This window comes from Pseudorhodoferax soli (assembly GCF_003337555.1).
GTDB lineage: Bacteria > Pseudomonadota > Gammaproteobacteria > Burkholderiales > Burkholderiaceae_C > Pseudorhodoferax > Pseudorhodoferax soli.
Genome location: NZ_QPJK01000006.1, coordinates 1 through 115343 on the forward strand (window position 1 = coordinate 1; position 115343 = coordinate 115343).

A 115343-nucleotide genomic window follows, 5' to 3' on the forward strand; every position below is an offset into this window, starting at 1 on the left:
GGCGACCCCGGTGCCCCTGTCCTTCCGCTTCGCTCCAGGCAACCTGCGGTGCTCGCGCCATGGGCTGCATTGCGCAACTCGCACCGTTCACTGCGGGAACGTAGATCGAACAAGCGCAATGAGTCAGTTCACGAAGCGCGAGGTTCCCCGCGCAGCCCATGGCACTGCGCTCCTCGGCAGGGGCACAGGGGGAAGTCCCACACGGGCCATCGCTACGCTCGGCCTTTCGCTCGGGCCGTCGCTGCGCTCGGCCTCGTGCTTGGCGGGCGTGGATCTTTTCCATCAGCACAGCTCCGGCACGACCGGCACCGCCACCGCGCTCGCATCGGCGAACGGGTTCGGCAACGCACGCAGATCCGTCGGCGCACTAGCGCCTTCGATCGCGATGACCGACAGCAACTCCGGCAGCTGCCACGCCGACAGCACGAGCTGCTGCGCGCCGTCGGCCGCGATGGCCGGCAGCAGCTGCCAGTCGTCGCCCTGGCGCTGGAACAGCCGCAGGCCGCGCAGCTCGTCGACACCGGGCACGCGCGAGACCTCGACCTCCAGCTCGCGCGAGCGCACGGCGCGGCCCAGCGGCCAGCCGCTGCCGTCCAGACCACCGGGGGCCAGAGGCCACAGCAGCCGGCGCAGCGCCTCGCGCACGCCCAGCAGCACCTGGTCGCGCGCATGCCCGTCGCGCACCAGCACGGCGACCGACAGGCCCAGCGCCACGTAGTCGCAGCCGATCACGTAGAGCTCGGTGGCCAGCGGCGTGCGCACCGAGAGGTGGGCGTGCAGGCGCTCGATGAAGGGGCGGTCGGGCCGCGGGTTGGGCGCGGGCGCCAGCGGCGCGGCCGGCAGCGCCAGCACGCTGACCACGCCGGGCACGTGGAAGCGGCGGTCGCGCGGCTTGAAGCGGGGCAGCACCTCGATGCGGCCCACGTCGATGGACGGCGCCTCCAGGGCGAGGGCGCGGTAGTCGTCCTCGGTGACGGCGCGGTCGCGGTGCCGCAAGCGGGCCGGGATGCGGCGCTCGGCCACGGCCAGGGTCTCGGCGTCCTCGCCGCCGGCCAGTGGCAGCGGCTGCAGCACGCGGATGGGCGGCGCGGTCTGGCCCGCCACCGTGGTGCCGGTCAGCTCGGCCAGCGCCAGCGGCGGCAAATTACCGGCACGTCCACCGCCGAAGCGGCCCTGCGCGAGGCGCACGCGCATGCCGGCCTCGGGCACCTTGCCGCGCAGGCCGTCGCCCAGGCGCACCGTGCCCGCCTCGACGTCGAGCTCGTAGGCGGTGGCGTCGCGCGCGACTTGCGGGTCGGCGTGGATGGCGGCCAGGTCGTCCACGCGGCTCCAGGGCTGGTAGCCACGGCCCGGCGCCTCGACCTCGATCTGCAGGCTGGTGGCGTCGACCGAGCCCAGCGGCAGCGCGAACTGCTGGTCGGCCGCGCCGTTGGAGGCGCCCAGCACGCGGCCGGCCAGCGTGTTGCGCTGGTCGATCTCCACCGCGTTGATGCCGATCCAGGCCAGCGGCAGCTGCTGCACCTGCTGCCCCGGTTGCGGGCGCAGGCGCAGCCAGGCCACCAGGCGCGCGGCGCGGGCCGGGTCGTCGAGCCGCGGCGGCGCGTCGCCCACGCCGGCATGCGGGTTCTCGCCCACGTCGTTGGACGGGGCCCAGATGGCGCGCTCGTCGGGCAGCTGCAGGCGCAGCGTGCCGGCGCGGGCCAGGCCGCCGCTGGTGTCGGTGCCGCCCTGTACGGGCAGGGTGATGTAGCTGGTGTCGAAGTCGCCGGTGCCGCGCGTCGTCATCTCCCACAGCACCGGAACCGGCGTGGCGGCCGTGACCTCGTCGAACGGGCCGGCGGGGCGCACGGCCGGCACCACGCCGACCGAGAGCAGCGGCGGCAGCGCGGCATCGCCACCGCCCAGCGCGCTGCGCACGGCCGTGTTCACCTCACCCTGTTGGTCGGCCTGGCGCGCGGGCGGGGCCAGCAGCGCGATCCACAGCGCGCGGTCGACGCTCTGCGCAAACACGTCCACGCCGTCGGGCACGGCGCGGCCCTGGGCGAACACCGGCGTGGTCTGGTAGGCCTTGAGCGCGCCGCTGATGCGGTGGATGCGGGCCAGGCCCTGCAGCAGGTCGCTGCGCTGGGCCAGTTGCGCGGGGGGCAGCGCGCGCTTGATGTAGGCCTCGCCGGTGATGGGCAGCACGGTGGTCTCGGCCAGCGTCTCGAAGGGCACGGCGGCCTTGAGCAGGGCGCGCGGCTGCAGCTTGTGGGCGGCCAGCTCGGTGTCGCGCGCGAAGGCCAGGCCGACGATGCCGCGCGCCGGCAGCGCCGGCTGCAGGCCCATGCCCAGCAGCTTGAGGAACACCAGGCGCTGGCGTTCGGGCACCAGGTTGGCGCGGTACAGCAGCGTGTCGCCGAGCCAGGCGAACAGCTCGATCAGCGTGCGGCCGGGGTCGCCCTGGCGTGGATGCGTCCACTCCGGCGTGTGGGCCGGGATGCGCGCGATCAGTTCCTCGACGAGGTCGTCGAAGCGGCGGTCGTCCAGTGAGGGAGGCAGCAGGGGCATGTTCAGCCCTCCAGGTCCACGGTGACGTTCAGGGCGGCGGCCTGCCCGGAGCGGGCCAGCCGGTAGGCGATCTCCACGCGCACTTGGCTGGGCGCGCCTGCGACCTCCCAGACTTCGACGCCGTCGAGCAGGATGCGGCTCTCCCAGCGGCCGAGCGCGTCCTGCACGAGGTCGCGCATCTCGCGCCGCGTGGCGATGGTGTTGGGCGCGTGCAGCAGCCGGTCGAGCCCGCCACCGAACTCGGGCCGCATCAGCTGCTCGCCGGGGCGCGTGGACAGGATGGCGCGGATGCCGTCGCGCACGCTGGTGGCGAGGTCCGGCCAGGCCAGCGCACCGTGCGCGTCGGGCAGCGGCAGCAGCGGCCAGCCGATGAGGGGGCGGGGTGCGGCGCTCATGTCTTGGGCGGCACTTTGGGGAACGGCAGGCAGATCTTCATGGAGAACATCCAGCCGAACACGATGTTGAAGAGCCCCAGGAACAGGTTCAGCACCAGGAAGGCGCAGATCGTGATGATGGGGATGTTGAAGCTGCAGATCCACGTCAGCCCGAACTTGCTGCTCGCGCCTTCGCCGTCCAGCAGCTTCTTGCTCGATCCGGACAGCAGGCTCTGCAGCGAGGGCGGCACGACGAAGGCCACGCTGGGCTTGAGCGCGCCGAGCAGGGCCTTGTCGCTCGGGTCGGGCAGCGCGATCTGCACGGGCGGTGCGCCGGCGCCCTCATACCAGGCGGCGATCACGAAGGGCTCGCTGGCCTCGCCCCAGACGATGCGCGCCGGGCACCCGCCCTCGGGCGCCAGCCGCACGAAGGCGCGCAGCTGGTAGCGCGCGCCGGGTTCGTCGAAGCGCCCGCGCTTGCCCTTCACCGCGGCGAAGCGGCTCTGCATGGCGGCGTGCATGGCGTCGAGCAACCGCCCGGCGGCGGTGGTTTCCATCGCCGGCCAGGCGGCGGGCATCTCCACGCTGCCGCCCTGCTGCAGCAGCACCACCGCGTGGGCCTGCTGCAGGAACTGGTCGGCCCGCACCAGGCGCGGCTGGATCTCGCCGCTCTGCAGCACCAGCGGCAGCTGCAGCGTGGCCAGGGCCTGCAGGATGGGCGCGCCGGCGCTGCCGAAGGCATCGAACTCGCTGGCCAGCTGGCGCAGCAGCAGCACGAAGCGCGTGAGGACCGCATCGGCATTGGCCTGCTCGCTGTCCTTGAGCCAGGCGCCGGTGATGGTCTGGCCGTTGCGCGGCAGGCCCATGGCGCTGCCCTGCAGCGCCAGCACCAGGTGGTCGCGGAAGGCGGCCGAGCGGGGGCCGAAGTCGGTGCCGGGCGCGGCGGCCAGCAGGTCGTCGGCTTCGCTGATCTCGCTGCTGACGGTGGGCACCAGGCCGTAGTAGAGGGTCTGGCCGGCGTCGGTGCAGACATCGGGCGGCGCGAGGTACAGCGGGATGGTGGCTTCCTCCAGCGCGCTGTCTGGCTGGGTGCGCGTGAAGGCGGCCAGCTGGCGGTCGATGTCGGGCACGCCGGTCAGGCCGCGCTGGCTGCGCTGGGCCGGCAGCGGATCGGCGTCGGCGCCGCCCACGCGGGCCAATGGCAGCCAGCCGTGGAGCCGGCCGCCGGACTTCATCCAGCCCTCGCTGCGGCCGTCGGTGCCGATGCGGCGCAGCACCAGCCCGGCGGCCTGGACGCGCTTGGGGTCGAGCCGCGGTTCGCCAGCGGTGTCGCACCAGGCCTCCAGCAGCGCCAGGTGGAACTGGCGCTGGATCGGCTGGAACAGCTTGAGCGTGCCCTGGCTGTCGAGGGCGCGGGCACGCAGGGCGCGCAGGCGTTCGCGGCCGGCGGTGCTGCGCAGGTCTTCCAGCGTGGCGGGCAGGAAGCCGTCGTCGCTGCGCTGCAGGAGCCAGGGGCTGCCGCTGCGGGCGAGGCCGCGGGGGGCGCCGATGAGAACGGGGTGGTGTTGGGCCATGTCAGTTGCCCCGGGCCGAGCGCAGCGATGGCCCGTGTGTGACCCCGCTCCCACCCCTGTGCCCACGCCGAGGAGCGCAGTGGCCTGGGCGGCGCGGGGAACCTCGCGCTTCGTGAACTGACTCATTGCACTTGTCCGAGCTGAACGAACGCAGTGAGTGGTGCGAGTTGTGCAATGCGCCCAGGCCGCGAGCACCGCAGGTTGCCCGGAGCGCCAGCGCAGGGACGGGGGCACCGGGGCCGCCTTCTCTTTGGTTACTTTCTCTTGGCGGAGCAAGAGAAAGTGACTGCACTGCCGGGTGCATATCCCGGCCTCTGGTGCCAGCAAGAACTACTACGGTTGATCGACGTGAGGAGGCGGGGATTTCGCCCCCGCACGACGACTCACTTTTCTTGCTTCGCCAAGAAAAGTAAGCAAAAGAAGGCGACCCCGGTGCCCCTGTCCCTGCGCTGGCGCTCCGGGCAACCTGCGGTGCTCGCGCCATGGGCTGCATTGCGCAACTCGCACCGTTCACTGCGTTCACTACGCTCGGACAAGCGCAATGAGTCAGATGTTGAAGCGCGAGGTTCCCCGCGCAGCCCATGGCACTGCGCTCATCGGCAGGGGCACAGGGGAAAGTCCCACACGGGCCATCGCTGCGCTCGGCTCCGCGCTCGGGCCGTCGCTGCGCTCGGCCGAGGCAGGTGGTGGTGGTCCGTGCGCGGTGCGCGGTTGAAAGGCTTGTCATCGCATCACCACACATTCCCAGCACCAGGCGTATAGCTCGCGCTGATCACCGCATTGGTCTGCAGCACCGCGCACTTGACCATGCCGGAGAAGTCGGCCATGGCCGCGTCGACCTTGACCATGCCGGCCGTCACCTCCACGTTGGCGGCCTGCACCGAGACCTTGGCAGCCGCCGTGACGGTGATGCCTGCCGTCTCCAGCTTGATGCTGTTGCCGTTGGCGTCTTCCAGCGTCAACGCGCTGGGGCCGTCCTTCAGCGTCACGCGCGTGCCGCCGGGGGTCTCCAGCGTCAGCGTCTCCTGGCCGCTCTCGTCGAGCAGCGTGATCTGGATGCCGTTCTTCGAACGCAGGCGCTTGGTGCGGTTGGCGCCGCCGGCCGCGATGTCGGCCGGCGCAGCGGCGCTGCCGTTCCACAGGCCGCCGACGATCAGCGGCGCGCGCGCGTCGCCCTGGGCCATCAGCACCAGCACCTCGTCGTCCACGTCGGGCAGCATGAACAGGCCGCGCTGGTCGCCCGCGAACGGGGCGACGACACGGGCCCACAGCGGGGCGTCCTGGCCTTCGGCGCCATCGAAGGCGAGAAGCCGGATCTGCACGCGGTTCAGGCGCTCGGGGTCGTCCAGCGAGACCACGCGCGCGAGCTGGGCCAGCGCGGCCCAGGGCGGCGCGGTCATGAAGGGCAGGTCGCGTTGCATCAGGTCCCCAGGTAGGCGCACTCGGCCTGGAATTCGGTGCGGTAGCCCTGGCGCTGGTCGAACAGATGGCGCGCCAGCACCACGTAGTAGCTGTTGTCGAACTGCGGCGCGATGCCGGCCAGCCGCACATGGCAGCCCACGCGCAGCCGCGCATTGCCCTCGGCCACGCCCTCGGCGCGCACGAAGCGGCGGGCGCGCTGGTCGAACGCGGCGGCGGCCACGGCGCGGGCTTCGGCGTCGCTGTGCACGGCCGGGCCCGCCAGGTGCAGCGGGCGCGCGCCCAGCGCATCGGCTGCCCACTGGGGACCGCTGCGGCCGCTGCCCGGGCCGCCGTGGGCCAACGCGCTGGCCTGGCCGGCAACGGGTGCGCCGTCGCGTGCGTTCCAGCCGGAGACACTGACCGCGCTGACCTGTCCGGCCAGGTCGGCCGTGATGCGCACGCGCGCCAGCTGGCTGTACAGCGTGAGCTCCAGGCTGCCGCGCTGCACCTCGCCGCGCGGCGCCACCTGCAGCCGGGCACCGACCACCTGCAGGTCGGCGTCGAAGCGCGCGAGCAGGCGGCGCAGGAAACCGAGGTCGGTCTCGTCGAGCTGGGCCCAGGTGCCGCGCGGCTGGTCCAGCGCGGTCACGTCGATGGCCAGGCCCAGAACGCCTGCGATGGTGCGCGCCACCTCGGCGGGCGACTGGTCGGTGTAGACGCGGGTGCGGCGCGCGCGGCGGGCGGCGCCCAGCGCGTCTTCGGCCAGCACCACGAGCTCGGGCGGCTTGCCGTAGTCGCAGACCATCTCCAGTGCGCTCACGCGGCCCTGGAAGATCTCGGTCGGCGCGGCGGCGTCGCCGCTGTAGACGGCCAGTTCGGCGCCCAGGCGCAGCGTGGAGTTGGCGTCGAAGGCCAGTTCCGGGCTGCCGCCCGTGGCGACCCAGTTGTTCAGGCGCAGCTCCAGGTGCGAGAGACCGCCTTCGCTTTCCTCCATGCGCAGCGCCAGGAGCTGGGTGCTGAGCCGCGCGTCCTCCTGCCCCGCGATGCGCAGCGTGGGGCGCGCACTGAAGATGGCGCTCTGGCTGAGGGTGGCTTCGCTCATCGTGGCCTACCGGTCGCACAGGCGTGCTTCGCGCTCGGCACGCACGCGCAGGGTTTGCTCGATCTGCTCGGCCAGCGCGGCGCCATCGGGCGGGGCGGCGGCCGGCGCCGGCGCACTGGCCGGCGGGGTGGGGCTGATCTCGGTGCTGACTTCTTCGAAGGTGACGGCCATGGTGTTGCTCCTCAACCGAACTGGATGCGGCCATGCAGGTCCGCCTGGACACCGACCTCGGCACTGAGGCTGCCACCGGCCTGCACCACGGCCCGGCCGCCCGGGCCGAACGCAGCGCCGGCCACGGGCGGTGCCGGCAGCAGGCTGGCGCGGGCGGAGCCCAGGTCGACGGACACGCCGGGCGGCGCGATGGACAGGCCCGCGAAGGCCGGCCCGGCGGTGGCCGTGAGCGCGGCACCGACGTTGAGGCCGGCGCCCGCGCTGGCGCCCACGCCCAGGCCGACACCGGCACCGAGCGACAAGCCTGCGCCCGCGCCGCCGCCCAGCGACAGCCCGGCACCGGCCGAGAAATCCGCCGCGGCCGACAGCGTCACGCTGCCGCCCACCGACAGGCCGGCCTCGGCGCCGAAGCGCAGGCTGGCCGAGGCGTTGGCACCGGCGATGGCGCGTGCGGCGCGCGGGTCGCCCAGCGCATTCGCCACGCTGGCGGCACCGGCCCCGGGCGCGGCGCTCACGGGGTCGGCCGGCAAACTGCGGTCCACCGGCGGAGCGGGGCTCTTGTTGCTCTGGAACTCGACCTCCTGGCTGGCCAGCGTGAGCGCGATGGACGAGCGCAGCGGCACGCCTTCGGCCGAGAAGAAGTCCAGCGTCTCCTTGAACTGCTCGATAACGCCGCGAAAGCGGTAGCTGCCCCAGCCGAACTCGACCTTGGGCGCGAATGGCTTGCTGCCGTCCTTCGCCGGTTCCAGCAGGCCGCTGATGTGGGCCGTGACGTCGCGCACCGAGACGCCGGTCTCGGTGGTGTCGAACACCAGCGTCATGCTGAGCTTGCCGCTGCTCTTCTTGACGAACTGCCGCGCGCCGTTGTTGCCGTTGCGATCGTCGAACTCGTTGGCGATGGTGTATTCGAGCGAGGCCGGGTTGAACTGCACCTCGAACGGCGCGCCGCCCTTGCCCGGGCCGTCCAGCACCTTGAAGGTGGCGGCGGCCACGGTGGGGGCGTCGGGCAGCCAGGCCATCACGCGGCTCCCGTGTCGTACAGGCGCAGGCCTTCGTGCGCCAGGTGCAGCTCTTCGATGCCCACCTCGTTGCCCTTGGCGTTGAGGTCGGCGGCCTTGAACTTGACCGGCAGGCAGCGGTCCAGCCCCCAGGTCAGCGCGGTCTGGCCGGCGCTGTCCTGCACCACGATCTCGGCCGAGAGGCGGTAGGCGTAGGCGCCGCCGCCCACCAGCTGGAACCAGCGGAACAGGTCGCGCGTGCGCGTCATGCCGCGCTTGAGCACCACGGTGGCGAAGCTGACCTGGCCGGCCCGCTGGGTGGCGCCGTAGTTGGCGCCGCCGGCACGGATCAGCTTGGGCTCCATCGTGGCCTCCAGGCCCGTGCATTCGGCGAAGGCGCCGCTGCACACCTCGACGGCGCCGCCGCCGCCGCTGCCCGCGCGCTTGAACGTGACCGCGAAGCGGAACACGTGCAGGCCGATGAAGGCGGCGTCCGCGCTCACTGCGGTGCCTCCGCCAGCGCATCGACGCTGGCCGCGTGGCCCAGCTGGAGCACCACGGTGATCTGCTCGATGGCCATGGCCGGGCGCACCTGCAGCACGGCGACCAGGCGGCCGGCGTCCAGGTCGGCCTGGGTCATGGTGCTGCGGTCGCAGCGCACCGAGAAGGCCTGTGCGCGCGTGGCACCGCCGAACGCGCCGGCCTGCCAGAAGCCGGCCAGCAGTTCCTCCAGCGTGCCGCGCAGGCGGGCCCACAGGGCAGGGCCGTTGGGCTCGAACACAGCCGTGTCGCCGGCCCGCTGCGCCGCCTGCAGCAGCGTGCCGAGCAGCCGGCTGGCACCGCCGAAGCGCCAGGGGTCCAGCGCCGAGGCGCTGACGTCGGACTGCAGCGCCCAGCCTTCGGCCTGCTGCGCGAACAGGCACACCCGCCTTGCCAGCAAGGCGGACGGGCTGTCGGGCGCCAGGCCCCAGGCCGGCACCGGCTCGGCGCCGCCCACGTCGCGCAGCAGCGCCAGCGAACGGTCGCCGGCCACCGAGCGGTGCGTGCCCAGCGCCACCGCGCCCTGCGCGACGAGGCCGGCCAGCACGCCGTCGGCCGGCTCCAGGCCCTGCGGCAGATCGCCCACCGCGGCGCGGGTGCGCAGCCAGGGCCAGGCCAGCTGCGACAGCGCCTCGGCCGGGCGGCCCTGTGCGGTGTCTTCCGCCAGGCTGTCCGCCAGCACGCCGGCCTGCTGCAGGTAGTTGAGGAAGTCGGCCTGCGCATGCGTGCCGGCGGCGCTGCGCGTGTCGGCCTCGGGCAGTGGCAAGGCGGCCAGCAGCGTGGCGCTGCGCCGGTGCCGTGCCAGGAAGCCGCGCACGCGCCGCAGCGCGTCACGCCATTGCTGGTAGCCGGCGGCGTCCAGCCGCGGTGCGGGCACGCGCAGCAGGGCGGTGTCGGGATCGGGCGGCTGCTCGACGTCGCAGGGCGCGAAGCCCTCGGGCGGCGGTACGAGCGCGCGCGCGTTGTCCGGCGGCGGCGGCAGGCCGGCGCACAGGTCGGGCAGGTCGGGCAGCAGCAGCAGGCTGGCGTGCGGCAGGCCGTAGAGGTGTTGCAGGCCCTGCCAGCTGGCGGGTTCGTGCGGCGCGAACGGTGTGGCCGTGGGCAACAGCCGCGCCAGGCGCGCGGCGCGCTGGGCGGTGCGCGTGGCACTGTCCTGCTGCACGGGCCAGGGATCGCCCACGCGCACGACGATGGCACGCCTGCCGCCGCGCGCGAAGAAGCTGCGCACGGCGGCGCCCAGGTAGCTGGCGCAGCGGCGCGTGCCGGCCGCATCCACCGCGCGGCGGTCCCAGTCGTAGAAGCGGTCGAACAGGTGCCAGCTGTCGAGCGCCAGCGGCATGTCCAGCAGGTCTTCGATCTGCGCTGCGGGGCGCGCCCACGGGCCTGTCACCCAGCCGCCCGCATCCAGCTGCGCGCGCAGCGCATCGGGCAGCGGGCGGCCCGCGCGGCGGCCGACGAAGCCGACGAAGCAGGCCACGTCCGACCGGTAGAGGTCGGCCGGGGCGCTTTGTGCGACGGGTTCGAAGACGAGGGCCATGTCAGTCCCCTGGTGCCCGTGCCGTGGCCGAGCGCAGCGATGGCCCGAACCCCAGGCCGAGCGCAGCGATGGCCCGTGTGGGGGTTCCCCCTGTGCCCACGCCGAGGAGCGCAGTGGCCTGGGCGGCGCGGGGAACCTCGCGCTTTGTGAACTGACTCATTGCACTTGTCCGAGCTGAACGAACGCAGTGAGTGGTGCGAGTTGTGCAATGCGCCCAGGCCGCGAGCACCGCAGGTTGCCCGGAGCGCCAGCGGAGGGACGTGGGCACCGGGGCCGCCTTCTCTTTGGTTACTTTCTCTTGGCGGAGCAAGAGAAAGTGACTGCACTGCCGGGGGCATATCCCGGTCCCTGGTGCTTGTTCTGAAGCAGTGGGTTCTATCGAGAAATACGTCTGATCGAGGTGAGGAGGTGGGGCTATCCACCCCACACCCGGACTTACTTTTCTTGCTTCGCCAAGAAAAGTAAGCAAAAGAAGGCGACCCCGGTGCCCCTGTCCTTCCGCTTCGCTCCAGGCAACCTGCGGTGCTCGCGCCATGGGCTGCATTGCGCAACTCGCACCGTTCACTGCGTTCACTACGCTCGGACAAGCGCAATGAGTCAGATGTTGAAGCGCGAGGTTCCCCGCGCAGCCCATGGCACTGCGCTCCTCGGCAGGGGCACAGGGGGCAGTCCCACACGGGCCATCGCTGCGCTCGGCCGCGGACAGCCGTCGCTGCGCTCGGCCTGGGCTGACACGGCAGGTTGCTCGCATGTTGCCCTCAGGCGCTGAATTCCAGCGCTTCGGCGGACAGCACCACCTCTTCCATGGCGACGTCGCCGCCGCCCTTGCCGGCCAGCGTGGGCCCGCTGTACTTCATCGGGATCACGCCGCGCAGCACCCAGGACTGCACGGGCTTTTGTGCCTCGTCGAGCAGCGTGATGGTGACGCTGCGCTGCGCTTCGGGCCCCTTGACGCGGGCGCTGCCGATCCAGTCGAACAGCGTTTTGGAGTTCAGGATGCCGCGCTTGAGCGTGACGTCGGAGACCTTGTGCACGCCGGCGACCTTGCGCACGTGGTTTTCCTTGTCGTTGCCGAAGCGGTACTCGGCCACCGTGAGCTCGGTGCCGATGCCCGACACGTCGGAGAAGCCGCCGAAGACTTCGCCGCCGTCGAAGTTGACGATGAAGTTGAAGGCGCCGTAGGGCGTGGTGCGGTTTGCCATGGTGCGCTCCTCAGGCCGCGTCAGCGGTCATCTGGCCGATGCGGAAGATCACGAACTCGGCCGGCTTGATGATGGCCACGCCGATCAGGCAGACCAGGCGGCCGTTGTCCAGGTCGTTCTGGGTCATGACGCTGCGGTCGCAGCGCACGAAGTAGGCCTGCTCGGACGTGCTGCCCAGGAGCGCGCCGTTGCGCCATTCGTTGTAGAGGAAGTCGGAGATGGTCTGGCGCACGTTGGCCCACAGGCGTTCGCCGTTGGGCTCGAACACGGCCCACTGCGTGCCGCGGTCGATGGACGACTCCAGGTAGTTGAAGTAGCGCCGGTCGGAGACGTACTTCCACTCCGGGTCGCTGGAGACCAGCCGCGCGCCCCAGACGCGGTAGCCGCGCCCGGAGAGGTAGCGCAGGCAGTTCACGCCCAGCGGGTTCAGCAGTTCCTGCTGCGCGAAGTTGACGTCGACCTCGAAGCGCAGCGCGCCGCTCACGATCTCGTTGGCCGGGGCCTTGTGCACGCCGCGCTGCACGTCGTTGCGGGCGTAGATGCCGGTCACGAAGCCCGAGGGCGGCAGCTCGATCTCGCGCGGGATGTCGTCGCGCCCGGGCCGCGCCAGCGGGTTGGCCACCACCACCCAGGGGTAGTAGAGCGCGGCGTGGCGCGAGTCGACACGGCCGCGCGCAGTGCGCATGTCGCCCGGCGTCTGGCGCGGTGCGCAGTCGAGCACGGCGATGCGGTAGGCGCGGCGGCGCTCGGCGTGGGTGATCAGCGCGTTCTGCACGGCCGGGCCTTCGGCATAGGCGCTGCTGCCGGGCGCGGCGACGATGGACACGTCCTCCAGGCCCGACAGCGTGGCCAGGGCCGCGGCGTAGCTCCCCGCCGTGGTCTCGGCGCCCAGCGTGGGCGCGTTGCCGTCGCTGCCGCCGGAGAGCAGCAGCTGCCGGCGCCCTTCGGTGTCGCCGGCCACGGCCGGCAGCGCGCGCACGGCGGCCAGCAAGGCGAAGGCGTCCACGTTGGCGCCGATGTCGGCCATGACCAGGTTGTTGAGCGCCTCGGCGCGGCTGCCGGGGTTCAACGCCAGCACGGTGCCCAGCCAGCGCGGGTGGGCGCGCGCCAGGCCCAGGTCTTCCCAGGTCTGCGCGCCGCCATCGGCATCGACCACGTCGAGCGCCAGCGTGAGCAGGGCGGCCGTGGCGCCTTCGCCGCCGGGCACGTCGGCAGGGCCCAGGCCGGCGAGGTCCAGCGCGGTGGCGTCGGCCTCGGCCCAGGCGGCGCCGCTGCCCTGGTACAGGGTCTCGGCGCCGGCAGCCGTGATGGCCAGCAGGCTGCCGGCTGGCGCGGTGGCCATGGTGCGCAGCGTGGCCGGGCGCTGGGCCACGCGGAACAGCACGCGCCCATTGGCCGCTGCGCCCGGGAAGCGCGCGCGGACGACGACGCTGGCGGCCGCATCGGCGCCCGTCAGCAGCGCACCGGAGGCGGGCTGCGCGCCGTTGACGGTGCGCACCACGTACAACCGCGAGCCGCCGTTGTCGAAGTAGGCGCGCACCGCATGGGCGACGTAGTTGAGCCGGCGCGCCGCGTCGGTCACGTCGGCCAGCTCCAGGTTCTCCAGCCCGCCGTAGACGTGCTCGAAGTCGGTCAGGCTGGTGACCATCTCGGGCACGCCGGCCACCGGGCCGCGCCGGGTGGGACCGACGAAGGCGGTGGTGCTGGTGCCCACGCCCTCGATGGATTTGGCGCGGAAGCTGGTTTCTTCCACGTAGACGCCGGGTGCCAGGTATTCGGGCATGGCCTAACTCCTTTCATGAAGGCGGGGAACGCCGTGACGCATCACTCGCTCGGCCTTCATGGCACTGCGAGCACAAGGGACAGGGTGAGGCTGCGCCCCGCTGCGAGCGCCACGGCCTGCGTGGCGTTCGGCAGCGTGGCGGCGCGGGATTCGAGACCGTCGGGGTCGACCAGCGGCGGCGCGGCCGGCGCGCGGCCGGCCTGCACGGCGACGAGCGGCGTGCGCAGGCCGGCGGCGGGGTCGAACACCCATTGCAGCGTGGCCGCCAGTTCGCTGACGACCACGGCGTCGGGGTCGTCCGACCAGGTGGTGACGGGCACGCCGGGCACGGGCACCAGCGCTTCGCCGCGCCAGTCGGTCAGTCCGCGCGCCAGCACGCGGCCATCGGCGCGCACCAGCAGCAGTGCGCCGCCCAACGCATCGCCACTGGCCTCGGCGCGCACGCTTGCGCGCAGCAGCGACCAGTTGGCGCTGGTGGGCGCGGCGGCGGCGGGGTACAGCGCCAGTTCGACGGGCGTGAACAGGGAGTCCGGCTGGCCGGCCAAAGGATCGCGTGGCAGGGCCAGGGTGGCGCGGCGCGGCAGGTAGCGGCCCAGCGGGTCGTGCACGGTGAGCGGCAGCGCCACGCTGCCGAGTGCGGGGGCGGCTGGGGGCAGGGCGAAGGCCGTCTCGTGCGCGGCCAGGGCATCGGCGCGCACCAGCACGTACAGGCCGCCGCGGTTGCGGCGCACCGTGGCGCCGGCCACCTGCACTTGCAGCGGCGTGTCGATCTGCGTGCGCGTGACGGCGTCGACGCAGCGCACGGCGCCCAGCACGCGCGTCTCCACGCGTTCGAGCTCGCGCAGCAGCAGCGCGCTCACGATGGCGCCCCTGCTTGCACGGCTGTGCCGTGGACGAAGCGCGTGGCGACCACCGGCGCGGCATCCAGCAGTTGGTCCGGGTCGAGCCGCACGCGGCGCGCGATGTAGGAGACCGAGAGCCGGTAGGGCGGCTCCAGCGCGTCCCAGATGCGCATCATGTCCTCGGTGGACAGCTCGGACGGGATGATCTGCACCACCTCGTCCGGCCCCCAGCCGGCCTCGGGCGACAGCGCGGACGCGTCCAGGATGGGGTGCTGGTAGAACTGGCGCACGGCCCAGGCCATGGGCAGCAGCTCGTCCTGCGGGTTGCCGGCCCAGGCGGTCAGCAGCAGGTGCACGTCCAGGCCCAGCGGCGGCTGCTGGTCGGGCGACATGCGGTCGGGCCGGGCCTGGCGCAGGTGTTCGTTGACGGTCAGGCGGTAGACGTACAGCGTGAGCCGCGTGCCGTCGTCCTGCGGGGCGGCCAGCTCGCCGGAGGACAGCAGCGCGAAGTCGCACTCGGGCATGGCCTGGCCGGCCACCGCGGCCGGGTAGGTGTTGCGCAGGTAGGTCACGAGGGACTGCCCCACCGAGTGGATCGCCTGGATGTTGGCCATGGTCGTGCGTCAAGTTCTCTCGTCAATGCCGGGGGCGCGGTGCCCGGTAGATCGCGCCGTGGTCGGGCAGGGGCACGCGCTCGATCCGGCCCTGCCGCACCAGCGCGGCCAGCGCCTGCTGCAGCTCCTGCGCCGTGACCAGCACCCCGGCCGTCCCCAGCCACCACTGCGCGATGCCTTGCTCGGAATCGGCCGCCAACGGATGGCGCGCCAGGTAGTCCAGGATCACCTGCTCCGCCTGCCGCCAGCCCGGTTCCGCAGCGTCGTGCAATCACACCCCCGATACGTTGTCTGGGTGCTGCAATGCGAACGCCGTGCCAGCCCGTGGGCCGGCTGCAAGTGCTTGATCGGATTGGTTTGTGCAGCGCCCGTGCGGGGCGGGTGGGTCGTGCGCGACCCGCTGCGGCGCACCCGGTGGGTCGCCGGCGGCCGGCTCAGCTGCGGCGCTCGAGCCCGTGCTTCTTGAGCAGCTTTCCCAGGGCGCGCCGTTCCTTGCCGGCCAGCCGCGCGGCGTGGGTGACGTTGCCGTCGGCCAGCTGCATGAGGCTGCGCAGGTAGTCGCGCTCGAACTGCTGCAGGGAATCCTCGCGCGCGTCGTGGAAGCTGCGCAGCGCGCCGGGGGCGACGCTGGCCGGTGTGACCACGGTCACCTGCACGGCCTGGGCGAGCGGGGAGAGCTCCAGGGTGTCGCCATCGGACAACATCAGCGCGCGCTGCACGCGGTTGTCGAGCTCGCGCACATTGCCGGGCCAGGCATGGCAGGCCATCCAGTCCAGGCTGGCCGGGCTCAGCCGGCGTGGCGCCAGCGCGTGGCGGCGCTGCTGCTCGGCCATGAAGTGCTCGGCCAGCAGCAGCGCATCGCCGGGGCGTTCGCGCAGCGGGGGCAGTTCGAGCAGCAGCACGTTGAGGCGGAACACCAGGTCGTCGCGGAAGTGGTGGCTGTCCAGCAAGGCGTCCAGGCGCGGGCTGGCGGCGGCGATCACGCGCACGTTGCCGTTCAACTCGCGCGCGCCGCCCACCGGCCGGTAGCGCTGGTCCTGCAGGAAGCGCAGCAGCGCCACCTGGGCGCGCAACGGCAAGGCGTCGAGCTCGTCGAGGAACAGCGTGCCGCCCTCGGCCGCCGCCACCAGCCCGGTGCGGGCCTGGCGGGCATCGGTGAAGGCGCCACGCTCGCAGCCGAACAGCTCGGTCTCGATCAGCGTCTCGGGCAGCGCACCGCAGTTGACGGGCACGAAGGGGCCGTGCTGGCGTGCGGATTGGTAGTGGATGGCACGTGCGGCCAGTTCCTTGCCGGTGCCTGTTTCACCCTGGATCAGCACCGGCGCGTCGAAGCGGGCCATGCGCGCGATCAGTTGCAGGACATGCAGGAAGGCCGGAGAACGGCCGATCAGACGCGGGGCGGCAAGGCTGGGTGGCTGCTGCATGGATCCTCCCCCGGTGACGGGTGGTCCACGAGCCTAGCGCCGTATGGCCTGGTGCGGCAAGAGGAACGCCCCGCTGCGGCCAGGCCGGCGGGGCGTTTTTCGGTCGGATGGTGGATGACCCGGGTCATCCACCGCGCCGGTCAGCTGGCGCTCTTGTCCTTGAGCTTCTCGCCGCCGCGGCGAATGGCGGCGCCGCTGCGCTCCATGCCGTTGCCAACGGCCTCGCCGGTGCGTTCTGCGCCGTGCTTGATGGCCTCGCCGGTGCGCCGCGCGCCGCGCTTGACGGCGGCGCCGGCGTTGTGCGCGCCTTCCTTGATGTTCTGTTCCGCGCGGGCGGCCGGGCCGGGTTGCGGGTTGCGCGGATCGGCGCTGCGGTAGGCCGGCGCCGGGGCGTCGCGCGTGGCGGGTGCGGTGTTGGCGCCGCGGTAGTTCTGCAGGGCTTGGTCCATGCGCTGTTCGCGCGTGGTGTCCTGCGCATGGGCCGCGGGAAGCAGGCCGGCGAGGGCGATGGTGGTGGCGGCGACGAGGCCCAGGTGGCGGGGAGACTTCATGGTGCTGTCCGTTGTCGTTGGGATGGCCCTAGCGTAAGCAGGAGGCGGCGCCGGCGCAGTCGGCTGGGCGCGCGATGCGGCGTGGGCCTGCGACTACGTGGTGCAGGGTTCAGGGCGCGGCTCAGATCTCGTAGCCATCCGCGGTCACCTTGTCCTTGTCGGCCACCATGGCCTGGTCGACCACGCTGCGCTGCAGCGTCGGTGCGAAGGACTCGATCAGCGCGTACACGTAGGCACGCAGGTAGCTGCCGCGGCGCAGCGCGAGCTTGGTCAGGTTGATGCCGAACAGCGCGCCCGCGTCGATGGCGCGCAGCTGCGTGTCGCGCTCGGCCTCGAACGCGATGGAGGCGACGATGCCCACGCCCATGCCGAGTTCCACATAGGTCTTGATGACGTCGGCGTCCATCGCGCTGAGCACGATGCGCGGCTCGATGCGGTGCTTGGCGAAGGCCTGGTCGATGTGGCCGCGGCCGGTGAAGCCCGCGCCGTAGGTGATCAGCGGGTAGCGCGCCAGCTTCTCCAGGCTCAGCGGGCCGTCGAGCAGCGGGTGGTTGGGCGGCACGATGACGGAGTGCGTCCAGCGGTAGCAGGGCAGGGCCACGAGGTCGGCGTACTGCGCCAGTGCCTCGGTGGCGATGCCGATGTCGGCCTCGCCCGACAGCAGCATCTCGGCCACCTGGCGCGGCGAGCCCTGGTGCAGGTGCAGCCTGACGTTGGGAAACTGCAGCCGGAACTCCTGCACGGCCGTGGGCAGCGCATAGCGGGCCTGCGTGTGCGTGGCGGCGATGGACAGCGAGCCGCTTTGCTGCGCCACGAACTCCTGGCCCGCGGTGCGCAGGTTGTGGCTGCCCTGCAGGATGTTCTCGATGATGGGCAGCACATGGGCGCCGGGTTCGGTCAGGCCCGTGAGCCGCTTGCCGGCGCGCACGAACAGGTCGATGCCCAGTTCCTCCTCCAGCTCGCGGATCTGCCGGCTCACGCCGGGCTGCGAGGTGTGCAGCGTGTGGGCCACTTCGGTGAGGTTGAAGCCGCAGCGCACGGTTTCGCGGACGGAGCGCAATTGCTGGAAGTTCATCGTGCCGGATTGTTCGGGGCGACACGCAAATCTCAAACGATTGATTCGTTGGTTCTATATCGCCAAAACATCGCTGGGGCGCGCCACGGCATGCTCGAAAAAAAGCCCCATGCCATCCGGCATGGGGCCCAAATCCCCTTCCGAGGGAGCCATCTGTCCCACGCAATCGTCATGGCCGCGCGGCGGCGGCGAACGAGATTCATGCGCTGGCAGATGTGTGCCATGCTGCCTGCGCTACAGGCCCAGCGCGCGGCGTCCGGCGGCGGCCAGCACGGCGTCGCTCTGCGGCGCGTGCACGCGGCCGCACAGCACGTCGCGCAGGTGGCGCTGCAGCGGGTTGTGGCGCGTGAGGCCATGGTTGCCGCAGAGCTTGAGCGCGCGCTCTACGGCCTCGATGGACTGGGCCGTCACGCTGTGCTTGAGCAGGCCGCTGTCGGCCGCCGGCGGCGGCTCGCCGCACTCCACGGCGGCCACGGCATCGTCGAGCAGCACGCGGTTGTGGCGCAGCAGCGCCTCGATCTCGCCCAGCGCCTCGTGCGTGCGCGGCAGGCTGGCCAGCGGCGCGCCCAGGCTGCCCGGCGCACGCTGGCGCAGGAACTCCAGCAGCCAGTCGCGCGCCGCGCGGGCCACGGCGTCGTAGAGCGCGCCCAGCAGCACCGCCATCCAGGCCTGGTGCAGGGCCTGGGCCTGCTGCTCGGCCGCACTGCCGGCGCCGGGGGCCCAGTCGGCCGGTGCGCGAAGGTCCACGGCGTTCTCCAGCGGCAGCGCGACCTTGTCGAACACCGCCTCGTGGCTGCCGGAGGCGCGCAGGCCCAGGTGGTCCCAGCTGCGCACGATGGTGATGCCCGGCGCATCGCGCGGCACCAGGAACACACCGGTGCGCGGCGGGGCCTCGTCGGTGCGGCCCCAGACGACCAGCCAGCGCAGGCCCTCGATGCCGGTGCAGTACAGCTTGTGACCCGACAGTTGCCAGCCCTGGGCATCGCGGCGTGCCACGGTGTCGGGCAGGCCGCCGCGGCTGGGCGAACCCAGCAGCGGTTCCACCCGCAGCGCATTGACGAGCGCACCGTCGCGCACGGCGTCGCGGGCCACGCGCTCGCGCAGCGCCAGCGGCCAGCGGCTGCCCTCGTGCCCCAGCGCCAGGTGCTGCAGGTAGGTCATGGTGAGGATCAGCGCCGTGGCCGGCTCCGCATGCGCGAGTGCCGCGACGACGCGGCGTGCCTGCGACAGCCCGGCGCCCGCGCCCCCCCAGTGCCGCGGCACCACCAGCGCGACAAGGCCGGCCTCGTGCAGCGCCGCGAAGTTGGCGTGCGGAAACGCGCCGCTGGCGTCCAGCGCGGCCGCACCGCCGGCCAGCAGCGCCGTGAGCCGGGCCAGGACGGTGGGATGCAGGCCGGCGGCAGCGGGCGCGCTCGGCAGTCGGTACAGCAGGGGGGCGTTCATGGGTGGGTGCGGCGGGGTCGGGGCAAGGCCTTGCAGGCTATCGGCACGGCGCCGCTGCCCAAACTCGAACGGCGCATATGGATGGGCGTTTTCCTTCGTTCCGCCTGCGGGCAGGGCTGGCTAAGGTCGCGCCGATCCAACGGAGCACACCACCATGAGCCAAGTCGAATTCATCGGCATGATCCAGAGCCAGAAGGTCTCGGAGATCCACGCCGCCCAGGGGCCCGCCATCGACCGCGACTACGTGCGCGCGTTCGCCCAGGCACACGAGGCCGCCGGCTTCGACCGCATCCTCGTACCGCACCATTCCACCGGGCCGGACGCCACGCTGACGGTGGCCTACGCGGCATCGGTCACCGAGCGCATCGGCTTCATGCTGGCACACCGGCCCGGCTTCGTGGCGCCGACCCTGGCGGCGCGGCAGTTCGCCTCGCTCGACCAGTTCAGCGGCGGCCGGCTGGCCGTGCACTACATCTCGGGCGGCTCCGACGACGAGCAAAAGCGCGACGGCGACTGGCTCGACCACGACCAGCGCTACGCCCGCACCGCCGAATACCTGGAGGTGCTGCACAAGGTCTGGACGGCCGACAAGCCGTTCGACCACGAAGGCGCGCACTATCGCGCGCGCAACGCGTTCTCCGAGGTCAAGCCGGTGCAGACGCGCAACGGCAGGCCGCATGTGCCGGTGTACTTCGGCGGCGCGTCCGAGGCCGCGATTCCCGTGGCCGGCCAATACGCCGATGTCTACGCGCTGTGGGGCGAATCGCTGGATCAGGCGCGCGAGCTGACCACGCGCGTGCGCGCCGAGGCGGCGAAGCACGGCCGCAGCGTGCGCTTCTCGGTCTCGTTCCGTCCCATCCTGGCGGAGACCGAAGAGAAGGCCTGGGCCCGCGCCGAAGCCATCCTGGCCGAGACGCGCCGCCTGCGCGTGGTGCAGGGCTTCGGCCGTGGCGGGCCGCAGCAGAGCGAGGGCGCGCGCCGCCTGCTGGCCGCGGCCGACAAGGGTCCGCGCGTGGACAAGCGGCTGTGGACGGCGATTGCGCAGGAGACCGGCGCGCGCTCCAACAGCACTGCGCTGGTCGGCACGCCCGAGCAGGTGGCCGATGCGCTGCTGGATTACCACGACCTGGGTGTGAGCACCTTCCTGATCCGCGGCTTCGACCCCCTGGAGGATGCGACCGACTACGGCCGCGCGCTGATCCCGCTGACGCGCGAATTGGTCGCGCAGCGCATCGCCAACCGCCGGGAGGCCGCATGATGCGGACGCTGCCAGCGTTCCAACGCCTGGCGCTCGGCCTGCTCGGCGCAGCGTGCCTGCTCGCGGCGCCGCTGGCCCAGGCCCAGGCCTGGCCGGGCAAGCCGCTCAAGCTCATCGTGCCGTTCCCGCCCGGCGGCGCGGCCGACACCATCGGCCGCTACTACGCCGAGCAACTGGCGCACGCGCTGGGCCAGGCCGTGGTGGTGGACAACAAGCCCGGCGCCGGCACGGCGATCGCGGCCGAGGCCGCCGCACGTGCGGCACCCGACGGCTACACCTTGTCGCTGGCCACCAGCGGCCAGCTGACCATCCTGCCGCACCTGCAAGGCAACCTGCGCTTCGATCCGCTCAAGGACTTCACGCCGGTCTCGCTGCTGGCCTCGGTGCCCAACGTGATCGCGGTGAACGCCAAGTTCCCCGCCGAATCGGTGGCGGCGCTGGTGGCCGCTGCGAGGGCGCAGCCGGGCAAGCTCAGCTACAGCTCGTGCGGCAGCGGCACGCTGTGCCATCTGAGCGGCGAGCTGTTCAAGGGCCTGACCGGCGCCGACCTGCTGCACGTGCCGTACAAGGGCAGCGCACCCGCGGTGGCGGCGGTGCTGGGCGGCGAGGTGCAGGTGGCGGTGGACACGCTGACCATCCTGGCGCCGCAGATCCAGGCCGGCAAGCTGCGCGGGCTGGTTCTCACCGCAGCGCAACGCTCGCCGCTGCTGCCCGGCGTGCCGAGCGCGCCAGAAGTTGGCTTGCCCGCATTCGCGACCTCGGGCTGGTTCGGCATCGTGCTGCCTGCGGGCGCGCCCGTACCGGTGGTCGAACGGCTGCAGCGCGAGATCGCCACCATCGCGCGCGCCCCCAAGACCGCGCGCGAGCTGGAGGCCAAGGGCATCACGGTGGAGCACAACACGCCCGCCGCCTTCGCCGAGCTGATCCGGCTGGACCATGGCCGCTGGGGCCGGGTCATCCGGGACAGCGACGTCCGCATCGAGTGACCTGGACCACACCATGACCAAGCCTTCCAACTTCTCCCGCCGCCGCGTGCTGCAGACCAGCGGCAGTGCCGCCATCGTCGCGGCCAGCGGCCTGCTGGCTGCGCGCGCCTGGTCGCAGCCGCGCAAGCTCAACTTCGCCTGGAACGCCACGGCCTTCTGCCTGTCGCCCGTGGTCGTGGCGCAGGAGCGCGGCTACTTCGAACGCAACGGCCTGCAGGTGGAACTCACCAACTACACGGGCTCGACCGACCAATTGCTCGAGTCGCTGGCCACCGGCAAGGCCGACGCCGCGGTCGGCATGATCCACCGCTGGCTGAAGCCGCTGGAATCGGGCTTCGACGTGAAGATCGTCGGCAGCTCGCACGGCGGCTGCGTGCGGCTCGTCGGCTTGAAGGAGGCCGGCGTGACCCGGCTGGCCGACCTCAAGGGCAAGACCATCGGCGTCTCCGACATCGCCAGCCCCGGCAAGAACTTCTTCTCCATCCTGCTCAAGAAGAACGGCATCGACGCCGACAAGGACGTGGTCTGGCGCCAGTACCCGGCCGACCTGCTGGACATCGCCGTGAACAAGGGCGAGATCCAGGCCATCGCCGACGGCGACCCCAACATCTACCTCATCGAGAAGCGCAACAAGGCGCGCTACGTGGAGCTGGCCACCAACCTGTCGGGCGAGTACAGGGACAAGGTCTGCTGCATCCTGGGCGCGCGCGGCGAACTCGTGCGCAAGGACAGGCCCGCGGTGGCCGCACTGGTGCGCTCCATCGTGCAGGCCTCCGACTACGTGGCCGACAACCCCAACGAATCGGCCAGGCTGTTCGCCCGGTACGCGCCCAAGGTCGGCGTGGACGACCTGCAGGCCCTGCTGGGCACGCTCACGCACAAGCACCACCCGACAGGGCGCAGCCTGCGCGACGAGGTGGAGTTCTACGCGCGCGACTTCCAGTCGGTGGGCGTGCTCAAGCCGGGCACGAACGTGGCGAAGTTCGCGGACCACGTGTCGGTGGACGTGCTGGGCTGAGGGCGGGGCGGACCAAGCGGCTGGCGGGCCACCCGCAGCGCTGCGGCGGCCCTGCGCTACCCACCCTGGGTGGGCGGCCGCCTCGACAGCACGGCCGCACGGCAGACATCCAGGATCTCGTCGGCGAGGGCCGAGTCGTCAGGACAGGCGCGCGACAGCACCAGCGCGCCGATCACCTGTGCAATCACCTCGATGCGCCTGGCGCGCAGTTCGCCTTCGCGTTGGGCGTCCTGCGGCGCACCGGACTGGCGCGCCAGCGTCGCCAGCAGGCCTTCGATGCCGGCCGCAAACGCCGCCTTGATCGGCTCCGGCTGGCGCGCAGCGTCGCCGCACAGCGCGGCCATCGTGCAACCGTCACCGCGTGCGTCGCGGTGCTCCCGCGACAGGTAGTGCTCGACGAACGCGGCCGAATCAACGCCTTCGGCCTTGGTGGCTGTCTGCGCAAAGCCGCAGGTCGCCGCTTCCGCCAGCAGGTCGGCCTTGGACGGAAAGTGCTTGTAGAAGCCGCCGTGGGTGAAGCCGGCCACCGCCATCAGGTCCGCGATGCCCACCCCGTCGTAGCCACGCTCGCGGAACAGCGCAGCCGCCGTCTCGACGATGCGCGCCCGGTTCGCCTGCGCCTGCGCTTTGGTGACTTTCATGCGAGATCTCTGAGGATTGGCCTTTGCTGGAGGCGCCCAAATATACATTGATGTCGATCATCATCAAAGTCTTGACAATAAAGATGATGATCGACATCATTGTGCAAACTCCACTGCAGACGCACATGACCGACACCACGCTTTTCCAGCCCTACACGCTGGGCGCACTCCAGCTGGCCAACCGCATCGTGATGGCGCCGCTGACGCGCAACCGCGCCGGCGCCGGCCTGGTGCCCAGCGCGTACGCCGCCACCTACTACAGCCAGCGCGCCTCGGCGGGCCTGGTCATCACCGAGGCGACCCAGATCTCGGCCGATGCCCAGGGCTACCAGGACACGCCGGGCCTGTACACGCCCGCGCAGATCGACGGCTGGCGCCAGGTGACCGACGCCGTGCATGCCAGGGGCGGAAAGATCTTCGTGCAGCTGTGGCACGTGGGCCGCATCTCGCATGTCGACCTGCGGCCTGGTGGCAGCGCGCCGGTGGCGCCCTCGGCCATCCGCGCGGCCACCAAGACCTTCGTCAACAACGGCTTCCACGACGTCTCCGAGCCACGCGCGCTGCGCCTGGACGAGCTGCCCGGCATCGTCGAGGACTTCCGCCAGGCGGCGGCCAACGCCATGGCTGCAGGCTTCGACGGCGTCGAGGTGCACGGCGCCAACGGCTACCTGCTCGAGCAGTTCATCAAGGACGGCGCCAACACCCGCACCGACGCCTACGGCGGCTCCGTCGAGAACCGGGCCCGCCTGCTGCTCGAAGTCACGGCCGCCGTGGCCCAGCAGATCGGTGCCGACCGCACGGGCGTGCGCCTCTCGCCGGTGTCGTCGGCTGGTGCCATTTCCTGCAGCGGTCCGCAGGCGCAGTACGACCACATCGCCGAGCAGCTCAGCGCGCTGGGCATCGCCTACATGCATGTGGTCGAGGGCGCCACGGGCGGCCCGCGCGATGCCGCGCCCTTCGATTTCGATGCCTTGCGCAAACGGTTCAAGAACACCTACCTGGCCAACAACGGGTATGACCTGCCGCTGGCCCAGGCGCGCCTGGCCGAGGGCCGAGCCGACCTGTTCGCGTTCGGCCGCCCCTTCATCGCCAACCCCGACCTGGTGGAACGGCTGAAGAGCGGCGCACCGCTGGCGCAGCTCAACCCGGCCACGCTGTATGGCGGTGGCGCTGCAGGCTACACCGATTACCCGACGCTTGCGGGTTCCAGCGCCCAGTAAGCAGTTCCCCCGGTCGCGTCGCGGCAGGGGCGCCTTTTCCATCCAAGAGATCCAACACATGACCACACGCTCCACCGTTCTCATCACCGGCGCCTCGACCGGCATCGGCGCCACCTACGCCGACCGCTTCGCCCGCCGCGGCCACGACCTCGTGCTGGTCGCCCGCGACAAGGCGCGCCTGGAGGCGCTCGCAGTGCGCCTGCGCGACGAGACCGGCGCAGCCGTCGACATCCTGGCGGCCGACCTGACCCAGCCCGGCGACCTGGCCGCGGTCGAGGCACGCCTGCGCGACGACGCCCGCATCGACACCCTGGTCAACAACGCCGGGGCCGCGCTGTCCGGCCCGTTCATCGACCAGTCGACGGATTCCATCGCCAGGCTGATCGCCCTCAACACCACCGCACCGGCGCGCTTGGCCAGCGCCATCGCACCGCGCCTGGCGCGGGCCGGCACCGGGGCGATCGTCAACATCGGCTCGGTGGTTGGCCTGGCGCCCGAGTTCGGCATGTCGGTCTACGGCGCGACCAAGGCCTTCGTGCTGTTCCTGTCGCAGGGCCTGAGCGTGGAGCTCGCGCCCAAGGGCGTCTACGTGCAGGCGGTGCTGCCGGCAGGCACCCGCACCGAGATCTGGGAACGCGCGGGCATCGATGCCAGTGCCATGCCCGATCTGATGGAGGTGGGTGCGCTGGTGGATGCCGCCCTGGTCGGCTTCGACCGCCGCGAGCCGGTGACCATCCCGCCGCTGCACGACGCGTCGCACTGGGCCGCACTGGATGCCGCGCGGCTGGGCCTGGTCGGGGATCTGCGGCAGGCCCATGTGGCAGAGCGCTACCGCCCGGCCGCCTGATCGCAGCAATGCAAGCGTTCATCATCGATCGCTACGGGCCGAAGCAGCCGGGCCGCATCGGCGAGATGCCGGAACCCGCGCTGCGGGACGACGACGTGCTCGTCCAGGTCCACGCCGCGGGCGTCAATGCGCTGGACTCGAAGATCAGGAACGGCGAGTTCAAGCTGATCCTGCCCTACCGCCTGCCCCTGGTGCTGGGCAACGACGTGGCCGGTACGGTGATCCGGGTCGGCGCCCGCGTGCGCAGCTTCCAGCCCGGCGACGAGGTCTATGCGCGCCCGGACGACGACCGCATCGGCGGCTTCGCCGAGCGCATCGCGGTCAAGTCCTCGTCGCTGGCGCTGAAACCGAGGAACATCGGCATGGTCGAGGCCGCATCGCTGCCGCTGGTGGCCCTGACGGCCTGGCAGGCGCTGGTGGAAGCCGCCCGGCTGCAGAAGGGCCAGAAGGTGCTGATCCTGGCCGGTTCGGGCGGCGTCGGCAGCGTGGCCATCCAGCTGGCCAAGCACCTCGGCGCGTTCGTCGCCACGACCACCAGCACGGCCAATGTCGAGTGGGTGAAGGCCCTGGGCGCCGACGTCGTGATCGACTACAAGCAGCAGGACTTCAGCAGCGTGCTGCGCGACTACGACGTGGTGCTGAACAGCCTGGGCACCGCCGAGCTGAACAAGTCGCTCCAGGTCCTGCGGCCAGGCGGGCACCTCGTCTCGATCTCCGGCCCGCCCACGCCGGCGTTCGCTGCCGCGCGCGGACTGGCCTGGCCGCTGCGGCAGGTGCTGCGCCTGCTGAGTTTCGGCATCCGCAGGAAGGCGAAGCAGCGCGGCAGTTCCTACACCTTCGTCTTCATGCGGGCCGATGGCGCGCAGCTGCGCGAGATCACGTCACTCGTCGAATCGGGCGCCATCCGACCGGTCGTGGACCGGGCATTTCCCTTGCAGGACACCAGCAAAGCGCTGGCCTACGTGGACAGTGGACGCGCCAAGGGCAAGGTGGTGGTGCAGGTGGTCATGTGACGTGCAAGACACCCGGTCTCGCCGGTGTGGGTGCGCAGGCCGATCCCGCCGCAAGCGCGGCGAAGCTTGAGCGGGCGGGGTGGGCACCCGGAAGCTGCGCGGAGGACGCTGACTAGACCAGCGCTGCCACCGGATAGCGCCGCCACTCCGGCTCGGCATGGCGCCGGCCATGGGTGAACAGGAACCAGAGCACCGCTTGCGGGTCGGACAGCTGCTCCGGATGGGCGGCCTTCCATGCGTCGAACGCCTGGCGCAGCGCTGGCTCCTCGGCCAGCATGTCCAGGGCCGTGTCCTCGAAGGCATAGGCCGAGATGGAGGCCTGCTTCCTCTCCAGCACGCTGTTGAAGAACCCCCAGCGGAAGAAGCTGTCGTGCGCTTCGGGCTCCAGGGTCTCGACCACGTAGCGGGCCTGGGGTTGGTCCAGCGGCACCAGCACATCGCCGGCGCGCGCCTGGATGGCCTCGGAGTGCGTGCTCAAGCGCACACGGTCATGGAACATGTGGCCTTCGTAGGCGGTGGCGCGCGTGCCGACCTCCAGCACCCGGTACACCCGGGCCACCTCGAACACCTGGTCGGCGCCCAGGCGCTGCAGCGCGACGCCGTTCCACTGCAGACGTTCGATCACCTCGCGCCAGGCCTGGGGCACCAGGTAGGCCTTCGGCGCCGTCACCACGCATTCCTCGGTGCAGCGGTCGAAGTGGACGATGTCCTTCTCCCACGGCTGCGCGCGGTCGTAGGCGAGCCGCTGGTAGTTGCCCAGCCGGCTCGGCGTGCGCACCGCAGCAAAGCCCTTGAAGCGAAGCTGCGCCGGTCGCGCGTGGTCGTTGCGCCAGCGCAGCGGCCACTGCATGCGGCGTGCAGCGTCGGCGCGCGATTGGCGCCGCAGCTGCTGGGATGCTTGCGGATTGCTCCACGGTGAAGTCCAGCACCACCTCGACCAGCGTGCGCATCGCGGCCACGCGGTCGGCGAAGGGCTTGAGCATGTGGCTCTCGGGCATGAAGCCGATGGTGTGGTGCAGCGCGGCGTAGCCGGTGGAGAAGCGCGGCAGGTCGAGAAAGTCTTCGATGCCTTCGTCCGGGGTCTCGGCCAGCAGGTTGACGTAGGGGCAGGTCGGCCAGCCGCGTCGCTGCATGTCGCCGTAGATGGCGGGCAGCATGCGCTCGCGCAGGAAGTCGCCCAGGGCGCCGCCCAGCTTGTCGGGCTGGGTCGGGATCAGGGTCATGGTGCAGGCGTAGTCGGCGCCGTTGGAGGTGTGGGTGTCGACCATCACATCCGGGTCCCAGGCCGTGAAGAAGCGGTTGAACACCTGGGCGGCCAGGCTGTCGCACTTGATGAAGTCGCGGTTCAGGTCGAGGTGCAGGTCGTTGCCACGAAAGCCGAACGACTCGGGGCCGAGCTGGTTGGCGCGCGAGGTGGACTGGCGGTTCACGCAGCCGTCGACGTTGTAGACCGGGATGAACAGGAAGACCGTGTCGCCGAGCGCCGCCAGCCGTTGGGGCTCCATGCAGAAGTCGCGCACCAGCGCCATGCAGGCATCGATGCCTTCGGGCTCGCCGGCGTGGATGCCGTTGTTGTTGAAGAACACCGGGCGCCCCTGCGCGCGCAGGGCGTCGCGTTCGAACACACCGTCGGCCGTGACCAGGCCGGCGTGCAGGGGCAGGCCGGTGTCGGACGTGCCGATCTGCCACCACCGCAGCACCCCCGGGAAGCACTCGGCCAGCCGCTCGTAGAAGGCGATGCACTCGGCCCAGGTGGTCGTCTGGTTGCCGTTGCCGAGTTCGAAGGGCGTGGGATGGGCGAGGCTGGTCGGGTGCTGCATGGTCTGTGGGATTCTGTCATTCGCCCACGAAGTGCAGCGGCGGTGCGCGTCGGTGGCTCGCCAGCCACTGGTCGAAGCGGCGCAGCGTGCCGTCAACGCCGAACGGGTGCATGCGCGCCAAGGCGCTACCGCGCGCAGCGGCGCTGCGGCCGACGCGGACCCCCGGTTCTCCGCATATCCAAACGCTTTTTCCTGCGTTGGAAAAGTGCCCAGTGCCCACTACCGTAGCGCCCATTCCTGATGTTCGAAGGAGAGGGAGTTTCACCATGTCCAACCTGCACATTCCTCACGGCAGCACCTGGTCGCGCCGCAAGCTCGTGCGCACCGCCGGCATCGCCGCCGTGGCCGCGTCGACCGCGCTGCTGGCCTCGCGCGCACGTTCGCAGCCGCGCAAGCTGACCTTCGCCTGGAGCCAGGCCGGCTTTTGCCTCACGCCGGTGCCGGTGGCGCTGGAGCGCGGCTTCTTCGCGCAGAACGGGCTCGATGTCGAACTGCTGAACTGGGCCGGCGCCGCCGACCAGCTGCTCGAGGCGGTGGCCACGGGCAAGGCCGATGTGGCGGTGGGCCTGATCCACCGCTGGGTCAAGCCGCTGGAGGCGGGGCTGGATGTGAAGCTGGTCAGCAGCGTGCACGGCGGTTGCCTGCGGCTGGTGGCGGCCCAGGGCGGCGGCATCACCAGCGATGTGAAGAGCTTCAAGGGCAAGGTGATCGGCGTGGCCGACCTCAACAGCCCGGCCAGGCAGTTCTATGCGATCCACCTGGCCAAACGCGGCGTGGACATCGACAAGGACTTGGAGTGGCGCGTGTACCCGGCCGACCTGCTGGACGTGGCCGTCAGGAAGGGCGAGATCCAGGCGATCGCCGACGGCGACCCCAACCTGTACCTGATCGAGAAGCGCAACCCCGGCGTGTTCACCGAGATCGGCAACAGCGCCAAGGGCGACTATGCCGAGCGCATCTGCTGCGTGGTGGGCGCGCGCGCCGAGTTCGCGCAGAAGAACAAGCCGCACGCCGCGGCCGTGGTGCGCGCGCTGGCGCAGGCCTCCAACTACGTGGCCGACAACCCGAACGAGGCCGCGCGGATCTACCACAAGTACACCCCCAAGGTGGCCGTGGAAGACCTGCAGAAGCTGCTGGCCGAGCTGACCTACAAGCACCACCCGGCCGGCGCGCCGCTGCGCGCCGAGGTCGAGGCGTTCGCGCGCGACTTCCACAACGCCGGCATCCTCAAGAAGAGCACGGACGTGGTGCGCTTCGCCAACCATGTGTCGCTGGACGTGCTGGGCTGAACATGAGCGCGCTCGCACCATCTTCCTTCGACGCGCCGCGCAGCCCGGCGCACACGCCGGCGCTGCGCGCGGCGCCTGCCGTGCCGCCCGTGTTCCAGGCGCAGGCGCCCACCGGCGTCTGGCGCACCGGCCTCGTCGCCGTGCTGGCCTGGGCCGGCCTGGGCGTGCTGACGCTGGCCTGGCCCAACAAGCCCATCGGCTTCTCCGACTGGGCCTTCACCCAGGAGTTCGGCATCGCCGCACTGGCGGTGGCAGCACTGCTGCTGGCCGTGGCGCTGCTGGGCGCGCGCGCCGGCCGGCTCGGCGGCAAGCTGCGGCCTGCTGGGCAATGGCTGATCGCCGCGCCGCTGCTGCTGGCGCTGTGGGAGCTGTTGACGGCCAAGCTGGGCCTGCTGCCGCCGCCGTTCTTCGCGCCGCCGCAAAGCCTGATCGACGTGGTGGCCGAAGACTGGAGCCGGCTCGGCCTGTCGACCGCGCATTCGCTGCGCCTGCTGGCCAATGGCCTCGCGATCGGCGCGCTGGCGGGCTTCCTCACGGGCGTGTGGATCGGCTGGTCGCGCATCGCCGGCTACTGGGTGCATCCGCTGCTGCGCTTCCTGGGGCCGGTGCCGGCTTCGGCGCTGCTGCCGCTGGCCTTCTTCTTCGCCCCCTCGAGCTATTCGGCCGCGGTGTTCCTGGTGGCGCTGGCCACCTTCTTCCCGGTGGCGGTGCTGAGCTGGTCGGGCGTGGCGTCGGTGCCCAAGAGCTACTACGACGTGGCGCGCACGCTGGGCGCGTCCGAGTGGTTCCTGGTCCTGCGCGTGGCGATTCCGGCGGCCCTGCCACAGGTCTTCGTCGGCCTGTTCATGGGCCTGGGCGCCTCGTTCTCGGTGCTGGTCACGGCCGAGATGATGGGCGTGAAGGCCGGCCTGGGCTGGTACCTGCAATGGGCCCAGGGCTGGGCCGCCTACGCCAACATGTACGCGGCGCTGCTGGTCATGGCGGTGCTGTGCTCCAGCCTCATCACGCTGCTGTTCACGGTGCGCGACCGCGTGCTGTCCTGGCAAAAGGGGACGGTCAAATGGTGAGCACCGTACAAGCCACGCCAGCGCTGCAACAAGGCGCCCGCATCGAGGTGCAGCGGGTCAGCCACTGGTTCGAACAGAAGGGCAGCGCACTGCAGGTGCTCGATGGGGTCGACCTGAGCGTGGCACCGGGCGAGTTCGTCGCGTTGCTGGGCCCCAGCGGCTGCGGCAAGTCCACGCTGCTGCGCTTGGTGGCCGGGCTGGAACCCGCCACCACCGGCACGCTGACGCAGGACGGCGTGCCGATCACGCGGCCCGATCCCTCGCGCATCGTGGTGTTCCAGGACCCGACGCTGTTCCCCTGGCGCACGGTCTGGGACAACGTGGCGCTGGGCCCGCAGGCGCGCGGCCTGCTGAAGGACCAGCGCGCGCGGGTGGACGCGGCGGTCAAGCTCGTCGGCCTGTCCGACTTCGCCGCCAGCTACCCGCACCAGCTCTCGGGCGGCATGGCGCAGCGCGTGGCGCTGGCGCGTGCGCTCGTCAACGACCCGCAGCTGCTGGTGCTGGACGAGCCGCTCGGCAAGCTCGATTCACTGACGCGCATCGCCATGCAGAGCGAGCTGGTGGCGCTGTGGCAGCGCGCAGGCTTTTCGGCGCTGCTGGTCACGCACGATGTGGAAGAGGCGCTGTTCCTGGCGCAGCGCGTGATCATCCTGAGCGACCGCCCGGCGCGCATCACGGCCGAGCTGACGGTCGACCTGCCGTACCCGCGCCAGCGCGGCCACCAGCGCCTGGCCGAGCTGCGGCACGAGGCGCTGCGCCACCTTGGCCTGGACGCCACCTGGTAGCCGATGCCGCCCGAGACGGAGTGGCTGAACCAGCTCATCGCCGCACTGCAAGCCGCCCAGCACGGGCTGCTGCGGCTGCTCGGTGCTCTGGGCCTGGTGCAGCCGTTGGACGGCCAGCCCGCCTGGCCGTTCGCGCTGCGCCTGTCAGGCGAGAACCTGCTGATCGACCTGGGCCAGGCACGCCGCATGGGTTGGACGCTGGCGGCCCTGGCGCTGGCAGCGCTGCTGGTGCTGCTGGCATTGCTTTGGCGGCGCGGGCGCTGGCATGTGCTGGCCGGCGTGCTCCTGCTGCTGCTGGCCGCGCCCTGGCCCGAGGCGCGCGTGCTGCTGGTGCCGGCCACGCCGGCCAGCTTCCACCGCTCGCCGACCGGCTTCTCGGCCCAGGCCATCGTGCAGGGCCAAGCGCTCTATGCGCAGCACTGCCTGGCCTGCCACGGTGAGGACGGGCGCGGCCAGGGGCCGCTGGCTGCGGCGCAGCCGGTCTGGCCTCCGAATTTCTCGGGGCCGCTGCTGTGGCGGCGCGCCGATGGCGACCTCTGGTGGCACGTGCTGCACGGCGTGCGTGGGCGCGACGGCGACGCCACCATGGCCGGCTTCGCGGGCACGCTGCAGGCCGACGAAGCCTGGGCCCTGATCGACTTCATAAAGGCCCAGGGGGCAGGGCAGGCGCTGCGCGCGGCCGGCTTCTGGCCGCAGCCCGTGGGCCTGCCCGACGTGGCGGTGCAGTGTGCGGGGCAGGGCGCCCGGCCGCTGCGCAGCTGGAGCGGGCAGCGCGTGCGCGTGGTCGCGCAAGGCCAGGGCACGGTGCTGGAAGACCCGCGATTCGTGACGGTGCTGCTGCGCCCGTCGAGCGTGCCTGCACCGGTGACGGCGCCGGACTGCGTGGCCACCGACGATGCCGCCTGGCAGGCGTTCGCGCTGATCACGGGCAGCCGATCCTTCGCCGGCACGCAGTTGCTGGCCGACCGCGACGGCTGGGCGCGCGCACGCGCGGTGCCGGGCCAGGCCGGCTGGTCCGAGGACGACCTGCTGTGCCGCACCGAGGGCCAGCCGCGCACGGCGCAGGACCGTGCGCCGGTGGACGGCCTGTCGGCGCTGATCGCGGCGATGGACGCCGAACCGGTGCGCTATGTCAAAGGCGGCTTCGTCCATTGACGTCAGCGCCGCACAGCCTTGGGACGAATTGCCCAGGCCCGGGCCGCACGCCCTCATGCACAATCGCGATCCCATGCACGCCTTGCTCCGCCTGATCTCCCGCATGCCCCTGGTGGCAGGCCGGCGGCCGGGCGCGGCACTAGTGCGTGCGGTGCTGGCGCTGTTCATGCTGTCGCTGGGCGTGGCCATCGCTTCGCCCATCGTGAAGCCCCAGGCGATGGAGCTGATCTGCTCGGGCGCCGGCATCGTCAAGGCCGTCGTGCACACCGACGACGGCGTGCAGGAAATGGGCGCCAGCCACCTCGACTGCCCGCTGTGCGCGCTGAGCGGCGCGCCCCCGATGCCCGGCACCGCGGCGCTGCCGCCGGTGCTGCCGCTGGGCCATGCGGTCCAGCCGATCCCGGCCGCGCGCATCGCCGCGGCCACCGCGGCGCCCTTGCCGGCGCGCGGGCCGCCTTCGCTCTTCTGACATCGCCTTCGATGGCGTAGCGCCGCCCGCAGGGGCAGGGCGCTGCGTCAATCCCTCGCCATGCAGCGGCGGGCCGCGGGCCCGCCATCAGAGAGCTTTCCATGCACAAGATCACCGTGCTGTTGTCCGGCGCCGTAGCCACCATGGCCGGCGCAGCCTTCGCGCAGTCCACGCAGGCCACCGGCGACGCGCCCGAGCGCCAGAAGTCGCTGGGCGTCGTCACCGTCAGCGGCGGCCAGCCCACGTCCCTGCCCACGCAGATCCCCACCACCATCGAGGGCGTCACGCGCGCGCAGATCGCCACCACCGTCAACGCCACCGACGCCGAGGACGCGCTCAAGTACCTGCCCAGCCTGCTGGTGCGCAAGCGCTACATCGGCGACTACAACCACGCCATCCTCTCGACGCGCGCCTCGGGCACCGGCAACAGCGCACGCTCGGCTGTCTATGCCGACGGCATCCTGCTGTCGAACTTCCTGGGCAACGGCATCGCCAACGGCAGCAACTACGCGCCGCGCTGGGGGATGGTCACGCCCGAGGAGATCGAGCGCGTGGACGTGATGTACGGCCCGTTCTCGGCGGCTTACCCGGGCAACTCCGCCGGCGCCGTGGTCGACTACGTGACGCGCATGCCGAAGAAGCTGGAGGCCCACATCCGCCTGGGCTACGCGGCGCAGCCCAACAGCCTGTATGCGACCGACCGCACGTTCACCTCGTGGCAGACCAGCGCCTCGCTGGGCAGCAAGAGCGGCGACTGGTCGTGGTGGCTGGCGCTGCAGCGCGGGCGCAGCGAAGGCCAGCCGCAGACCTTCGCCACGGCGCTGCAATCGGCCGGGCAGCCGGGCGGCGCCGGCGTTCCGGTCACGGGCGCGGTGCCCGGCCGCAACCTCACGGGCCAGCCCTGGTGGCTCTTGGGCAGCGCCACGCAATACACCACCGAGCAGGACCAGGCCAAGCTCAAGCTGGCCTACGACATCACGCCGACCCTGCGCGCGAGCTACACCCTGGGCTGGTGGCAGAACCAGTCCGAAGGCCGGTCGCAGAGCTGGCTGCGCGACGCCGCCGGCCATGCGGTGTATAGCGGCCCCGTGCAGATCGATGGCCGCAGCTACACCGTGGGCGCCACGGCCTTCCCCTCGACGGACGACGCGCAGACGCACTGGATGCACGGCTTCTCGCTCAAGAGCCGCACGCAGGGCACCTGGGATTGGGAGCTCGTGGCCGGCCTCTACGACTACGCCAAAGACCGCCAGCGCATGCCGACCACCGCCCTGCCGCAGGCCGCCAGCGGCGGCGCCGGCACGCTGCAGACGCAGGACGGCACGGGCTGGAACCAGCTGGCGGCCAAGGGCACCTGGCGGCCGCAGGGCGTGGGCGGCGCGCACACCGTCGATTTCGGCGTGGGGCGCGATGCGTACGAGCTGAACATCCTGAAGACGGCCGTCGCCACCGACTGGCGCAGCGGCGAGGGCGGTGCCATTCCTTCCGCATTGGTCAGCCAGGTCGGCGGCCGCACCAGCACCTGGCATGCCTGGGCACAGGACGCCTGGGCCTTCGCGCCGCAGTGGAAGGCCGTGCTGGGCGCGCGCTGGGAGCACTGGCAGGCCGAGGACGGCCTGAGCGCCACGGCCACCAGCCGGCTCGCCTACGCCGCGCGCAGCCAGTCCGATCTCTCGCCCAAGGCCGCGCTGGCCTACCAGTTGACGCCCGAGACGGTGCTAAAGGCCTCGCTGGGCCGCGCCGTGCGCTACCCCACGGTGGGCGAGCTGTACGGCGCGACCTCGGGCGGGGCACTGGGCTTCGTCAACGACCCGACCCTGCGGCCCGAGAAGTCCTGGACCGGCGAGCTGACGGCGGAGCGTGATCTGGGCACGGGCCTCGCCCGCGCGACCTTGTTCCACGAGACCACGCGCGACGCGCTGATCAGCCAGCTGGTGCCCAACAGCGCCGTCTCGCGCGTGCAGAACGTCGACAAGGTGCGCACGTTCGGCGTGGAGCTGGCCGCCAACGCCAGCGATGTAGCGCTGCGCGGCCTGGACCTCGGCGGCAGCCTGACCTTCGCCAACAGCAAGACCGTGGCCAATGCCGCCAACCCGGCCAGCGTGGGCAAGTGGCAGCCACGCGTGCCGCGCTGGCGCGCCACGGCCCTGGCCACCTGGCGCGCCGACGACCGCTGGTCCGCCACGCTGGCGGCGCGCTACAGCGGGCGCCAGTACAGCAATCTGGACAACAGCGACACCAACGCCTTCACGTACTTCGGCGCCAGCCGCTACCTCACGCTGGACCTGCGCCTGCGATGGCAGATCGACAAGCAATGGTCGGCCGCGTTCGGCATCGACAACCTGAACAACCAGCAGTTCTGGGCCTTCCACCCCTATCCGCAGCGCACCTACCACGCGCAACTCCAGTTCGATCTTTGAAAGGAAACCACCCATGCGCTCTTTGCTCCTGCCCCTGATCGCCGCCGCCATGCCGGCCTTCGCCCACGTCACCTTGCCGCCCGGCGGCGCCGCTGCCGGCAGCGACTACGAGGCCGCGTTCCGCGTCGGCCACGCCTGCAAGGACACGCCAGCCACCACGGCCGTCACCGTCCGCCTGCCCGAGGGCTTCACGCTGGCCGAGGCGCAGCCGCGCGCCGGCTGGACCTTGGCCAGCAGCCCGCGCGAGGTGCGCTGGACGGCCGATGCCGCCAGCGCCTTGCCCGACAAGGAGCGCGCCGAGTTCGTCGTGCGCGGCAAGCTCACCAGCCAGCCCGGCACGCTGTGGTTCCCGGTGCGCCAGGACTGCGGCACGCAAAGCGCCGACTGGGCCCAGTTGCCCGGCACGGACGCGAGCGCCAAGCTGCCGTTCCCTGCCGCGCGGCTCGACGTGCTGGCACCGGGCGTCGCCGCCGTGGACGTCAAGAACGCCTGGGCACGGCCCAGCGTGCCGGGCCAAAGCGGCACCGGCGCCTTCATGCAGCTCAGCGCGCCGCAGGGCCTGCGCCTGGTCGGCGTGGCGACGCCGCTGGCCGGCGTGGCCGAAGTGCACGAGATGAAGATGGACGGCGGCACCATGCGCATGCGCGAACTGACGGAGGGGCTGGCGCTGCCGGCGCGGCAGGCCGTCGAGCTCAAGCCCGGCGGCCTGCACCTGATGCTGATGGACCTCAAGCAGCCGCTGGCCAAGGGCACGCAGCTGCCGCTGACGCTGCGCTTCGTGGATGCCAAGGGCGTGGCGAGCCAGCGCGAGGTGCAGGTGCCGGTGGGCGTGCCGGAAGGGGCCGCGGCGGGCGCGCAGGGCCACGTGCACTGAGAGGCCGCTGCCATCGGCTCTGATGCACCGCACACATCAATCCTTGTGCAACATGCAATTCACAATATCGATGCGGGGCCGAAGAATGCCGCATGAGCAAAACCATCCCCTGTGTCCTGATGCGCGCCGGCACCTCGCGCGGACCCTTCTTCCTGCGCGAGTGGCTGCCCGAGGGCGACGAGGCGCGTGACCAGGCGCTGATCGGCGCCATCGGCGCGTCCGACCCCTTGCAGCTCGATGGCGTGGGCGGCGGCAGCACGCTGAACAGCAAGGTGGCCATCGTCTCGCGCTCGAGCGTGCCGGGCTGCGACCTGGACTATTTGTTCGCACAGGTCGGCGTGGGCCACCGCTCGGTCGACACGCGGCCCAACTGCGGCAACATGCTCTCGGGCGTGGCGCCGTTCGCCATCGAGCAGGGTCTGGTCGAGGCGCAGCAGGGCACGACCAAGGTGCGCGTGCACAACGTCAACACCGGCGCGCGCATCGACGTGACCGTGCGCACGCCGGGCGGCCGCGTCACCTACGCGGGCGATGCCCGCATCGACGGCGTGGCCGGCACGGCCGCCCCCATCCTGCTGGACTTCCTCGATGCCTGGGGCGCCGTCACCGGCCAAGTCTTCCCCACCGGCCAGCGCATCGACCGCATCCAGGGCGTGGAGGTCAGCTGCATCGACGCGGCCATGCCGCTCATGATCGTGCGCGCGGCCGACCTGGGCGTCAGCGGGCGCGAGAAGCCGGTGGCGCTGGACGCCGACACGGCCCTGCTCGAACGCATCGAATCGCTGCGGCTGGAGGTGGGCCTGCGCATGGGCCTGGGCGACGTGTCGAACAGCGTGATCCCCAAGCCGGTGCTCGTCAGCGCCGGCGAATCGGCCAACAGCATCACCTCGCGCTACTTCACGCCGCGGCGCTGCCACGCATCGCATGCGGTGACCGGCGCCATCGGCGTGGCCAGCGCGTTCGCGCTGCCGGGCACGGTGGCCAGCGGCATGGCACGCAGCGCCGGTTGCCACCAGCTGACGGTGCTGCACCCGGCCGGGCAGATCGACATCGAGGTCGAGCTCGGCGGCGCGGGCGAGGCCGTCAGCGTGCAGCGCGCCGCCCTGGTGCGCACCGCGCGCAAGATCATGCAGGGCGAGCTGCACCTGCCCGACTACGTGTTTTCGCGTCCCGAAGAGGCCGCGCAGCCCGCTGCGCGCAAGCCGCTCACCCTGATCGTGCCGACCAGCGCGGGCGGCGGCAACGACACCATGGCCCGCATCATCGCCGCCAAGCTGGCGCCGCTGCTGGGCCAGGAGGTGCTGGTCGACAACCGCGCCGGTGCCAACGGCGCCGTGGCCAGCGAGTACGTGGCCGGCGCGGCCCCCGATGGCCAGACCCTGATGTTCGGCTACGTGGGCACGCATGCGATGAACCCGGCGCTGCAGAAGCTGGGCTACGACCCGGTGGCCGATTTCGCGCCCATCGGCCTGGTCGGCTCCTCGCCGACGCTGATGGTGGCGCACCCGGACCTGCAGAGCGGCGATGTGCCCGCGCTGGTGGCGGCCCTGCGTGCGCAGCCCGGCCGCTACGCCTATGCGTCGGCCGGCGAGGGCACGCCGCCGCACTTCGCCGCGGCACTGTTCCAGCTGGCCACGGGCGCGCGCATGGCCGGCAGCACCTACCAGGGCGCTGCGCCGGCCATCGCCGACACGGCCAGCGGGCGCACGCAGATCATGTTCCCCAGCCTGTTCACGGCCCACCCCTTCGTGCACAGCGGTCGACTGCGCGCACTCGCCGTGGCCGGCCCGCAGCGGCTGCCGGGCCTGCCCGACGTGCCCACGCTGGCCGAGGCCGGCGTGCCGGGCGTGGACGTGACGCAGTGGTATGGCCTGTTCGCCCCCGCGCGCACGCCGCACGACCGCGTCGACACCTTGAACCAGGCGCTGAACCAGGTGCTGGCCGATCCAGCGGTCGTCCAGCTGTTCGAACAGCACGGCGCGCGCGTGGAGGCGGGCACACCGCAGATGTTGGCCGCCCGCGTGCAGGCCGACCTGGCGCGCTGGCAGGCCGTCGTCGCGCAGGGCGGGCTGGCGGTCGCCGAACAGCGCGCGGCGGTGCTCGAGTAGTGCTGGCCGAGGGGCGGCGGTGCGATCAGCCGGCCCTTGGCCATGCAGGCAAGTCGCAGGGCCGCCCAGGCCCTGTTTTGCATTCTTCGTTTTCCCTTGTGCGACCGAGCACAAAAAAAGGGATGCCTGGCGAACCAGGCATCCCTTCACGCGGGTGCGGCAGGGCTTCAGAAGTGGTGCCGCACCCCTGCGCTGAACCCCGTCGCCCGCTTCTTGTTGGCCGCGCCCTGGAACCCGCCCTGCCACCGCGTGTGGTCGGCTTCGAGGTAGACCATGCTGCGCCGCGACAGCTTGTACTCGGCGAACGCCACCGTGCGGCCGTAGCCATCGTCGGCGCGCGCGCTGCGCTCGCGCGCCACCCGGTAGTGCGCCAAGGTGAGGTCGACGAACGCGCCCGCGGGCACCGTGGCGCCCAGGCCCAGCGTGCGCAGCGCGGCGCGCGTCGTTGCGCTGGTGTGGGCCTGGCTGCGCGCATAGAGGGCCGCCAGGCGGATGCCGCCTTCCAGGGTGTAGGCGGCGCCCAGCACGTGGCCACGCAGGCCCAGCGTGTCGTCGTTGTTGCGAAAGCGCTGGTGCGCTGCCGACAGCTGCAGCCGGCCCAGCTTGTAGCCCAGGCCCACGCCGGTGGAATCCGAAGCCCCGCTGTTGCCAGGCACCTCGCCCAGGCTGTGCATCAGCCGCACGTGCAGGCCGCCGAACTCGGCGTTGTACTTGATGCTGTTGTTCAGCCGGTACGAGCCCGTGGCCGACCCGCTCGCGCCGTAGCCCACGCCCAGCTGGTGCTGGCTCAGGGCCGCCACGTTGATGGCCGGGTTGAAGCTGGCCAGCCGCATGCCCAGCGGATCGATGGGCGAGATGGCATCGGCCAGCAGCGTGGTCTGGCGCCCCAGGCTGACCAGGCCCCAGGGGCCGCCCAGGCCGACCCAGGACTGGCGGTCGAAGTACATGGTGGAACTCGCCGGTGCGCCCGTCTTGGCATTGATGCCCGATTCGAGCTGCGCCTGCGCGCTGAGCCCGCCGCCCAGGTCTTCCTGGACGCGGATGCCCCAGCGGCTGGTGTTGTTGAGCCCGCTGGACATGGTGGTGGCCGATGTGTCGCTGGGCGCGAACTCGTTGAGCCCGCTGGCGCGGCGCATCGACAAATCGACGATGCCGTACAGGCGTGCGCTGCTTTGCGCCTGCGCGCAGTCGGCGGCCAGCGCGCACAGGGTGGCCAGCGCCGCCGGCGCGATCAGCTTGCGCTGCATGGAAGGGGCTTGGGCCAGGGTGGGCATGCTCAGTCGGCCTTCAGTCCGGTGGCCTGCACCACCTTCTTCCACTTGACCTGCTCGGCCGCGACGAAGCTGCGCATCTGCGGCAGGGTCATGGTCTCCACTTCGGCGCCGCTTTCGACCAGCTTGTGGGCGATGGCCTTGTCCGCCAGGATGCGGTTGAGCGTGGCGTTCAGCTGCTCCAGCACGGGCGCAGGCGTCTTGGCGGGCGCGAACATGGCGTACCACTGCGAGACGTCCACGCCGGCGATGCCCTGTTCGGCCAGCGTGGGCACATCGGGCAGCAGGGTGGAGCGCTTGCTCCCGGCCACGCCCATGGCCTTGAGCTTGCCGTTCTTGACGAAGGTCATGGCCGTGAACAGGCTCGGGAACATCACCTGCGTCTGTCCGGCCATGGTGTCGTTGACCGCCGGCGCGGAGCCCTTGTAGGGCACGTGCAGCATGTCCACCCCGGCGGACAGCTTGAACATCTCGGCAGCGAAGTGGGGCGCGGTGCCGTTGCCGGCCGACGCGTAGGAGGCCGGCTCCTTGCTTTGCTTGAACTGCGCCACGAACTCCTTGGCGTTGTTGGCCTTGACCTTGGGGCTGACCACCATCAACGTGGCCGACGAACCGACCATGGCCACGGGCTCGAAGTCGGCCACCGGGTCGTAGCGCAGCTTCTGCAGCGCCGGGTTCATGGCGTGCGTGGCGATGTAGCCCAGCATCAGCGTGTAGCCATCGGGCGCGGCGCGCTTCACGTATTCGCTGGCGATGGCACCGTTGGCGCCGGCCTTGTTCTCCACGATCACGGTCTGCTTCAGTGCCAGCGAGAGCGCCTGCCCGAGGGTGCGGGCCATCGCATCGTTGGCGCCGCCGGCCGAAGTGGGCACGACGATGGTGATGCTCTTCTCGGGCCAGGCGGCCGCCGCTGTGCCGCAGGCGAATGCGGCGGCGGCGGCGATGGCGCCGACCAGGTGTCGTTGTGGAAACTTCATTTGTCTACTCCGGTGGATTGCAAAGGTTGGCATGCGCAGAAGACTGGATGGTCGGCGGCGCGGGTGCTTCTGTGAATTGCATCTTTGCGAACGATTGATGCACACTGTCGATCACCGGAGAACCAGGACATCGCATGGCCATCAACTTCAACCTCAACGACCTGCAGGCCTTCCGCACCGTGGCCGAGCTGTCGAGCTTTCGCAAGGCGGCGGACGCTTTGCACGTGTCGCAGCCGGCGTTCAGCCGGCGCATCGAGAAGCTGGAAGAGGCCCTGGGCGTGAAGCTGCTGGAGCGCACCACGCGCAAGGTCAGCCTGACGGCCGTGGGCCGCGATTTCGACCGCAAGGTGCAGCAGCTGCTGGACGACCTGGACAACACGCTGCTGGGCATCCGCGGCGTGGCCGGCACGCGCATGGGCGAGGTCACGATCGCGTGCGTGCCGTCCACGGTGTACTACTACTTGTCGCAGGTGGTCTCGCGCTACCACGAGCGCTACCCGAAGATCCGAGTCAGGGTGTTCGATGCGGGCGCCAACGATGTGCTGGCGGCCGTGGCGCGCAGCGAGGCCGATTTCGGCCTCAACTTCATCGGCAGCCAGGAGCCCGACATCGAGTTCAAGCCCTTGCTGGAAGAGCGTTTCGTGGCCGCGTGCCGGCGCGACCATCCACTGGCGAAGAAGCGCAAGGTGGGCTGGGCCGAGCTGGGCCAGTACGACTTCATCTCGGTCAGCAAGACATCGGGCAACCGGCTGCTGCTGGACCAGGCGCTCGCGGGTCTGCCAGGGCGCCCGCAGGCCATCTACGAGGCGCAGCACGTGACCACCATGCTGGGGCTGGTGGAGGCGGGGCTGGGCGTGGCGGCCGTGCCTTCGCTGGCCATGCCGGGCGCCGACCATCCGCTGCTGGTCAGCGTGCCGCTGGTCGACCCCATCGTCACGCGCAAGGTGGGTCTGATCCGGCGCAAGGGCCGGCCGCTGTCGCCGGCGGCGCAGCAGCTCTACGATTTCTTCGCGGAGATGAAAGGCAAGCGCGCCCTCGCGGCCAAGCGCGCGCCTGCGTGAGAACGCGCTACCCGCGGGCAGCCAGCACCCGGTCGACCATCACGCCGGCCTGGCCCAGGTGGTTCGCCGGCTCGCACATCGCTTCCAGTTGCGCGCGCGTCACGTGCTTGGTGATCTCCGGGTGCACGGCCAGGACCTCGATCAGCGGCCGGTCCTTGGCGATCGCCTCGCGGCACAGGTCATACACCAGGTCGTGCGCGTACTCGCGGCCGATGTAGGGCCCCAGGCCCATCATCACGGCCTCGGACATCACCAGGCCGTTGGTCATGGCGATGTTGGCGCGCATGCGGGCGCCATCCACCTCCAGGCCCTTCAGGATGAACTTGGTCTGCTTGAGCGCGCCCGACATCAGGCAGAAGATCTCGGGCAGCGACACCCATTCGATCTCCCAGGGGCCGGTGGAGCGCTCGTGGTCGGCCACCATCGCGTCCATCAGCGCAGCGGCGTGCTGGCGCGCCACCGAGATGTTGGCGTGGATGTACAGGCACGAGATCGGGTTGCGCTTTTGCGGCATGGTGGAGGATGAGCCGCGCCCGGGTGCGTAGGGCTCGAAGACCTCGGCCACTTCGGTCTGCATCATGAGCTTCACGTCCATGGCGATCTTGCCCAGCGAGCCGCCCACCAGGCCCAGGAAGGCGCCGACCTCGGCAATGGTGTCGCGCACCGTGTGCCAGGAGATCAGCGGTTGGGCCAGGCCCAGCTCCTGCATCAGCGCGGCCTGGGTTTCCATCGCACCCTTCTCCAGCGACGACAGCGTGCCCGACGCACCGCCGAACTCGCCCATCAGCACGCGCGGCTTGAGCTGCTGCAGCCGCTCGCGATGGCGGTCGATGCCGGCCAGGATGCTGGCCATCTTGTAGCCGAAGGTGATGGGCGTGGCCTGCTGCAGGTTGGAGCGGCCGATGACCGGTGTGTCGCGGTACTTCCTGGCCAGCGATGCCAGCGCATCGCCGATCTCGTTCAGGTCCTGCTCGACCAGCGCCAGGCCTTCGCGCATCTGCAGCACGGCGGCGGTGTCGGTGATGTCTTGCGTGGTGGCGCCCCAGTGGCAGTACTCGCCAAGCTTGTCACGGCAGTGGGCGTTGATCTGGTTGACCACCGCGATGATGGGATAGCCGATCTGCTCGGTCTTGGCCTTGAGCTGCACCCAGTCGATCTGCGACAGCTCGCAGTTCTTGACGATCTCGTCGGCCGCCTCCTGCGGAATGATGCCGAGACGGCCCTGCACCCTGGCCAAGGCGCGCTCGATGTCCAGGTACTTGGCGGTGCGGTTCTCGTCGGACCAGACTTCGCGCATGCGCGCGTCGCTGAACATGTCGCCGAAGATGCGCGAGTCGATGATGGTGGCTGCCATGGAGTTCTTTCGTTGGGGGTGTGGGGGTCAGACCGTCTGGGCGGCGCGCAGTGCGGCGATGTCGCCGGCCGCGTAGCCCAGTTCGGCCAGGATGGCGTCGGTGTGCTGGCCCAGTGCGGGCACCGGGTCCATGCGCGGGCCGCCCGCCTCGCCGCCCCAGCTGCCGGGCGGCAGCATGGCAGGCAGCGGGCCCTGCGGCGAGCCGACCTCGGTCCAGCGGCCACGCGCCTGCAGCTGCGGGTGCGCCCAGACCTCGGCCATGGTGTTGACCTGGGCGTTCGCGATCTGCGCCTGCTCCAGCCGCGTGACGACCTGCGCTGCGGTCAGCGGCGCGAACGCGTCCACGATGATCTGGCGCAGCGCGACGCGCTCGGCCACGCGCTTGAAGTTGGCGGTGAAGCGCGGGTCGGTGGCCAGCGTGGGCTGCTGCAGCACGGTGGTGCAGAAGCTGGCCCACTCGCGCTCGTTCTGCAGGCCCAGCATCACGGTGCCGCCGTCGCCCGCGGGGAACGGGCCGTAGGGGTAGATGGTGGCGTGGCTGGCGCCCGTGCGCGGCGGCGGCGCGGCGCCCTCGAACGCGTAGTACAGCGGGTAGCTGGTCCACTCGGCCAGCGATTCCAGCATGGAGATGTCGATGCGCTGGCCGCGCCCGGTCTGGCTGCGCTGCATCAGCGCGGCCAGGATGTTGGTGTACGCGTACATTCCCGCTGCGATGTCGGCGATCGAGGGGCCGGCCTTGCAAGGCTCGTCGGGCGTACCGGTCACGGAGACGAAGCCGGCCTCGCTCTGGATCAGCAGGTCGTAGGCCTTCTTGTCGCGGTAGGGGCCGGGGTTGACCGGGTCGTCGCCGTAGCCCGAGATGTCGCACACGATCAGGCCGGGCTTGCGCGGGGAGAGCGCCTCGTAGCCCATGCCCAGCCGCGCGGCGGCGCCGGGCGCGAGGTTCTGCACCACCACGTCGGCCTTCTCCAGCACCAGGCGCTCGAGCACCTTGGCGGCCTCGGGATGCTTGACATCCAGCGTCAGGCTTTCCTTGGAGCGGTTGGTCCAGACGAAGTGCGAGGCCAGGCCGCGTACGCGCTGGTCATAGCCGCGGGCGAAGTCGCCGCTGCCCGGGCGTTCGATCTTGATGACGCGGGCGCCCAGGTCGGCGAGCTGGCGGGTGGCGAACGGCGCGGCGATGGCGTGTTCGAGCGTGACGACGGTGATGCCTTTGAGGGGTTGCATGGTGGTGTTCTCCGGGTCAGCGCAAGGTGGCGGTGGCGTCCATCGTCAGCCAGCCTTCGTGGTCACTGGCCCACAGGCGCACGGTCTTGCCGTCGGCCTGCAGTTCGCCGTTGACGTGGAAGGGGTGCAGGTCGAAGGTCGGCCGCACGGCCTTGAAGCGGAAGCTCGCCACGTCGGCACCGGGCAGCTGGCGCCGCAGCAGATCCATCAGCAAGGTGGCGATCAGCGGGCCGTGCACGATCAGGCCGGGGTAGCCCTCGACCTGGGTGACGTACTGTCGGTCGTAGTGGATGCGGTGGCCGTTGAAGGTCAGCGCCGAGTAGCGGAACAGCAGCACGTCGTCGGGCACGATCTCGCGGCGCCAACCCGTGGCTGCGGTGCCCTTCTCCGCGTCCTGGGGCGGCGGGGCCACGTCGTTCGGGCCCTGGGCTTCGCGGTAGACAATGTCGTGGAACTCGACCAGCGCCGGGTCGGCGGCGCCGTTGCAGCGCACCTCATGCCGCACCTTGACGAACACCAGCTTGCCCGTGCGGCCCTCCTTGGTGCTGACGTCGTCGATGGTGGAGGTGCGGGCCACGGCGTCGCCCACACGGATCGGCGTGTGGAACGCGAATTGGCTGCCCGCCCACATGCGGCGCGGCAGCGGCACTGGCGGCATGAAGCCGCCGCGCCTGGCGTGGCCGTCGGCGCCGATGTCCGACTGGCGGTGCAGCGGCAGGAAGTAGAGCCAGTGCCACAGCGGCGGCAGTGGCACGCCTGTGGACGTGTCGGCGGCGGGGTGGTCCAGGGTGGCCGTGAGGGCTGCGACCTGCGTGGGATGGACGGTGTCCTGGACGGTCTCGCTGCGGCCGATCCAGGCCTGCAGCGCTTGCGTGGCTGTGCTCACTTGCGTCTCCGGTGGTTGGCTGCGTGCGGTGCAGCGTTGCCGGGCAGTGTGGAGCAGCTCCATCGCCAAGTGAATTGCAACATTCCGAAAGATTGATGCATGCAATGCAGCAATGCGGCGCGCGGCGCCGCGGCTGTTGCAGCGCCGCCAGCGCGCAGCAGGGCTGGTTCAGGCGTTTGCGCCGGCCAGCGCGCGCAGCTCCGTGCTGCTGCGATGGCCGACATGGCGCGCGGGCCCGGCCAGCCAGGCCTGCGCGGCCGCCCGCCCCGCATCGCGCAGGCGTTCGAGAAACGGCAGGTGCGCGATCAGCCGCGTCTCGCCGCGCAGCGCGGCCAGCACCGGGCCGCCGTCCACCAGGTGCCAGCGCGCGCGGGCGATGCGCCCGGCCACGCCGCCGCCGGGCCACCAACGCGTGCCGACGTCCGCCTGCAGCGTGGCCAGCAGGTCCAGCTCCCGCAGGAAGGGCGCCTGGAAGGCGATGTCCATGGCGCGCTCGGCGATCTCGGCGCGCTGGCGCGGCGTGCGCGCATGCTGGCGCGGCGCCAGCAGCACCAGCAGCGTGTCGGCGGCGCAGCGTGCGTCGGCCAGCAGCGGCAGCAGGGCCGGGTTGGCGCTGTAGCCGCCATCCCAGTAGGGCTCGCCGGCGATCTCCACGGTGTGGTGCAGCGTGGGCAGGCAGGCCGAGGCCAGCACGGCGTCGAGGCTCAGCGCCGCGTTGTCGAAGACCTTGAGCCGGCCGCTGTTGGCGTGCGTGGCGGCGATCGCCAGCTTCGGCGCATCCGCACGGCACAGCGCCGTGAAGTCCAGCTGCTCGGCGAGCAGTTCGCGCAGCGGATCGCGGCCCAGCGGATTGAGCTCGTGCGGGGCGAAGAGCTGCGACCACTGCAGCATGAGCCGCGCCAGCGGGTTGAAGGCCAGCGCATCGTCTTCTCCCACGGTCAGCCATTCGAACGGCACGCGGCTGCCGATGGCGCTCCAGAAGTCGCTCAGGGCGGCACGCGCAGCCGCGGGGCCGCCTTGCACCAGCCCGTGGGCCAGCAGCACGCCGTTGATGGCGCCGGCACTGGTGCCGCTGATGCCGGCGATGGCGAAGCGGTCGGCTTCCAGCAGCGCGTCCAGCACGCCCCAGGTGAAGGCGCCGTGCGCGCCGCCGCCCTGCAAGGCGAGGTTCAGGGCCGGGCGGTGCGGAGTGAGGAAGGGCAGGGTGGGCCAGCGCATGCGTGCAGCATGCCATGCCCACTTGTCAGGGCGCTGTCAGGCCCACATGTCAGGCCCACATGTCAGGCCCACCTGTCAGGGCCTGCCGCGGTACCGGCCCGGCCGGGCAGCGCCGTCGATGATCTCGCGCCAGGACTTGCCGGCCGCGCGGAGCTGGTCGGCCGAGGGCCCGAGCGGATGGCCGTAGCGTGAACTGGTCCAGGCCTTCAGCCGTGCGAGCTCGTCGGCGGGCGTGTCGGCGCGAAAGCGCTGCTTGAGCGCGTTGCGCTGCGCGACGGCCCAGCGCGCCACCTGTTCCTCGCCATCCCCGGCCGTGAGAAGCCGCTCGGCCGCCACACGCAGCGCGGCGACCTCGGCTTCGTAGTGCGCGCGCGGATCGCTGCCCATGGCGGATCAGCGGCGCGTGGCGCGCTTCGCGGCTGGCCTGCGCGGCGCTGCGGCCGCCGCGGCACGCAGCGCGGCGTCCCAGGCCAGGCGTGCCCAGCGTGCGGCTTCCTCGCGGTCCTCGAAGACTTCGGCCGGCACCTCGTGGTAGTTCATGCGGGCCAGCTCGCCCTGGCGCGCGTACGCGAAGGCCGGCAGGCCGAGTTGCTCGAACGCCGCCCGGTTCTGCGCGTCGGTCTTGAGGTACAGCCGCTCGTTGGCCACCAGCGCGAACATGCGCCCTTCGTGGAACACGCCATGGCCGCCGAACATGCGGCGCACGGTGATGCGGCCGAAGCGCTCGAAGACCTCGTGCAGGTTGTCGCTGAATTCGCTCATGGCAGCCTGTGGTCGGCCGGGCAGGGCCTGCCACCGCGCCGAGACCCGCCCGGCTTGGCACTTCCGCGGGCCGCGCTGGTGCACACCGTGTCAGGCATGCGCCATCAAGGCCACCGAAGCCAGCAGTTCGCGCACCTTGAAGGGTTTGTCCAGCGTGCGCAGGGGCTTGAGCGCTTCCAGGCGGCTGGCCGCTGCAGCGGAGACCGGAAAGGTCAGGGCGACCACGGGGAGGTCCGGCCGGCACACGAATTCGCCGGCGCGCACGCGTTCGAACAGCGTGAGTGCCTCGCTGCCGTCGCCCATGTCCAGCACCATGCCGCCGAAGCGCCGGGTTTCCAGCAGCGGCAGCGCGCGCGCGACGCTGGAGGCCTCGTGGAACTCGACCAGGCCCAGTTCGCGCGCCACCGCGACCATGGTCCGGCGCATCACGAACTGCGGCTCGACCAGCAGCACGGCGGGCGGGCGGATGGCCGCCGTCACGCGCCATCCTCCGGGTTCTCGTTCGCCAGCGCTTCGTCGACCAGGGTGCGCAGCGCCTCCAGCACCGCCAGCTCCACCGTGCCCAAGGCGCGCGGCTTGCTGTCGAGCACGCACAGCGTGCCCACCCGTTCCCCGCCCGGGGCGCTGAGCGGCGCGCCGGCATAGAAGCGGATGTGGGGTGCGCCCGTCACCAGCGGGTTGTCGGCGAAGCGCCCGTCCTGCAGCGCATCCTCGACGACGAAGGTCTCGGGCTGCAGGATGGCGTGGGCGCAGAAGGCGATGTCGCGGCCGGTTTCGGGCACGTCCAGGCCCACCCGCGACTTGAACCACTGGCGTTCGCCATCGATCAGGCTGACCAAGGCCATCGGCATGTCCAGTTGTTCGGCGGCGAAGCGCACCACGCGGTCGAAGCGTTCCTCGGGCGGGGTGTCCAGCACCATCAACGCCTGCAGGGCGCGCAGGCGGGCGTCTTCGTCGGCGGGCAGTGGTGCGGCTTGCATGGGGCGCCAGCCTAGCATGGCGGCCCGGCGCCTGTCGGACGCTGCCGGTGGTCTCAGCTGCGCGGGCCGCCTGCCGAGCGCCGCTGTTCCCGCAGCATGAAGAGGTAGAGCCCTTCGACCTTCTCGCGTGCCCAGGGCGTCTTGCGCAAGACCTTGAGGCTGGACGCGATGCTCGGCGCCTGCGTGAAGCAGCGCAGCGGGATGCGCTCGGCCAGGCCCGGCCAGCCGAAGTGGGCCACCAGTTCGGTCAGGATGCGTTCCAGCGTGAGGCCGTGCAGCGGATTGCGCGGCTGGGCCGCAGGGGAAGGAGGAAGGTTGTCGCTCACGGCCGCGATGGTGCCACGACCCGTGCCGCCAGGCGCAGAATGCGTCCCCCACCGCGCGCACCACACCATGAACACCATCGAGAAGATCCTGCTGTTCGGCGCCGCGCCTGTCGTGCTGCTGCTGTCGTTGCTGGAGGCAGTGGTCCTGTCGCGCCGTGGCGGCTACGACTGGCATGCCTACGGCGTCTCCCTGTTCGACTTCGTCGGGCGCATCGCGATCACGGTGTTCGTGCCGCTGACCATCGCCGCGCCGCTGGTGCGCTGGGTCGAGCAGCACCGGCTGGCGACGATCCCGGTGGAATCGGTCGGCGCGGGCCTGCTGCTGTTCTTGCTGCTGGAATTCTTCTACTACTGGCTGCACCGCGCCGGCCACCGCGTGCGCTGGTTCTGGTGCAACCACGCCGTGCACCACACGCCCAATCAGCTGAACCTGGGCGCCTCGCTGCGCATCGGCATGTTCGGCAAGCTCAGCGGCAACGTGGTCTTCCTGCTGCCGCTGGTGTGGATCGGCTTCGACCTGCGGCTGGTGCTGGCTGCGCTGTCGCTGAACCTGCTTTACCAGTTCTGGCTGCACGCGACCTGGATTCCCAGGCTGGGCTGGCTCGAACACGTGCTCAACACGCCCTCGGCCCACCGCGTGCACCATGCGGCCAACCTGGACTACCTGGACGCCAACTACGGCGGCGTGCTGATCGTGTTCGACCGCCTGTTCGGCACCTACACGGCCGAGCGCGATGCGCTGCCCTGCCGCTACGGCCTGGTGCACCCCATGGCCAGCCGCAACCCGTTGACCGTGGAGCTGGCGCAGTGGCTGGCGCTGGCGCGCGACCTGGTGCGGGTGCGCAGCCTGCGCGCGCTGCTCGGGCATCTGTGCATGCCGCCCGGCTGGTCGCCAACCGGCGCGCACGAGACCACTGAGGCGCTGCGCGCGCGTGCCGCCGGCCCCGTGGCCGCTGCGCTCAGCGCGCCCCGAACGCCGCGCCTGCGAACAGATCCTTGAACTCGCGCGGCTGCGAGCGCCAGTACTGGCGCGGGGCGACCACCTGGGCCCCCAGCCTGGTCGCGGCGTGCCAGGGCCAGTGCGGGTCGTACAGCACGGTGCGGGCGATGGCCACGGCATCGGCCCGGCCCTCGGCGACGATGGCCTCGGCCTGCTCTGGCTCGGTGATGAGGCCGACCGCGATGGTGGGCAGGCCGACCTCGGCCTTCAGGCGCTCGGCGAACGGCACCTGGTAGAGCGGCCCGAGCGCGATGGCCTGCTGCGGCGAGACGCCGCCCGAGGACACATGGATGGCCGCGCAGCCGCGCGCCTTGAGCTCCTGCGCCAGCGCCACGGTGCTCTCCACATCCCAGCCACCCGGCACCCAGTCGGTAGCCGACACCCGCACCCAGACCGGCTTGCCGGGCGTGAAGGCCTCGCGCACCGCGTCGAACACCTCGAGCGCAAAGCGCATGCGGTTGGCCAGGCTGCCGCCGTAGCCGTCGCTGCGCTGGTTGGACAGCGGCGACAGGAACTGGTGCAGCAGGTAGCCATGCGCGGCGTGGATCTCGATGCCGTCCAGCCCGAGCCGGGCGGCACGGCGGGCGGCGCTGGCGAAGGCCTCGCGCACGCGGCGCAGGCCGGCCGCGTCGAGCGCCAGCGGTGCCTGCTCGCCCGGGGCATGCGGCAGCGCCGAGGCCGAGACGCCCTGCCAGCCGCCGGGCTCGCCGGCGCGCACCTGGGCGCCGCCGTCCCATGGTGCGCGGCTGGACGCCTTGCGGCCCGCATGGCCCAGCTGGATCGCCACCGGCATGGGCGAATGCGCGCGCAGCGCACCCAGCACGCGGGCCAGGCCGGCCTCGTTGGCGTCCGAGTACAGGCCCAGGTCACCCGCGCTGATGCGGCCCTCGGCTTCCACGGCCGTGGCTTCCAGGACCAGCAGGCCGGCGCCCGACAGCGCCAGCCGGCCCAGGTGGATCAGGTGCCAGTCGCCCGGCGTGCCCTCGCTGGCCGAGTACTGGCACATGGGGGCGATCACGATGCGGTTGGCCAGCTCGAGCTGGCCGATCTGCAGGGGCTGGAAGAGTTGGCTCATGTCAGGCGGCGGGGGTGGCGGGGTTGGCGGGGTGGGCGGTGTTGGCGGAACGTGGCGCGGTGATGCCCGCGATCGTGCGCAGGATGTGCGCGCGCACCAGGGCCTCAACGCCCTCGGCATCGCCGAGCTTGAGCGCCGCGAGGATCTCGCGGTGCACGTCCTGCACGTAGTCGACGGAGGGGCGGGCCTCCATCCAGATGCGCATGAGGGGCTCGATCACCGAATGCAGCGCCGAGATCTGGTGCATCAAACGCGGTGCATCGCTGACCGCGCACAGGCGCTCGTGAAACTGCCGGTGCACGGTGATCCAGTCCGAGGTGTTGGCCGCGCTGCGCTGCATCCTGGCGAGGATTTGTTCGAGGTCGTGGATGTCGTCCGCGCTCACGCGGCGCGCGGCCATCGCGGCGGCCAGGCCCTCGAGCACGGCGCGCATCTCGAACACCTCGCGCACCTCTTTCTCGGTGAGGTCGCGCACCACCGCGCCGCGGTTGGGCCGCATCACGATCAGGCCCTCGGCCGCCAGGCGGTTCAAGGCCTCGCGCACGGGCATGCGGCTCATGCCCAGGGCACTGGCGATCTCCTCGGGCACCAGGCGTGCACCCGGGCGCTGCAGCCCCATGCGGATGGCATGGCGGATGTGCTGGTAGGCCTCCTCCTGGGCGGTCGAGTGGGTGGATTCGAACGAGGAGGAGCGTTGCATCAGCATCAATGGGGCGGGGGATTTGCACGAATGGCGGCGCAATTCTATGAGGGGGTATGCGGATCGACCGGGTGCGGGGCGCCCTGCATCGAAAGGGACGCATACGGTGCGCGCGGAGCACGCCCGTGGTGCATGGCCGCGCTGCGGCGCCCGGCGGCCTGCGCAGGCGGTTGAAAACGGGCCCTTGCGCGGCGGGCTGGCTGGCCTGGTAATTGCTGATGGACTGCATCCTGCAAACTGGATCCAATGATCCAGATATCCAAAAATGCAGGATACTCGCGGCGGCAACACAAGGGGCCGCCAGGCAATCCCTTCCATTCCGTAGACGAGGTTCCTCCCATGCTTCTTGAGTCGTTGCGCGCGTCCTTCCTGGCAGCCGCGGTGCTGGCCGTCGGCAGCAGCGCCAGTGCGCAGGCGCCGGCCTGGCCCACCAAGCCGGTCCGCATCGTGGTGCCGTTCTCCGCCGGCGCCGCCACCGACCTGATCAGCCGCCAGATCGGCACCGGCCTCGCCAAGGCGCTGGGCCAGGGCTTCATCGTCGAGAACAAACCCGGCGCCGCCGCGATGATCGGCAGCGATGCGGCAGCGCGCGCGCCGGGCGACGGCTACACGCTGCTCATGAGCGGCCCGGCCTCGATGGTGACCAACCGCTTCCTCTACAAGAAGCTCAGCTACGACCCCGATGCCTTCGCGAAGGTGGCGGTGGTCGCCATCACGCCCAACGTGCTGTTGTCCCATCCCTCCCTGCCGTTCAAGACCGTGCCGGAGATGGTGGCCTACGCCAAGGCCAACCCCGGCAAGCTCACCTATGCCTCGTTCGGCGCGGGCACCACTTCGCACATGGCCGGCGAGATGCTGCGCCAGCAGGCCGGCATCGACATCGTGCACGTGCCGTACAAGGGCGCGGGCGAGGCCATCCCTGCGCTGCTGTCGGGCCAGGTGTCGATGTACTTCGACACCATCATGACCGCGCTGCCGCAGGTCAAGGCCGGCAAGCTCAACGCGCTGGGCGTGTCCAGCGCCACACGTTCCGCGATGGCGCCGGACATCCCCACCATCGCCGAGCAGGGCTACCCGGGCTACGACATCGCGCCCTGGTATGGCATCGTCGCCTGCCCCGGCACGCCGCAGCCCATCGTGGCCCAGCTGAACACCGAGATCAACAAGCTGCTGCAGGATGCCGCCTTCCGCGACAGCCTGGCCGCCACCGGCGCCGAGCCGCGCGGCGGCTCCGTCGCCGACTTCGAGGCCTTCGTGCGCACCGAGGTGCCGCGCACCGAGAAACTCGTGAAGCAGTCCGGCATCACCATGCAGTAGCAGGCTGTCTTTCTTCCACCCCAAGCACACCCCCATGCAAGACTTCGACTGGTCCTTTCCCTACCGTTCGCAAAAGATGCCGCTGCTCGCGGCCAACGCCGTCAGCACCAGCCAGCCGCTGGCCGCGCAGGCCGGGCTGCAGATGCTGCGGGACGGCGGCAACGCCATCGACGCGGCGATCGCCACGGCCATCACGCTGACCGTGGTGGAGCCGGTCATGAACGGCATCGGCGGCGACCTGTTCGCCCAGGTCTGGCACGAGGGCAAGCTGTACGGGCTGAACGCCAGCGGCCGCGCGCCGGCGCGCTGGAGCCTGGCGCACTTCGCGGGCCGCAGCGCCATGCCCAAGGTCGGCTGGGACACCGTCACGGTGCCGGGCCAGGTCGCGGGCTGGCGCGCGATGTCCGAGCGCTTCGGCAAGCTGCCGTTCGCGCAGCTGTTCGCGCCCGCCGTCGCCTACGCGGCAGACGGCTTCCTGGTCTCACCGCAGATCGCGCGGCAGTGGGCGGCGCAGGTGCCGGTGCTGCTGGAGCAGCCCGGCTTCAAGGACACCTTCCTCGTCGAGGGCCGCGCGCCGCGCGCGGGCGAGCGCTGGCGCTGCCCCGACCAGGCGCGCACGCTGGGCGAGATCGCCGCCACGGGCGGGCGCAGCTTCTACGAGGGCACCTTGGCCGAGCGCATCGTCGACCACGCGCGCAAGACCGGCGGCGCCATCGCCGCGCAAGACCTCGCGCAGCACCAGGTGGCCTGGGTCGAGCCCATCGCCCAGGCCTTCCGCGGCCACTTGCTGCACGAGCTGCCACCCAACGGCCAGGGCATCGCGGCGCTGATCGCGCTGGGCATCGTCGAGCGCTTCGACGTGGAGGCCATGGGCCTGGACAGCCCGGATTTCTACCACCTGGCCATCGAGGCCATGAAGCTGGCCTTCGCCGACCTGCACGCCCACGTGGCCGACCCGGCCCACATGCAGGTGCCGCCAGCGGCGCTGCTGGACCCGCAGTACCTCGCGGCGCGCGCCGCGCTGATCCGCATGGACCGCTCCTCGGTGCCCATGGCCGGCGTGCCCAAGCCGGGCGGCACCGTCTACCTCGCCGCGGCCGATGCGGGCGGCAGCATGGTCTCGTTCATCCAGTCCAACTACCGCGGCTTCGGCTCCGGCGTGGTGGTGCCGGGCACCGGCATCGCGCTGCACAACCGGGGCGAGAGCTTCAGCCTGCAGGCCGGCCATCCCAACTGCGTGGCACCGGGCAAGCAGCCCGTGCACACCATCATCCCGGGCTTCGTGACGCAGGGCGGCCAGCCGCTCATGGCCTTCGGCGTGATGGGCGGCTCCATGCAGGCGCAGGGGCATCTGCAGATGCTGATGCGCCTGGCGGCATTCCGCCAGAACCCGCAGGCCATGAGCGACGCGCCGCGCTTCCGTGTCGAGAACGGCCCGGTCGTCAACGTCGAGGCGCATCTGCCGGGCGCGGTGGTGCAGGAACTGCAGGCGCGCGGCCACGCTGTGCAGGTGGCCCCCAACGACAGCCTGGAGTTCGGCTCGGCGCAGCTGATCCACCGCGTCGAGGGCGGCTACCTGGCGGCCAGCGACTCGCGCCGCGACGGCCAGGCCGTCGGTTTCTAAAGCACCCGAAAGCCGTGCGTGCCGTCGCGCGCCAGCTGCGCGACGAGGCCGAACTCCCAGTCCAGGTAGCCCTGCATGGCCGCGCGCGGCGCGTCCGTGCCTTCGTAGGGCCGGCGGTAGCGGTCGGTGCGCGGCGTGGCCAGGCGCGGCTCGCCGGTCTCCAGCGGCAGGCCGGCAGCGGCCCAGGCGGCCGTACCGCCCGCGAGCACCTGCACGCCGGCCGTGCCTTGGCCACGCGCGGCCAGCAGCGCCTGCAGTTCGGGGGCGGCATAGGGGGAAAGTACGCCGTCGGCGCTGGTCAGCACGTACTGGCCCGCCCGTGGCAAGTGGTCGATCGCCTGGCGCAGTTGCGCGCGGATGGCGAACCAGGCGCCCGGGATGTGGCCGCGCACATGCGCCTGGCCCGGTCCCAGGTCGACCACCACGCTGTCCGCCAGCGCGGCCGAAAGCTGTGCGGGCGTGATGCGCTCGGCGTCCGGCGCCGGCGGCAGCGCAGGCAGGGCCGCGCCGCGTTCGTCGAAGGCGCCGGCGCCGTCGAGAACGTAGACCTCCCAGCCCATCTGCGCGAGCCAGGAGCCGGTCATGTTGGCGCGCACGCCATCGTCGTCCACCAGCACGATGCGCGCGCCGCGCACCGGCACGCTGTGGTCGGTCTCCTGCACCAGCTGGCCGCCCGGGGCGCTGGCAAAGCCCGGCAGGTGGCCGGCGGCGTAGTCCTCGGGCGTGCGCACGTCGAAGGCGTACAGCGTGCGGCCGCGTTCGGCGCGCCAACGCGCCAGCGCCTGCGTTGTGGCGCGTCCCACGCCGGCGCGCCGGGCCGTGTCGGCCGCGGCCTGGCGCGCCTGGGCCAGGCGCTCGGGTGCGACCTGCGCAGGCGCGCGCCGGGCCGCGCCATGGTCCAGCTGCTGGCCCGCCAGCAGCCAGCCGATGGTGCCGTTGCGCAGCGCGGCCACGGGGTTGGGCACGCCCGCGTTGACCAGCGACTGCGTGCCGATGATGCTGCGCGTGCGGCCCGCGCAGTTGACGACGATGGTGGTGGCCGGATCGGGCGCCAGCTCGCGGGCGCGCAGCACGAGTTCGGCGCCCGGCACGCTGGTCGCGCCCGGGATGCTCATGGTCTGGTATTCGTCGAAGCGGCGCGCGTCCACCACCACGGCATCGGCGCCCGTGGCGATCAGCGCCTGCACCTCTTCGGCGGACAGCGAGGGCGTGCGGCACTCGTGCTCCACGAGTTCCCCGAAGGATTTGCTGGGCACGTTGACGTCGCGGAACACCTCGCCGCCCGCGGCGGTCCAGCCCTCCAGCCCCCCGGCCAGCGCATGCACGCGCGTGTAGCCCAGCGCGGCCAGCACGGCCGCGCCGCGCGGCACCAGGTCTTCGCCTCCGTGCGCGCCGTACAGCACGATGGTCGTGTCGCGCCGCGGGATGCGGCGCCAGGCTTCCAGTTCGATGCGCGACAGCGGCAGGTTGGCGGCCCACAGCGGATGCGACTGGGCGAACGGGTCTTCCTCGCGCAGGTCGAGCAGGGCGATCTCGTCACGCGCCAGCAGCGCGGCGCGGACATCGGCGGGTGTCAGTGAGGGCAGGGGCATGGGGCGAGCATAGGCGCCCTCTACGTGCGCTGATGCGGCCCGCGCATCAGCAGCTGCGGAAAACGCGCTTGGCAGATCAGCCCGCGCGCTGCGCCCGGGCCCGCCAGCGCCTGGCCCGTGCCGACCAACGCGCCAGCAGCCAGCGCATGCGCCGGCCGCCCCACAGCAGCAGCCGTCCGACCGGCTCCTGCAGCGCCGGCACGTCGCGCGCCACCAGCAGCAGTCCTATCGGCAGGTACTCCAGCCCGATGACCGGCAGGAACCACAGCGCACTGAACACGAAGCACAGCAGGGCGGCCGGTATGCGCACCCAGCGCGCCGCCGGTGAGAGCAGCCAGCGCAGCAGCCGCCTGAGCTTTCGGGGCAGCAGGCCCAGCAAGCCCGCGACCGCCTGGTCGTAGGCGCTGCCGGTGCGTGGGCCTGGCGCCCGCAGCCAATGGCTCAAAGGCCGTCCCGTGGCGCGCCCGATGCGGCCGTGCGGGCGCTGGCATCGCTGAGCCGTTGCCAGGCATCGCGCGAGGCGTGGCGCGCGCTTTCCCAGTCGAGCGTGGAGCGGCCGCGCGCCTTGTTCCAGTCGCGGGCGAGTTCCTCGTCGACCTCATCGAAAGCACGGCCCCCGTGGCGCCCGTAGGCGCTCTCACCGTAGCGGTAGGCCGGCCCGTAGTCCTCGTAGCGGGTGCCGGCGGCATAGGGCTGCTGTGCATGGTGGTCGCGCCAATAGGCCTCCTCGGCCGCGGGGTCCACCGTCGGGTCGGCCGCGGCCACGCCCTTGCCGGCCAGGGCGCCGACCGCCGCACCGGCGAGCGCGCCGGCTGCTGCGCCGACCGGCCCCGCCACACCGCCCACCGCCGCGCCTGCGGCGGCCGCGCCGGCGACACCGCCGGCCAGTCCACCCGCCACCGCGCCCACGCCGGTGGCGGCCTTGCTCCTGTCGGTCATGTTCATCTCCTGAAGTCCAGGCTCCACCGTAAGGGCCGCTGCGCCGCTGCCATGCAGGACAAGAACGCAGCCGGCTGTCCACCGCAGCAGTGCAGCCGTGCAGAGCGGGAAATCGGCCGACAGCGGCACGGGATGGCGTGCGCTGGACCGGCGCGCACCTGCGGCCAAACTAGTGCTTTTTCCCGGACCCAGGACCCTTCCGTTGGCCAGCACACACCGACAGGCGCCGTCAAGCGCTGCCCCCCAAGCCGAGGACGGCGCCGGCTTCGTCCAGGTGCGCGGCGCGCGCGAGCACAACCTCAAGAACGTCGACGTCGACATCCCGCGCAATGCCTTCGTGGTGTTCACGGGCATCTCGGGCTCGGGCAAGTCCTCGCTGGCCTTCGGCACCCTGTTCGCCGAGGCCCAGCGGCGCTATCTCGATTCCATCGCGCCCTATGCGCGCCGGCTGGTGGACCAAGTGGGCATCCCCCAGGTCGATGCGGTCGATGGCATGCCGCCCGCGGTGGCGCTGCAGCAGCAGCGCGGCACGCCCATGGCGCGTTCCTCGGTCGGCAGCGTCAGCACGGTCTCCAACCTGCTGCGGCTGCTGTTCTCGCGCGCCGGCCACTACCCGGCGGGCCAGGCCATGCTGTTCGCGGAGGACTTCTCGCCCAACACGGCGCAGGGCGCCTGCCCGCAGTGCCACGGCCTGGGCCGTGTCTACGACGTGACCGAGCGCTCGGCCGTGCCCGACGACAGCCTCAGCATCCGCCAGCGCGCCGTCGCGGCCTGGCCCGGCGCCTGGCAGGGGCAGAACCTGCGCGACATCCTGACCACATTGGGGCACGACGTGGACCGGCCCTGGCGCGAGCTGCCGCAGCGCACGCGCGACTGGATTTTGTTCACCGACGAACAGCCGACCGTGCCTGTCTATGCGGGCTTCGACCGTGCGGAGGTGCGCGCCGCCCTCAAGGCCAAGATGGCGCCCAGCTATATGGGCACCTTCACGGGCGTGCGGCGCCACGTGCTGCACACGTTCGCCAACAGCCCGAGCGCGGCCATGCGCAAGCGCGTCGCGCCCTACATGGTGGGCACGGCCTGCAGCCTGTGCGGGGGGCGCAGGCTCAAGCCCGCGGCCCTGGCGGTGCGCTTCGCCGGCCACGACATCGCGGCGCTCGGCGCGATGCCCATGGCCGAGCTCGCACAGTGCCTGGCGCCCGCCGCGCAGGGCCGCGCGCCAGCGCCCTCGGCAGCCCGCGGCGCGCGCCCGCGCACAGTGGCCAACCCCCGCCACGCCGGCGCGGACGATGTGCTGCGCACGCCCGAGGATTCGCAGGAGAAGACCCTCGCAGCGCAGCGGCTGGCGGGCGAGATCCTCGCGCGGCTGCAGACGATGCAGAGCCTGGGCCTGGGCTATCTCTCGCTCGACCGTGCCACACCCTCGCTGTCGGCCGGCGAGCTGCAGCGCTTGCGGCTGGCGACGCAGATCGGCTCGAAGCTGTTCGGCGTGGTCTACGTGCTCGACGAGCCGTCCGCCGGCCTGCACCCGGCCGACGGCGAGGCACTGCACCAGGCCCTGGCGCGGCTCAAGGCGGCCGGCAACACGCTATTCGTCGTCGAGCATGACGTGGCCACCATGCGCGCTGCCGATTGGCTGGTCGACGTGGGGCCGGCCGCCGGCAGCCATGGCGGCGAGGTGCTCTACAGCGGCCCGCCGGCGGGTCTGGCGGCCGTGGCGCGCTCGCAGACGCGGCCCTACCTGTTTCCGGATACTGGCGCGCCGGCCGCGCGCCGCACGGTGCGCCAGCCGCGCGCCTGGCTGCGGCTGCAACAGGTGCGGCACCACAACCTCGACGGCGTGGACGCCGACTTTCCGATCGGCTGCCTGAGCGTGGTCACGGGTGTCTCGGGCTCGGGCAAGTCCAGCCTGGTCAGCCAGGCCCTGCTGGAACTCGTGCGCCGCCAGCTGCATGCGCCGGCCGAGCCGGAAGAGGAACAGCCCGCGACCGAAGGCGACGACGCCGCGCAAGCCCCCATGCCGCCCGTGCAGGGCCGCATCAGTGAGGGCCTGGAGCACATCGCGCGCGTGGTGCAGGTCGACCAGAGGCCGATCGGCCGCACGCCGCGTTCCAACCTCGCCACGTACACGGGCCTGTTCGATGCCGTGCGCAAGCTGTTCGCGGCCACGCCCGAGGCGCGGCGGCGCCGCTTCGATGCCGGCCGCTTCTCGTTCAACGTGGCCAAGGGCCGCTGCGCGACCTGCACGGGCGAAGGTTTCGTGAGCGTGGAGCTGCTGTTCCTGCCCAGCGTCTACGCGCCTTGCCCCGCCTGCCATGGCAAGCGCTACAACGAGGCCACGCTGAAGGTCGCCTGGCAGGGCATGACGATCGCCGACGTGCTGGACCTGACCGTGGAAGCCGCCTGTGCGCGCTTCGCCGCGGAGCCCGCCGTGCTGCGCCCGCTGGAGGTGCTGCGCGACATCGGCCTGGGCTACCTGCGCCTGGGCCAGCCAGCGACCGAGCTGAGCGGCGGCGAAGCGCAGCGCATCAAGCTCGCGACAGAGCTGCACCGGCCGCAGAACGGCCGCACGCTGTACGTGCTCGACGAGCCGACCACGGGCCTGCACCCGGCCGATGTGGACCGTCTGCTTGCGCAGATCGGCCGGCTGGTGGCCGCGGGCAACACCGTGGTCGCAGTGGAGCACGACATGCGCGTGGCGGCCGCTGCCGACTGGCTCATCGACATCGGGCCCGGGGCTGGGCCCAAGGGCGGGCGCATCGTCGCGGCCGGCCCGCCGGACGACGTGGCCAGGCAGCGCGGCAGTGCCACCGCGCCTTACCTGGCGCAGGCGCTGCGCTGACGCGGGAGCGCCTTTGCGCGTTCTGCGCATGTGCGCATGCGCAAAACACGCTTGTGAGATCGGGGCGGCCTGCACAGAAGTTTTTTGCATAAGCAAGCAAATAAACAATCGTTGGGCGCAGCGCAGGCGCGGCCTACAGTGCAACGCATCGCTGCCCCGCGCAGTTCCCTGCATTGCCCGACCATGCCCGCCTTGCTCGATCTTCCGTCCGCCACCGAAGCAGCCGAAGCACCTGCCCAGGCCTTCGAAGTCCGCCGCCTCGACGCGCCCTTCGGCGCCGAGGTCGTGGGCCTGGACCTCGCCCATCCACTCAACGGTGCCGACTTCGCGCGCCTGCACCGCGCGCACCTGGACCACCATGTGCTGGTGCTGCGCGACCAGCGCATCACGCCGGCACAGCACGTGGCCTTCAGCCGCCGCTTCGGCCCGCTGCAGATCCACGTGCAGAAGAAGTTCCAGCTCGAAGGCCAGCCCGAGGTGCTGATCGTCTCCAACATCAAGGTCGATGGGCAGCCCATCGGCCTGGGCGATGCCGGCCACTACTGGCATTCCGATCTGTCGTACAAGGACAAGCCCAGCCTGGGCTCGCTGCTGCACGCGCAGGAGCTGCCGAACGAGGGCGGCGACACGCTCTTCGCCGACCAGCATGCGGCCTACGACGCCTTGCCCGAGCCCTTGAAGGCGCGGCTGGCCACGCTCACGGCCGAGCACAGCTACCTGGCCAAGTACGAGGAACTGCGCGCCCGCAGCCCCTGGCGCCCGGCGCTCACGCAGGCCCAGCTCGACGAGGTGAAGCCCGTGGTGCACCCCATCGTGCGCACCCACCCCGAGACCGACCGCAAGGCGCTGTTCGTCAGCGAACACTTCACGACGAAGATCGTCGGCCTGCCCGAGAACGAGAGCCGCGCGCTGCTGGAGCTGTTGTTCGCCGCGAGCACGAAGCCTGAGTTCCAGCTGCGCCACCGCTGGCTGCCGCACGACATCGTGTTCTGGGACAACCGCTCGGTGCTGCACCTGGCCGCCGGCACGCCCGACAGCGAGCGCCGCAAGCTCTACCGCACCACCATCGAGGGCGACGCGCCCTTCTGAATCCCCGCACCCGCGCTTTTCTGCTCACGCAGCGCCGTGGGCGGGCTTCGCTCACCCTGGAAATCCCCACACCATGCACCGCATCACCCGCCGCCTCGCCACCATCGCCACCGGCGCAGCACTGCTCGCCGGCAGCTTCGCCGCCCAGGCCGAGGGCCGCATCCGCATCGCCGAGCAGTTCGGCATCGTCTACCTGCTGCTCAACGTGGCGCAGGAGCAAAAGCTCATCGAGAAGCACGGCAAGGCCGCGGGCGTGGACATCCACGTCGAGTTCGTCAAGCTGTCGGGCGGTTCGGCCGTCAACGATGCGCTGCTGTCCGGGAACATCGAGGTGGCCGGCGCCGGCGTGGGCCCGCTGCTCACCATCTGGGACCGCACCAAAGGCCGCCAGAACGTCAAGGGCGTGGCCTCGCTCGGCAACTTCCCGTACTACCTGGTCAGCAACAACCCGGCCGTGAAGACGATCGCCGACTTCACCGACAAGGACCGCATCGCCGTGCCCGCGGTGGGTGTGTCGGTGCAATCGCGCGTGCTGCAGCTGGCGTCCGCCAAGCTGTGGGGCGACAAGGAATTCGCCAAGCTCGACAAGATCAGCGTGGCCGTGCCGCACCCGGACGCGGCCGCCGCCATCATCAAGGGCGGCACCGAGATCACGGGCCACTTCGGCAACCCGCCGTTCCAGGAACAGGAGCTGGCCGGCAACCCGAACGCGCGCATCGTGCTGAAGTCCTACGACGTGCTGGGCGGCCCCGCGTCGGCCACCGTGCTGTACGCCACCGAGAAGTTCCGCGCCGAGAACCCCAAGACCTACAAGGCCTTCACCGACGCGCTGGGCGAGGCCGCGCAGTTCATCACCGCCAACCCCGAGAAGGCGGCCGACATCTACCTCAAGGTCTCGGGCGGCAAGACCGACCGCGAACTGCTGCTCAGGATCATCAAGAACCCCGAGGTGCAGTTCACCACCGCGCCGCAGAACACCTACGCGCTGGCCGAGTTCATGCACCGCGTGGGCGCGATCAAGAACAAACCCGCATCGGCAAAGGACTACTTCTTCGACGACGCGCACAGCGCGCAGGCGAACTGAGCATGGCCGAGCTGGTGCTGCGCAATGCCGTCTCCGCCGCGCCGCTGCGCGGGCCGGGTGCCGTCGCGCAACCGCTGCGCGCCACGGTGCCGCAGCCGCTGCTGCAGGTCGACGGCGTGAGCCTCGAGTACCGCACGCCCGAGCGCGTGGTGCGCGCCACGCACCGCGTGGGCTTCGACGTGCACGCGGCCGAGCGCTACGTGCTGCTGGGCCCCTCGGGCTGCGGCAAGTCCACGCTGCTCAAGGCCATCGCCGGCTTCATCCCGCCGGTGGAAGGCGAGATCCGGCTCGACGGCCGGCGCGTGACGGCGCCCGGCCCCGACCGCATCGTCGTGTTCCAGGAATTCGACCAGCTGCCGCCCTGGAAGACCGTGCGCGAGAACGTGATGTTCCCGCTGCTGGCCTCGCGCACGCTGCCGCGCAAGGAAGCGAGCGAGCGCGCGCTGCACTACCTGGACAAGGTGGGCCTGTCCAAGTTCGCCGACGTGCATCCGCACCAGCTCTCGGGCGGCATGAAGCAGCGCGTGGCCATTGCCCGCGCGCTGGCCATGCAGCCGCGCGTGCTGCTCATGGACGAGCCCTTCGCCGCGCTCGACGCGCTGACGCGCCGCAAGATGCAGGAAGAGCTGCTGGCGCTGTGGGACGAGGTGCGCTTCACGCTGCTGTTCGTCACCCACTCCATCGAAGAGGCGCTGGTGGTGGGCAGCCGCATCGCGTTGCTGTCGCCGCACCCGGGGCGCATGCGCGCCGAGATCAACAGCCACGCGTTCGACCTGCACAGCACCGGCGGCGCCGAATTCCAGGCGACGGCGCAGCGCATCCACCACCTGTTGTTCGAGGAAGAGACGAGCGTATGAGCGCGCTGAATCCCCCTGTGCGGCCCGAGGCCGAATGGCAGCTGCAGCCCTACCTCGAGGGCAGCGTCGAACGCGCGCTGCCCCTGGGCACGCGGCTGTGGTCGCAAGCCTGGCTGCGCAAGGGCCTGATCCTCGCCGTGCTGGCGCTGCTGTGGGAGCTGCTCGCCCGCTGGCAGGACAACGACCTGCTGCTGCCCACCTTCAGCGCCACCATGCGTGCGCTGGTCGAGGGCTTCGCCAGTGGCGAGCTGCTGGCGCGCGTGGGCATCTCGCTGTCGGTGCTGCTGCAGGGCTATGTGGCCGGCGTGCTGCTGGCCTTCGCGCTGACGCTGCTGGCGGTGTCCACCCAGCTGGGCCGCGACCTGCTGTCCACGCTCACCTCGATGTTCAACCCGCTGCCGGCCATCGCGCTGCTGCCGCTGGCGCTGCTGTGGTTCGGCCTGGGCCGGGGCAGCCTGGTGTTCGTGCTGATCCATTCGGTGCTGTGGCCGCTGGCGCTCAACACCTTCGCGGGCTTCCAGGGCGTGCCCGAGACGCTGCGCATGGCCGGGCGCAACTACGGCCTCAAGGGACTGCGCTACGCGCTGCAGATCCTGGTGCCGGCCGCGCTGCCGGCCATCCTGTCGGGCCTGAAGATCGGCTGGGCCTTCGCCTGGCGCACGCTGATCGCGGCCGAGCTCGTGTTCGGTGCCAGTTCGGGGCAGGGCGGGCTGGGCTGGTACATCTTCCAGAACCGCAACGAGCTCTACACCGACAAGGTGTTCGCGGGCCTCGTCACCGTGGTGCTGATCGGGCTCGCGGTGGAGACGCTGGGCTTCGCCACGCTGGAACGCCTGACGGTGCGGCGCTGGGGCCAGCAGCGCTGAGCCTGGAAGAGCAGGCCAAGGTCGGATACAAGGGTGGTCACCAACACCGCCCCGTACCCGCACCATGACCGACCTCCAAGAACGCAGCCTTTCCCTCCTCGCCGGCCTGGGCGTGGACCGCACGCAGCTGGCCGCCGGGCCGCTGGCGGTTCGCTCGCCCGTGGACGGCAGCCTGCTGGCCGAGCTGGCCATCGCGGGCCCGGCCGAGGTGGCCAGTGCCATCGGCATGGCCCGCGCCGCCAGCCTGGCCTGGCGCGACGTGCCCGCCCCGCAGCGCGGCGAACTCGTGCGCCTGCTCGGCGAGGAACTGCGCGCGGCCAAGCCGCAGCTCGGCGAACTGGTCTCCATCGAGGCCGGCAAGATCGGGACCGAGGGCCTGGGCGAGGTGCAGGAGATGATCGACATCTGCGACTTCGCGGTCGGGCTGTCGCGCCAGCTGTACGGCCTGACCATCGCGTCCGAGCGGCCCGGCCACCGCATGATGGAGACCTGGCATCCGCTGGGCGTGGTGGGCGTCATCACCGCCTTCAACTTCCCGGTGGCGGTGTGGGCCTGGAACGCGGCGCTGGCGCTGGTCTGCGGCAATGCCGTGGTCTGGAAGCCGTCGGAGAAAACCCCGCTGACCGCGCTGGCCTGCCAGGCCATCTTCGCGCGTGCAGCACAGCGCTTTGGCCAGGCGCCCGCGCAGCTGAACCAGGTCGTCGTGGGTCTGCGCGACACGGGAGAGGCGCTGGTCGACGATGCACGCGTGGCGCTGGTCTCGGCCACGGGCAGCACGCGCATGGGCCGCGCTGTCGGCCCGCGCGTGGCGCAGCGTTTCGGCCGCTCGCTGCTGGAGCTGGGCGGCAACAACGCCGTCATCGTCACGCCCAGTGCCGACCTGGATCTCGCGGTGCGCGGCATCGCCTTCGCGGCCGTGGGCACGGCCGGGCAGCGCTGCACCAGCACGCGCCGGCTGATCGTGCACGCCAGCGTGAAGGATGCGCTGGTGGCGCGGCTCCAGGCCGCTTTCGCCAAGCTGCCGATCGGCAGCCCGCTGGAGGCGGGGACCCTGGTCGGCCCGCTGATCGACCGCCAGGCCTTCGAGGCCATGCAGGCCGCGCTGGTGGCGGCGCGTGCCGAGGGCGGCACCGTGACGGGCGGCGAGCGCGTGCTGGTGGCGGAGTTCCCGCAGGCCTTCTACGTGCGCCCGGCCATCGCCGAGATGCCCGCGCAGACCGCCACCGTGCGCCACGAGACCTTCGCGCCCATCCTCTACGTGCTGGCCTACGCCGACTTCGCCGACGCCATCGCGCTGCAGAACGGCGTGCCGCAGGGCCTGTCGTCGGCCATCTTCAGCAACGACCTGCGCGAGGCCGAGCGCTTCCTCTCGGCCAGCGGCTCGGACTGCGGCATCGCCAACGTCAACATCGGCACCTCGGGCGCGGAGATCGGCGGCGCCTTCGGCGGCGAGAAGGAGACCGGCGGCGGCCGCGAATCGGGCTCGGACGCCTGGCGAGCCTACATGCGGCGCGCCACCAACACCGTCAACTACTCGCGTGAACTTCCACTGGCGCAAGGGGTCAAGTTCGACGTGTGAACAGGGGGCACCGCCACGCTGGCACACTGGCCGCCGTCACACAACGGAGAAGCCTGTGAACCTGCGCCTGTCATTGCGCCGTGCAGCTGTATTGGCCGCCTGCGCCCTGTCCCTGTCCGCCGCGCAGGCCGCGCTCAAGCCGGGCGACGCGGCCCCGGGCTTCACCACCGAGGCCGCGCTGGGCGGCAAGGCCTTCCGCTTCCAGCTCAGCGAGGCGCTGGCCAAGGGCCCGGTGGTGCTGTATTTCTTTCCCAAGGCCTTCACGCAGGGCTGCACGGTGGAGGCGCACCTGTTCGCCGAGGCCAGCGACCGCTTCACCGCGCTGGGGGCCACCGTGGTCGGTGTGTCGGCCGACAGCATCGACACGCTCAAGCGCTTCTCGGTCGAGGCCTGCCGCGACAAGTTCGCCGTGGCCGGCGCCAGTGCCAAGACCATCGAGGCCTACGACGCACGCTCGGCATGGCGCGCCGACATGGCCGACCGCATCTCCTACGTGATCGGCAAGGACGGCAGGATCGTCTTCACGCACCACGGATCCGACCCCGAGGCGCATGTGACGCGCACGCTGCAGGCCGTCGAGCAGCTGGCCAAGCCCGTGCGCTGATCAGCGTGCGGCCAGCAGGGGCGCAGTGCGGCGCGGGCGAGGCGCGGCGCGCTCTGCAACACATGGCGCTGCCGGCTCCAAAGCGCGCAGCAGCTCCAGCCCCTGCGGCCAGGCCCCGTGGCCCGATTCCACATTGATGTGCCCCGCATCGGGCAGCCGCACGAGCTGGCTGCCCCAGGCGCGCGCGTAGGCGCCGGCCAGCCGCACGGGGCAATACGGATCGTTGGTGCTGGCCACCAGCGTGCTGCGGAACGGCAGCCGCGCATGCGGCACGGGCGCGAAGTCCACCAGCACGGCACGGCGCTCGGGATCGGCCGGCGCCACCAGCAGCGCGCCATGCACGCGGGCCTGGGCCTCGGCTGGCAGGTGCGACACGACGATGCAGCCCAGGCTGTGCGCCACCAACAGCACCGGGTCGGGCCGGGCCAGGATGGCCCGCACGGTGGTCTCCAGCCAGGCCGCGCGCCGGGGTGCGACCCAGTCGTCCTGCTGCACGCGGGTGACGTCGGGCAGTTGCGATTCCCACAGGCTTTGCCAGTGGCCGGGGCCGGAGTTGCGCCAGCCCGGGATGATCAATGTGCGCATGCGGCGTTGTCGTCCAGAAGAGGGAGCGCGCCATTCTGGAAGCCGCGCCGCACAGCACCAACGAAACTTTTCGAGGAAGCTTAGACGCGTGCGCGGCGGCTGCGCGCAGGAATGGCCGGTGCCGCAGGCCAGTGCCCGGGCGTGGCGAACCAATCGACCAGAAAGTCCAGCAGCGCGCGCAGCACCGGTGGCACCCGGCGCTGCGGCTGGTACAGCGCATGCACGCCCAGGCTCTGCGGCACCCAAAGCGGCAGCAGGGCCTGCAGCCGCCCGGCCGCCAGCAGCGGGGCTGCGGCATAGACCGGCTGCAGCGTGATGCCCACGCCCTGCGCCGCGGCCGCCAGCAGCACCTGGGTTTCGTTGGCGCTGAGCGGGCCGCCCACGGGCACGCCGACGGGCCGGCCCTGTGCATCGGCGAACTCCCAGACGCTGCGGCCGAAGTAGGAGTAGGTCAGGCAGCGGTGCGCGGCCAGGTCCTCGGGCCGCAGCGGCGTGCCGTGGCGGGCCAGGTAGTCGGGCGAGGCGCAGACCACCGAGGCGCAGTCGGCCAGGCGGCGCGCGACCAGGCCCGGCTCCAGCTGGTTGCTGATGCGGATGGCCAGGTCCACGCGCTCTTCGACCAGGTTCACGGCGCGCGAATCCACGCGGAAGTCGATGGCTGCCAGCGGATGGCGCTGCAGGAACACCGCCGCCGCAGGCGCCAGCACCTCCTGTGCGAGCGACTGCGCACAGGCCAGGCGCAGCAGGCCGCGCACCGGGTCGGCCTGGCGTTCGTCCTCGGCCACGCGGGGCAGTTCGCGCGCCACCTCCAGCAACTGGCGGCTGTGGGCCAGCGCCTGTTCTCCGGCGTTCGTGAGGCTGAGGCGGCGCGTGGTCCGGTGCAGCAGCCGCGTGCCGGCCCATTGCTCCATCTGCGCGAGGTAGCGCGTGACCATGGCGCGCGACATGTCCAGCGCCGTGGCCGCCGCCGCCATGCTGCCGCGCTCGGCGATCTGGACGATGGTTCCGTGCAAATAAGTCCTTGGGGGGTGCCTCTCGTAAGTCATTGATTTTTAACAACCCAGTTCGTAGGTCGCAAATCGCGGACAAATCATGTCGTTGGCTGTGGAGGCGCTGGCAAGGAAGCAGGCTTACAAATATGTCCTTGGCAACTGAAAAAAGCCGGGTCGGGGGCGACAAATAGTCCTTGGCTCCAAGCGCACAAGCCACCCCTCCAGAGCAGCCCGACGCCTACCCTAAGCTTGCTCACGCTAGCGTGGAGGAGGGGCGAACAGGTCGGCCATGCTTACGTTTAGCGCCTTTGCTAGCGCTTCGACGTTGTCGAGCGAAATGTTACGAGCGCGACGTTCAACATGTGCCACAAACGTCCGATGGAGCTGCGCTTCAAACGCCAATGCTTCTTGACTTAAGCCGCGCGCGCGACGCAGCGAGAGTAGATTCAGCGCAAGCAGCTCGCGCGCGGAGAGTTCTGGCAGTCGTGTTTTCACACTGTCAGTTTCCTTTCCGCTGCTTTTACGTCAGCCGCTTATGAGTCACATTCGCGCATTTGCCGGAGCGCATACACGCCTACCGCTTAGGTGCTCAGTACCTTGCTTCTGCGCTACATTTGCCGCATGAAGTCGTCCAGGCGAACTGCCGTTCGTGTAGAACCGCTCCGTGCAGCCGAGTTTGTACCCGGGCTAGGCAAAGAGGAAACTATCAGCACCTTCGCTGTCGATGCGGTCCGTTGTCCGGCGGACTTCCGCCAGGGGCAATCGGAATTCCACATGCGGGGTGAAGCGGCATGGCGGGAGTACTTGCATACCGGCATCGCTCACCCGCTGCGCGAGGTGGCTGGCCGGATTCAGGCGCGTATTGACGCTCGCCGCAGAGAAATCCAAAGCGACAGCAGGTGACGGACTTCCGGAGACCAGCTGCACTCCTCCCCGACCGTGAGCGCGGTGACCGCTGAAGTGCTGGGTGCCCACATCACAGGTCCTACTTCACATCACCGTACGTCGCTGCATTACACGAGACCGTCTTCAGGCGAGCAACTTCTTGCCCAGTCCCAGCCCGCCGTGAGCGCGGTCCCACGGCGCCACGCTTCCCCCAAACCTTTCTGCGAGAAATTCGATGAGCAAGCGCAAAGGGTGGGGCTGGTGCCTTCGGGAGAGGTAAACCGCCTGAACGCCCATCGGTTCTAACGTGAACTCGGGCAGGATGACGCACAGCGTTCCCGTCGCGATGTCATCCGCAACGTAGTACGTCGGTAGCATTGCAATCCCCGCGCCGGCCAACACTGCAGCGCGCACGACGGACGTCTCATTGGCAGTAAGGCTTGCGCGTACGTCAACTGCTATTACGTCGCCGCCTGACTTGAGATGGTAGGTAGGTTCGAAGCCAGTGCTGTTAACTATGCATTGATGCGTCTTCAAGTCGGAGGGCACCTTCGGTTCCCCAGCCAGTTCGACATAGGCTGGCGACGCGCACAGAAGCGAGTGGCACGTTGCTAAGCGTCTGGCGACCAGCCCTTCGTCCACACGGTTGCTAATCCGCACGGCAAGGTCAATTCGGTCTTCGACGAGGTCAACGGTCCTGTCCGTCGTCACGAGGTCGACTGCCACCTTGGGATGAAGCCGCTGAAACTCAACTACAGCCGCGGTCAGCTGTGCCTCCGCAAAAGACGGCGATGAGGTCACACGCAACCGTCCTTGCACCTCACCAGCCTGGCTCGCATTTGCCTTGACCTCGTCAGAAAGCTCCACCATGTCACGACACCGCTGCAGCGCCTGTTCACCTGCGTCCGTGAGCGACAGCTTGCGTGTCGTGCGATGTAAAAGCCTGACACCAAGCCATTCCTCCAGGCTCTCGAGATAGCGACTTGTCATTGCTCGAGAAATATCCAGCGCCGCCGACGCCGCGCTTAGGCTGCCCCGGTCAGCGATTTGCACAAACACTCGCATCGACATCAACCGGTCCATGGCTGCTTCAGTCTGGTAGACAACTATTTACTCCAGACGTAGTTTATGTCTCCAAGACACGGCGTGTCGGGCCAGCGCATCCTGGTCCATCGCGACGCGCACGCTCAGCAGGAGAAAATTTCAAGGCGCTTTGCGCGTTAAGTGGTGACGCTCGCTCGCGCCATGAGCCAGCGGGCTGCCAGACTGACCCACCGAAGTCCCAGACAACCCGCGCAGTTGTTCACCCTGGCTGTCGCCGCGTAACCTCATCAAAAGCTGCCGCGCAAAGCGCTCAAAACTGGCGGCTATCTGGTCCGCCCGGCGTCAATCCATCGCTGCGTCATTCCTCGCGCGAGGTTGTAGCGCGCACAGTTGTACTGCTCGAGGTGGTCCAGTTCGGTGTTCGCGATGGAGCGCAAGGCCGCCAGGTCAGCGGCGTCCACGGGTACCTCCGAAAATGCGTCTTCTAGCGTTTGACCGTGGAAGACAACGCACTGCATGAGTTCGTTCAATGCCTGTCGGTACCGTACTCGAAGCGGGTCGGGTACGGCCAGTGAGGCGCGCAACACGCTGTACTTTTGAATCGAGCAACGGTAGATGAACTCGAACAATTCCACCGCAGCGGTGACGTTGCGTTGTTCGTAGACGCCGAGCATGGCTGTCGCATAGTCCGCCCTCTCCACGTCCAGAAAGGACAACGGCGCGCAGTTGTACAGCATGAGCGGCATGTTGGCGCTCAGACGGCTGGTCCGTTTGTTGCCATCCGCAAAGGGTTGCAGGTAGGCCAGGTTGACCCACAGGAAGAATGCGGCCTCGACTGGGTTGCGGATGTGGAGGACCTTGTCGACGGTGGTCTTCAGCGCTTCTTCCAAGAGCGTCGGAACGTTGCTTGGGGGGGAATAGACCGAACCGTCAATGTTCACCACGCGCCGGCGGATGCTGCCGATGTCCCGCGAGTCTCTCAGGAGGTCCTTCATCAACTTGGCCTGCAGGTCGACGACCACGGGCACCGTGATGCCCTCAGTCGGCACAGCGTCAACCATGAACTCGATGGCGTCCCTGTGATTGAGCAGCATCAGGGCATCTTCATCGAGAGGGCCGCCTTGCTCCCCGAGCTCGAAGAGTTGCTTGGTGTCGAGCAAGCTCTTTTTGTTGCCCTCAAGGCGTGATGACGACCAGGACAGGTCGATGAGCAACTGCTCCAGCACCTCGCGGGCGTAGGTTCCCGCAGGTTGCTGGTCCCGGCTACGGCCCGCGTTGAGCAAGTCCGTCGCCAGCGCTGGCGGCAGCAAGCTGGACTTGTTCGGAACGTAGTTGCCTACAAAACTGATTTCATAGCCCACACGGGTGCGCTCATCTGCAGTCGTCATCGGCGTCTTCAATGCAAAGACGCAAATCTGCAACTATCGGAGGTTTGCGTCGGCGCAAAGCGAGTTGCTCAGCTGCCGCCGGGCCTGACTGGAAGAGCCGACATCATGACGCCTCCTGCTTGCTGACAGTTGGCGGCGCGTCAGTCGCTTCCAAGTGCTGAGCCCAGACAGCGCGGGTTACATCGGTCCACGCCGTGACTGAGTACAAGTCAGCCCACTTAGCCCAAACGTACTCCGCGTTCAAATTGATACTAGGTGGGCCGCGTAAGGTGTAGACACGACCAGTGCACGTGACAGCTCGCATAGCGCTGGGGTCGAACTGCTGAAGGGCCGAGCTGACGCGACCGGCGCAATTCTCGGTGCAGTGGCCAACTAGATGGCGGTCGCCATCGGCTAGCTCGAGAACTCTCCAGCGCTCCAGCGTCAGTGTGCTTTGCTCTTCGACCGGCTTTGTACGCCAGACTGGCATGTTTGTCTCCTTGAAGTTCGCCAACTAGCTTGGCATTCGCAGCGGAGTCGAGAATGCAACTGCAAAGAAGGCTTGGTACGTTCCCCGTGCGAGTACACACAGCAGACCCAGGCGCTGAAACTGCTCAAGGAGCGCATGCGTGAGTTAAGCGGGGGCCGTCATCGGGGAGCGTTGCTACGCTGTCGACGCCTTGCGTCCACTTCGGTGCGGTCCTCTCGGGCCGCGCGCCCGCCGACATCCGTCTACCGAACAGCAACCTTGCCATCGACAAAGTTTCGGATGCGTCGTATGCTGTGTTTGAGTCAACGCTATTTGTGTCACAGTGACATTGTGGTCCCGTACCGTCTTCTGTGCAACTCGTCGTGTTTCTGTCAGGAGCCGTAATGCATGAAGTGCCTGGAGGCGACGTTCCCCCGGATTTCCCCAGGGGAGAATTGGGAGCGGTGGCAGGTGCTCAGCCGAAACTGCTATTGCGGCGAACGGAGGCTGGGGTGCTCAGCAGCGAGTTGTCAGAGAACGAGCTAGCTGCCCGATTTGCATTCTGCGATGACCTCTGCGGACAGCTAGTGGCGTACTGCGAACGAAAGGCCGGCGAGAACCCTCTCCGAGAGCAGAGCGATGTCGTGAGGCGCGTCGCCCGCAGCAAACAGCTCAACGACTTTTGTTCGCGGGCCGAAGCCCAGTGGATTCTCAAGCGAATGGTCGCTCAACTAGGATGGTTGCTGCCGTCGGATGTGCGGTGAGGTGCACATGTCATGGAGAGCATGGTCTTGAACGCAACTTTGACCGCAGAGGATGTTCTTCGCCGTATCACTACGCCGATGACTACAGCCGAGCCGGAGGCAATGGTGTACGCACAGTACGGAACTGCCCGCGAGAACGTCAGTAGCGACGAGGCTGTAGCTTCGGAGCGCGGCCGGGACTTGCTTGCCCGCGGGCCTCGAGTCGGTAGCAAGGCTGCGAAGTGAAACGCGTTGCTGAAACCCAGGTTCCTGCTTCAAGCCAGAGCAGCCCGACGCAAACAGTACGGATGCCGCGCGGCCGGAACCCTGCGATGGACGAACTGCTTCGGAGGGTGAACGGCAGCAAGCGATATCGCTTTGTTGAGATTGAAGCGCGTCTTGCAGAAGGGTGCGGCCGCGGGGTTGATGGCACGAGGCAGCCTAAAGGGCTACCTCAAAATGGAGTTGCTGATGACGACGAGTGATGCGAAGGCGCAAGCTAGTTCCCGGCCTTCGCGAACTAGCGAACACATCCAGCGGCGCTGCTCGAACATACTCTCCAGCGACCCGACATGCCGAGCCATTGAAATGGCCTTTCTTCAGCGGCTTGTGAGCATGGTTGATAAAGCGCGGCCACGCAAATTCCGACTTTTTGCCGACAAGGCTGAGGCAGCCGTGGAGGACACACTGGCGCAACTGCGGCACCCTGTTTTCGAGCAGTTGGCGGATGAACTGGAAAAGTCGCTCTGTAAGGGGTCGCCGGCGGGCGTCGGCACGCTCAGGCCCCAGCAAAGTCGGTAATGTCGCCCACGTGTATCGCCGTGCGGTCGGACTTGACGACTCCGCTGAGCCTGGATGAGCTAAGCAGGATGTGGAGTCGTGCTTGCTTTGACCCATGTAGTCCGCAGCGATTTGAAATGTCCGAGCACGGCGAGCTCCTTTGGGTTCCAGACATGGCAAACAGACAGCGGACTGTCGTTGCGTGGCTTTGTGAAACTTTGGTTTCTGCGCTCAACGGTGGACGAGCTTTCACCAATCTCGCGGTTCTAACTGACCACGCCGGCGTTCGAGTGCCTGACGTCGCTTGGCTACCCGCGCAGAGCGTGGATGACGCAATTACAGATGAGCCGATGCGCAAGTGCCCCCCGCTCATTGCGGAGGTTTCTCTACCAGGCAGCCATCTCGTAGCGATGAATCGAAGAGTCGCGGCGTATTTAGACGCGGGCGCTCGTCAGGTGCTCGTCATCGACGTTTCAGGATTGGTCAGGAGCTATCCACCCGGCGCGGGCTTGCTTCCGCCTGACATCGTGCGGCCGCCTCCGCACATGTTCGAGTCTCGTTCTTAAAGGAATGCCGCGCACGCGGCAAGGGAGCTGCCAATGACAACGCCTGTCCGTTCTGCAGGCGCTCGGAACCAGCGCGAAGTGCGGGCAGTAGCGAGATGTCGGAAATCAGCTAACCAAGCCCCGCCGGCCATCGCACTTTGTCGCTTATCAGCTAACGAGAGCCCAGATTTGTCGCAAACCAGCTAATGAGCACCACAAGTTGTTGCATGCCGGTACTCCCAGGCACCTCCTAGGCAGCGCCAGCTCGGGAGGGGCGGGGGAGGGCGCCTTCCTGAACTTCGGTAGGTCGAACTTGAGGGAGCTTTTTGGTCGCGGAGGCGGATGAACACGGCGAGGCAGCCTGGCTACGACGGTGAGCTCTCAAGCTTTCAGTTCTTTTCTAGTAGGGCCGCCGGTTCAATGCGTTGCTTTGACGCTTTCCGCCACGTCCTGTGGAGGGTCGCTTGGGTCAATCTCACTCATCAATTGTTCGGAATCTGTTCCAATCTCCATAAAAATTTGATTCTGGCGTCGTGCCAATGCCTGTGGTGGAACAATTTCACGGAAACCCGGCTGAAACAGCGCTCGCCACTAGCGACCTACCCTGTGGTTAGAAGTACTCGAGCTGTCCAAAGCCCATCTCGACTTAGCGTGGGTCGCATGGACCATCGGCGGCGGACCGCGCTCATGACCCCGCGTCCTCAAGCTTGCGGGCAACTTTCCCCAACAGGCCGGTTAGTTGCTTTCGTTCCAGTGCTGATAGGTTGCCGTACAGACTGGCAGTCCAAAGGCCGTACTGCTCAAACGTAGTCTTTGCAACACGCCTTCCTTTATCGGTGAGTTGAACGCGCAGGGCACGACGGTCGTTTGAATCGGCGTTTCGCTCTATGAGCTCTTCGCGTTCAAGGCCATCTAGCAGGCCCGAGACTGTCCCACGAGTAACGCCCGCTTGTTCGGCTAACGTATTCGGTGCAAGTCCGTAGGTTGATGCATCGAGCAGCTGCAGCAAGACGAATCGTCCCTCGGACAGGCCCTGCGGCGCCAAGAGGCCTGCGCACTTGCGGTCGATACCCATGGCAAGCGAGAGAGTCTGAAAGCAAAGGCGTACACCGTCCACGTCCGGCATTCCGAGTTGCTCGGCCTGCTGCAGCAGGGCGTTGTAACTTCGCTTCTAGGTTCATGATGTAGTGGCGAGCATTTCGGCGCCGAACCATTGCGGCGCTCTCGTGCTGAAATCCGATGATGTCTGCGGCGGCATCGCACCTCGCTCGGACGGGCTCCGGCCGGTTGAAACGGCGCCAATGAAGCCCTACCGGCAAAGTGGGAGAGCTCGACTCGTCCGCAGGAACACATTGAGGCTCAGGAATTTTCCTCGGTTGTACCTGCGCAGATTATTGAACCCGTGTCTCGACACGCTCTACCTCTCGGCTGCAGTAGGTCTCAGGTCGTTGTGCGCACTCCATGGACCTTCTTCATATGCCTGGGTAACTTGAGCAGCCCAACCAGTACTCCGCAGTGCTCGCAATGAACACGTTCCACGCGCCGAATGGCAAGGACCGCGAACTTGAACGTTGCGGCCTCCAGTGGATAGATGACCATCGCAGCCTCATCGAGCAGGCACAGCTTCGAGAGCAGAAAACCAGCGTTGTGCTTGACCGTCAGGACGTAGGTCAGGGTTTCGCCGGACTCCATCGTGACCTCGGTCGAATGCCTCGAGAACTCGACTCTCGTAGAGCGGATGACCCCGAGCGCGAGGCGTTCGTCTGTTCCTTCAGCTCGGGCTGTCGAATCACGGAAGTCGACCTGATACTCCGCGGCAAGGCTTCGCGCCCTCGATGCTGGCGTGTGGACATCGAAGCACCCGTGCTTCTGCCAAGGCGGTCCGAGTGGCGCGTCGAGCCAGACGCTACCACCGTTGTGACGGACAAAGAAGACCGCTTCCTGGCACACAGGGCACTTCGTCTGGAAGCAGCTGCTTTCCTGGCAGACGCTATGGCCGGAGAAGTCGACCACGGCAGAAGAAGAGCTGCCGCATCCTCCGTGGAGATGCAGAGGAATACATTGACCACCGATGTAGCGAAACTCAACTGGATTGCCGCAACGACTGCACAGACTCATCTGTCCTCCCTGCATCATGGGGTGGGCTGCTTTCGACCGCCGGAGAACTCCGAACTGCATCTTTCCTGAGGCGTACGAACGCGTTTCGAGCCCGACTTGTCATCAGCGGCTCTGTTTTACCTTCATTCTCTGATAGCCTCGGCTACCCGCAGTTCGTTGTTGGCACGAGGACCGACTCCTTCACGCCCGCTGCATCGACTGTTGGAAAGCGAAGGAGTGGAACTATGCCCAGAAGAATGTCCCTCGAGTCTATCGAGGCTCAAATTCAAGCCCTGCAGCAGAAGGCAGCGGCCATCAAGTCTGCCGAAGTGGAAGGCGTCATTGGTCGAATCAAAGTGGCTATCGCCCACTACGGTCTGACTGCTCAGGATTTGGGCCTTAGTGCTTCGCATGGCCGCAAAGTGGCCGTCCGTTCAAGTGGCGTCGCTGAAAAGTCCAAGGTCGCAAGTGCGACGGGTAAGCGGCGCGTTGTTAAGGTTAAAGCTAAGTCCGCGTCCGTCGCGAAGTACACAGATGGTCAGGGCAACAGCTGGAGCGGGCATGGGAAGAGACCGAACTGGTTCAAGGCTGCCCTGGAAGCTGGCAAGAAGCCTGAAGAGTTGCTGGTCCAGCAAGGCGACGCGCACGAGAGCTTACCCAGCTGATTCGATGTTTCTCGCGGAACGCCTTCCCTGGCCGTAGGCACCGCGAGCATTGGTCATTTTGGGGTAGCTGATGGCGGAGTGTGAGCCGCCCTGTGGCGTCTGCAGGGGGGCAGAAGCACATGTCTCGGGTCCGTCACAACGATGCAAGTCAGAGCCGCACGCCCGACTTCCAAACGGTCTAGTCGTCGGAGAATTGACAGCGGAGCCTAGAGTTCCGCTTCTTGCTCGCTTAGGAAATCAATGCGCACTGGCCAGGGAGGAAGCTACGGGCTCGAGGGCTATCTGTACCAAGTCCTCGTTTCCGTGTGGGTTGCAGTCGACGTTCTACTGGTCAACAAAAGGGCTGAGCGGGTTGAGCTTGAGCCTGCTAGCCAGGAGGACATAGAAGCAGACCTCACGAGTTCTGCCCCTCCGATGGTGGGTGCTGCGATGACCACAGACACGTACCCGCTGCGGGTCCAGGTCAAGTGCAGCTCCGGCGACACTTGGAGCGCAAAGCGACTCCGAGCGGTTTTGGAGCACGGGGGACCGAGTCGAGTCCCTGCGCTTCAGCGCCTCAATGACGAGCCGGGGGCGCGGTACCTCTTGATTACGGACAACGCCATCGCCAGCTCCCTACGGCCTATCGCCGTTCGCGACATAGGTGTGTGGCCCACCGAATGGACGGACTCTTCCAAGTTGAGCGATGACCAACGGGTTCTACGCGAGGTCTGGCCGCGGGTGGCAGTGCTCTACGGATTCCCGGAAGACCGCGTCCGAGACAAGCTCGAACGTCATCTCGAAACAACTTGCCACGTGCCAAGGTCCCGTGTTGGGCCTTGCATCGATGAACTGTATGGTCAAGCGTTGCAAAGAATGCGGGTCACAGAAGACCATACTTGGAGAAAGTCGGATTTAGAGGACTGCATCAAACGGAACGACGGTTATCTTGCGGAGTCTCGGACCGACGAGGAGTACGTCAAGCCAAAGAACTGGCACCTGCTGCTTCAGAAGCTAACCGACCAGCATGCGGTCATCATCAAGGGCGAGTCTGGTACGGGGAAGACATCGGCAGCTCGCGCACTCATATTGGAGCTACGCGAGCGCGTTCCTGGCATTGAGGTGGTTCAAGCGACAACGCCGGCAGTCGTTCGCGACTGCAGACTTCAACCGGTTGTCTTCTACCTGGATGACCCGTGGGGCAAAAGTCGCTTTGAGCCAAACGCCGAACCATGGCGCAATGAACTCCCCAGCTTGCTTCTACAGGCTGGGCCTGCACGGTTCTTTGTGGCGACGACTCGCAGCGACGTTTTCCAAAGTGCAGAGCTGGGTAAGAAGCATGCTCGGTGGTTAGCTTCTCTTGAGAGCTCAGACTACGAGCCCCGTGATAGGTTTGCGATGTTCCGTCACAGGCTAAGCGGGGTGCCGGTTGGCCTCAGACAGGTTGTGGCAGAGCAACGCGGCAACATTCTGCAAGAGCTTCGGTCGCCGTACGAGATAGACCAGTTCTTCGCGAACATAGGCGGGCTGGAAACTGTGGACACCTACCACGACCAGCGGTCACAGATTGACGAAGCGGTGCAGCAGGCACACATCGACGCGATTCAGGGCAATATCCGGGAGCAGGTCAGCAGGCGGAACGCCACCGTTGCGGCCATCGTTCTCTGGTGTTCGCTAACAGTCTCCGGCAGCGTGGACCGCGACTTTCTCCGCTCGCTACACACGAGGCTGTCGAGCCTCGACTCTCGATTCGACGACATCGGCCTGGATGAGTTGGTTGGCTTCTTTGTTGCTGGGAAGAGCTTGCGGCAGTTGGAGCGCGTGGTGAGCTATGGTCATCCTCAGGTACGGGAGGCGCTGAGACACTTCATTTCTTGCGACGTCGTTCGTGCGCAGTCGGTTCTACGAAGTTTCTGTGCCGTGGTGCTGCTTGCCTACGGTGGAGCGATGCACAGCAAGGCTGCGGAGGCACTAGCCAAGCTTTCCGCAGCGCTGCCGCGGGAAGTTGATAGGGCTTTCGTCTTCGAAGGCCAGACTGGACATCTGATGAATGACTGGTTGCTGCAGGAGGCGGCGGCTGGGCCCCAGTTCGAAGACAAGCTGAAATTGCTAGCGCGCGCTGGAACTCCCAACTTTGTTCCAGCTGAAGTCGCGCGGTTCCTGACCGAGCGCGGTTCCTGCTCACCTTTCGCTGAGGAAACGTTCGAGCCATTTCAGCCCGAGGCTGCTTGGTTTGAAGCCGCGACTGCTGAGCCCTCCACATCCTTGCTGTGTAGGCGCTTTTTGGCTTTGGTGCTGCCGCACTCGCACGAGTCTTTTCAAAGTGACTTTGACGAAATTCTCCAGCGCATTGCTGGAGACCTCACCACGGCCTATCTGGACGGAGTGCTCAATCTGGTGGAGAGCGGAGCGCGGTCGCATAACATGCGGCTACTCCTGACTCAAGCGGGTGGAGATATCGAGCGCCTGCGCCCGATTGCCGTGGAAGCACTCGCTCAGTACACGAGCATCGACTTCGATGCGACCAATGCGGAGGACTTCATCGCTGCTGAGGACTGCTATTACGGAAGCGATTACACGCCCGAGGCAGTCTATCTTTGGGAGTCGGCGTCCAACTCGGACGATGTTTTGCAGCACTTTGTTTCGGAGTTCCGCAGAGCGAAGGGATGGCAGAGCGTAGCGGCTGACAGCTCCGCGCGAGGAATGGAGGAGTGGTGGCTCAGAGCCACAGCTAGTGCTGCCGAGGACGCGCCACCAGACCCCGTTGAAGTTCAAGCGCTGCTGACCAGGACTGATGGAACCGCGATGGAGCGCAGGTTCTGGGAGCGGGCTTCGACCTTCTGGACGGCGGAGCTCGCACCCATCCTCCTTGAGCGGCTGCTCGGCCGCACCGACGACCAAAAGTTGCGAGAAGCTCTGGTAATGTGCGCCCGGTTCGCCGAAGGCGGAGCGATACTTGCGTCCGCGGCTGCGCAACTGGCCAGCCAGCAGCGGTGGCATCAATTGCTCGAGTTGCTTGTGGAAGTAGATGGTCGAGACGTCCTAGAGCATGAGGACCTCTTCGAGAACGTTGTCGAGGTTCTCCTATCGGCCGTCCCATTGCCACAGCGTCGAATGCTGGAGTGCGTCCTGCAGTTCTCGTCTCCTCTCGATGTGCCTCCTTCTGAGTTCACAGCCTTTGTCGAGGAGCTAGACGTTAGGCAGGATTGGGCGCTATTGGCCGTCATTCGCGCCAAGGCCTCGCGGGCGATAGACCCCTCGGCGATGGTTCGCCGCCTGCTGCAGACCTGCAAGCACGGTGAGGCAGCTGCGCAGTCCGTCGCCATCTCGGCCGCCTTCCTAACTGAGCCTGAGCTTCTGACGGCTGTAGAGCACAAGTTTGGAAGGGTCAGAGCTGCGGCCTTCGATGCGCTGGTATCACGAGAGGTTCGGTTGGGTGGGGAACTCTTGTCCGGTCTTGCGAAAGACCGAAGTTTTTTCGTTAAGCAAGTAATTTCGGACTACGCATGTCGCAATCCGGCACAACACAGGGCAGTGCTTCATCAACTTCTATTTGATGATTGGTGCGACGCTCAGTTCGCCTCGGAAGGTGAAAGCATCTCTCTTCCCTTCGCTTTTCGTGCCGTCGAGGCCTTGAGCTCTGCAAAGGAATTCAGCGCCACGGACGAGGAACTTTGCCTCGCAGTGGGCTTCACTTCCAGAGACCCATCTGTCAGGTATCAGGCTTTGCGCTTGGTAGTGAGCAGTGGAACGACTGAATCTCGGTCCGTTGTTGTGGACGCAGCCTTGGCGGCTACTCCGCAAGTGGGTCGACTTGAAGCAGCCGCCGCGTTAGCTGCAGAAGTGAGCTCCGTCGACCCCAAATTGGCTACCCGAATCCGAGTCGAGGACCTTCTCGAGGTCGATGCCGCTGTTGCTGTCCGCCTTGCCAAGGTTGTCGGCAGCCACTTGAATGAAGCAGCTGTAAGACACTGCGTCGAACAGATTGGAGCGGACCCTGAGAGACGGGTTCTCCTACTTCCTCTTGGAATTGGCGCAGCGCGGCGCCCAGAGCTGCTCGCGCGAATCAGAGGGTTGCTGCCGATGGACACGCCTGCGCTTCGCGTGTTCCAGCGTCCGCTAGGCGATATTCCTGTTGAATGCCTGACTCCACTGGGCGGCCATGAGGAAGTAGGGGCTGTACGGCGGGCGCTGAAACAATGGTTCGTAGAGGACTAGCGGCGGCTGGCGTTTGAGATAGCCCCCTGATTCCCCGGCCCCGTCCTGTCGCTTATCTTTGGAGATAGGAACAGGACAGTGCACATGACTAGGCATACGGAGTCAGTAGAGGTAGTCGTTAAAGACCAGCGCCGCAGGCGCTGGTCCCTCGCGGAGAAGGCGGCGCTGGTGCGCCGCACCTACGAACCAGGTATGAGCGTGTCGCTGGTCGCGCGCCAGGAGGGCGTCTCGGCAGGGCTGCTGTTCCAGTGGCGCAAGCTTGAGCGCCAGGGAGCGTTGACCGCGGTGTCGGCTGGCGAAGAAGTTGTGCCGGCCTCCGAGCTGGCGGCTGCCCGCGCGGAAATCGCCAAGCTGCAGCGCGTGCTCGGCAAGAAGACCCTGGAGAACGAAATCCTCAAGGAAGCCGTGGAGTACGCCGCAGAAAAAAAGTGGATTGTGCGCTCGCCCTTGTTGCCCGGGGACGACCAGTGAAAACGGTCTGCCGGACGATGGGGCTGGCGCGCTCGCATGTGCGCGACCTGCTCGGGCGCGAGGAGGACTGGACCGATGGCCGCAGCCACCGCACACCCACTGACGACGCCGGGCTGCTTGCTGAGCTGCGCCAAGAAATTGCGCAGCTGCCCAGCGATAGGTCGCGCCCAAGTCAGGGTAAAACACATATTTCGCGGCTTTTTTCCTCGGTTACGATGCCGCACCCTGACTCAGTGACACAGCTTTGGACTGTCGTGATTTCAGGGAATCTCTTTCGAATATTTGACTACGGGAGAAACAGCGTCGTCGATTTAGAAGCCCGGGCAGCAATACGAGGTGAGTTTGGTCGGTGGCTTCACCAGTTCTTCTCCACTCAGAAGCGAGGGATGGTTCGAACTTACGACGCCGAACAACTGTGCCGCGCTGGCGGTCTGCGAAGTGCCAGACTAGCCGACGACCTCAAGCAATTGCGAGCAGGCCTGGCTGCTGCTTGAGACTGGCGCAGTGCCTGGACAGCGCATTAGGACGCGCTTTGAGCCGTTGCTTGAGCCCGGTTGGTCGCTGGCCAAGGACAAGGCCTCGCGTCGGTACATGGTGCGAGCGAGCCGAAGCGCCTGAAGTCTGGGCGCGACGGTTGAGCCCGCCCCTCCGCGCCGGCTTTATTGCTTCCCCGTGACTCGTCATCCGCAGATGAGCGTAAGCACAGTCCTCTACCGGCCAAGCATCCGCAAAAGTGATGGTACAAATGTGTTGCCAAATGTTGTGTCCCTCGCCTTGATTGCGGTCAAGCCGCGGCACGGCAGGCCAGGCACCAGCAACACATGAAGGCCTGTCCAGGTCTTCCATCTCAGCGGGGCAACATGGCAAGGAAGAAAAAGAAGGCCGGTTCGAGCGACGCCATCGGCGTCCTCATCATCGTGGCCATTGGCGCGTTGATAGCCATTCCGAAGGAGTTCTGGATAGGGCTGGGCGTGCTCGTCGGCACCGGCGCCATCATCTATTTCTTCGGGAAGTCCAAAAAGACCTCCATGAGCGTCGAAGCGTCGACGCCCGAGCCTGCTGTGGCGGTCGAAGCAGTCGCTTCCGCGCCGCCGAGCCAAGTCCCCTGACGGCTTCTCAAATTCAAATCGAGCAGCTGCGAAAGGTAATGAACGTACCGCCGCCGCAGTCCGATTCAGTTCCCGCTGGCCTCACGCGGCGCGCGACCTTGCCTTCTAGCGGTCCACCGGCCTTTCCGTTCCCAGTACCTCCTACGACTCCCGTGGCGGTCGGGGGCAGGGGCGGCGAGAGCGCTACGCCGCAGACCGAGTTCCGCGTCCCGACAGCACCTCCGAACTTCAAGAGTGGTACGTGGGTGCCGCCGGGGGCGAGCATCCAGGTGGCAGGCATCACCATCTTGGGCGGCATGGTGTATGTCGGTACGTCGCTTAAGGCGCGCTCGGGCTCGACGGACCCGTGCCTCATTGACCCAAGTCTGTCAGTTGCGAGGTCTGGGGACTACACCGAGCGCCAAACGAACTACTGGCCTAGCTACTCCGACATCTCGGCAGCAGCGCGCCGTTCGTATCTGAACTGGCTTGCAGATGGGCGCAAGGACCCCGAAGCCGACGTCGGGTTCGTCTTCCTCTTTTTCTATGGCTTGGAGCGCCGAGCCATCATCGACGCCAACAAGGACGATGCCGCTCGTGCTGACTTGCCGGCCATCGCCGCCGAGCTGCGCCGCCTCCTGAATATCTACGGCGAGACGTCGCACTCTTTCCGGCGGTACGCCGCCGAGTTGCTCGACTGGGTCTCGCTCGTCGAGCACCCCAGCAGGCTGTACACCCTGCCGGTGCCGGAGTTCCCGCGAACTTTTGAGCTCCCGCTCTACATGCGGCTGGCGCTCGGCCAGGCGGCAGTGGACGGAGCGCCGGTCCCTGCGCATCTCGCAATCGCGTGGGCGCGGCTCGAGCCGACAATTTACCTGCGTACGCCGGCCACGAGATGCGTCGCGGAGTTCGAGAAGCTCTTTGCCGAGCAGTACCGCGCAAAGTTTGGCGACGGCATGGTGCTCAAGCGCAATCGTACGAAGCTCAAGATGGTGTATCGGGCGGCGTCTTCGGGCTTCCCAGCGTCGGAAGAGCTCAGACTCACATTCAAGGACACGCCGGATGTCACCGCACTCACCGGGCCCGTGAACACGCTCAAGGAGCTGGTGGAGGCGGCCACGCAGCCTTTGGAGTCGTACAGCCGATTCATGGGCCGCAACGCGGATGGTGGAGCGTCGCTGGAAGGCCTGCTGCTCTTGCCGGCCACGCTGTGGCCCAACAGCGTGCAAAGGGCGCTGGCGGACCTGCGGGCAAGCATGAGCGAAGGTGCGGTCGCCCTCAAGTTCAACGAGCTCCTCGCAACTCTTGGTGCCAAAACGACGTTCACGAAAGAGCGGACCCTGGCGTTGGCGCGAGCGCTGGAGTCGGTCAACCTCGGCTTTGAGCCCGACGTGCTGCAAGGCGCAAAGGTTCCAAAGCCAGAGGACGTGGTGGCCGTCTTCGTGTTGCCCACGGCTGAGGCAGCATCGCGCAAGGACAGCGCGTACCTTGCGGCGTCGCTGACTCTGGAGCTTGCATCCGCCGTCGCATCCGCAGACGGGCAGTTTGGTTTCGAGGAGGCGGAGCATCTGCGCTCCACGGTGTCGAACTGGAAACACCTCACCGGCACGCAGGTGCAGCGGCTCCTCGCCCATCTTCGCCTGTTGCGGCAGGCGCCGGCGTCGTTGACAGCTCTCAAGAAGCGGCTCGAGCCACTGCCCGTCGAAACCCGGGAAACGATTGCCACCTTCATGGCTGCGGTCGCGCAATCGGACGGCGATGTATCGCCTGCCGAGATGAAGATGCTGGAGAAGGTCTACAAGGCGCTCGGTGTCGAACCGAAAAAGGTCTTCAGCGACGTCCATGCGGCTGCATCAGGTGCGCCGGCTGCTGAGGCAGTTCCTGCAAAGGCAGGCGTGACGACGGGCTTCAAGCTTGACCCAGCACGCATCGCAGCGCTTCAGCAAGACACTGAAAGAGTGTCCGCCATGCTCGCGAACATCTTCAAAGAGGCTGAGGAGGCCATCCCACCTGTAGTTGTGCCTGCTGCCGAGCTGGAGGAGGACGACGCAACCAGCAGTACCGGCACGGAGCCTGGGCTTCTCGGGCTCGACGAAGCGCACAGCGCGCTTGCTCGCATGATGCTGTCGCGTACGCAGTGGAGCCGCGAAGAGCTGCTCGACGTCGCCGCCGACCTCGACCTGATGCTCGACGGTGCACTGGAGCGCATCAACGAGGCGGCATTCGATGCCCACGACACACCGCTGTTCGAAGGGGATGACCCCGTCACCGTGAACGCAGACATCCTTGAGAAAGTTGAACCATGACAAGTCCGACCATTCGGCCACGCGACAGGGATGCGGTCATTCAGTCCCTGCGCGCAGGCGTCGTGCCCCGCGCTGGGCAGCACCTCATCCAGGTCGGCCGCACCCGCGAAATCGAGACCTTGGTGGCCGACATCGAGCGCGTCGCCGATGGCGGCTCTGCATTCCGGGTCGTCATCGGCGAGTACGGCGCCGGCAAGACGTTCTTCTTGAATCTCGTTCGAGCTGTAGCGATGGAGAAAAAGCTGGTGGTGGCCAGCGCCGACCTGAATCCAGACCGGCGCCTGCATGCCAGCGGTGGCCAGGCGCGCTCGCTCTACGCTGAGCTCATGCGCAACCTGGCGACGCGGACCAAGCCCGACGGCGGTGCCCTCAACGGCATCGTCGAGAAGTTCATCGCAACGGCCAAGTCCGAAGCCAAGGCAGCCGGGCAGCCCACAGAAGCGGTCCTGCGGCAGAAGCTGGACCAACTGACCGAACTGGTCAACGGCTACGACTTTGCGGACGTCATCGCCGCGTACTGCCGCGGCTACGAAGAGGGCAACGAGCAGCTCAAGTCCGACGCCGTGCGCTGGCTCCGCGGGGAGTTCAGTACGAAAACGGACGCGCGCGCCGCGCTGGGAGTGCGTTCCATCGTGGACGACGCTGCGGTTTACGACCAGCTCAAGTTGATGGCGCGCTTCGTTCGCCTCGCGGGCTTCGCCGGCCTGCTGGTGAGCTTGGACGAACTTGTGAATCTCTACAAGCTGGCCAACACACAAGCACGCAACGCGAACTACGAGCAAATTCTGCGCATCCTCAACGACTCGCTGCAGGGGTCTGCCGTTGGCCTGGGCTTCGTGCTGGGCGGCACACCCGAGTTCCTGCTCGACACACGTCGCGGCCTGTACAGCTACCCCGCGCTTCAAAGCCGTCTGGCGCAGAACACTTTTGCGGCCAATGGGCTGGTTGACCTCAGCGGCCCAGTGGTGCGGCTGACGAGCCTCACTCCAGAGGACTTCTACGTCTTGCTGCAGAAGATTCGCAGTGTCTACGCGCTGGGAGACCCAGCCAAGCACTTGGTGCCGGACCACGGTATCGCGAGCTTCATGGAGCACTGTTCGAAACGCGTCGGCGATACGTACTTCCGAACTCCTCGGACGACCATCACGGCGTTCATCAACCTGTTGGCAGTGCTCGAGCAGAACGCTGGTGCCTCCTGGCAAGAGCTTCTGGGCGGCATTGAGGTCGCAGTGGATGGGGGCGCCGCTGCCGACCAGGCCGTAGAAGCGAATGACGCCGACGAGTTCGCGTCGTTCAAGATGTAGCTCCGCCCCGGATGTCGGAGTCCAGCGCCTTCTACTTGCTTGAGGAACGCATCCAGCGCTTCATCTGGAGCGAGGGCTGGGAGTCGCTGCGAGACGCGCAGGAGGCGGCCATTCCCCTGGTGCTCAAAGGGGACCGCGACGTCATCGTTGCCGCCGCGACTGCAGCAGGCAAAACCGAGGCAGCATTTCTGCCCGCGCTGACGCACGTCCTGCAGTCAGATGGTCCCCGACTCATCGTCTATATCAGCCCGCTCAAAGCGCTCATCAATGACCAGTTCGGGCGTCTGGACCGCTTGTGCGAGCAGCTTGAGATTCCGGTGTGGCCCTGGCATGGCGACATCTCGTCATCGGTCAAAGCCCGCTTCCTGAAAAAGCCAGAGGGAGTCCTGCTCATTACCCCGGAGTCGCTGGAGGCGCTGCTCTGCAACCGCGGGACCTCCGTTGGGACCGCATTCAAAGGGGTCGCCTTCTTTGTCGTTGATGAGCTCCATGCCTTCATCGGCTCTGAGCGTGGCAAGCAGCTTCAGTCGCTGATGCATCGCGTAGAGCAGGTTCTTGGACGAACTGTTCCTCGCATCGGACTGTCTGCGACCCTCGGCGACATGGGCCTAGCCGCAGGCTTCCTGCGGCCAGGTCGTGGAGCTGATGTGGCGCTGGTGACCTCGGCGGCCTCGGGCAACGACCTACGTGTCCTGGTCAAGGGATATGAAGAGCCGCAAGTTGTGCGTGGGGAGGGCGACGACGCCGAGCAGGAGCCGATGACGCCGGCCCAGATTGCTGCCGAGCTCTTCAGCGAGCTGCGGGGAACGAACAATTTGGTGTTCCCGAACTCGCGCCGAGAAGTCGAGCGGTACACACACCTGCTGAACAAGCTGTGCTTGGACCGCCAGGTCCCGAAAGAGTTCTGGCCTCATCACGGTAGCCTGTCTGCCGAGATTCGCTCCGAGACCGAAGCCGCGCTCAAGCAAAAGGAGCAGCCTGCTACGGCCGTTTGCACGAACACGCTGGAGCTCGGGATTGATATCGGAGCGGTGAAGTGCGTGGCGCAGATTGGGTCGCCGCCGACGGTTGCATCACTCCGTCAACGGCTGGGACGTTCGGGGCGCCGCAAAGGCGAGCCGGCCACGCTCCGCGGCTTCTGCATTGAGAACGCGCTGGGCGGAAAGCCTTCGCTGGCCGACGAGCTGCGGCTAGATACGGTCCAAATGACAGCGATGATTTCGCTGCTGATTGACCGCTGGTTTGAGCCACCCATGGCGCACGGTGCCCACCTGTCAACGCTGGTGCAGCAGATGCTGTCGTTCATCGCGCAGAACGGAGGAGCACCCATCGGGCAGCTGTACGACCTCTTCTGCGCCAAATCCAGGCCCTTTGAGGGCGTGTCGAAAGGCGAGTTCGTTGAGCTCGTTCGCCACCTTGGCCAGAAGGAGCTCCTGATGCAGGACAGCGCAGGAACGCTGCTGCACGGTCGTGTTGGCGAGAAGCTGGTCAACCACTACACGTTCTACGCCGCGTTCGCGGCGGACGAGGAGTTCCGCATCGTCGCCGGGGGCAAGTCGCTGGGCTCATTGCCGGTGTCGCAGATGCTGTCGGTCGGACAGCGCATCCTCTTCGCGGGAAGAACGTGGAAGGTGGAAGAGGTCGATGACGAACAGAAGGTCATCTACGTTGTTCGGTCCGGTGGAGGAGCGCCGCCGCTGTTTTCCGGAGGGCCTGGCCAAGTGCACACCCGCGTGCGTCAACGCATGCGGGAATTGCTGGAGTCCGAAAGCACGCCGTCTTACCTGGACGCCGTGGCCCGGCGCTTCTTATCTGAGGCACGCGCCAACTACAAGGCTCGGGACCTGAAGAACGTGTACCTGCTTGACCTTGGCGGGCACGTCCAGGTCATGACGTGGTTGGGAGATGCGGCCAATGAGGCTCTGGCCTGTCTGCTTCAGAGGCTGAAGTTCGCTGCCGCTGCGTCAGGGCCTGGAGTCGAGGTCGCGAAAAAGGGCACTGTGGAAGACCTTCGAGACGCACTTGTCGACATTGGAAGTGAGGACGCTCCACCGCTAGAAATGCTCTTCGCTGAGACGAAGAGCTTGGGTCGGGAAAAGTGGGATTGGGCCCTTCCAGACCCGCTCTTGAGGAAGGCTTACGCCAGCTTGCACATCAATCTATCGGAGGCGATTGCATGGGCGAAGGCCATTTGTTGAAGTCCGCTGCTGTGCCGGTGATGCACGCTGGGTCAGCTTGAACACAGCATTGCAGGCAGGTCGGGCGAGGGGAGACATACTCGCCGTTCCCTGTCTTGTCTAAATCCTAGGAGAAGTTTGTGCCCGAGCTTGAGCTCACTGGTGACCACGTTGCGCGTTTGGGCGACGAGGACCTGCGTTTGTTGGTTGTCAAACTTTGCGAGGCTGAGTTGAGGCGCGGCGGTCAAGGCACCTCATCCGTGCTTGCGGGGGGAAACCAGACAGCCCCAGACGGCGGCTTGGATGTCCTCGTGCAGCGACAAGATGGCCCCCATGTTGTGTCGACCACCATACCAACGCTTGCGTCCGGCGGCGTTCCAGCCGAGGCTGCTAGCGGAGTGTTCGACAAGCCGGAAGCGGGCAGCTTGCCTGACTTCATTCCTCGTTTGGAGACCGGTTTTCAGGTCAAGTGCGAGGACATGCCCGCTGGTCAAATCGCAACGGAGATGCGTCCAAAGGGCGTGCTGCGGGACTCCATCAAGGAACTGATTGCCCACAAGGGGGCCTATGTCATCGTGAGCTCGAAGGGCTCTGTGGCAGTCGGGCCTCTCAAGAACCGAATCGCGGCAATGCGTGCTGCGGTTGCCGACGTCGCCGGCTTCGAGGACTTGCATCTCGACTTCTACGACAGGGACCGGTTGGCTCGTTGGGTACGCGAGTATGCGGGGGTTGAGATGTGGCTGCGTGAGCGCATTAACGCGCGCCTCACGGGCTGGCAGGGTTACGGCACCTGGGCAGGTCCAAAGTCGGGCGGAACCTATCTGGTCGATGACACCACCCGAATGATTGAGCGCGCAGGCGGAGCGTCATCCTCGGCATTGTCTGTTCACGCTGGGGTCGACCGCATGCGGTCGGCTCTACGGTCATCCGGTGGGATAGTTCGCCTTGTTGGCCTGTCGGGCACGGGAAAGACCCGTTTGGCTCAGGCGCTCTTCGAGACCGGGGTCGGTAAAGCCGAGCCGCTCGACCAAGCCCTTGTGCTGTACACCGATTTGGGTAACGTTCAGGAGCCTAGCGCGCGGGAGATGCTTGTGTGGCTTGGTACTGCGGGGCAGCCTGCAATTGTGGTGGTGGACAACTGCAACCCAACTGCGCACCGTGCCTTGGTGAACGTCGTCGAGCAATATGAGGGTCATCTGAGTCTGCTGACAGTCGAGTACGACGTCGCAGATGACGACACTCCCGATGCGACCGAGGTGTATGAGCTTGCACCCGCGTCGGACGTCGTTCTTGAGCAGCTTCTGAAGCAACGGTCGCCTGGTCTATCCAACGCTGACCGCGGGCGCATCATCGAATTTTCCGGAGGCAATGCGCGTATTGCGTTGGCGTTGGCGGGAACCGTTGGAAAGGGCGAGTCGGTTGCGGTCTTGAACGACGCTGAACTGTTCGGTCGGCTGTTCAGGCAAGGGCAGTCGGACGAACCTGAGCTCCAGGCCGCGGCAGAGGTCTGTGCACTGGTGTACTCCTTCGATGGAAAGGACACCACAAGTGACACTTCTGAGTTAAAGCTTCTCGCGGATTTGGGCGGACTGACGGTTAACGGGCTCTACAAGCACGTTGCATCCCTGCTTCAGCGCGACCTCGCTCAGTCGCGGGGCAAGTGGCGCGCCGTCTTGCCTCCGGCACTCGCGAACCGATTGGCGAAGCAGGCGCTTCGAACCATTCCAGCCGCAGACATTACGCAGACCTTCGCAAGGTGCGAGCGGTTGCTGCTTTCGTTTAGCCGCCGGCTGAACTACCTCCATGATTCTCCGGAAGCTCGAGAGATAGCCGAAGGGTGGATGGAGGATAAGAACTGGCTCTCTAATCCAGGCAAACTCACCGATGCGCGCAGAAAACTTTTTTTCAACCTGGCGCCGCTAGTCCCAGGCAAGGTTCTCTCGGCCATGGAGCGCACGCTCGACGATGCACATGCAGCCGACTTTGCTCAACGAAATAGGTACTCCTTGCATGCTTGGAGCACGCTGCTGCGCCACTTGGCCTATGAACCTCAGGCCTTTGACCGAGCTGCGACTCTTCTTTTGACGCTCGCAGAGCATGAGGACAGAGAAAGCATCGATTGCCTGGGAGCATGGAAAGAGACGTTTCAGATGGCTCTCTCCGGCACGATGGCATCTCCGTCGCAGCGTGCCCAGCTTCTCAAGCGGTTGATGGCTACGGCGTCAGGACGGCGACGGACGCTCGTGTGGGCGGCGGTCGATGCAATGCTCGCGGTAAGCCAAATTTCATCAACGCACGAATTCTCCTTTGGTGCGCGGCCTTACGGGTATGGATGGGCACCGACCGCTCGTGCCGACCAAGTTGAATGGTTCGAAAGCGCCTTCTTATTGGTTCGTCAGATGATGGCGCAGGGAGCCGACGGGCGTACCGCTGCTCGTAATGCTGTCGCAGCTCACTTCCGAAGTGTGTGGGGCTATCGTTTGACCGACCAAGTCACAGCGCTGGTCCAAGAGCTGGCCGGTGCAGACGAGTGGCTCGAAGGATGGGCAGCGGTAAGAGCTGCCATTCGATTTGATGGCGAGGACATGGACCCGGAGATGCTAGGAGCACTTCGGAAGCTGGCTGAAGCGCTCAGACCACAAAGTCTCGGCGGCCTAGTGCGCGCCTTCACGCTAATCCATGGCGCGGGTACCTTGGACGTAGCCGACTTCATCGACGAGTCTGAGGAGGAAGAGAATCAGAATGAAGTTCCGCCCTCGGACCGGGTGGATGCGCAGGTCGTTGCATTCGGAGCCAGTCTCGCCGACCAAGAAGCCCTGCTACGGGAACTGTTGCCCGAACTGCTTCATCAGGAGCGCGGACGCGTTTTCCTCCTGGGGCTTGGAATTGGCCGGGCGTGCAAGGAAAAGCTCCGAATTTGGGGACTTCTTCGAGATGGCTTCTTGATGGCTTCTGATGCGCCCAGGGTTGACCTCCTAGCTGGATTTCTGAAGGGTGTTCGAGAGCAGGAATCTGTGACGGCCGGGCAGATGTTGGACGGCGCGGTGACAGATGCAAAGCTGGACGCCCACTTTCCTGGACTGCTTGGTGTGCCTCAAGACGACCAGGATGGTGAACGCCTTATCGCGTCAATGAAGCGAGGAACCGCTAAGCCGGCTTGGTACCGCTTTGGTCTAGGAGGCGCAGGGGTTGGCGGTCTGTCAGTTGCGAAGTTCTGTGACGCAGTCGAACAACTAGCTGCAATGGAGGAGGGATACTTCGCCGCTATCGATACACTGTCTTGGCAGATTCGACTTCATAAGCGTCCCGGCTCTTCTGCTCTGCGCGAGCTTGTGCCGCTTGCCCGCCGCCTGCTTGAGCAACTCGACTTCACCGCGCGTGAGCGAAACTCTGCGTCGCGAGTGAATCCTGTGGTGGAACTAGCGCTGACTGGGCCGGAGGCGTTCGAAGCAGCCACAAGGTTCGCATCACGATTCGCGGCATCTTTTGGCGAGCAGGGCAGCTACGGCGATGAGTATCACAAGGTAGCTTGCACGCTGTTCAGCCTGCAACCCCTAGCAGCGCTGGAAGCGTTCTTTTCCGCCAATCGGCCAGTGTTTAACCTTCCTTTTCGCGCTCGATTTATCGCACGCCACGGGTCAATGGTGGACTGCGCCCCGCATGACGTTGTACTCGATTGGGTCGCTGCGAACCCCGAGGCGCGAGCACCTCTCGTGGCTCGGGAGGTGAGCTTCGTTGCATCGGAGGGGAGGTCGGCCTTTGCAAACGCCGGCGAACGAGACGAGAAGTCTGCTGCCCTGAATCCGCTGGTGCGTGGCTTGTTGAAGCTTGCGCCTGACAAGGTAGCAGTACTTGAGGGGTTCGGCAAAGAGCTGACACCAAGCTACTACATCGGGAGTCTGAAGCAAGTCTTGGCGCCCCAAATCGCGGTTCTGCGGGAACTCAGTCAAGATGCGGATACCACTATTTCAAGCTGGTCGCTGGAGGTCCTTGCCCGACTTGAGCGACGAATTGAGAATGATGGTCCGGAGGACTTGTCGCCGCAGGAGACGTTCGAGTAGCCGGCAGGACGGTGAGTACCTCGCTTTTGCGCGAGCACCGACAACGCTTCGTGGTCGCGAGACTGGTGCAGGGCTTCGATGGCGCAACGGACGCTTTGGCAAATTGGGCGCTCCTGGGCGCGCAGTCAGAGCTCGGCTGACATGCCAACTTTTGCAGCCCAGAATCCAACGAAGGGCTACGCGGCAAAGTCCCGGTGTCCATCTGTCCGGCCGGGCTGGTTGGCATGACTTCTCGCCACCGAGGTCGCTGCGGCCAGCATCGACGCAGTGAGGTCTGCATCGCATTCAAGTTCGCCGTCAAGCACCCGCTGAACAACATCTGCACATCGTTTTCCGGTCAGGAACTGGGCGGCCTGGACGACAGTTCCCGAACCTAAGCTAGCTCGGATGATGGCATTCGCATCCTTCACCGCCTGGCCGTTCGCAACTGCAAGCACCGCGCGGACGTAGGTCATCGTGCGCTTTCGCTCTGCCTCAAGCTTGCGCTGGGCTGCTTCCGTGTAGGGCAGATAACCCAACAGCGCTGGCTGCAGCTTGTCGGCGAACTGCTGAAAGCAGGCTGGCTCGCTCCCGGAGACAGTTGAGACAGCGACTGGACGCTTCCGAGTCCTGGATGCAACCTCGGCTGCCTCCGTTGCAGAACCGCGGTCGGGCCATGTCAGGAGCGGGACGGTAGACGTTCCAGCGGCAGACCAACGCCCGGTCGCGTTGAGGTACCGGTAGTGCTGAGCACCACCATGACAGTGGGCCTCTAGGGTCGCGGAACCGTGACCCTCCATGTGGAGAACAATGCGCATGGGCGGAAGCTGAGACATACGTCCTCGGGAAGCGCCTTCAGGCTGGGAGAGGAAGAAGAACAGCAATCATGCAGCAGATGCGTAGCGACATCCGCGTCGCATTGCCAAGCGACACTTTGCTCACCCAACGCGCTTCGGGACAACACCTTTTGTTTGCAACCAAGTGCCGGACACGATGCGAGTGTGCCCGCTTCCTTCGAAAATGGGACTTGTTTGTAAGGCGCCGAACCGGGGAGCCGCGGGGACGGCACAGAATTGTTTGTCGAAGCGGTCGCGGAGTCGTACTTTTTGTCCTAGACTAGGATTCTCTTGTCGATATTTGCAACATCTTCAATTTGTTGTCAAGTGCGACTCAAGCGATAAGGTTTCTGGGCTTCGTGAGGGTGAAATCTTGGCGGCGGATGTGCTAGACAGTGAATCTGAGCTGATGGGTTTCAGCGTGGCCGCGTCTATAGCCGCGATGACTGCGCAGGAGCTCAGAGATTTAATGGTTCGTGCCTCTGGTTTGGAAGAAACCTTCTTGGAAGTAACCGGGGCCGCATCGAGCGGAACAGAGGCGAGGCGGGAGGAGGTCTAGGCCCGCAGTGCGTTGTTGCGTTTGGGCACCAGATGCCACGGCGCGACTTGCTCGCACCGTTTTTTACAGCGCGCCTGCTCGGGCTGCTAGTTCTTCCTTCGTTTCGGCAGCCCACGATTCCCTGGTATTCCCTTTCAGGTGGCTCGCCCGACGCCTGCCCGTCCGCGGCCCAGTGCTACCAGAGGCACCTGCTGGCAGGGCACGGGCCGACCGTCGGCTCGTCACGCTTGATTAGACGGCAGTGCCAAAATAATCGCAGACAGAAGCTCCAAGTCAGCACCGCTCCCAGCGAGGTCCAACCCGACGGATTTGAAGTAGCGGGGGTGCTTTAGTTAAGGCGCGACTTCAAAACGTGCGTTCGGTAGAACGTACCTGGTACATGCACTAGGCGCGTCCGCCCGTGGCGAACTTCGTCGACCAGCCCCTCATTTGCGCGGGTCCGAGCTTGGTCGTAACTAATGCCCTTGGCGCAAGCCCAATCCTTCAGCGGCAAAGGTCGTATGACCGATGCCAGGAATTCATTTGATGGCGGGCCCTTGGCGCTGGCACGGCGGTATGCAAGCAAAGCTTCCTTGAAGGGTTCCCATCGCCCCTCGCGACGTAGGATGAGGAACTTCGTGTGCACCAAGCTGGTTTTGCTGTTCGACTGTCCATGGCGCCAAGATAGGCCCGACGCCAACTTCTGCAGAATAAAGTCCACGTCCGTTCGAAGATTTCCGTTACGTCGGCTCGCTTGGGTTTTTACAAGCAAGTGCCCGTAGAGCCACCACTCCTCGTCCGAAAGCGGGGAGGTGAATTCAGCGAACTCGATGTCGGTGAGCCTAGGCCTGTCGTAGCCGACCGGCGCGGCCTTTGTGTGCAGTGCGCTTAATACGAAATTCGTTTCTCCGTCGAACATTTCAGCAGCAAAAGGGCGTTCCAGAGGCTTCAGTTCGCGGACTGTCAGATGGTCGACAATGCGGACATCGCCAACCTTCCTGACCTTCAGCGCAACCGTTAGCAAGGCCGCCGGAGGAATGAGGTCCAGCCGACCGTGCTGGGCGAAGTTGAGAACGCTCGTCCACAGTCGATTCCCGGTTGGGAAAGCTCGCATCCACGTCAGGCGCGCAAGCACCGCCGGACTCGTGGTTACACGCCGAGGCTGGCAGAAGCGCCGAACGACGACAGAAGTCTGTGCCGTACCGTCGTCCTCAATGGACGAGCTTGTAAGGGCGCACAGGCTTTGTAGCCCGCCGTGACTTAAGAGGTAAGGTTCGAGCGAAGCGAGCGTACCGGGCAGCTCCGAAAGAAGCACGAACGCGGGTATCAGATAGGTGAGCGTGCCAACGCGCAGCGCGAAGACTTCATGGTCAGCTCGGGTGTCCGTGACCATGCCGTCGAGACCCATGTACTCGTGCGTATGGCCTCGTTCCAAACTCCTCGCGTCGAAGGTTACGACCTCGCTGTTCCTGCGCGGAGCGCTGCGTCGAAGCTTCTCAAACGCCGAGAGCGACGTGCACGTCCGGTCTCCGTTCGGCATGACGACCGACATAACGAAGCCACCGCCCGGCGCCGGTACAACGCCTTCTATCCAAGCCATTTCTTCCCTCGTTGTTTCGATGGGAAGTGAAGCGAGTGCTTCGAGGCCTAAAACGAGCCCGCTTTGAGCAGTTGTCATCGACCAGCGAGTCAGTCCTAAAGCGCTGACCAACCGAGTCGGTAATTAGGTCGAGCCAGACCTGGCGACGTTTCAATGAGGTCACATCGGAACGCACTGAAGTGCCCAGTGGCAATCTCTAGAGGCTACAGACCCGGCACACTGCAGCACTTGCGACCCTGACTCCGCGATGCGCGGCTGCGCAACAACTTGTGCGCCGAACTCAAGGAACCGGAGGAGGGGGCACGTGTGCCTGCGACGACCCAGCCGGGGACATTCCTTCAGTCAGAACCGTGATTGCCGACGCGCTCGCTGTAAGAAGCCTGCATCGGCGATACGACATTCAATACGACACGGCCGGCTTCTTGTTGGCTGGGCGCTGACCGTCGCAACTGCTGGTCACCCTGCGTAGTCCCGACTCGAAGGAGCGCCTCGAGAAGCCAAAGTCGCAAGGGGATAGCACCATTGCTGTCCCGGTTCGCCGCGTTTGCCAGAAGGCGCGCTGCGACAATGGAAGCGTCCATCCAGCGAGGCATTTTCAAGTTCCGCTGCAATCCGCACCCACGCAGGTACTCGGTCGGAAGATTGTCCTTGAGCGCTTGCGCAAGCCAATCGGCTCCAACGATGCTGCCAGGTTTGCACCAACCGCGCCGAGCGGCAAGCACTCTAAAATAATCTGGTGCGAAGTGTGTGCCTGGTCCCGGGCTGCGTAGCAAGGCCCGGGTCGAGGTCTCCGAGAGCCGCATGACCACGGGATTTGGGGCAGCAGTCAGGACGGGTGTTCCCTTAACTTCGTGGGGAAGAAGGCGCCACGACGACGCAACAAAGTCCGTGCGCAATTCAGTGACGCACAAGTACATGCAATGGCGTTTACATAGCCACGCACCGGGCAAGTGGTGGCATCTATGCCAATAGCTCTCGCCGTAGTTCAGAAGGTCTTCCGAGAGGCAAGCAGCGCAGTACCGTTTGTGGGCGGCGCCGTTCACCGAACGCCGGAGCTTGGCGTTTTCGGTGCTCCCGCTCGACACCAAAAGCTCCAGCTGCGCCGACCATGAGTTGGCCGAACAGCTAGAGGTGGTGTAGGGCAGCATTGTGTGCCGCCAAGCAAGCTCGTGGGGTGAGACGCCGACCCATCGTGCTAGCGCAGGAAGGTACTGAACGGAGAAGTGCGTCAACCGTCCAACATAGGCAACCCCCAGCTCCCGGGCCAAGTCCTTCAGCGAAAGGCAAAAGTGCCTGCCGCAGCGCATCACTGCACTGCTAAGCATTTCGTCCGGATAAGGCCTCGGTGCGGGCAGCATTACCGCCTAAACAATTCGCTCATCGTTGCAGGCTGCGTCGCCGGCGCACGCGCACCAGGCGCGGGCCGTGCGGCTTCCTCAACAGCTCCAGAGGCCGCCATCGACGTGGCGGCTACTCCAGTTGTGGAGGCCTCAATTCGCTTCGTCTGCGGCTGGGCATGCGGATGCCCCTGACCATCCCCGCAGAGGGGTGGCGACTGTGGCGGTGACTGATGCACAACTGCTGAAAGAATGGCAGCTTGCTCATTATTTCTCGACAGATGAATTTCGCTGCCAGTCAAGAGGTCGTCCGTTGGGGAAATTCCAAGCTCAGCGGAAATATCAGAGATGTGTACGATTTTCGCCAAGCTTTTCTTATCCCGCTTCACGATTGCGCGAACAATGTCTGCGACTGCGCCAAACTCAGCATCTCCCACCTCGCGGATTAGCTCCGGGGTAATCATCTCGTCACCATACATTGCGCGGTTCTGGACCGCGGCGTACAGCTTTACCACGAAGTCCGGAACACCTCCTGTGAGCTGATAGAAGAGGTTCTGTAACGCAGGAGTCAGCGGGCACGCATGCTTGGTCCATTGAAATCGCCACAAGATAGTCAAGAACACGTCAAACTCTGACCGTCGATTTCCCACGGCCGACGTTGAAAGTGCAGTCCAGGGACGCATCCCCGAGCCGACCATTCTTCGGAGCTGGCTCATACGCTTGCCCAAAACCTTCTTGAGTTCAGCGGTCCCTGTGAGTAGGAGGGGAACCTGCATTTGATTCGAAGCAGTAATCAGCAGCGTGGAAAGCGGCGACTGACCACCCATGAAGTCCGTTTCATCTGCTTGGGTCTTGGTGTACTTCTTGTTCTGTGCCTCGTCCACAATGATTAGCCCAACCGCGTGAACTTGCAACAGCGCGAATGCAAAGAGGAGTTTCTGTTCTGCATTTCCGCGCGCTTCAATATAAAGCTTCCGGTAGTTCCCTGCCGGGAACTTTTTGTCCAGCGCCGTCAGGATGGCAGTTGCCAGCGTGGCAATGCTGGCGCCGTCATAAGCCATTTCTATCAGTAGAGTTGGAATTTGATACATGTTGTGCTCCGGGTGGTGAATAACCGGAGGATACAAACCCGCAATGGTTTCGAGGGACGTGCTTTTTCCAACGCCGGACATACCTAAGAGCGCAGACGTGAACTGCGCCGCGTTCGCGCTGTCGCGAAGACGTGCGTAGCTCTCGATGTCGGGGGAGTTGTAGACCTCGGCCAATCGACGATTCGCCTCTGGCGTGTGAGGCTCGCGCCCGACATAACCTTCGAGCATCGTAGCGTGCATTGTTTCGGCCAGCTGCAGCACGCGAGGAAGCGGTATAGCAAACCTTTTGAGTTGCTGCAGCTGCTGAACGCGCATCGGCCGGTCAAGCTGGCGATGACTCTCATCGTAATCCGGCAAGAACTCCAAAAGCTTGCGAAGTGCCTTTTCGCTTGGCCACGGCCTCAGCGCCGATATGAGAGGGTTGTTTCGCAGGCGTGCTAGAGGGTGAGGCCAGCTCCCGGCCTTCACGCACGGGAAGGAGTACTCGACGTCGAGCAAAGTAAATTCATTGGTCATCGGATTCCTTTTAAAAGAACTCGTCATAGAGGTCGTCCACTGATTTATCAGCGGAAACAGGCGGTATAGGCGATGCAGGCGCCTCAACGACAACGGTCCACGACACCGGCTTGTCATCAGAAGCTACTGGTCGAGCCGCATCGCCCGCCGCGGGCTCTGGCTCCACGCTCGGTCGGTCGCCTGCGAACGCTGCACGCGAGCGCATAGCTTCTTCCGTGCGCCGCGCCTTGTCTTCCATTTTTCGCAGTACGTTGTCCTGGTCTTTGCGGGAGGCCGAATCGCTGCCGGCCTGTGCCTGGTGCTCCATTAGCTTGGCAATAGCATTGGCCTTTCGCTGCTCGGCGCGCTGTTGTTGGTCAAGTTTTAGTTGTAGGTTGTTGTTGTCGGCAGTTGCGCGGCGCTTCGTTTCAAGGTCCGTCACTGCTTTGGCCTCAATACTAGACATGCCGATAAACTTTCGACTGCCGGGAGTGAGCACCGCGATTTCCATAGGTGAGCTGTCGTCGCCGGTTCGAACATAAATGTAGTCAACCAGTCGACTGTCGTGAGCAATCTGGACCTGGAAAGTCTTTCGCCCAGCCCGAACGAACCATTCTTCTTCGCGGGCTGTTTCGCACGTGTAGTAGCGGTCCTCGTGGCGTATCCCACGAATCGTCACTGTCGCTTTGGTTTGAGGCAGCAGTCTTGTTCTTGCGTAGTCATAGGCGAAGTGAGTCAGATGTCCGGCGCTGCGAGGGTAATCGGTCTCCCATACCTGAATAGGTGACGCCGCCACTCCGTCCAGCACATCGCTGGGATGCATCTCCAGATTTCCATGAATCCGCACATTGTGCGTGTAAATCGCGTCCAGAATCTCCGCCCCAGTTTCATGCAATGTGTAGGCTGCATCTTTATGGTATTGTCCGTTTCGGCGTTGGCCAATTTCGGAAGGAATATCGTATCCCGGTGCATTGTCCTTAATTGGGACGTGAGTAAGTTTAAACGCGCATTCAACTGCACCTTTTTTAGAGGACATGAGCGCGGGTGCATTGCTGACAGTGCATCGCAGACCCTGGATAATTTGGTCGCTTGCAAAGCCAGTAAATTCGGAGCCCCGGTCGCAGAGGATAGTCTGCGGCAGAAGGCCATGGGCTGGCCAAGCATCCTTGTGGTACTCCGCACCCCAGCGCTCACACAGTTGCTGTTTGTCCTCGAAAATCGAGAGGATTGCCTCCATTGCGTTAACCCAAGAGGGCTTAGAAAGGGAGAGGTTAAAACCCACAATAAGGCGAGAGTAGGAGTCAACGACAAGATAAAGAGTGGCCTTGCCGATGACAATCGTGCGATTCAGTGGTGAAACTAGCCACAGGTCTAGGATGGTCGAGTCAATCTCATATTGATGGCCGACACCGACGACGTAGTTAGCGACACTATCCAAATTCTCTTTGTGGTTGTTGTCGTAGTGCGCAGCGCCAAATTTTCGCTTCAGTGCGTCGCTAACCTTGCGCACCTTGCTCAAGGCATACGTCATCTGTCGCTTAGTGGGAAACTGGCCCAGCGGCAGGTGGCGTCGCACCCCGTTTTCGTCCGTGTAGCTGTAGGACTCATTGATGATGGTTCGGTGAATCTTCTCAAGGGTATTGGTTTTGTTCTCTTCGAGTAATTCCAATGCGCGCGCAACCAAACGCTGCTCTTCTTCGAGGAAGAGCAAAAAGGGCTGCTGATAAACGTTTTGGGTTGGCGTGCGGCCTCGGGGCTTCGCGTTCGGTGCGGTCGGTCCTTTCGGCATTCCGTCTACACGACGGCCGCACTTTTCGAAGCCGGGCAGCAAAGCATCGTCGGTCTGGCCGCGCTGCCACCACAGGCGGAGGTTTGCGAGTAGTGCTTCCGCCGATATGCACACCGTTCGGGCGTGGTCCTCGACGAGGCGCCCGCGACCGTCTCGCACAAAAAGTGCCGGGTTACTTTTGCCATTGACATCCACCAGCGCGGCGATGCTCGCCTTCCTTCGATTGCGAATGGCAATAGCAGCGTCGGATGGATTGCCTCTCGGGCGCGCATCCTCCTTGCTCTCTGCATCGAACCATTCCCCGTCGCGGCACTGGGCAACTAGCTTGAGCCATGCGTTCATCCGTGGCAGCGCCTTGGGCGCATTCGTCTCAATGAGAGCGACCCAATTGGAGGCGGCGTCTATTTCCAAGACACGAAACAGTTCACCGTGTTTGTTCACAATGAGTTGATTGCGAGCAGGGGGTCTCATGCGCGCATCTCCTCCGCAAGCTTGAATAGCCGTGCCTCCAATGGGTCTGGAAAAAACAGCACGCCCAACGGCAGTAGAGAGGCTTTGTCTGATTCCAGAGGAATTGCTAGCTGTTTGCGCCAGAGCAGAATCCTGAGGAAGGTCATCGCGCTGCCAGGCTGAAGCTGCTGCTCTGCGTCGAAGGCCGCGCAGTAGCGTGCAATCGTCAGTTGGGGCGGGGATACCGCAATGTCGTCGCGCAGCATCGAGAGGAAGCGTTCTGGCCAGATGTCGAACGCTCCTGGGAACGGCGGCGTTGATGCGCGATGAGGCACCGCTGCTCGAATCCACATGATGGTTTTAGCAACTTGATGACTCACCGACTTCTCTGTCGCCCGCGCGTGAGGCCAACCAAGTTCTTGCGAGGCGCGGGCATGAATGCTTAATTTGTTGCTCACGGTAGCCGTTCGAGCGTCAGACTCTTGCTTGCTGTCAACTGAGCGGCGGAACAGACCTTGCTCGTCAACTACCGTGACAACGCCGTCCAGGGTCATCACCGTCGGCACCTGCGTGTTCGGGTAGCGAGGATGGCGGACTCGCAGGGCTCGTGCCGCTGCGGTGGTCGCTTGACGTGAGAGCGGGTAGTTCTCCCAGAAGTCCACGAACCCGGCGAGGAACTCCGCGACAAGGAACACACGCAGCTCGATGTCGGAGAAAAAGACCATCTGCCGGTCTAGCTTTATGCTGTAGAACCGACTCGCTCGTCCTTTAGAGGACAGGTCGCGAAAGGTGAGCCAGCTTTTGTAGTGGCGGCCCGTTCCCTGGCCGTAACCCTCCCGGATGCGGCTAGCAATGAGTTCCTCTGTCCACTTGGACTTAGGCTTGCGAGCTGCTGCGAGCAGCTTTCGCACAGGAACGGATGTAGGTGCTTGGTACATGGCAAAGGCGATTCCTAAAGTGAGAGACGAAGGGCCACCCGTGGTGGCCCCTGCTCGTTTAGGTACCGTGCTAAAGTCTCTAAAACCGTCCTCCTTTGCGCCGAAAGTCTTACATGTGAGACTTTTGGCTCATTCTTCGCATGAGTGAACATGGCCGTCAAGATGTTGTTCCGTTCAGCTGGCCCGACGCCGCGAGCCGTCTCTTGCGGTCGGAGATGGCGCTGGCCGGGGTCACGTCGGCTGTTCTGGCTCGGCGCATCTCGGAGCTTGGCAGCCGGGAATCCGAGGCTTCAGTAAAGAACAAGATTCACCGCGGGACGTTTTCACTGGCCTTCTTCCTCCAGGCGATGGCTGCTCTGGGAAGGGCGGAGGTGCCTCTTGGCAGGGTCTGGCCGCCAGACACACCCATAGGACAGCAACTGGACCATCCGAACTCCTAGCGGCGCAACAGTGACGCCGTGCGGGCGGCGGTGCGCGCGGAGCGATGGTTGGCTGGCCGCTGGTCAGTTGCTGTTCGAGGTCGCGCGCGGAGAACTCAACAACTCCATGTCGAGCCGTCGCCTGCTTTTCGCCGTAATCGTTTCTGGAAGTTCAGCTTCACTGCCAAAGAGGTTTGACACGCACCGTGCTTAGAAAGCGGCTTATATCGAGGTGCTGGAGCTGCCGATAAAAAGCGAGAATGGTTAAGCTAATGCGGATTGCCGCTAGCAGATTCCGGCTGGATTTTGCAAAATTTATGCAGCCAAAAACCTGAAAATTGCTATTGGGATGCCGCTAAGTCTGCTCTCATCGTCGGTACTCCCGCTGACTATCCCGAGTTGGACAACGGGATTGCCAAGACGACCCGTTTAATCATGAATGGTGCTTAATCGGCCGGCTATGAGCGAATTAGTGCCGCCTCTGTTCCGCCATCTTTTAATCTGAATGGTGGAAATGCCCAGGGGAAGCCTCCTTACATATGGCAACATCTCTGGCTATTTTCCGGTCCCCAGCGTGCAAGCGTTAGTCGCACCGCATGCTTGGCCATTCCATCGATGTTGACGCCACTGCCCAAGCCGATGAACGAAGCTGCCGCTGCTGTCCTTCCCGAGGCTCTTCCCGCTGCTCCCGTCGGTGCCCCTGCCGATGCGCCGGCTGCTGGAACCATAAGCCTCCGCGCTCTTGAACTTTGTCAGTTTCGTAGGTTGGGTAAGGTGTTGGTCGACGTTGACAAGAACACAACCATCCTCGTTGGTGCCAACAACAGCGGCAAGACTTCCGTCCTTGCGGCGCTCCGCCACTTTTTGGCCGATGGCTCCCCATTCGGCGCATTTGACGTCAGCCTCTCTCAATGGCCGGCGCTTCGAGCTCTCAGCAAGGGATGGGAGAGCCTGACTGAAGACCCGACCACCGCGGGTGGGGCCGAGGAGCCATGGGTAGAGCAGCTTGCTCGTCTGCTGTCCACGATGCCGACGTTGGACCTGTGGTTCGATGCGCAAGCCGGCATGTACCACTATGTCGCTCCATTCCTCTCGAAATTTAGTTGGAAGGGCGGCGCAGTTGGCGTACGGCTACGCTTGGAGCCCGCCACCCATGTGGACGAGCTCAAGGACCTGGCCTGGACCTATTGCTTAGCTCGGGCGCCGGTCAAAAACATGGGCGACAAGTCGCTGGCTTGGCCCATCGATTTGTTGGACTTCTGGCTCCGGGAGCCGGGGAAGATGGGGAAGGTTCGGGCGTACAAGTTGGATGCGGAGAACAACCCCATCAGCGGTTCAGCGACTTACGCGAGCAAGCCATTGCCGGAAGGCGCCGCTCCCATCGAGCTCAAGCATTTGAGCAAGCTCATCCGCGTGGACTTTGTCGCAGCACAGCGCGGCTTGGGCGGTGAGGAAGCCGCATCGAAGTCCGCCTCTGGCATGCACCGCGTAGGCTTGTTTTCCAATCAGCTGCTCAAGTTCGCGAGTGAGCATCTGAACGTGGCAAGCACCGGACATGGACACAGGACTGACCTCATCCAGGCGATTGCGGAAGCGCAAGAGGAGCTTGACGAAAAGATTCAGAAGGCAATCGCGCCATCGGTGGCAGAGGTGCAGGAACTCGGATACCCAGGACTGCACGACCCCCAAGAAATTAGGTTTCGCACTCGCATCCAAGCGGCCGACTTGTTGGACCATGGCACTGCTGTGCAGTACAGCATGAAGAAGGAGTCTACAGAGGAGCTGCTTCCCGAGCATTCCATCGGCCTTGGGTACCAAAACCTGCAGTCTCTGAGCTACCAACTTGTTTCCTTCAAGGCCGCAAGGCTCAAGCCGGAGAAGGGCGCACCGGTGCCGGTGCACCTGGTGATGATTGAAGAGCCCGAAGCGCATCTCCATGTGCAAGTGCAACGCATCTTTCCAGGAAAAGCGCACAAGCTTATTAGCCCCTCAGCGAAGGATGCCCCAGGCCTTACAAGTCAGCTTCTCATAAGCACGCATTCCAGCCACCTGGCACACGCGGAAAGCTTTGACCGGCTGCGCTATGTGCGACGTGTTGCTCGGAGCGAGAAGACCGCCATGGCCACGACCGAGGTGGTGAACCTGGGCCAAGTCTTTGGCGACGACGTGGCAACACGAAAGTTTGCTGAGCGCTACTTCCAGGTCCAGCACAGTGACTTGCTGTTCGCGAACGGTGCAGTCTTCGTTGAAGGGGTAGCGGAGCGGATGCTCGTTCCACTGTTCATAGAACGCTACTTCCCCACGTTGGGCAGCCGATACGTGTCGTTCCTCGACATCGGCGGAAGTCACGCCCATCGCCTGAAGCCCTTGATGGAGAAGCTGCGTATCCCGACAGTCATCATCACCGATGTAGACCCAGTTGAGGAGCAGCCCGGGAAACCGACCAAGACTGGTAAGCAAACGACCAAGCGCGTCGCCGTCGCGAATGTAGGGCAGGGCGGCCTGAAGTGCGGCAATCCGACGCTCCGAAACTGGCATCCGAAGCTGGCAGACCTTGAGGAGCTGAAAGCTCCAACGCCCCAGCAGCTGCTTTGGACGGAGACCGCTGAATGTTCGGTTCGCTTTGCATGGCAGCTGCCGGTCGCGCAAGCAGGTGGCGCATGGCCTAGTACGTTTGAAGACTCTCTCGTTCTGTCGAATCTTGATTGGTTTAAGAGCCTCATGAAGGAGGAGGATGACGACGGGAACGAACTAGAGCCGCCCACGGGTGCACTTGGTGCTGTGGCAGCCAGGGTACTGGAAGCGGACTCTGTTCCAGCATTGCTTCAAAGCCTTCACAAGCTGATGCACAAGTCCATGGACAAGGGCGACTTTGCTGCGAGCATCTTCGAGCTGATGTCTACCGGCGCGTCCGTTGAATGCCCGGAGTACGTCGCAAGTGCGCTGAGCTGGCTGCAAGAGCAGTTGGAGCCAGCGAAGGAACCGTTGGCATGAGCGCTGTCCCGGTGTTTGAAGGCAACGAACGCGATGCAGGGGTTGTCGAGGAGATATGCGGGTACCTCACGCAGCAACCGCCCCGCAGCTACTTCCTCTTCGCAGGTGCAGGCTCTGGAAAGACCAGGACATTGGTCGAGGTGCTCCGGCGGCTCACTGGAGTGACTGAGCATGAGAAGGGCGCCGTTCTGGCTTCGCGCTTGCGCATGCACGGGCGCTCCATTCGTGTCGTGACATACACCAAGAACGCCGTAGCCGTCATCAACGGTAGGCTGGGAGTCAACGACCTTGTTCAGGTTTCCACCATTCACTCATTCTGCTGGGAACTAATTGGCGGCTTCGACGACGACATTCGAGAGGCTCTGGTAGCCGTCAAGAGGACCCAGTTGGCAGAGATGGTTGCGAAGGCCGAGAGGAAGAAGAACGGTGTCAGCGATACCGACCGACGCAACTTCGCCGAGGTGGAAGAAGAAATCCAGGGCTACGTGGCGGCGACGACATTCAAGTATCACCCGGACAAGAGCACCCAGGGTCCGGGTGCCATCCAACATCAGCACGTGCTGGACGCAACAGCGTGGCTACTTCATAACAGGCCTACGCTGCGCACAATCCTCCGTGACCGGCACCCCGTCGTTCTTATCGACGAATCCCAGGACACGATGAAGAGCGTGTTGGATGCATTGATGGCGGTCGCGAAGCCGGAAGCGAGCGGGCTTACATTGGGGCTGCTTGGCGACCATCGACAACGTATCTACCACGACGGGCATGAGGACCTGCCCAGCTTGGTTCCGTCGGACTGGGCCACGCCAGAGCTCAGAATGAATCACCGTAGCCAGGCGCGCATCGTCACGCTCATCAACACCATCTGGGCTTCGCAGCTTGAAGGGCGCACGCAGCCAGCCACAGGTGTCGAGCAACACGCGCGCACCGAGAAGACGGGCGGAGTTGTCAGGGTGTTCGTGGGGGCGACGTCGAAGTCGAAGGAAGACAAGGCTTTAGGGGAACGATGGTGTTCCGCCCAGATGAACGCCTTGACAGGTGCTGAGGCGTGGACCTCGGATGCATATCAGCTGCTTGCGCTCGAGCACAAGCTCGTCGCAGTCCGCGGCTCCTTTCCGCAGGTCTTTGAAGCAATGTTGCTCATCGACAAGAACGCGGCCGCGCCGTCCGGGAGTGGTGAGAACACCGGCCCTGCGTCGGTTAGGTTTCTCCTAAACGAGCTCGCCGAGTTGCAAGACTGCTTTTCCGATGACGGGTCGTTCGACGAGTTCGCGGTCACCGAGGTGCTGCGTCGCCACGACCGACTGGCGGTCCTTCCTGCAGACGCAACAGCGCGCGCAGCGCGGATTGACGAACTGATGACTGCCATCGCCGAGTTCGGAGCCCGATGCTCTGACCCCAGTTCGACTGTGGCGCAAGTTATCGCGCCCGTTCTTGCTGCGCGGATGTTTGAGCCGGACTCGCGTCTGCAAGATGCCTTCGATGACGAGTCTGCCCCGCCAGCGCCTCCTGGGAAAGGAGAAGAAGAGACGAAGCAGGCAAGGATGCGGCGTGGATGGTGTGCCCTGTTCGCGGCACCTTGGGTTGAGCTGCGCAAGTACCGACGGTATCTGGCAGGCAACTCTGTCCTGGCAACTCATCAGGTCGTCAAAGGCTCCGAGTTTGAGCATGTCATGGTCGTTATGGACGACGAGGAGGCTGGAGGCTTCTTGATTTCGTACGACAAACTTCTCGGCGGCAAAGACCTGTCTTCCACCGACAAGTCCAACAAAGAACTTGGTAAGGAGACCACCATCGACCGGACGCTTCGACTCTTGTACGTCACGTGCAGTCGCGCGCGCGAATCGTTAGCACTGGTGCTCTGGTCGGCCGACCCGGCCGCGGCGCTGGGCCGAATCAAGGCTAGCGGATGGTTTACTGGCGATGAGATTTGCTCTGTTCCTTGACTGTGCACCGCGGTCGTCGCACGTCAGCCGCCCTACGCGCCACAGCCAGCTTCAGCGCTCTTCGCTGCTTGTTGACCGAGCGCGCAGGAAGGCTTCAACTTCCTCTCGGTTTTTCAGAGCAATTTGCTGCGCCGCAGGCTTCGCGGATTCTTCTAAATCCAACCTAAGGTGCCGGAGCGCATAGAAGAGGAACGCTTGCCTGCACTGAAACTCGACTTGGCCGTCCACCATTCCAAAATCGCACTCGATGGCGCGCTTGTGCGATTCAGACAGCTTCGGATGCGGAATCAGTACGAGCGGAACAATCGTGTGCCATTCCTGGTCTTCAATGGCGTCGGCTGCCGCGGGCTGGAAGCCGTCCACGCGCAGCATGCGGGCGAGGACGAAATCCCTGAAGGCGTTCCGGGTGTGGCAGTACGCTCGCACGTGCCAACGAAAACCGTCGTGCGCCAGTGCGTGCGGAGTAAGCGTCCGAACAGTCGGCTTTGGGCGCGACATCGACTGATAGAGCACGCCGAGAGCAGAACCCTCTCGGATGGCCTGGAGCAGCGCAGTGAGAACGTCCAAGCGAAACGTGCGACCCGGGCTAGGCACTGCTGCGACGGTAGGTGCCCACGCGAGAAAGCTGCCCGGGCCAGGCTGGATACCTGAAACTTGAGCGAGCAGTTCGTTCACATAGCGGTGGGCATCGCTTGTATCGAAACAAGGGCTGAAGTTCGCGGAGGCCATATAGACCCGGGAGCTTCTGTCGTAGGTCAAGTTTGCCGGCGCCAACTCGGTGTATCTGGCAATGTCCAACGAGGCCTGCGGAACCGAGATGCCGAAGAAGTCAGTCAGGTCGCTTCGGTTGAGCCGACCGTCCCAGCGCAGTCGGAAATCGATGAACTCCAGGCGGCGCTCCTGGCTCCACTTGCCAGAAGTGCGCCCAGAGACTTCGGCAGAGGCCGAGGTTGGGCTGGCGCGTTCGTTCATCTCGGTAATTTTCACATAAGAACAAAAACTAGACGAGTATAAAAAGTAGACGTATATTCGCGCTTCAGCTCAGTTTGGAGGCACAAAGTGGCACGCTCTGACGGCAGGCAGATTGATGGAGGTAGTCCGTGAAGGCGCTTCGCGGCGCCGCTGCCCTGCGCAATCTGCGGGAACAGCCGCTCTGGAAGCTGCTTGCGGCGACCAAGGCACCGGCCGTGATTGCGCTGCTGCATTCGCTGTTCATGGAGGCGGACAAGGCGCTTCCGAACTCAGTGCTCATAGAGCGCCTCACACGCGACCTAGATGCGCTGCGCGCGACGGGCGAAGACCTACCTCAACTGCCCCAGGCTTACGTGGCCGAGTGGCTCAACCAGGGATGGCTGACCCGGCGCTTTCCGACCGGAGCAGCTGAAGAGGACTACGAACTCACCGCTGAGGCGCTTACAGCGTTGCGCTTCATCACCGGGCTTTTGACGCCGCGGACCACTGCCACTGAGAGTCGGCTGTCGGTTGTCATCCACCAGCTATCGCGTTTGGCTGAAGAGACCAACACGAACCCTGAAGCACGGTTGGCGTCCCTTCGGGCAGAACGTGACCGCATCGACAAAGCCATTGAAGCGGTACAGCTGGGTGGTGTCAAGACGCTTGCGCCGGACCGGGCTCTAGAGCGGGCCCGCGAGGTAATAGCGCTCGCGCAGGAGCTTGCTGCTGATTTCCGCAGCGTCCGCGATGAGTTCGAGCGGCTCAACCGTGGCCTTCGGCAAAGCCTGATGGAGAACGAAGGTAGCCGCGGCGACGTGCTCGAGCAGCTCTTTGCCGGCGTGGACCTCATCGGCGAAAGTGACGCCGGTCGGACGTTCAATGCGTTCTGGCGCATGCTGACAGACAGTGAGCAAGCTGCGACCCTTCGCGAATCCCTTGACGAGGTGACGGGGCGACCGTTCGCGCGTCAGTTGGAATCGCACGAACGCAAGTTCCTGCTCGGCCTCACCGGAGGATTGCTCAACGAGGGGCGTGGCGTGCACGACGTACTGCAGCACTTCGCTCGCAGCCTGAAGAGCTTTGTTCAGAGCCGCGAGTTCCTTGAGCACCGTCGCTTACACGGCTTGTTGAAGGACGCTACGCAGGCAGCGCTTGGTGCGAAGGCGCTGGTGCGGCCGAACGAGCAGGTTGGGTTCGAGTTGATGCAGTCGAGTAGCCGCATCCGGTCTGTCTCGCAGTGGGGGCTTTACGACCCGGCCCAACGCGTGACCGACTCGTCAATGCAGGCCGCCGAGCCTTCCGAGTTAGACCTGGAGGCTGTAAGCGAGTTGGTTCGACAGTCTGAAATTGACCTCCGTTCGCTCAAAGCAAACCTGAGGACCATTCTCGAGCGTCAGTCCCAAGTGACCATTGCTCAGGTTCTCGCGGAGTACCCGGCGGAGCAGGGCCTTGGCAGCGTCGTCGGTTACGTGGCCCTGGGCGCCAAACATGGCGAGGTGACGAATGATGTCGAGGTTGTCTCGTGGACCGGCGGTGACCTGACCCAGCGTCGCGCCAAGGTGCCGACCATTTTCTTCATGAGGGAGCGGTATGTTGAACTCGTCGACTGAGCCTATGGAAGAGCCTTATGCCGAGGAGCAGCTTCCTGAAGCTGCCGCGACGGACGTGGCAACGTTCCGTGGCGATACCGGCGGACTTCCACTCGACACTCGGCGCGTCCTCGTTCAACTGCTCCTGGGGCCTTCCGTGGACGCTCGCCGGCAGTCCAAGCTATGGCCAGTCCTACTGCGCGATGAAGCAGTGATTCGGTCGCGCATGCATGACCTGTTCCTCGAAGTTGTCATAGACCACGAGCAGCGTGTGGCGTTCACGCGCCAAGTCGTTTCCGAGGACCTGGACGTCCCAATCCTGCTGCGCAAGTCGTCGCTTACGTATATTGAGACGGCTCTGCTTCTGTTCCTGCGTCAGCGGCTGACCCAGGCCGACGCGCAGGGCGACCGCGCGGTCGTTGCTCTTGATGAGATGCAGCAACACCTCTCCGTTTTCGAACGGGATGGCAACGCTGACCACGCAAAATTCGAGCGGCAAATTGTGAACGCCGTCGACAAGGCGAAGAAGTTGAGCTTGCTTCAGTCCATTCGCGGCTCCAGCGAGCGGTACGAGGTGTCCCCAACCCTCAAGCTGCTTTTCTCGGCCGAAGAAATCCAGGACCTCATGCGAACCTACGCTGCACTGACGTCGAAGCCAGCGGCCGCAGTTGGCGACGATGTGGCGGAGGGCGAAGAACAAGCTGACCTTGGCGACAACGAAGACGGGGAGGAAGCGCTGTGAATCCTTTTGGCCAGACCGCCTTGCTAGAGGGCGGAAGTGACCAGTTCCGACTCACCCGCATACAGACGTTCAACTGGGGTACCTTCTCCAACGTCTTCGACTTCCGTATCCCCAAGCAGGGCTACCTCTTTGTCGGACCCTCTGGTTCGGGGAAGTCCACGGTACTGGATGCGCACGCGGCACTCCTAACCCCACCTAAGTGGGTCGATTTCAACGTGGCCGCCCGTGAAGCAGAGCGGCATGGACGTGACCGCAACGTCATGACCTACTTGCGAGGAGCATGGGCACAACAAACTGGCGATGGGGGCGAGTACGTGTCGCAATACCTGCGCAGCGGCACAACTTGGTCGGCCATCGCGGAAACTTATGCAGATGAGATGGGCCGCGTGGTGGTTCTTGCCCAGGTTCTGTGGGTGAAGGGAAACTCAACGGCACCGGGAGATGCTAAGCGGCTGTACCTAACCATCGAGCGCGAGTTCGATGTTCAGGAACTGGAGTTCTTCGCGAAGAGCGAGTTCGATACGCGTCGGTTCAAACACGACCTGGCGGACGCTAAGGTCCACACCGAGTTCAGCGCCTACCAAGAGCGCTTTCGCCGGCTGCTGGGCGTCGATAACGAGCGTGCGCTTCGGCTCCTTCACAAGACTCAGTCGGCCAAGAATCTAGGCGACCTCAACGCGTTTCTGCGCGACTTCATGCTCGACGAGCCGGAGACGTTCAGCATCGCCGCAAGCCTGGTCAATGAGTTCGGCGAACTGAATGAGGCTCACCAGGAAGTGGTGGCGGCTCGCAAGCAAATTCAAACGCTCAAGCCCGCCCGTGACGAGCATGTCGAGCTGGACCGTTGCAACTTCGAGCGCAATGGCCTGCAATCAATCCAGACCGTCACTGAACAGTATCGGGAGTTTCGGCGCAAGGCCCTGGTCGACGAGCGGATTGCCGAGCTGGAGGTGGAGAGCGAGGGGTCTCGCCAGGAGATGCTGAGGCTCTCTGAAATTGCCGAGGACCAGTTCCAGAAGCTCACAGACCTGCAGCGCCAGAAGCTCAGCATGGGGGCTGATGTACTCGACCGTCTTGAGAAGGACATCAAGGAGGCTGAGGCTGAGAAACCCGCTCGGATGCTGAAGCGCGACCAGGCCGCCGCAGCCTGCAAGGCAATGGGCTGGGCGTTGCCTGACAGCGTTGTCTGGTTCGTGCAGCGCGTAGATGCCGCGAAGCAGCGTGTTCTGAAGTCGCGCGAGCTGAGGAACGAGCTCGATGCACGAAAGGACGAGCTCAAGGTAGAGAAGTTGAAGGTCACCGAGGCCTTCACCAAGACGGTCGCAGAGGTCAAGGCTCTCGAACGTCAGGACTCGAACCTGCCATCGCGGCTGGTGAACCTGCGAGAGCGCATGGCGCGTGACCTCTCCATCCCGGAAGAGAAGCTTCCCTTCGTCGGTGAACTCGTGGAGGTACGCTCCGATGCGGCCGAGTGGCAAGGAGCTATTGAGCGCGTACTCGGCGGCTTCGCGCGCGCCATCCTCGTGGATGACAAGCACTATTCTGCGGTCTCAGGCTACTTGAATGAGCGCAACATCGGCGAACGGCTGGTGTACTTTCGGACCATCCAACAAGCCTCTGGTCGTACGCCAGGCCTGAACTCGCTAGTCCGCAAGCTGAACCTGGTCTCCGGGCCGTTCGGAGATTGGGTTCGCGAGGAGCTGAAGCACGCGTTCGACCTTGAATGCGCGGACACCATGCAAGCGTTCCGCAATGCCTCTCGCGCTGTGACGCGCGAGGGATTGGTAAAACACAGCACAACGCGGCACGAAAAGAACGACCGGTACAACGTGAACGACCGAAGTCAGTGGGTCTTGGGATTTGACAACAAGGAAAAGCTCTCCCTGTACAAGAACCGGGCGGCAGACTTGGGGCAGCGCATCACCGAACTAGATGCGGCGCTGAAGGAAATCGGCGGGGAAGAAGACCAGCAACAAGAGCAATTGTTGCACTGCCAGAATCTGTCGAACCTCACTTGGAACGACGTTGATGTCGGCGCGCTGCTCACCCGTATTGCTGAGCTGACGAAGCGCCTGCAGGAGGAACGAGACAAGCGCCCAGACCTGGCGGCTCTGGATGGTCGAATCAAGAAGCAGGACGAGGCGCACCGAGGTGCTGTTGACACGAGAAACAAAGAGGACGTGAGGGGGCAGGGGCTCGCCAAGGACATTGCTGTCCTACAGGGCAAGCTCTCCGAACTGGCACGCTTGTGGCCGACCTCTGACCGGGCGCCTGCGTTTGCGGAGCAAATCTCGGCCAGGTACGCGGTAACTGGGAAGGAGGTCACTCTCGAGAGCGTTGACCAAGTCCACGCCCAGGTGGACCGCGGTATTAGCAACGAGCTGCGCGTTCTCGATACGCGCTCGACGGAGCTGAAGAGCTCCATCGTTCAGCGGTTCGTCGACTTTAACCGGTTGTGGCCGGCAGTGGCCGGCGGCTTGGACGCCACGTTGGCCAGCGCCGATGACTACCTCGCCAAGCTGAAGCGGCTGGAGGACGACAACCTTCCTGCTTATGAGGACCGTTTCTTTAGCCTGCTGCGCGAGCAGAGTGACCAGAACCTGACCCTGCTGGCAACGAAGTTGGACGAAGAGAAGTCTGCGATTCGTTCGCGCATGGAGCTGGTGAACGAAAGTCTTGAAACGGCACCGTTCAACGTTGGGACGCACCTCATTATTGAGACTACGGACAAGTCGCTGGAGGACGTGCGGATGTTTCGCGCAAGTCTGAAGGAGTCTCTCAGCCACTCGTTCTCCAACGACCGCGACCTCGCCGAGGAGCGCTTCAAGACGTTGGCCGCATTGGTCAAGCGACTTGCGAGCCAGGAGACCGTCGACAAGAACTGGCGCCATCTCGTGCTCGACGTCAGGCAGCATGTTGATTTTGTCGCGCGCGAGCTGGACGCGGATGACGTCGAGGTGGAGGTGTACCGCAGCGGGGCTGGTAAGTCGGGCGGGCAGCGCCAGAAACTGGCGGCAACGTGCTTGGCGGCCGCGCTGCGCTACCAGCTGGGCGGTCAAGACCGAGCACTGCCGAGCTACTCGACCGTGGTTCTTGACGAGGCTTTTGACAAGGCAGACTCCGAATTCACGTCGATGGCGATGAACATCTTCAAGACCTTCGGCTTCCAGATGATTGTCGCAACACCTTTGAAGTCGGTGATGACGCTTGAGCCCTTCATTGGCGGGGCGTGCTTCGTCCACATCAAGGACCGCAAGAAATCGGCTGTCATTCCTATCGAGTACGACAGCCAGAACCAGCGGCTGAAGCTGACCCAAGACATGCGGAATGCCGAAGAAGCTGCTGCCTCCTGAAGCTGCGCGGGACTTCCTAGTTCGACGCTTTGGCAATCAACACGACAACTGGTTGGTGGGGGAGGGAACTTGGCCACTGCTGGTCGGCTTGGGGCCTCCGACAGAAAGAGACATCGCGGAGGATTCTGCTGCTGTCAGGGAGTGGGCAACGGCTTGGCAAGGCTGGACAGGACCAGGTGATGTCGTGTTCGAGAACCGTCAGTTCCCTCGAATGGGTAGGCAGCGCCTTCCGGTCAGCTTAAGCATGCCGGACGCTGCTGCTGTTGCACGGTGCATCGGGCAGCTGCAGCGCTGGGAGACGGCCACGCACCGCTTTTGGCGAGTGCGGGCGCGGTGGTCTGCCATGGAGCCGCGAACTCTTGCGGCGCGCTTTGACGTGCTCGCGGACTACTCAGCTGCGGACTTCGAGCGGTTGGTGTCCCTACTTGAATGGTTTGAAGCGAACCCGGCGTCGGGGCTGTACCTTCGCCAGTTGCCCGTTGAGGGACTGGACACGAAATGGCTCGAGAAGCGAACGGGGTTGGTTGCGGGCCTTCTTCGGTCGCTGCGTGAGGTCAGCGATGATGAAGGTGACTTCTACCGCATGTTCGGGTTGCGCAAGCCGGCACATCGGGTCCGTGTGAGGGTTCTCTGCCCGGCAATGCGTCGAGTTGCAGGTGGTCTTGGCGACATCGAAGCACCGGCGGGCGAACTTGCTGCGCTGCCGATAGAGCCGCTGGCCGTGCTCATCGTCGAGAACCTGGAAACTGGTCTTGCTTTGCCCGACCTTGCGGGCACGGTAGCGGTTATGCGGCTTGGGAACGCGGTCGGCGTCGTCCGGGCGCTTCCCTGGGTCATCGGAGCGAAGGCGGTGATGTACTGGGGCGATATGGACACCCACGGATTTGCCATTCTGGACCGTGCGCGTCGTGCCGTTCCGCATCTTCAGTCGGTACTGATGGACGAGAAGACTCTGCTGTCTCACCGACATCTGTGGGTCCAGGAATCCGCGCAATGCGCTGACCTGCCCATGGATGCGCTGACCACAGAGGAGCGGGCGGTGTACCAAGCGTTGAGAGCAGATGCGTGGGGACCGCGCGTGAGGTTGGAGCAGGAGCGCCTAGGGTGGGCTGAGGCAATGACTGTGCTGAGGCTTGCTCTAAATAGAAATGTCTCCAATTGAGCAAGGCGAGGGCTTGTGTCAGGCAACTGATGCAGCGTCCTTCGAGCTCAAGCGCCCTTGGTTGGAGCCGGTCGTTTGATGCGCCTGATGGAGGTGCAGCGCCGCCAGAACAGGTCACGAACATCCGCCTAGGTGAGTATCTGCGGGTGTTCAAGTACTAAGAAACCTCGTGCCAGAGCTTTCCTTCCGGACGTCGGTCGAGTTCGCTTTCTAACTCGGTCACAATGTAGCGCGCCAGTGGATTCTTGAAAAGTTCTCGAGCACTCTCATTGAAGAATCCGTTCGGCATGGAGGACGACAGGCCTGCTCGACTGAGCTTTACGTCCTCGTCGAGAGCGATGGTGGCGCGAATGCAATAGATACTGAGGGTTCTAACGATTGCATCCACAGAATGGTCTTCTGATGTCTTCAGCAGACGATAGATGACACTATTCGGCACAACATGTTCATGTCGGAGGTTAGCACGGCAGAAGGCTTGGTACTTTGCTGCAGTCGATAAAGAACCGGGGTTAATGGCCTTGTGGCGGCGAATCAACTCGGCGGCCCTCCTTGACCTGTAGTGCGTGCAGTTGTGCCAATGGTTGGATTCACTGGCTTGCCGTATCAGCATTCCGACGGAGGCTTTGAGGAGTTCGCTTCCAAGCAAACCGGATGTAGCTAGCACGGAGAGCGCGCGAGCCGTTTCATAGATGCGAAGTTGATAGCTCCCAGGCTCCAGAGTTGAATGTGCAGGATGGCCAGACTCCTGGTCTTCATAGTCCAAATCACCAGCAAGCTCGTCTATTGGACCTTCTGCAGGCGGGAGGATGCTGGCCAAGTCCTCATCCGAACCGGTAATCTTCCAGAAGCTGGGAGAGGTCTCGACGACCACCAAACGATGTTCTTTGCGGAGGTGTGTGACATGCCCTCGCCAGCTAACGCGAACCTCAGAAAGCTCGTCTTCAGTGGCACCCTGCAGAAGCCTACGGTCAAGTTCGGCTGCGCGACCGCGATGCCTAAGCCACGTCGTGTCCGCATCAAGTTGCCTAAGGAGTTCCTTCGTTGCCGCTTGGTCTTCGATGGTGTGTTTGGTCATTTCTCACGAGGTACTGGTTAGAGTCTGGAATCGCGCGGCTGAGCGATGTTGACTATGGAGTTGGGTCGTGGTCAGAGCAGGCGAGTGGAAACCTGCAAGATGCGCATTTTCGCGTTCGATTCATTCATCGCCCAACCATTCGCTGTCGTCGAGAAGCAGGCGGCTGAGCGACCTGGGCGCCAATGGCCGAGGTGTTTGCCAGCCCGCATCATTTGTGCCGGTATGCGCCCAAAGCATGTCTACCGCGCCTCGTTGGGCTGCAACGCGCCATGCCTTGCCTCCTCAGGTGGCACTGTCAGCGGGTTAACCACGCATCAAGAATGGCGCCGAGTCGGACGAAGCCAGCCCCATTGACGCTGGCGTCTCCCACGACGCCGACATTGTGAGCGTCAATGAATTGCTTGGTCTCAAGCTCTGCAACTGTGTTTCGGCCCGGTAGCAGGAGGAGGCACGCCCTGGGACGCACCTGCCCCAGGCGCAAAGCATCGTGGTAGATGTGCGCGGAGGCCATTGCATCCAATATGTTCTCGCGGCCGCTTCGCCACTTTGCGTCCAGCACGAGGAACTCTTCGAAGTTTCCTCTACCTAAAACGAGAACGATGTCTGGCCGGCGCTCTCTCGAAATGCTCCAACCTGACCTGTTACCACGTGCCTTCAAGGCGGGGAAGCTTGCCTGGAACAAAACCTCAAGTTCCGCTTCATCGCCGAGTTCGAAGGAAGTTGCCCGCTCCGCTGAGACGGACTGTGCGACTGTGGAGATACCGACTGCGCCTGTGAGCGTGGACACTACTTTCAACACCTGCAGGTAGCACCAGGTCTCATAGATTCCCCAGGATGGCGCTACATGAAGTTGGTCATCCAGGTCGCGGCCCTCGACTGCTAACGACAACGACCTGCAG

The 115343-nt window shown here is 66.5% G+C and carries 92 protein-coding genes and 2 pseudogenes (1 of these 94 running past the window's edge); 42 read left to right on the forward strand and 52 right to left on the reverse strand.

The annotated features are described in order from the left end of the window. Nucleotides 1-282 precede the first annotated feature (282 nt). The 18 genes from DES41_RS20660 to DES41_RS20740 all read right to left on the reverse strand — a co-directional run bounded on the left by DES41_RS20660 (nt 283) and on the right by DES41_RS20740 (nt 19181). On the reverse strand, nt 283-2550 hold the full coding sequence (locus DES41_RS20660) for a putative baseplate assembly protein (RefSeq protein ID WP_114469569.1): 2268 nt from the start codon (nt 2548-2550) through the stop codon (nt 283-285). 2 nt (nt 2551-2552) lie between these two features. Next, complete coding sequence (locus tag DES41_RS20665; protein WP_114469570.1) at nt 2553-2945, reverse strand: GPW/gp25 family protein; 393 nt, start codon at nt 2943-2945, stop codon at nt 2553-2555. After that, a complete protein-coding gene (locus DES41_RS20670; RefSeq protein WP_114469571.1) occupies nt 2942-4498 on the reverse strand; it encodes a hypothetical protein in 1557 nt (518 codons plus the stop codon). The genes DES41_RS20665 and DES41_RS20670 overlap by 4 nt, the downstream gene beginning before the upstream one ends. 731 nt (nt 4499-5229) lie before the next feature. Then, nucleotides 5230-5919, reverse strand: a complete 690-nt coding sequence (locus tag DES41_RS20675; RefSeq protein ID WP_114469572.1) for a phage baseplate assembly protein V — start codon at nt 5917-5919, stop codon at nt 5230-5232. After that, entirely contained in the window at nt 5919-7001 is a 1083-nt protein-coding gene (locus DES41_RS20680) for a phage late control D family protein (protein ID WP_114469573.1), read from the reverse strand. The genes DES41_RS20675 and DES41_RS20680 overlap by 1 nt, the downstream gene beginning before the upstream one ends. Nucleotides 7002-7007: 6 nt before the next feature. Beyond that, the gene (locus tag DES41_RS38470; RefSeq protein ID WP_170168241.1) at nt 7008-7172 is read right to left on the reverse strand and encodes a hypothetical protein; all 165 of its coding nucleotides are present in this window, start codon (nt 7170-7172) and stop codon (nt 7008-7010) included. A gap of 11 nt (nt 7173-7183) precedes the next feature. Then, nucleotides 7184-8191, reverse strand: coding sequence for a CIS tube protein (locus DES41_RS39590; protein WP_114469574.1), 1008 nt, complete (start codon nt 8189-8191; stop codon nt 7184-7186). Next, nucleotides 8191-8673, reverse strand: a complete 483-nt coding sequence (locus tag DES41_RS20690) for a phage tail protein (protein WP_211333025.1) — start codon at nt 8671-8673, stop codon at nt 8191-8193. Before DES41_RS20690 ends, DES41_RS39590 begins: the two co-directional genes overlap by 1 nt. Beyond that, nucleotides 8670-10247 (reverse strand): phage tail protein, encoded by a 1578-nt coding sequence (locus DES41_RS20695; RefSeq protein WP_114469575.1) that lies wholly within the window; start codon nt 10245-10247, stop codon nt 8670-8672. The genes DES41_RS20690 and DES41_RS20695 overlap by 4 nt, the downstream gene beginning before the upstream one ends. Nucleotides 10248-11005: 758 nt before the next feature. Further along, complete coding sequence (locus DES41_RS20700; protein WP_114469576.1) at nt 11006-11449, reverse strand: phage tail protein; 444 nt, start codon at nt 11447-11449, stop codon at nt 11006-11008. 10 nt (nt 11450-11459) lie between these two features. Beyond that, on the reverse strand, nt 11460-13232 hold the full coding sequence (locus DES41_RS20705) for a phage tail sheath subtilisin-like domain-containing protein (protein ID WP_114469577.1): 1773 nt from the start codon (nt 13230-13232) through the stop codon (nt 11460-11462). A gap of 56 nt (nt 13233-13288) precedes the next feature. Continuing rightward, a complete protein-coding gene (locus DES41_RS20710) occupies nt 13289-14092 on the reverse strand; it encodes a hypothetical protein (protein ID WP_245965802.1) in 804 nt (267 codons plus the stop codon). Further along, a complete protein-coding gene (locus DES41_RS20715) occupies nt 14089-14688 on the reverse strand; it encodes a Pvc16 family protein (RefSeq protein WP_114469578.1) in 600 nt (199 codons plus the stop codon). Before DES41_RS20715 ends, DES41_RS20710 begins: the two co-directional genes overlap by 4 nt. Before the next feature lie 22 nt (nt 14689-14710). Beyond that, nucleotides 14711-14959, reverse strand: a complete 249-nt coding sequence (locus tag DES41_RS20720; protein WP_114469579.1) for a hypothetical protein — start codon at nt 14957-14959, stop codon at nt 14711-14713. A 163-nt stretch (nt 14960-15122) separates the two neighbouring features. Then, on the reverse strand, nt 15123-16112 hold the full coding sequence (locus tag DES41_RS20725; RefSeq protein ID WP_114469580.1) for a sigma 54-interacting transcriptional regulator: 990 nt from the start codon (nt 16110-16112) through the stop codon (nt 15123-15125). Between the two features lie 140 nt (nt 16113-16252). Beyond that, entirely contained in the window at nt 16253-16663 is a 411-nt protein-coding gene (locus DES41_RS20730) for a hypothetical protein (RefSeq protein WP_114469581.1), read from the reverse strand. A gap of 121 nt (nt 16664-16784) precedes the next feature. Further along, nucleotides 16785-17738 (reverse strand): CysB family HTH-type transcriptional regulator, encoded by a 954-nt coding sequence (locus DES41_RS20735; protein WP_114469582.1) that lies wholly within the window; start codon nt 17736-17738, stop codon nt 16785-16787. Nucleotides 17739-17972: 234 nt separating this feature from the next. Next, complete coding sequence (locus tag DES41_RS20740; RefSeq protein WP_114469583.1) at nt 17973-19181, reverse strand: acyl-CoA dehydrogenase family protein; 1209 nt, start codon at nt 19179-19181, stop codon at nt 17973-17975. 154 nt (nt 19182-19335) lie between these two features. On the opposite strand from DES41_RS20740, the gene DES41_RS20745 reads away from it, so the two are divergent. The 3 genes from DES41_RS20745 to DES41_RS20755 are packed head-to-tail and all read left to right on the forward strand — an operon-like array spanning nt 19336 to nt 22443. Beyond that, nucleotides 19336-20439 (forward strand): LLM class flavin-dependent oxidoreductase, encoded by a 1104-nt coding sequence (locus DES41_RS20745; protein WP_114469584.1) that lies wholly within the window; start codon nt 19336-19338, stop codon nt 20437-20439. Next, complete coding sequence (locus DES41_RS20750) at nt 20436-21425, forward strand: tripartite tricarboxylate transporter substrate-binding protein (protein ID WP_211333026.1); 990 nt, start codon at nt 20436-20438, stop codon at nt 21423-21425. The genes DES41_RS20745 and DES41_RS20750 overlap by 4 nt, the downstream gene beginning before the upstream one ends. Before the next feature lie 13 nt (nt 21426-21438). Further along, nucleotides 21439-22443: an ABC transporter substrate-binding protein gene (locus tag DES41_RS20755; RefSeq protein ID WP_114469585.1), complete on the forward strand. Its 1005-nt coding sequence runs from the start codon at nt 21439-21441 to the stop codon at nt 22441-22443. Between the two features lie 56 nt (nt 22444-22499). Here DES41_RS20755 and DES41_RS20760 read toward each other — a convergent pair whose 3' ends face one another. Then, nucleotides 22500-23084: a TetR/AcrR family transcriptional regulator gene (locus DES41_RS20760; RefSeq protein WP_114469586.1), complete on the reverse strand. Its 585-nt coding sequence runs from the start codon at nt 23082-23084 to the stop codon at nt 22500-22502. Nucleotides 23085-23209: 125 nt separating this feature from the next. Here DES41_RS20760 and DES41_RS20765 point away from each other — a divergent pair, with 125 nt between their 5' ends. Genes DES41_RS20765 through DES41_RS20775 form a run of 3 tightly spaced genes read left to right on the forward strand, consistent with a single transcriptional unit; the run spans nt 23210 to nt 26164 of the window. Next, nucleotides 23210-24304 (forward strand): alkene reductase, encoded by a 1095-nt coding sequence (locus tag DES41_RS20765; protein ID WP_114469996.1) that lies wholly within the window; start codon nt 23210-23212, stop codon nt 24302-24304. Nucleotides 24305-24362: 58 nt separating this feature from the next. Then, a complete protein-coding gene (locus DES41_RS20770; protein ID WP_114469587.1) occupies nt 24363-25151 on the forward strand; it encodes an SDR family NAD(P)-dependent oxidoreductase in 789 nt (262 codons plus the stop codon). A gap of 8 nt (nt 25152-25159) precedes the next feature. Next, entirely contained in the window at nt 25160-26164 is a 1005-nt protein-coding gene (locus tag DES41_RS20775) for an NADP-dependent oxidoreductase (protein ID WP_114469588.1), read from the forward strand. A gap of 112 nt (nt 26165-26276) precedes the next feature. Here the strand turns inward: DES41_RS20775 and DES41_RS20780 are convergent. Further along, a pseudogene (locus DES41_RS20780) lies at nt 26277-27984 on the reverse strand (M14 family zinc carboxypeptidase). A 266-nt stretch (nt 27985-28250) separates the two neighbouring features. Between DES41_RS20780 and DES41_RS20785 the strand changes: the two are divergent. From DES41_RS20785 to DES41_RS20820, 8 genes are all read left to right on the forward strand, one after another. Continuing rightward, on the forward strand, nt 28251-29273 hold the full coding sequence (locus tag DES41_RS20785) for an ABC transporter substrate-binding protein (RefSeq protein WP_114469589.1): 1023 nt from the start codon (nt 28251-28253) through the stop codon (nt 29271-29273). A 2-nt stretch (nt 29274-29275) separates the two neighbouring features. Continuing rightward, nucleotides 29276-30340, forward strand: a complete 1065-nt coding sequence (locus DES41_RS20790; protein ID WP_114469590.1) for an ABC transporter permease — start codon at nt 29276-29278, stop codon at nt 30338-30340. Further along, nucleotides 30334-31125 carry an ABC transporter ATP-binding protein gene (locus DES41_RS20795; protein ID WP_114469591.1) on the forward strand — a complete coding sequence of 264 codons (792 nt, stop codon included), beginning with the start codon at nt 30334-30336 and terminating at the stop codon, nt 31123-31125. The genes DES41_RS20790 and DES41_RS20795 overlap by 7 nt, the downstream gene beginning before the upstream one ends. 3 nt (nt 31126-31128) lie before the next feature. After that, nucleotides 31129-32280 (forward strand): c-type cytochrome, encoded by a 1152-nt coding sequence (locus DES41_RS20800; protein ID WP_114469592.1) that lies wholly within the window; start codon nt 31129-31131, stop codon nt 32278-32280. 103 nt (nt 32281-32383) lie between these two features. Beyond that, nucleotides 32384-32749 carry a DUF2946 family protein gene (locus DES41_RS20805; protein ID WP_114469997.1) on the forward strand — a complete coding sequence of 122 codons (366 nt, stop codon included), beginning with the start codon at nt 32384-32386 and terminating at the stop codon, nt 32747-32749. Nucleotides 32750-32850: 101 nt separating this feature from the next. Beyond that, a complete protein-coding gene (locus DES41_RS20810) occupies nt 32851-35169 on the forward strand; it encodes a TonB-dependent receptor (protein WP_114469593.1) in 2319 nt (772 codons plus the stop codon). 13 nt (nt 35170-35182) lie between these two features. Continuing rightward, nucleotides 35183-36043, forward strand: coding sequence for a copper chaperone PCu(A)C domain-containing protein (locus DES41_RS20815; RefSeq protein ID WP_114469594.1), 861 nt, complete (start codon nt 35183-35185; stop codon nt 36041-36043). A 92-nt stretch (nt 36044-36135) separates the two neighbouring features. Continuing rightward, entirely contained in the window at nt 36136-38151 is a 2016-nt protein-coding gene (locus DES41_RS20820) for a 4-oxalomesaconate tautomerase (protein WP_114469595.1), read from the forward strand. Between the two features lie 167 nt (nt 38152-38318). Here DES41_RS20820 and DES41_RS20825 read toward each other — a convergent pair whose 3' ends face one another. Both DES41_RS20825 and DES41_RS20830 read right to left on the reverse strand, forming a co-directional pair. After that, nucleotides 38319-39425, reverse strand: a complete 1107-nt coding sequence (locus tag DES41_RS20825; protein WP_245965803.1) for a porin — start codon at nt 39423-39425, stop codon at nt 38319-38321. Nucleotides 39426-39427: 2 nt separating this feature from the next. Next, nucleotides 39428-40399, reverse strand: a complete 972-nt coding sequence (locus tag DES41_RS20830) for a tripartite tricarboxylate transporter substrate binding protein (protein ID WP_114469596.1) — start codon at nt 40397-40399, stop codon at nt 39428-39430. A 134-nt stretch (nt 40400-40533) separates the two neighbouring features. Between DES41_RS20830 and DES41_RS20835 the strand changes: the two genes are divergently transcribed. Continuing rightward, a complete protein-coding gene (locus DES41_RS20835; protein WP_114469597.1) occupies nt 40534-41460 on the forward strand; it encodes a LysR family transcriptional regulator in 927 nt (308 codons plus the stop codon). Nucleotides 41461-41467: 7 nt separating this feature from the next. On the opposite strand, the gene pcaB is transcribed toward DES41_RS20835, so the two are convergent. The 9 genes from pcaB to DES41_RS20880 form a co-directional block, all read right to left on the reverse strand. Next, a complete protein-coding gene (gene pcaB / locus DES41_RS20840) occupies nt 41468-42814 on the reverse strand; it encodes a 3-carboxy-cis,cis-muconate cycloisomerase (RefSeq protein ID WP_114469598.1) in 1347 nt (448 codons plus the stop codon). A gap of 27 nt (nt 42815-42841) precedes the next feature. Next, on the reverse strand, nt 42842-44041 hold the full coding sequence (locus tag DES41_RS20845) for a CaiB/BaiF CoA transferase family protein (protein ID WP_114469599.1): 1200 nt from the start codon (nt 44039-44041) through the stop codon (nt 42842-42844). Nucleotides 44042-44057: 16 nt separating this feature from the next. After that, nucleotides 44058-44927 (reverse strand): HTD2 family dehydratase, encoded by an 870-nt coding sequence (locus DES41_RS20850; protein ID WP_245965804.1) that lies wholly within the window; start codon nt 44925-44927, stop codon nt 44058-44060. Between the two features lie 168 nt (nt 44928-45095). Next, nucleotides 45096-46145 carry a patatin-like phospholipase family protein gene (locus tag DES41_RS20855; protein WP_114469601.1) on the reverse strand — a complete coding sequence of 350 codons (1050 nt, stop codon included), beginning with the start codon at nt 46143-46145 and terminating at the stop codon, nt 45096-45098. Nucleotides 46146-46220: 75 nt separating this feature from the next. Beyond that, complete coding sequence (locus DES41_RS20860) at nt 46221-46532, reverse strand: hemagglutinin (RefSeq protein ID WP_114469602.1); 312 nt, start codon at nt 46530-46532, stop codon at nt 46221-46223. A gap of 6 nt (nt 46533-46538) precedes the next feature. Beyond that, the gene (locus tag DES41_RS20865; protein ID WP_114469603.1) at nt 46539-46907 is read right to left on the reverse strand and encodes a TfoX/Sxy family protein; all 369 of its coding nucleotides are present in this window, start codon (nt 46905-46907) and stop codon (nt 46539-46541) included. 90 nt (nt 46908-46997) lie between these two features. Beyond that, complete coding sequence (locus DES41_RS20870; protein ID WP_245965805.1) at nt 46998-47387, reverse strand: DNA-binding transcriptional response regulator; 390 nt, start codon at nt 47385-47387, stop codon at nt 46998-47000. Then, nucleotides 47384-47887 (reverse strand): GAF domain-containing protein, encoded by a 504-nt coding sequence (locus DES41_RS20875; RefSeq protein ID WP_114469604.1) that lies wholly within the window; start codon nt 47885-47887, stop codon nt 47384-47386. Before DES41_RS20875 ends, DES41_RS20870 begins: the two co-directional genes overlap by 4 nt. 53 nt (nt 47888-47940) lie before the next feature. Next, on the reverse strand, nt 47941-48222 hold the full coding sequence (locus DES41_RS20880) for a VF530 family protein (protein ID WP_425466381.1): 282 nt from the start codon (nt 48220-48222) through the stop codon (nt 47941-47943). Between the two features lie 58 nt (nt 48223-48280). Between DES41_RS20880 and DES41_RS20885 the strand changes: the two genes are divergently transcribed. Further along, nucleotides 48281-49213: a sterol desaturase family protein gene (locus DES41_RS20885; RefSeq protein ID WP_114469606.1), complete on the forward strand. Its 933-nt coding sequence runs from the start codon at nt 48281-48283 to the stop codon at nt 49211-49213. On the opposite strand, the gene DES41_RS20890 is transcribed toward DES41_RS20885, so the two are convergent. Then, entirely contained in the window at nt 49173-50288 is a 1116-nt protein-coding gene (locus DES41_RS20890) for an NADH:flavin oxidoreductase/NADH oxidase (protein ID WP_114469607.1), read from the reverse strand. The genes DES41_RS20885 and DES41_RS20890 overlap by 41 nt on opposite strands. Before the next feature lies 1 nt (nt 50289). Continuing rightward, complete coding sequence (locus DES41_RS20895; RefSeq protein ID WP_342769675.1) at nt 50290-50988, reverse strand: GntR family transcriptional regulator; 699 nt, start codon at nt 50986-50988, stop codon at nt 50290-50292. A 339-nt stretch (nt 50989-51327) separates the two neighbouring features. Between DES41_RS20895 and DES41_RS20900 the strand changes: the two genes are divergently transcribed. Next, nucleotides 51328-52305: a Bug family tripartite tricarboxylate transporter substrate binding protein gene (locus DES41_RS20900; RefSeq protein ID WP_114469609.1), complete on the forward strand. Its 978-nt coding sequence runs from the start codon at nt 51328-51330 to the stop codon at nt 52303-52305. A 34-nt stretch (nt 52306-52339) separates the two neighbouring features. Continuing rightward, entirely contained in the window at nt 52340-53929 is a 1590-nt protein-coding gene (locus tag DES41_RS20905; RefSeq protein WP_114469610.1) for a gamma-glutamyltransferase family protein, read from the forward strand. Here DES41_RS20905 and DES41_RS20910 read toward each other — a convergent pair. The 3 genes from DES41_RS20910 to DES41_RS38475 form a co-directional block, all read right to left on the reverse strand. Then, the gene (locus DES41_RS20910; protein WP_114469611.1) at nt 53926-55521 is read right to left on the reverse strand and encodes a rhodanese-like domain-containing protein; all 1596 of its coding nucleotides are present in this window, start codon (nt 55519-55521) and stop codon (nt 53926-53928) included. The two genes, DES41_RS20905 and DES41_RS20910, sit on opposite strands and share 4 nt — an antisense overlap. Nucleotides 55522-55597: 76 nt before the next feature. Continuing rightward, nucleotides 55598-55966, reverse strand: coding sequence for a hypothetical protein (locus DES41_RS20915; RefSeq protein WP_211333027.1), 369 nt, complete (start codon nt 55964-55966; stop codon nt 55598-55600). Continuing rightward, entirely contained in the window at nt 55963-56460 is a 498-nt protein-coding gene (locus tag DES41_RS38475; RefSeq protein ID WP_170168242.1) for a hypothetical protein, read from the reverse strand. Before DES41_RS38475 ends, DES41_RS20915 begins: the two co-directional genes overlap by 4 nt. A 202-nt stretch (nt 56461-56662) precedes the next feature. Between DES41_RS38475 and DES41_RS20930 the strand changes: the two genes are divergently transcribed. The 7 genes from DES41_RS20930 (at nt 56663) to DES41_RS20960 (ending at nt 65381) form a co-directional block, all read left to right on the forward strand. Next, complete coding sequence (locus DES41_RS20930; protein ID WP_114469613.1) at nt 56663-59302, forward strand: excinuclease ABC subunit UvrA; 2640 nt, start codon at nt 56663-56665, stop codon at nt 59300-59302. A 183-nt stretch (nt 59303-59485) separates the two neighbouring features. After that, nucleotides 59486-60391 carry a TauD/TfdA dioxygenase family protein gene (locus DES41_RS20935; RefSeq protein WP_114469614.1) on the forward strand — a complete coding sequence of 302 codons (906 nt, stop codon included), beginning with the start codon at nt 59486-59488 and terminating at the stop codon, nt 60389-60391. A 73-nt stretch (nt 60392-60464) separates the two neighbouring features. After that, nucleotides 60465-61475, forward strand: a complete 1011-nt coding sequence (locus DES41_RS20940) for an ABC transporter substrate-binding protein (RefSeq protein WP_114469615.1) — start codon at nt 60465-60467, stop codon at nt 61473-61475. A 2-nt stretch (nt 61476-61477) separates the two neighbouring features. Then, nucleotides 61478-62332: an ABC transporter ATP-binding protein gene (locus DES41_RS20945; RefSeq protein ID WP_114469616.1), complete on the forward strand. Its 855-nt coding sequence runs from the start codon at nt 61478-61480 to the stop codon at nt 62330-62332. Beyond that, a complete protein-coding gene (locus DES41_RS20950; protein ID WP_114469617.1) occupies nt 62329-63198 on the forward strand; it encodes an ABC transporter permease in 870 nt (289 codons plus the stop codon). Before DES41_RS20945 ends, DES41_RS20950 begins: the two co-directional genes overlap by 4 nt. A gap of 64 nt (nt 63199-63262) precedes the next feature. Further along, entirely contained in the window at nt 63263-64777 is a 1515-nt protein-coding gene (gene amaB, locus DES41_RS20955) for an L-piperidine-6-carboxylate dehydrogenase (protein WP_114469618.1), read from the forward strand. A gap of 55 nt (nt 64778-64832) precedes the next feature. Beyond that, the gene (locus DES41_RS20960; RefSeq protein WP_425466378.1) at nt 64833-65381 is read left to right on the forward strand and encodes a peroxiredoxin; all 549 of its coding nucleotides are present in this window, start codon (nt 64833-64835) and stop codon (nt 65379-65381) included. Here the strand turns inward: DES41_RS20960 and DES41_RS20965 are convergent, their stop codons facing one another. The 5 genes from DES41_RS20965 to DES41_RS20985 all read right to left on the reverse strand — a co-directional run bounded on the left by DES41_RS20965 (nt 65382) and on the right by DES41_RS20985 (nt 70275). Then, nucleotides 65382-65966, reverse strand: a complete 585-nt coding sequence (locus DES41_RS20965) for an RBBP9/YdeN family alpha/beta hydrolase (RefSeq protein WP_114469619.1) — start codon at nt 65964-65966, stop codon at nt 65382-65384. Between the two features lie 80 nt (nt 65967-66046). After that, entirely contained in the window at nt 66047-66979 is a 933-nt protein-coding gene (locus DES41_RS20970; RefSeq protein WP_281277221.1) for a LysR family transcriptional regulator, read from the reverse strand. A 237-nt stretch (nt 66980-67216) separates the two neighbouring features. Next, nucleotides 67217-67453, reverse strand: a complete 237-nt coding sequence (locus tag DES41_RS20975) for a helix-turn-helix domain-containing protein (protein WP_211333028.1) — start codon at nt 67451-67453, stop codon at nt 67217-67219. Nucleotides 67454-67987: 534 nt separating this feature from the next. Then, the gene (locus DES41_RS20980) at nt 67988-68926 is read right to left on the reverse strand and encodes a LysR family transcriptional regulator (RefSeq protein WP_114469621.1); all 939 of its coding nucleotides are present in this window, start codon (nt 68924-68926) and stop codon (nt 67988-67990) included. Between the two features lie 284 nt (nt 68927-69210). Continuing rightward, entirely contained in the window at nt 69211-70275 is a 1065-nt protein-coding gene (locus DES41_RS20985; RefSeq protein ID WP_114469622.1) for a Fic family protein, read from the reverse strand. A gap of 1662 nt (nt 70276-71937) precedes the next feature. Here DES41_RS20985 and DES41_RS20990 point away from each other — a divergent pair. Both DES41_RS20990 and DES41_RS39835 read left to right on the forward strand, forming a co-directional pair. Beyond that, nucleotides 71938-72267 (forward strand): hypothetical protein, encoded by a 330-nt coding sequence (locus DES41_RS20990; RefSeq protein WP_170168243.1) that lies wholly within the window; start codon nt 71938-71940, stop codon nt 72265-72267. A 116-nt stretch (nt 72268-72383) separates the two neighbouring features. Continuing rightward, nucleotides 72384-72812 carry a Uma2 family endonuclease gene (locus DES41_RS39835; protein ID WP_170168244.1) on the forward strand — a complete coding sequence of 143 codons (429 nt, stop codon included), beginning with the start codon at nt 72384-72386 and terminating at the stop codon, nt 72810-72812. 664 nt (nt 72813-73476) lie between these two features. Here DES41_RS39835 and DES41_RS21000 read toward each other — a convergent pair. Both DES41_RS21000 and DES41_RS21005 read right to left on the reverse strand, forming a co-directional pair. Beyond that, nucleotides 73477-73917 carry a MarR family winged helix-turn-helix transcriptional regulator gene (locus tag DES41_RS21000; RefSeq protein ID WP_114469625.1) on the reverse strand — a complete coding sequence of 147 codons (441 nt, stop codon included), beginning with the start codon at nt 73915-73917 and terminating at the stop codon, nt 73477-73479. A gap of 314 nt (nt 73918-74231) precedes the next feature. After that, the gene (locus DES41_RS21005; protein WP_147282908.1) at nt 74232-74927 is read right to left on the reverse strand and encodes a hypothetical protein; all 696 of its coding nucleotides are present in this window, start codon (nt 74925-74927) and stop codon (nt 74232-74234) included. A gap of 218 nt (nt 74928-75145) precedes the next feature. Here DES41_RS21005 and DES41_RS21010 point away from each other — a divergent pair, with 218 nt between their 5' ends. The 8 genes and pseudogenes from DES41_RS21010 to DES41_RS21045 all read left to right on the forward strand — a co-directional run bounded on the left by DES41_RS21010 (nt 75146) and on the right by DES41_RS21045 (nt 91157). Beyond that, nucleotides 75146-75553 carry an H-NS histone family protein gene (locus tag DES41_RS21010; RefSeq protein WP_211333029.1) on the forward strand — a complete coding sequence of 136 codons (408 nt, stop codon included), beginning with the start codon at nt 75146-75148 and terminating at the stop codon, nt 75551-75553. Between the two features lie 240 nt (nt 75554-75793). Continuing rightward, on the forward strand, nt 75794-79750 hold the full coding sequence (locus DES41_RS21015; RefSeq protein WP_147282909.1) for an nSTAND3 domain-containing NTPase: 3957 nt from the start codon (nt 75794-75796) through the stop codon (nt 79748-79750). Between the two features lie 84 nt (nt 79751-79834). After that, a pseudogene (locus DES41_RS21020) lies at nt 79835-80376 on the forward strand (transposase); the annotation flags it as partial. A gap of 705 nt (nt 80377-81081) precedes the next feature. Next, a complete protein-coding gene (locus tag DES41_RS21025) occupies nt 81082-81330 on the forward strand; it encodes a hypothetical protein (RefSeq protein WP_114469629.1) in 249 nt (82 codons plus the stop codon). Nucleotides 81331-81599: 269 nt separating this feature from the next. Next, nucleotides 81600-83615: a tellurite resistance TerB family protein gene (locus DES41_RS21030; protein WP_245965807.1), complete on the forward strand. Its 2016-nt coding sequence runs from the start codon at nt 81600-81602 to the stop codon at nt 83613-83615. Further along, nucleotides 83612-84919 carry an ATP-binding protein gene (locus tag DES41_RS21035; RefSeq protein WP_114469631.1) on the forward strand — a complete coding sequence of 436 codons (1308 nt, stop codon included), beginning with the start codon at nt 83612-83614 and terminating at the stop codon, nt 84917-84919. Before DES41_RS21030 ends, DES41_RS21035 begins: the two co-directional genes overlap by 4 nt. A gap of 11 nt (nt 84920-84930) precedes the next feature. Next, a complete protein-coding gene (locus tag DES41_RS21040; RefSeq protein WP_114469632.1) occupies nt 84931-87117 on the forward strand; it encodes a DEAD/DEAH box helicase in 2187 nt (728 codons plus the stop codon). Between the two features lie 119 nt (nt 87118-87236). Beyond that, nucleotides 87237-91157, forward strand: a complete 3921-nt coding sequence (locus DES41_RS21045; RefSeq protein ID WP_114469633.1) for a hypothetical protein — start codon at nt 87237-87239, stop codon at nt 91155-91157. Nucleotides 91158-91333: 176 nt separating this feature from the next. Here the strand turns inward: DES41_RS21045 and DES41_RS37875 are convergent, their stop codons facing one another. The 6 genes from DES41_RS37875 to DES41_RS21070 form a co-directional block, all read right to left on the reverse strand. Beyond that, the gene (locus DES41_RS37875; RefSeq protein WP_147282910.1) at nt 91334-91612 is read right to left on the reverse strand and encodes a hypothetical protein; all 279 of its coding nucleotides are present in this window, start codon (nt 91610-91612) and stop codon (nt 91334-91336) included. Between the two features lie 1247 nt (nt 91613-92859). After that, the gene (locus DES41_RS21050) at nt 92860-93918 is read right to left on the reverse strand and encodes a hypothetical protein (RefSeq protein ID WP_170168245.1); all 1059 of its coding nucleotides are present in this window, start codon (nt 93916-93918) and stop codon (nt 92860-92862) included. Between the two features lie 530 nt (nt 93919-94448). Next, nucleotides 94449-95468, reverse strand: coding sequence for a TniQ family protein (locus tag DES41_RS39840; protein ID WP_114469635.1), 1020 nt, complete (start codon nt 95466-95468; stop codon nt 94449-94451). Next, a complete protein-coding gene (locus tag DES41_RS21060; RefSeq protein WP_170168246.1) occupies nt 95468-97054 on the reverse strand; it encodes an ATP-binding protein in 1587 nt (528 codons plus the stop codon). Before DES41_RS21060 ends, DES41_RS39840 begins: the two co-directional genes overlap by 1 nt. Nucleotides 97055-97064: 10 nt before the next feature. Then, nucleotides 97065-99293 (reverse strand): DDE-type integrase/transposase/recombinase, encoded by a 2229-nt coding sequence (locus DES41_RS21065; protein WP_114469637.1) that lies wholly within the window; start codon nt 99291-99293, stop codon nt 97065-97067. Then, the gene (locus DES41_RS21070; RefSeq protein WP_114469638.1) at nt 99290-100210 is read right to left on the reverse strand and encodes a PDDEXK family nuclease; all 921 of its coding nucleotides are present in this window, start codon (nt 100208-100210) and stop codon (nt 99290-99292) included. The genes DES41_RS21065 and DES41_RS21070 overlap by 4 nt, the downstream gene beginning before the upstream one ends. Nucleotides 100211-100350: 140 nt before the next feature. On the opposite strand from DES41_RS21070, the gene DES41_RS39160 reads away from it, so the two are divergent. From DES41_RS39160 to DES41_RS21085, 3 genes are all read left to right on the forward strand, one after another. Continuing rightward, entirely contained in the window at nt 100351-100650 is a 300-nt protein-coding gene (locus DES41_RS39160; RefSeq protein WP_281277222.1) for a DUF6471 domain-containing protein, read from the forward strand. A 618-nt stretch (nt 100651-101268) separates the two neighbouring features. Further along, nucleotides 101269-103623: an AAA family ATPase gene (locus DES41_RS21080; protein ID WP_211333030.1), complete on the forward strand. Its 2355-nt coding sequence runs from the start codon at nt 101269-101271 to the stop codon at nt 103621-103623. After that, a complete protein-coding gene (locus DES41_RS21085; RefSeq protein WP_114469640.1) occupies nt 103620-105569 on the forward strand; it encodes a UvrD-helicase domain-containing protein in 1950 nt (649 codons plus the stop codon). The genes DES41_RS21080 and DES41_RS21085 overlap by 4 nt, the downstream gene beginning before the upstream one ends. 51 nt (nt 105570-105620) lie before the next feature. On the opposite strand, the gene DES41_RS21090 is transcribed toward DES41_RS21085, so the two are convergent. After that, a complete protein-coding gene (locus DES41_RS21090) occupies nt 105621-106541 on the reverse strand; it encodes a helix-turn-helix transcriptional regulator (RefSeq protein ID WP_114469641.1) in 921 nt (306 codons plus the stop codon). 128 nt (nt 106542-106669) lie between these two features. Between DES41_RS21090 and DES41_RS21095 the strand changes: the two genes are divergently transcribed. The 4 genes from DES41_RS21095 to DES41_RS21110 are packed head-to-tail and all read left to right on the forward strand — an operon-like array spanning nt 106670 to nt 113369. Continuing rightward, nucleotides 106670-108133, forward strand: a complete 1464-nt coding sequence (locus tag DES41_RS21095; protein ID WP_114469642.1) for a DUF3375 domain-containing protein — start codon at nt 106670-106672, stop codon at nt 108131-108133. Nucleotides 108134-108137: 4 nt separating this feature from the next. Further along, complete coding sequence (locus DES41_RS21100; protein ID WP_114469643.1) at nt 108138-108854, forward strand: DUF4194 domain-containing protein; 717 nt, start codon at nt 108138-108140, stop codon at nt 108852-108854. Beyond that, the gene (locus tag DES41_RS21105) at nt 108851-112207 is read left to right on the forward strand and encodes an ATP-binding protein (RefSeq protein ID WP_211333032.1); all 3357 of its coding nucleotides are present in this window, start codon (nt 108851-108853) and stop codon (nt 112205-112207) included. The genes DES41_RS21100 and DES41_RS21105 overlap by 4 nt, the downstream gene beginning before the upstream one ends. Next, complete coding sequence (locus DES41_RS21110; RefSeq protein ID WP_114469644.1) at nt 112182-113369, forward strand: Wadjet anti-phage system protein JetD domain-containing protein; 1188 nt, start codon at nt 112182-112184, stop codon at nt 113367-113369. Before DES41_RS21105 ends, DES41_RS21110 begins: the two co-directional genes overlap by 26 nt. 157 nt (nt 113370-113526) lie before the next feature. On the opposite strand, the gene DES41_RS37880 is transcribed toward DES41_RS21110, so the two are convergent. Both DES41_RS37880 and DES41_RS21120 read right to left on the reverse strand, forming a co-directional pair. After that, on the reverse strand, nt 113527-114444 hold the full coding sequence (locus DES41_RS37880; RefSeq protein ID WP_147282912.1) for a hypothetical protein: 918 nt from the start codon (nt 114442-114444) through the stop codon (nt 113527-113529). Between the two features lie 295 nt (nt 114445-114739). Further along, on the reverse strand, nt 114740-115343 hold the 3' end of the coding sequence (locus DES41_RS21120) for a DUF2357 domain-containing protein (RefSeq protein ID WP_114469646.1). 938 nt of this gene lie beyond the right edge of the window; only the last 604 of its 1542 coding nucleotides appear in the window; its start codon lies off the right edge, out of view; it ends in the stop codon at nt 114740-114742.

Bases quoted from the DNA above. Each gene is read 5' to 3' on its own strand.
- DES41_RS20660 (WP_114469569.1), bottom strand. From the start codon at position 2,550: ATGCCCCTGCTGCCTCCCTCACTGGACGACCGCCGCTTCGACGACCTC.
- DES41_RS20665 (WP_114469570.1), bottom strand. From the start codon at position 2,945: ATGAGCGCCGCACCCCGCCCCCTCATCGGCTGGCCGCTGCTGCCGCTG.
- DES41_RS20670 (WP_114469571.1), bottom strand. From the start codon at position 4,498: ATGGCCCAACACCACCCCGTTCTCATCGGCGCCCCCCGCGGCCTCGCC.
- DES41_RS20675 (WP_114469572.1), bottom strand. From the start codon at position 5,919: ATGCAACGCGACCTGCCCTTCATGACCGCGCCGCCCTGGGCCGCGCTG.
- DES41_RS20680 (WP_114469573.1), bottom strand. From the start codon at position 7,001: ATGAGCGAAGCCACCCTCAGCCAGAGCGCCATCTTCAGTGCGCGCCCC.
- DES41_RS38470 (WP_170168241.1), bottom strand. From the start codon at position 7,172: ATGGCCGTCACCTTCGAAGAAGTCAGCACCGAGATCAGCCCCACCCCG.
- DES41_RS39590 (WP_114469574.1), bottom strand. From the start codon at position 8,191: ATGGCCTGGCTGCCCGACGCCCCCACCGTGGCCGCCGCCACCTTCAAG.
- DES41_RS20695 (WP_114469575.1), bottom strand. From the start codon at position 10,247: ATGGCCCTCGTCTTCGAACCCGTCGCACAAAGCGCCCCGGCCGACCTC.
- DES41_RS20700 (WP_114469576.1), bottom strand. From the start codon at position 11,449: ATGGCAAACCGCACCACGCCCTACGGCGCCTTCAACTTCATCGTCAAC.
- DES41_RS20705 (WP_114469577.1), bottom strand. From the start codon at position 13,232: ATGCCCGAATACCTGGCACCCGGCGTCTACGTGGAAGAAACCAGCTTC.
- DES41_RS20715 (WP_114469578.1), bottom strand. From the start codon at position 14,688: ATGGCCAACATCCAGGCGATCCACTCGGTGGGGCAGTCCCTCGTGACC.
- DES41_RS20725 (WP_114469580.1), bottom strand. From the start codon at position 16,112: ATGCAGCAGCCACCCAGCCTTGCCGCCCCGCGTCTGATCGGCCGTTCT.
- DES41_RS20730 (WP_114469581.1), bottom strand. From the start codon at position 16,663: ATGAAGTCTCCCCGCCACCTGGGCCTCGTCGCCGCCACCACCATCGCC.
- DES41_RS20735 (WP_114469582.1), bottom strand. From the start codon at position 17,738: ATGAACTTCCAGCAATTGCGCTCCGTCCGCGAAACCGTGCGCTGCGGC.
- DES41_RS20740 (WP_114469583.1), bottom strand. From the start codon at position 19,181: ATGAACGCCCCCCTGCTGTACCGACTGCCGAGCGCGCCCGCTGCCGCC.
- DES41_RS20745 (WP_114469584.1), top strand. From the start codon at position 19,336: ATGAGCCAAGTCGAATTCATCGGCATGATCCAGAGCCAGAAGGTCTCG.
- DES41_RS20750 (WP_211333026.1), top strand. From the start codon at position 20,436: ATGATGCGGACGCTGCCAGCGTTCCAACGCCTGGCGCTCGGCCTGCTC.
- DES41_RS20755 (WP_114469585.1), top strand. From the start codon at position 21,439: ATGACCAAGCCTTCCAACTTCTCCCGCCGCCGCGTGCTGCAGACCAGC.
- DES41_RS20760 (WP_114469586.1), bottom strand. From the start codon at position 23,084: ATGAAAGTCACCAAAGCGCAGGCGCAGGCGAACCGGGCGCGCATCGTC.
- DES41_RS20765 (WP_114469996.1), top strand. From the start codon at position 23,210: ATGACCGACACCACGCTTTTCCAGCCCTACACGCTGGGCGCACTCCAG.
- DES41_RS20770 (WP_114469587.1), top strand. From the start codon at position 24,363: ATGACCACACGCTCCACCGTTCTCATCACCGGCGCCTCGACCGGCATC.
- DES41_RS20775 (WP_114469588.1), top strand. From the start codon at position 25,160: ATGCAAGCGTTCATCATCGATCGCTACGGGCCGAAGCAGCCGGGCCGC.
- DES41_RS20785 (WP_114469589.1), top strand. From the start codon at position 28,251: ATGTCCAACCTGCACATTCCTCACGGCAGCACCTGGTCGCGCCGCAAG.
- DES41_RS20790 (WP_114469590.1), top strand. From the start codon at position 29,276: ATGAGCGCGCTCGCACCATCTTCCTTCGACGCGCCGCGCAGCCCGGCG.
- DES41_RS20795 (WP_114469591.1), top strand. From the start codon at position 30,334: ATGGTGAGCACCGTACAAGCCACGCCAGCGCTGCAACAAGGCGCCCGC.
- DES41_RS20800 (WP_114469592.1), top strand. From the start codon at position 31,129: ATGCCGCCCGAGACGGAGTGGCTGAACCAGCTCATCGCCGCACTGCAA.
- DES41_RS20805 (WP_114469997.1), top strand. From the start codon at position 32,384: ATGCCCCTGGTGGCAGGCCGGCGGCCGGGCGCGGCACTAGTGCGTGCG.
- DES41_RS20810 (WP_114469593.1), top strand. From the start codon at position 32,851: ATGCACAAGATCACCGTGCTGTTGTCCGGCGCCGTAGCCACCATGGCC.
- DES41_RS20815 (WP_114469594.1), top strand. From the start codon at position 35,183: ATGCGCTCTTTGCTCCTGCCCCTGATCGCCGCCGCCATGCCGGCCTTC.
- DES41_RS20820 (WP_114469595.1), top strand. From the start codon at position 36,136: ATGAGCAAAACCATCCCCTGTGTCCTGATGCGCGCCGGCACCTCGCGC.
- DES41_RS20825 (WP_245965803.1), bottom strand. From the start codon at position 39,425: ATGCCCACCCTGGCCCAAGCCCCTTCCATGCAGCGCAAGCTGATCGCG.
- DES41_RS20830 (WP_114469596.1), bottom strand. From the start codon at position 40,399: ATGAAGTTTCCACAACGACACCTGGTCGGCGCCATCGCCGCCGCCGCC.
- DES41_RS20835 (WP_114469597.1), top strand. From the start codon at position 40,534: ATGGCCATCAACTTCAACCTCAACGACCTGCAGGCCTTCCGCACCGTG.
- pcaB (WP_114469598.1), bottom strand. From the start codon at position 42,814: ATGGCAGCCACCATCATCGACTCGCGCATCTTCGGCGACATGTTCAGC.
- DES41_RS20845 (WP_114469599.1), bottom strand. From the start codon at position 44,041: ATGCAACCCCTCAAAGGCATCACCGTCGTCACGCTCGAACACGCCATC.
- DES41_RS20855 (WP_114469601.1), bottom strand. From the start codon at position 46,145: ATGCGCTGGCCCACCCTGCCCTTCCTCACTCCGCACCGCCCGGCCCTG.
- DES41_RS20860 (WP_114469602.1), bottom strand. From the start codon at position 46,532: ATGGGCAGCGATCCGCGCGCGCACTACGAAGCCGAGGTCGCCGCGCTG.
- DES41_RS20865 (WP_114469603.1), bottom strand. From the start codon at position 46,907: ATGAGCGAATTCAGCGACAACCTGCACGAGGTCTTCGAGCGCTTCGGC.
- DES41_RS20875 (WP_114469604.1), bottom strand. From the start codon at position 47,887: ATGCAAGCCGCACCACTGCCCGCCGACGAAGACGCCCGCCTGCGCGCC.
- DES41_RS20885 (WP_114469606.1), top strand. From the start codon at position 48,281: ATGAACACCATCGAGAAGATCCTGCTGTTCGGCGCCGCGCCTGTCGTG.
- DES41_RS20890 (WP_114469607.1), bottom strand. From the start codon at position 50,288: ATGAGCCAACTCTTCCAGCCCCTGCAGATCGGCCAGCTCGAGCTGGCC.
- DES41_RS20895 (WP_342769675.1), bottom strand. From the start codon at position 50,988: ATGCAACGCTCCTCCTCGTTCGAATCCACCCACTCGACCGCCCAGGAG.
- DES41_RS20900 (WP_114469609.1), top strand. From the start codon at position 51,328: ATGCTTCTTGAGTCGTTGCGCGCGTCCTTCCTGGCAGCCGCGGTGCTG.
- DES41_RS20905 (WP_114469610.1), top strand. From the start codon at position 52,340: ATGCAAGACTTCGACTGGTCCTTTCCCTACCGTTCGCAAAAGATGCCG.
- DES41_RS20910 (WP_114469611.1), bottom strand. From the start codon at position 55,521: ATGCCCCTGCCCTCACTGACACCCGCCGATGTCCGCGCCGCGCTGCTG.
- DES41_RS38475 (WP_170168242.1), bottom strand. From the start codon at position 56,460: ATGACCGACAGGAGCAAGGCCGCCACCGGCGTGGGCGCGGTGGCGGGT.
- DES41_RS20935 (WP_114469614.1), top strand. From the start codon at position 59,486: ATGCCCGCCTTGCTCGATCTTCCGTCCGCCACCGAAGCAGCCGAAGCA.
- DES41_RS20940 (WP_114469615.1), top strand. From the start codon at position 60,465: ATGCACCGCATCACCCGCCGCCTCGCCACCATCGCCACCGGCGCAGCA.
- DES41_RS20945 (WP_114469616.1), top strand. From the start codon at position 61,478: ATGGCCGAGCTGGTGCTGCGCAATGCCGTCTCCGCCGCGCCGCTGCGC.
- DES41_RS20950 (WP_114469617.1), top strand. From the start codon at position 62,329: ATGAGCGCGCTGAATCCCCCTGTGCGGCCCGAGGCCGAATGGCAGCTG.
- amaB (WP_114469618.1), top strand. From the start codon at position 63,263: ATGACCGACCTCCAAGAACGCAGCCTTTCCCTCCTCGCCGGCCTGGGC.
- DES41_RS20965 (WP_114469619.1), bottom strand. From the start codon at position 65,966: ATGCGCACATTGATCATCCCGGGCTGGCGCAACTCCGGCCCCGGCCAC.
- DES41_RS20980 (WP_114469621.1), bottom strand. From the start codon at position 68,926: ATGGACCGGTTGATGTCGATGCGAGTGTTTGTGCAAATCGCTGACCGG.
- DES41_RS20985 (WP_114469622.1), bottom strand. From the start codon at position 70,275: ATGACGACTGCAGATGAGCGCACCCGTGTGGGCTATGAAATCAGTTTT.
- DES41_RS20990 (WP_170168243.1), top strand. From the start codon at position 71,938: ATGACGACGAGTGATGCGAAGGCGCAAGCTAGTTCCCGGCCTTCGCGA.
- DES41_RS39835 (WP_170168244.1), top strand. From the start codon at position 72,384: ATGTCCGAGCACGGCGAGCTCCTTTGGGTTCCAGACATGGCAAACAGA.
- DES41_RS21000 (WP_114469625.1), bottom strand. From the start codon at position 73,917: ATGCCGGACGTGGACGGTGTACGCCTTTGCTTTCAGACTCTCTCGCTT.
- DES41_RS21005 (WP_147282908.1), bottom strand. From the start codon at position 74,927: ATGATGCAGGGAGGACAGATGAGTCTGTGCAGTCGTTGCGGCAATCCA.
- DES41_RS21010 (WP_211333029.1), top strand. From the start codon at position 75,146: ATGTCCCTCGAGTCTATCGAGGCTCAAATTCAAGCCCTGCAGCAGAAG.
- DES41_RS21015 (WP_147282909.1), top strand. From the start codon at position 75,794: ATGCGCACTGGCCAGGGAGGAAGCTACGGGCTCGAGGGCTATCTGTAC.
- DES41_RS21025 (WP_114469629.1), top strand. From the start codon at position 81,082: ATGGCAAGGAAGAAAAAGAAGGCCGGTTCGAGCGACGCCATCGGCGTC.
- DES41_RS21035 (WP_114469631.1), top strand. From the start codon at position 83,612: ATGACAAGTCCGACCATTCGGCCACGCGACAGGGATGCGGTCATTCAG.
- DES41_RS21040 (WP_114469632.1), top strand. From the start codon at position 84,931: ATGTCGGAGTCCAGCGCCTTCTACTTGCTTGAGGAACGCATCCAGCGC.
- DES41_RS37875 (WP_147282910.1), bottom strand. From the start codon at position 91,612: ATGACCTACGTCCGCGCGGTGCTTGCAGTTGCGAACGGCCAGGCGGTG.
- DES41_RS21050 (WP_170168245.1), bottom strand. From the start codon at position 93,918: ATGGGTCTCGACGGCATGGTCACGGACACCCGAGCTGACCATGAAGTC.
- DES41_RS39840 (WP_114469635.1), bottom strand. From the start codon at position 95,468: ATGCTGCCCGCACCGAGGCCTTATCCGGACGAAATGCTTAGCAGTGCA.
- DES41_RS21060 (WP_170168246.1), bottom strand. From the start codon at position 97,054: ATGACCAATGAATTTACTTTGCTCGACGTCGAGTACTCCTTCCCGTGC.
- DES41_RS21065 (WP_114469637.1), bottom strand. From the start codon at position 99,293: ATGAGACCCCCTGCTCGCAATCAACTCATTGTGAACAAACACGGTGAA.
- DES41_RS21070 (WP_114469638.1), bottom strand. From the start codon at position 100,210: ATGTACCAAGCACCTACATCCGTTCCTGTGCGAAAGCTGCTCGCAGCA.
- DES41_RS39160 (WP_281277222.1), top strand. From the start codon at position 100,351: ATGAGTGAACATGGCCGTCAAGATGTTGTTCCGTTCAGCTGGCCCGAC.
- DES41_RS21080 (WP_211333030.1), top strand. From the start codon at position 101,269: ATGAACGAAGCTGCCGCTGCTGTCCTTCCCGAGGCTCTTCCCGCTGCT.
- DES41_RS21085 (WP_114469640.1), top strand. From the start codon at position 103,620: ATGAGCGCTGTCCCGGTGTTTGAAGGCAACGAACGCGATGCAGGGGTT.
- DES41_RS21090 (WP_114469641.1), bottom strand. From the start codon at position 106,541: ATGAACGAACGCGCCAGCCCAACCTCGGCCTCTGCCGAAGTCTCTGGG.
- DES41_RS21100 (WP_114469643.1), top strand. From the start codon at position 108,138: ATGGAAGAGCCTTATGCCGAGGAGCAGCTTCCTGAAGCTGCCGCGACG.
- DES41_RS21110 (WP_114469644.1), top strand. From the start codon at position 112,182: ATGCCGAAGAAGCTGCTGCCTCCTGAAGCTGCGCGGGACTTCCTAGTT.
- DES41_RS37880 (WP_147282912.1), bottom strand. From the start codon at position 114,444: ATGACCAAACACACCATCGAAGACCAAGCGGCAACGAAGGAACTCCTT.